At 62.7% G+C, this 82,520-nt stretch carries 85 protein-coding genes and 1 pseudogene; 46 read left to right on the forward strand and 40 right to left on the reverse strand.

Annotated features, from left to right (window positions below; all coding sequences use genetic code 11):
- Positions 1 to 212: 212 nt before the first annotated feature.
- The gene (locus NKH30_RS23430; protein WP_352490004.1) at positions 213 to 1,142 is read right to left on the reverse strand and encodes a LysR family transcriptional regulator; all 930 of its coding nucleotides are present in this window, start codon (positions 1,140 to 1,142) and stop codon (positions 213 to 215) included.
- A 104-nt stretch (positions 1,143 to 1,246) separates the two neighbouring features.
- Here NKH30_RS23430 and NKH30_RS23435 point away from each other — a divergent pair, with 104 nt between their 5' ends.
- Positions 1,247 to 2,257 carry a zinc-dependent alcohol dehydrogenase family protein gene (locus NKH30_RS23435; protein ID WP_352541190.1) on the forward strand — a complete coding sequence of 337 codons (1,011 nt, stop codon included), beginning with the start codon at positions 1,247 to 1,249 and terminating at the stop codon, positions 2,255 to 2,257.
- Between the two features lie 109 nt (positions 2,258 to 2,366).
- On the opposite strand, the gene NKH30_RS23440 is transcribed toward NKH30_RS23435, so the two are convergent.
- The 3 genes from NKH30_RS23440 to NKH30_RS23450 are packed head-to-tail and all read right to left on the reverse strand — an operon-like array spanning position 2,367 to position 6,150.
- Positions 2,367 to 4,688, reverse strand: coding sequence for a xanthine dehydrogenase family protein molybdopterin-binding subunit (locus NKH30_RS23440; RefSeq protein WP_352997278.1), 2,322 nt, complete (start codon positions 4,686 to 4,688; stop codon positions 2,367 to 2,369).
- A complete protein-coding gene (locus NKH30_RS23445; protein ID WP_352472180.1) occupies positions 4,685 to 5,668 on the reverse strand; it encodes an FAD binding domain-containing protein in 984 nt (327 codons plus the stop codon). The genes NKH30_RS23440 and NKH30_RS23445 overlap by 4 nt, the downstream gene beginning before the upstream one ends.
- On the reverse strand, positions 5,665 to 6,150 hold the full coding sequence (locus NKH30_RS23450; RefSeq protein ID WP_352472181.1) for a (2Fe-2S)-binding protein: 486 nt from the start codon (positions 6,148 to 6,150) through the stop codon (positions 5,665 to 5,667). The genes NKH30_RS23445 and NKH30_RS23450 overlap by 4 nt, the downstream gene beginning before the upstream one ends.
- 716 nt (positions 6,151 to 6,866) lie before the next feature.
- Between NKH30_RS23450 and NKH30_RS23455 the strand changes: the two genes are divergently transcribed.
- A complete protein-coding gene (locus tag NKH30_RS23455) occupies positions 6,867 to 7,499 on the forward strand; it encodes a TetR/AcrR family transcriptional regulator (protein ID WP_023677324.1) in 633 nt (210 codons plus the stop codon).
- Between the two features lie 18 nt (positions 7,500 to 7,517).
- Here NKH30_RS23455 and NKH30_RS23460 read toward each other — a convergent pair whose 3' ends face one another.
- On the reverse strand, positions 7,518 to 7,958 hold the full coding sequence (locus NKH30_RS23460) for a lipid-binding SYLF domain-containing protein (protein ID WP_352451439.1): 441 nt from the start codon (positions 7,956 to 7,958) through the stop codon (positions 7,518 to 7,520).
- A gap of 265 nt (positions 7,959 to 8,223) precedes the next feature.
- On the opposite strand from NKH30_RS23460, the gene NKH30_RS23465 reads away from it, so the two are divergent.
- A complete protein-coding gene (locus NKH30_RS23465; protein WP_352997280.1) occupies positions 8,224 to 9,165 on the forward strand; it encodes a hypothetical protein in 942 nt (313 codons plus the stop codon).
- 47 nt (positions 9,166 to 9,212) lie between these two features.
- Here the strand turns inward: NKH30_RS23465 and NKH30_RS23470 are convergent, their stop codons facing one another.
- The 3 genes from NKH30_RS23470 to NKH30_RS23480 all read right to left on the reverse strand — a co-directional run bounded on the left by NKH30_RS23470 (position 9,213) and on the right by NKH30_RS23480 (position 12,918).
- Positions 9,213 to 9,533: a hypothetical protein gene (locus tag NKH30_RS23470; RefSeq protein WP_352541194.1), complete on the reverse strand. Its 321-nt coding sequence runs from the start codon at positions 9,531 to 9,533 to the stop codon at positions 9,213 to 9,215.
- A gap of 255 nt (positions 9,534 to 9,788) precedes the next feature.
- Positions 9,789 to 11,351 (reverse strand): serine hydrolase, encoded by a 1,563-nt coding sequence (locus NKH30_RS23475; RefSeq protein ID WP_352997282.1) that lies wholly within the window; start codon positions 11,349 to 11,351, stop codon positions 9,789 to 9,791.
- A gap of 133 nt (positions 11,352 to 11,484) precedes the next feature.
- On the reverse strand, positions 11,485 to 12,918 hold the full coding sequence (locus NKH30_RS23480; RefSeq protein WP_352997284.1) for a coiled-coil domain-containing protein: 1,434 nt from the start codon (positions 12,916 to 12,918) through the stop codon (positions 11,485 to 11,487).
- A gap of 470 nt (positions 12,919 to 13,388) precedes the next feature.
- Between NKH30_RS23480 and NKH30_RS23485 the strand changes: the two genes are divergently transcribed.
- From NKH30_RS23485 to NKH30_RS23510, 6 genes are all read left to right on the forward strand, one after another.
- A complete protein-coding gene (locus tag NKH30_RS23485; protein ID WP_254819718.1) occupies positions 13,389 to 14,129 on the forward strand; it encodes an ATP-binding cassette domain-containing protein in 741 nt (246 codons plus the stop codon).
- A 55-nt stretch (positions 14,130 to 14,184) separates the two neighbouring features.
- Entirely contained in the window at positions 14,185 to 15,246 is a 1,062-nt protein-coding gene (locus tag NKH30_RS23490; protein ID WP_352685274.1) for an ABC transporter permease, read from the forward strand.
- A gap of 53 nt (positions 15,247 to 15,299) precedes the next feature.
- Positions 15,300 to 16,304 (forward strand): sugar-binding protein, encoded by a 1,005-nt coding sequence (locus NKH30_RS23495; protein ID WP_352489989.1) that lies wholly within the window; start codon positions 15,300 to 15,302, stop codon positions 16,302 to 16,304.
- Positions 16,305 to 16,351: 47 nt separating this feature from the next.
- Positions 16,352 to 17,101: a glucose 1-dehydrogenase gene (locus tag NKH30_RS23500; RefSeq protein WP_352489988.1), complete on the forward strand. Its 750-nt coding sequence runs from the start codon at positions 16,352 to 16,354 to the stop codon at positions 17,099 to 17,101.
- Between the two features lie 61 nt (positions 17,102 to 17,162).
- Positions 17,163 to 18,197: a DUF930 domain-containing protein gene (locus NKH30_RS23505; protein WP_352997286.1), complete on the forward strand. Its 1,035-nt coding sequence runs from the start codon at positions 17,163 to 17,165 to the stop codon at positions 18,195 to 18,197.
- Between the two features lie 119 nt (positions 18,198 to 18,316).
- Complete coding sequence (locus tag NKH30_RS23510; RefSeq protein WP_352997288.1) at positions 18,317 to 19,117, forward strand: class I SAM-dependent methyltransferase; 801 nt, start codon at positions 18,317 to 18,319, stop codon at positions 19,115 to 19,117.
- Between the two features lie 64 nt (positions 19,118 to 19,181).
- Here the strand turns inward: NKH30_RS23510 and NKH30_RS23515 are convergent, their stop codons facing one another.
- From NKH30_RS23515 to NKH30_RS23530, 4 genes are all read right to left on the reverse strand, one after another.
- Positions 19,182 to 19,757 carry a dihydrofolate reductase family protein gene (locus NKH30_RS23515; RefSeq protein WP_352451449.1) on the reverse strand — a complete coding sequence of 192 codons (576 nt, stop codon included), beginning with the start codon at positions 19,755 to 19,757 and terminating at the stop codon, positions 19,182 to 19,184.
- Positions 19,758 to 19,858: 101 nt separating this feature from the next.
- A complete protein-coding gene (locus NKH30_RS23520; RefSeq protein ID WP_352997290.1) occupies positions 19,859 to 20,392 on the reverse strand; it encodes an SRPBCC family protein in 534 nt (177 codons plus the stop codon).
- Positions 20,389 to 20,778 carry an ArsR/SmtB family transcription factor gene (locus NKH30_RS23525; RefSeq protein WP_352997323.1) on the reverse strand — a complete coding sequence of 130 codons (390 nt, stop codon included), beginning with the start codon at positions 20,776 to 20,778 and terminating at the stop codon, positions 20,389 to 20,391. The genes NKH30_RS23520 and NKH30_RS23525 overlap by 4 nt, the downstream gene beginning before the upstream one ends.
- A 145-nt stretch (positions 20,779 to 20,923) precedes the next feature.
- Positions 20,924 to 21,559 carry an ankyrin repeat domain-containing protein gene (locus NKH30_RS23530; protein ID WP_352997292.1) on the reverse strand — a complete coding sequence of 212 codons (636 nt, stop codon included), beginning with the start codon at positions 21,557 to 21,559 and terminating at the stop codon, positions 20,924 to 20,926.
- A 228-nt stretch (positions 21,560 to 21,787) separates the two neighbouring features.
- Between NKH30_RS23530 and NKH30_RS23535 the strand changes: the two genes are divergently transcribed.
- Positions 21,788 to 22,642, forward strand: a complete 855-nt coding sequence (locus NKH30_RS23535; protein ID WP_352997294.1) for an aldo/keto reductase — start codon at positions 21,788 to 21,790, stop codon at positions 22,640 to 22,642.
- A gap of 104 nt (positions 22,643 to 22,746) precedes the next feature.
- On the opposite strand, the gene NKH30_RS23540 is transcribed toward NKH30_RS23535, so the two are convergent.
- The gene (locus NKH30_RS23540) at positions 22,747 to 23,052 is read right to left on the reverse strand and encodes a hypothetical protein (protein WP_023677305.1); all 306 of its coding nucleotides are present in this window, start codon (positions 23,050 to 23,052) and stop codon (positions 22,747 to 22,749) included.
- A gap of 236 nt (positions 23,053 to 23,288) precedes the next feature.
- Here NKH30_RS23540 and NKH30_RS23545 point away from each other — a divergent pair, with 236 nt between their 5' ends.
- Complete coding sequence (locus NKH30_RS23545; protein ID WP_352744138.1) at positions 23,289 to 24,581, forward strand: Nramp family divalent metal transporter; 1,293 nt, start codon at positions 23,289 to 23,291, stop codon at positions 24,579 to 24,581.
- Between the two features lie 33 nt (positions 24,582 to 24,614).
- Here NKH30_RS23545 and NKH30_RS23550 read toward each other — a convergent pair whose 3' ends face one another.
- On the reverse strand, positions 24,615 to 24,824 hold the full coding sequence (locus NKH30_RS23550) for a hypothetical protein (RefSeq protein WP_352817076.1): 210 nt from the start codon (positions 24,822 to 24,824) through the stop codon (positions 24,615 to 24,617).
- 333 nt (positions 24,825 to 25,157) lie between these two features.
- Between NKH30_RS23550 and msuE the strand changes: the two genes are divergently transcribed.
- From msuE to NKH30_RS23595, 9 genes are all read left to right on the forward strand, one after another.
- The gene (gene msuE, locus NKH30_RS23555; RefSeq protein WP_352501262.1) at positions 25,158 to 25,715 is read left to right on the forward strand and encodes an FMN reductase; all 558 of its coding nucleotides are present in this window, start codon (positions 25,158 to 25,160) and stop codon (positions 25,713 to 25,715) included.
- Positions 25,716 to 25,767: 52 nt separating this feature from the next.
- Positions 25,768 to 27,132, forward strand: a complete 1,365-nt coding sequence (locus NKH30_RS23560) for an LLM class flavin-dependent oxidoreductase (RefSeq protein ID WP_352770525.1) — start codon at positions 25,768 to 25,770, stop codon at positions 27,130 to 27,132.
- A 40-nt stretch (positions 27,133 to 27,172) separates the two neighbouring features.
- Positions 27,173 to 28,021 carry an ABC transporter permease gene (locus NKH30_RS23565; protein WP_352997296.1) on the forward strand — a complete coding sequence of 283 codons (849 nt, stop codon included), beginning with the start codon at positions 27,173 to 27,175 and terminating at the stop codon, positions 28,019 to 28,021.
- Positions 28,022 to 28,079: 58 nt separating this feature from the next.
- Positions 28,080 to 29,078: an ABC transporter substrate-binding protein gene (locus NKH30_RS23570; RefSeq protein WP_352980152.1), complete on the forward strand. Its 999-nt coding sequence runs from the start codon at positions 28,080 to 28,082 to the stop codon at positions 29,076 to 29,078.
- Between the two features lie 37 nt (positions 29,079 to 29,115).
- The gene (locus NKH30_RS23575) at positions 29,116 to 29,877 is read left to right on the forward strand and encodes an ABC transporter ATP-binding protein (RefSeq protein ID WP_352980154.1); all 762 of its coding nucleotides are present in this window, start codon (positions 29,116 to 29,118) and stop codon (positions 29,875 to 29,877) included.
- A gap of 88 nt (positions 29,878 to 29,965) precedes the next feature.
- Positions 29,966 to 30,601, forward strand: coding sequence for a BA14K family protein (locus NKH30_RS23580; protein WP_352980156.1), 636 nt, complete (start codon positions 29,966 to 29,968; stop codon positions 30,599 to 30,601).
- 128 nt (positions 30,602 to 30,729) lie between these two features.
- On the forward strand, positions 30,730 to 31,059 hold the full coding sequence (locus NKH30_RS23585; protein ID WP_287286361.1) for a DUF2934 domain-containing protein: 330 nt from the start codon (positions 30,730 to 30,732) through the stop codon (positions 31,057 to 31,059).
- 3 nt (positions 31,060 to 31,062) lie between these two features.
- Positions 31,063 to 31,212, forward strand: coding sequence for a hypothetical protein (locus NKH30_RS23590; protein WP_023677295.1), 150 nt, complete (start codon positions 31,063 to 31,065; stop codon positions 31,210 to 31,212).
- A gap of 206 nt (positions 31,213 to 31,418) precedes the next feature.
- Complete coding sequence (locus NKH30_RS23595; RefSeq protein WP_352997298.1) at positions 31,419 to 32,204, forward strand: DUF3800 domain-containing protein; 786 nt, start codon at positions 31,419 to 31,421, stop codon at positions 32,202 to 32,204.
- A gap of 216 nt (positions 32,205 to 32,420) precedes the next feature.
- Here NKH30_RS23595 and NKH30_RS23600 read toward each other — a convergent pair.
- Positions 32,421 to 33,362 (reverse strand): annotated as a pseudogene (locus NKH30_RS23600) (IS1595 family transposase); the annotation flags it as partial.
- A 116-nt stretch (positions 33,363 to 33,478) separates the two neighbouring features.
- Positions 33,479 to 34,261, reverse strand: coding sequence for a DUF3800 domain-containing protein (locus tag NKH30_RS23605; protein WP_352997300.1), 783 nt, complete (start codon positions 34,259 to 34,261; stop codon positions 33,479 to 33,481).
- Between the two features lie 180 nt (positions 34,262 to 34,441).
- Here NKH30_RS23605 and NKH30_RS23610 point away from each other — a divergent pair, with 180 nt between their 5' ends.
- Together NKH30_RS23610 and NKH30_RS23615 are read left to right on the forward strand one after the other, a co-directional pair.
- The gene (locus NKH30_RS23610) at positions 34,442 to 34,702 is read left to right on the forward strand and encodes a hypothetical protein (RefSeq protein WP_254819421.1); all 261 of its coding nucleotides are present in this window, start codon (positions 34,442 to 34,444) and stop codon (positions 34,700 to 34,702) included.
- Between the two features lie 3 nt (positions 34,703 to 34,705).
- Entirely contained in the window at positions 34,706 to 34,966 is a 261-nt protein-coding gene (locus NKH30_RS23615) for a hypothetical protein (protein WP_352980164.1), read from the forward strand.
- Here the strand turns inward: NKH30_RS23615 and NKH30_RS23620 are convergent.
- The 7 genes from NKH30_RS23620 to NKH30_RS23650 all read right to left on the reverse strand — a co-directional run bounded on the left by NKH30_RS23620 (position 34,963) and on the right by NKH30_RS23650 (position 44,058).
- On the reverse strand, positions 34,963 to 35,667 hold the full coding sequence (locus tag NKH30_RS23620) for an SOS response-associated peptidase (RefSeq protein WP_352980166.1): 705 nt from the start codon (positions 35,665 to 35,667) through the stop codon (positions 34,963 to 34,965). The genes NKH30_RS23615 and NKH30_RS23620 overlap by 4 nt on opposite strands.
- 112 nt (positions 35,668 to 35,779) lie before the next feature.
- Complete coding sequence (locus tag NKH30_RS23625) at positions 35,780 to 35,998, reverse strand: hypothetical protein (protein WP_292659780.1); 219 nt, start codon at positions 35,996 to 35,998, stop codon at positions 35,780 to 35,782.
- A 1,082-nt stretch (positions 35,999 to 37,080) separates the two neighbouring features.
- Positions 37,081 to 38,868: an ABC transporter ATP-binding protein gene (locus NKH30_RS23630; protein ID WP_352980168.1), complete on the reverse strand. Its 1,788-nt coding sequence runs from the start codon at positions 38,866 to 38,868 to the stop codon at positions 37,081 to 37,083.
- Positions 38,869 to 38,877: 9 nt separating this feature from the next.
- Positions 38,878 to 39,906, reverse strand: coding sequence for a glycosyltransferase family 2 protein (locus tag NKH30_RS23635; protein ID WP_502911510.1), 1,029 nt, complete (start codon positions 39,904 to 39,906; stop codon positions 38,878 to 38,880).
- A gap of 6 nt (positions 39,907 to 39,912) precedes the next feature.
- Positions 39,913 to 41,019 carry a glycosyltransferase family 2 protein gene (locus NKH30_RS23640; RefSeq protein ID WP_352997302.1) on the reverse strand — a complete coding sequence of 369 codons (1,107 nt, stop codon included), beginning with the start codon at positions 41,017 to 41,019 and terminating at the stop codon, positions 39,913 to 39,915.
- Between the two features lie 2 nt (positions 41,020 to 41,021).
- The gene (locus NKH30_RS23645; protein WP_352997304.1) at positions 41,022 to 42,218 is read right to left on the reverse strand and encodes an acyltransferase family protein; all 1,197 of its coding nucleotides are present in this window, start codon (positions 42,216 to 42,218) and stop codon (positions 41,022 to 41,024) included.
- Positions 42,219 to 42,651: 433 nt separating this feature from the next.
- Positions 42,652 to 44,058 carry an MFS transporter gene (locus NKH30_RS23650; RefSeq protein WP_352997306.1) on the reverse strand — a complete coding sequence of 469 codons (1,407 nt, stop codon included), beginning with the start codon at positions 44,056 to 44,058 and terminating at the stop codon, positions 42,652 to 42,654.
- A gap of 201 nt (positions 44,059 to 44,259) precedes the next feature.
- Between NKH30_RS23650 and NKH30_RS23655 the strand changes: the two genes are divergently transcribed.
- A complete protein-coding gene (locus NKH30_RS23655) occupies positions 44,260 to 45,162 on the forward strand; it encodes a sigma-70 family RNA polymerase sigma factor (RefSeq protein ID WP_352997327.1) in 903 nt (300 codons plus the stop codon).
- 109 nt (positions 45,163 to 45,271) lie between these two features.
- Here NKH30_RS23655 and NKH30_RS23660 read toward each other — a convergent pair whose 3' ends face one another.
- On the reverse strand, positions 45,272 to 46,474 hold the full coding sequence (locus NKH30_RS23660; RefSeq protein WP_352451471.1) for an MFS transporter: 1,203 nt from the start codon (positions 46,472 to 46,474) through the stop codon (positions 45,272 to 45,274).
- 216 nt (positions 46,475 to 46,690) lie between these two features.
- Between NKH30_RS23660 and NKH30_RS23665 the strand changes: the two genes are divergently transcribed.
- On the forward strand, positions 46,691 to 47,119 hold the full coding sequence (locus NKH30_RS23665) for a VOC family protein (protein WP_352501275.1): 429 nt from the start codon (positions 46,691 to 46,693) through the stop codon (positions 47,117 to 47,119).
- A gap of 81 nt (positions 47,120 to 47,200) precedes the next feature.
- Here the strand turns inward: NKH30_RS23665 and NKH30_RS23670 are convergent, their stop codons facing one another.
- Positions 47,201 to 48,094, reverse strand: a complete 894-nt coding sequence (locus tag NKH30_RS23670; RefSeq protein WP_352541215.1) for a LysR family transcriptional regulator — start codon at positions 48,092 to 48,094, stop codon at positions 47,201 to 47,203.
- Between the two features lie 97 nt (positions 48,095 to 48,191).
- On the opposite strand from NKH30_RS23670, the gene NKH30_RS23675 reads away from it, so the two are divergent.
- A complete protein-coding gene (locus NKH30_RS23675) occupies positions 48,192 to 48,941 on the forward strand; it encodes an SDR family NAD(P)-dependent oxidoreductase (protein ID WP_352541216.1) in 750 nt (249 codons plus the stop codon).
- Positions 48,942 to 49,093: 152 nt separating this feature from the next.
- Positions 49,094 to 49,477, forward strand: coding sequence for a YybH family protein (locus NKH30_RS23680; RefSeq protein WP_023677276.1), 384 nt, complete (start codon positions 49,094 to 49,096; stop codon positions 49,475 to 49,477).
- A 69-nt stretch (positions 49,478 to 49,546) separates the two neighbouring features.
- On the opposite strand, the gene NKH30_RS23685 is transcribed toward NKH30_RS23680, so the two are convergent.
- Positions 49,547 to 50,008, reverse strand: coding sequence for an Lrp/AsnC family transcriptional regulator (locus NKH30_RS23685; protein ID WP_023677275.1), 462 nt, complete (start codon positions 50,006 to 50,008; stop codon positions 49,547 to 49,549).
- 155 nt (positions 50,009 to 50,163) lie between these two features.
- On the opposite strand from NKH30_RS23685, the gene NKH30_RS23690 reads away from it, so the two are divergent.
- A complete protein-coding gene (locus NKH30_RS23690; protein ID WP_352997308.1) occupies positions 50,164 to 51,171 on the forward strand; it encodes an ornithine cyclodeaminase family protein in 1,008 nt (335 codons plus the stop codon).
- Positions 51,172 to 51,251: 80 nt separating this feature from the next.
- Here NKH30_RS23690 and NKH30_RS23695 read toward each other — a convergent pair whose 3' ends face one another.
- A complete protein-coding gene (locus tag NKH30_RS23695) occupies positions 51,252 to 52,184 on the reverse strand; it encodes a dimethylarginine dimethylaminohydrolase family protein (protein WP_352774340.1) in 933 nt (310 codons plus the stop codon).
- Between the two features lie 33 nt (positions 52,185 to 52,217).
- Positions 52,218 to 53,810 (reverse strand): zinc-binding metallopeptidase family protein, encoded by a 1,593-nt coding sequence (locus NKH30_RS23700; RefSeq protein ID WP_352997329.1) that lies wholly within the window; start codon positions 53,808 to 53,810, stop codon positions 52,218 to 52,220.
- 75 nt (positions 53,811 to 53,885) lie between these two features.
- Between NKH30_RS23700 and NKH30_RS23705 the strand changes: the two genes are divergently transcribed.
- From NKH30_RS23705 to NKH30_RS23730, 6 genes are all read left to right on the forward strand, one after another.
- Positions 53,886 to 54,773 (forward strand): LysR substrate-binding domain-containing protein, encoded by an 888-nt coding sequence (locus tag NKH30_RS23705; RefSeq protein ID WP_023677271.1) that lies wholly within the window; start codon positions 53,886 to 53,888, stop codon positions 54,771 to 54,773.
- Between the two features lie 124 nt (positions 54,774 to 54,897).
- Positions 54,898 to 55,992 carry an ABC transporter ATP-binding protein gene (locus NKH30_RS23710; RefSeq protein ID WP_352997310.1) on the forward strand — a complete coding sequence of 365 codons (1,095 nt, stop codon included), beginning with the start codon at positions 54,898 to 54,900 and terminating at the stop codon, positions 55,990 to 55,992.
- Between the two features lie 67 nt (positions 55,993 to 56,059).
- Entirely contained in the window at positions 56,060 to 57,175 is a 1,116-nt protein-coding gene (locus tag NKH30_RS23715; protein ID WP_023677269.1) for an ABC transporter substrate-binding protein, read from the forward strand.
- 17 nt (positions 57,176 to 57,192) lie between these two features.
- Positions 57,193 to 58,026 (forward strand): ABC transporter permease, encoded by an 834-nt coding sequence (locus tag NKH30_RS23720; RefSeq protein ID WP_352473751.1) that lies wholly within the window; start codon positions 57,193 to 57,195, stop codon positions 58,024 to 58,026.
- A gap of 4 nt (positions 58,027 to 58,030) precedes the next feature.
- Positions 58,031 to 58,837 (forward strand): ABC transporter permease, encoded by an 807-nt coding sequence (locus NKH30_RS23725; protein WP_352997312.1) that lies wholly within the window; start codon positions 58,031 to 58,033, stop codon positions 58,835 to 58,837.
- Between the two features lie 89 nt (positions 58,838 to 58,926).
- On the forward strand, positions 58,927 to 59,214 hold the full coding sequence (locus NKH30_RS23730; protein WP_352685247.1) for a DUF982 domain-containing protein: 288 nt from the start codon (positions 58,927 to 58,929) through the stop codon (positions 59,212 to 59,214).
- Positions 59,215 to 59,257: 43 nt separating this feature from the next.
- Here NKH30_RS23730 and NKH30_RS23735 read toward each other — a convergent pair whose 3' ends face one another.
- The 3 genes from NKH30_RS23735 to NKH30_RS23745 all read right to left on the reverse strand — a co-directional run bounded on the left by NKH30_RS23735 (position 59,258) and on the right by NKH30_RS23745 (position 62,553).
- A complete protein-coding gene (locus NKH30_RS23735; protein WP_352997314.1) occupies positions 59,258 to 59,566 on the reverse strand; it encodes a HigA family addiction module antitoxin in 309 nt (102 codons plus the stop codon).
- Between the two features lie 115 nt (positions 59,567 to 59,681).
- Positions 59,682 to 60,749: a glycosyltransferase family 2 protein gene (locus NKH30_RS23740; RefSeq protein ID WP_352997316.1), complete on the reverse strand. Its 1,068-nt coding sequence runs from the start codon at positions 60,747 to 60,749 to the stop codon at positions 59,682 to 59,684.
- 472 nt (positions 60,750 to 61,221) lie between these two features.
- The gene (locus NKH30_RS23745) at positions 61,222 to 62,553 is read right to left on the reverse strand and encodes a dicarboxylate/amino acid:cation symporter (protein WP_031211944.1); all 1,332 of its coding nucleotides are present in this window, start codon (positions 62,551 to 62,553) and stop codon (positions 61,222 to 61,224) included.
- A 238-nt stretch (positions 62,554 to 62,791) separates the two neighbouring features.
- Between NKH30_RS23745 and NKH30_RS23750 the strand changes: the two genes are divergently transcribed.
- The gene (locus tag NKH30_RS23750; RefSeq protein ID WP_352997318.1) at positions 62,792 to 64,651 is read left to right on the forward strand and encodes a sensor histidine kinase; all 1,860 of its coding nucleotides are present in this window, start codon (positions 62,792 to 62,794) and stop codon (positions 64,649 to 64,651) included.
- A 6-nt stretch (positions 64,652 to 64,657) separates the two neighbouring features.
- Positions 64,658 to 66,013, forward strand: coding sequence for a sigma-54-dependent transcriptional regulator (locus NKH30_RS23755; RefSeq protein ID WP_352541224.1), 1,356 nt, complete (start codon positions 64,658 to 64,660; stop codon positions 66,011 to 66,013).
- A gap of 30 nt (positions 66,014 to 66,043) precedes the next feature.
- On the opposite strand, the gene NKH30_RS23760 is transcribed toward NKH30_RS23755, so the two are convergent.
- Complete coding sequence (locus tag NKH30_RS23760) at positions 66,044 to 66,787, reverse strand: 2OG-Fe(II) oxygenase (RefSeq protein WP_352541225.1); 744 nt, start codon at positions 66,785 to 66,787, stop codon at positions 66,044 to 66,046.
- A 149-nt stretch (positions 66,788 to 66,936) separates the two neighbouring features.
- Between NKH30_RS23760 and NKH30_RS23765 the strand changes: the two genes are divergently transcribed.
- From NKH30_RS23765 to NKH30_RS23810, 10 genes are all read left to right on the forward strand, one after another.
- A complete protein-coding gene (locus NKH30_RS23765) occupies positions 66,937 to 67,695 on the forward strand; it encodes a tetratricopeptide repeat protein (protein WP_352541226.1) in 759 nt (252 codons plus the stop codon).
- On the forward strand, positions 67,646 to 68,461 hold the full coding sequence (locus NKH30_RS23770) for a tetratricopeptide repeat protein (protein ID WP_352541227.1): 816 nt from the start codon (positions 67,646 to 67,648) through the stop codon (positions 68,459 to 68,461). Before NKH30_RS23765 ends, NKH30_RS23770 begins: the two co-directional genes overlap by 50 nt.
- Before the next feature lie 177 nt (positions 68,462 to 68,638).
- A complete protein-coding gene (locus NKH30_RS23775) occupies positions 68,639 to 69,364 on the forward strand; it encodes a 3-keto-5-aminohexanoate cleavage protein (protein WP_352541228.1) in 726 nt (241 codons plus the stop codon).
- A gap of 205 nt (positions 69,365 to 69,569) precedes the next feature.
- On the forward strand, positions 69,570 to 70,613 hold the full coding sequence (locus NKH30_RS23780; RefSeq protein ID WP_352822186.1) for an acyltransferase family protein: 1,044 nt from the start codon (positions 69,570 to 69,572) through the stop codon (positions 70,611 to 70,613).
- Between the two features lie 317 nt (positions 70,614 to 70,930).
- Positions 70,931 to 71,434 (forward strand): Lrp/AsnC family transcriptional regulator, encoded by a 504-nt coding sequence (locus NKH30_RS23785; protein ID WP_023677254.1) that lies wholly within the window; start codon positions 70,931 to 70,933, stop codon positions 71,432 to 71,434.
- Positions 71,431 to 72,594, forward strand: coding sequence for a saccharopine dehydrogenase family protein (locus NKH30_RS23790; protein ID WP_352541230.1), 1,164 nt, complete (start codon positions 71,431 to 71,433; stop codon positions 72,592 to 72,594). Before NKH30_RS23785 ends, NKH30_RS23790 begins: the two co-directional genes overlap by 4 nt.
- A gap of 110 nt (positions 72,595 to 72,704) precedes the next feature.
- The gene (locus NKH30_RS23795; protein WP_352541231.1) at positions 72,705 to 73,493 is read left to right on the forward strand and encodes an ABC transporter substrate-binding protein; all 789 of its coding nucleotides are present in this window, start codon (positions 72,705 to 72,707) and stop codon (positions 73,491 to 73,493) included.
- A gap of 133 nt (positions 73,494 to 73,626) precedes the next feature.
- On the forward strand, positions 73,627 to 74,298 hold the full coding sequence (locus NKH30_RS23800) for an amino acid ABC transporter permease (protein ID WP_352451492.1): 672 nt from the start codon (positions 73,627 to 73,629) through the stop codon (positions 74,296 to 74,298).
- Complete coding sequence (locus NKH30_RS23805; RefSeq protein ID WP_023677250.1) at positions 74,295 to 74,969, forward strand: amino acid ABC transporter permease; 675 nt, start codon at positions 74,295 to 74,297, stop codon at positions 74,967 to 74,969. The genes NKH30_RS23800 and NKH30_RS23805 overlap by 4 nt, the downstream gene beginning before the upstream one ends.
- A 25-nt stretch (positions 74,970 to 74,994) precedes the next feature.
- Positions 74,995 to 75,738, forward strand: a complete 744-nt coding sequence (locus NKH30_RS23810; RefSeq protein WP_352473770.1) for an amino acid ABC transporter ATP-binding protein — start codon at positions 74,995 to 74,997, stop codon at positions 75,736 to 75,738.
- A gap of 86 nt (positions 75,739 to 75,824) precedes the next feature.
- On the opposite strand, the gene NKH30_RS23815 is transcribed toward NKH30_RS23810, so the two are convergent.
- On the reverse strand, positions 75,825 to 75,968 hold the full coding sequence (locus tag NKH30_RS23815) for a hypothetical protein (RefSeq protein ID WP_352541232.1): 144 nt from the start codon (positions 75,966 to 75,968) through the stop codon (positions 75,825 to 75,827).
- A 178-nt stretch (positions 75,969 to 76,146) separates the two neighbouring features.
- Here NKH30_RS23815 and NKH30_RS23820 point away from each other — a divergent pair, with 178 nt between their 5' ends.
- Complete coding sequence (locus NKH30_RS23820; RefSeq protein WP_352473773.1) at positions 76,147 to 76,239, forward strand: LysR family transcriptional regulator; 93 nt, start codon at positions 76,147 to 76,149, stop codon at positions 76,237 to 76,239.
- A gap of 481 nt (positions 76,240 to 76,720) precedes the next feature.
- Here NKH30_RS23820 and NKH30_RS23825 read toward each other — a convergent pair whose 3' ends face one another.
- The 7 genes from NKH30_RS23825 to NKH30_RS23855 all read right to left on the reverse strand — a co-directional run bounded on the left by NKH30_RS23825 (position 76,721) and on the right by NKH30_RS23855 (position 82,236).
- Entirely contained in the window at positions 76,721 to 77,173 is a 453-nt protein-coding gene (locus NKH30_RS23825) for a nuclear transport factor 2 family protein (protein WP_352541233.1), read from the reverse strand.
- 39 nt (positions 77,174 to 77,212) lie between these two features.
- Positions 77,213 to 77,875 carry a hypothetical protein gene (locus NKH30_RS23830; RefSeq protein WP_352541234.1) on the reverse strand — a complete coding sequence of 221 codons (663 nt, stop codon included), beginning with the start codon at positions 77,873 to 77,875 and terminating at the stop codon, positions 77,213 to 77,215.
- A 108-nt stretch (positions 77,876 to 77,983) separates the two neighbouring features.
- Positions 77,984 to 78,193, reverse strand: coding sequence for a LuxR C-terminal-related transcriptional regulator (locus NKH30_RS23835; RefSeq protein ID WP_352541235.1), 210 nt, complete (start codon positions 78,191 to 78,193; stop codon positions 77,984 to 77,986).
- 229 nt (positions 78,194 to 78,422) lie between these two features.
- On the reverse strand, positions 78,423 to 78,950 hold the full coding sequence (locus NKH30_RS23840) for a c-type cytochrome (protein ID WP_502893757.1): 528 nt from the start codon (positions 78,948 to 78,950) through the stop codon (positions 78,423 to 78,425).
- A 327-nt stretch (positions 78,951 to 79,277) separates the two neighbouring features.
- Complete coding sequence (locus NKH30_RS23845; RefSeq protein WP_352541236.1) at positions 79,278 to 79,448, reverse strand: hypothetical protein; 171 nt, start codon at positions 79,446 to 79,448, stop codon at positions 79,278 to 79,280.
- A 225-nt stretch (positions 79,449 to 79,673) separates the two neighbouring features.
- Positions 79,674 to 80,354: a hypothetical protein gene (locus NKH30_RS23850; protein ID WP_352501301.1), complete on the reverse strand. Its 681-nt coding sequence runs from the start codon at positions 80,352 to 80,354 to the stop codon at positions 79,674 to 79,676.
- Between the two features lie 208 nt (positions 80,355 to 80,562).
- Positions 80,563 to 82,236 (reverse strand): LuxR C-terminal-related transcriptional regulator, encoded by a 1,674-nt coding sequence (locus NKH30_RS23855; protein ID WP_352541237.1) that lies wholly within the window; start codon positions 82,234 to 82,236, stop codon positions 80,563 to 80,565.
- Positions 82,237 to 82,520: the final 284 nt, after the last annotated feature.

The raw sequence follows: 82,520 nt of genomic DNA on the forward strand, positions 1-82,520 counted from the left end.
CAAGGCAGGAAATGGCAGTCGCTCCTTCGCTCAACTGCCTCTCCAAAGAATCCTTTCTCAGCCTAAACTCAACCCCAAAATCGCCATATGCGATTCCCCTGCCCTCGAGGGGGAGATGGCTGCGAAGCGGCCAGAGGAGGTCGTCTCACATAGATCGCCGACGCCTTCCCTACGAGAGACGGCGCTGACGCTCCACGCGCCGCGACCCACCCTCACCTCCGCCACGGCGGGACCGGCGCAAAGCGTTTGCCGATCCAGTCGGCGAAGGCACGTGTCTTGGCGGCTTGCCCCTTGGCCGAAGGCATGACGACATAGACGGCGCCCTCGTCGGCAAGCGTCCAGTCCTCCAGCACTGGCACCAGACGGCCGTCGGCGAGCTCGCGTCCGACCAGCCAATCCGTGCTCATCATCAGTCCGACGCCTTGCACGGCGGCTTCGACCAGTACCTCGGCATCATCGGTGACCAGCGGCCCGGAGACCTCGATACTGACGCGACGGCCCGAACTGTCGGTCATCTCCCAGGCCGGAAAGGTCTGGAAGCCTGAGAAGCCCAGGCAACTGTGTTCCAGCAGTGCTTCAGGTTCAGTCGGCGTGCCCCGGCGGGCGAGGTAGGACGGCGCGGCGCACAGCAGCCGCCGCCGTGTAGCGACCTTGCGCGCCACCAGCCGCGAATCCTCCAGCGCGCCGAGACGCACGGCGACATCGAAATTCTCGGCGACGAGATCGACGAAGCGGTTGGAGAACTCGGCCTCGATACGGACATCGGGAAATTCGGCGAGAAACTGCGGCAGCAGCGGGCCGATCCACATGCGCCCGAACGAGCCGGGCAGCGCCAGCCGCAGCACGCCGCGCGGCCCGCCGCCGGCATGCGCCGACGCGGCAGCCTCGGCCTCGTCGACCGCAGCCAGGATGGCGCGGACCCGGATGAGAAATTCCGAACCCGCCTCGGTCAGCGATACGCTTCGTGTCGTCCGGTGCAGCAGGCGCACGCCCAACCGCTCTTCCAGCGAGGCAAGGCGCCGCGACAGGATCGTCGCGTCGCGGCCGATGCGAGCAGCCGCCCTGGTGAAGGAGCGTGCTTCAGCGATTGCCGCGAAGGCGGCCATTTCGACCAATGCTGCCGGTTCGTGCGATTGCTGCATCAGGTGCAGAGCTCAAATGTAAAAGCAAGGATTATATACCAATAGCGCAGCAGCTAGTTTCACTCAATCCCGGCCCGTCAATCGGCCATCAACCGGAGTGAGACATGAAAGCGATCGAACTGACTGCCCCGAGACTGGACGCGTTTCGCGCGGCCACCGTTCCCACGCCTGAACCGCAACGCGGCGAAGTGCTGATCCGCCTGCGCGCCGCAAGCCTCAATTTTGTCGATGTCGCGATAGCGAGCGGCAACTATCCAGGTCCGAGCTTTCCGCTCATTCCCGTCGTCGACGGCGCCGGCGAGATCGTCGGCATTGGCGAGGGCGTGTCGAGGCTCGCCATCAACGACCGCGTCATCGCCCATGCAAAACCGCGCTGGATCGGCGGCCGTCCGCGGCCTTATGAGACCAGAGAGATGCGCGGGCTGACACTGCCCGGCTCGCTCGCCGAATATGTCGCGCTGCCGGCCAATGCCGTCGTGCCGATGCCGGCGCATCTGTCCTTCGAAGCGGCAGCGACGCTGCCGATCGCCGGCACCACCGCGTGGAATGCGCTTCGCGCCGCCGATGCCGGGCCGGGGTCGGTCGTCGTCCTGCTCGGTACCGGCGGTGTCTCGATCCTGACCCTGCAGCTGGCCAAGGCAGCCGGCGCCACGGTCATCATCACCTCGTCGTCTGACGAAAAGCTGGCGCGCGCCAAGGCCTTGGGTGCGGATCATCTCATTAATTATCGTGAGACGCCGGACTGGGACGCCAAGGTGCTCGAGTTGACCGACGGCCTCGGCGCCGATCTGATCGTCGAAACCGGCGGCTCGGCCACCTTCGCCCGCTCCATCAATGCCGCGGCGCCCGGCGGCACGGTGTTCGCCATCGGCTTCGTCACCGGCGCCGAGGCCACCACGAACCTGCTACCGATCATCATCAAGGCACTCAAGGTGGTGGGCAACAACACCGGTTCGGTATCCGATCTGTGCGACGCGGCGCGGGCCATCGGCGCCGCCCGTATCGATCCGGTCATCGACACTGTCTACAGCCAGCACCAGGCGACCGAGGCCTACGCCCACATGGCAGCCGGCGGCCGGCATTTCGGCAAGCTCGCGTTCAGTCTGTCGTGGTGAGCCTGAAAAAGGCAGAGCGTTGAAGCTGCCGATCTCCCCTCTCGTGGGGAGATCGGTCGTCACCTCGGCTTTTGCCAATCGCCAACGCGCCGACAGTCCCAACCTCCGCCTAAATCAGCTTCTCCAGCGTGATCGGCAGATCCCGCACCCTTTTCCCGGTGGCGTGGAATACCGCGTTGGCGATCGCCGGCGCCACGCCGACGATGCCCAGCTCGCCGACCCCCTTGCCGCCCAGCACCGAGGAATGCGGATCGGGAATACCGACCGAGATCACCTCGATGTCGGGAATGTCGGCATTGGTGGCGATGAGATAGTCGGCGAGATTGTTGTTGACGATGCGCCCATGCCGGCGGTCGACGATGCCCTCCTCGAGCAGCGCCTGGCCGATGCCCATGATGATGCCGCCCTTCCATTGGCTTTCGGCGAGCTTGGGATTGTAGAGCCGGCCCGAATCCAGCGCCGACACCACGCGGGAAACGCGAACCGTGCCAAAGTCCTCGTCGACGCGGACTTCGATGAAATGCGCGCACCAGCTGTGGCGGGAATAGTCGCCCTCGGTGTGTGGCAGCGCCATGGCTATGGTGGTGTAGTTCTTGTAGCGGTCCTCGACCGTCGAATTGGCCGGCATGGTGTCGCCCTTCGCCTCGATATGCTCGCGCCCGACGCTCCTGAGCAGTTCGGCGATGGAAACTTCAGGGCCGTTGCCGCGCGGCGAGGCGATGCGGCCATTGGCGACGACGAGCGTGTTGGCCTGCAGCGCATGGAACGGCGAAGCCGGATCGCTGATGGCGAGCCCGATCAGCTGGTCGAGCGCGGCACTCGCCGCCTTGTGGACGGCGCCGGTCATCACCCCGGCCAGCCGCGAACCGCCGGTGACGCCGGCACGGGCATAGCGGGAATCGCCAAGCTTGACGACGACGTTTTCCGCCGGCACGCCCACCACCTCGGCGGCGGTCTGCGCCAGGATCGTGTAGGTGCCCTGCCCCATGTCGATCGATGAGCTTTCGACCTCGACCGAGCCGTCGGCGAGAATACGCACGACCGCCTCGCCATAGGCGCGCCGCACCGGATAGGTACCTGCCGCGACACCCCAGCCGATCAGCTGGTTGCCGTCGCGCATCGAACGCGGCCGGGGGTTCCGCTTCGACCAGCCAAAGGCTTCGGCGCCGGCCGCAAAGGCCTCACGCAGCTGCCGTGTCGACCACGGCTTCTTCGCATGCGGGTCCTGCTCGGCATAGTTCCTGAGCCGGATTTCCAGCGGATCGATACCGACCTCATAGGCGAGCTCGTCGATGGCGCTTTCGATGCCGAAGGCGCTCGGGTTCTCGCCCGGCGCGCGCAATGCCCCCGGCACCACCGTGTTGACCCGCACGACGTTCTGCCGCGACGAGAAATTCGGCGTCGCGTACATGACCGAGGTGACCGAGCCGAGCGGCTCGACCCACATGCCGTCGACCGAGGTCTCGTTGACGCCGCGATGCACGATCGACTGGATCTGGCCCTCCGCGTTGGCGCCGAGCGCCACGGTCTGGCGCGTCGCCGCCCGTCCGCCATAGGCGGTGAAGGTCTGCGGCCTGGTGACCGCCAGCTTCACCGGCCGTCCCAGCATTTTCGCGGCGACTGCCGCTACAGCGCCGTAGCCATAGGCAAACGCCTTGGAGCCGAAGCCGCCGCCAATATAGGGCGAGACCAGTCGTACATTCTCGAACGGCACGCCGAACCATTCGGCATAGGTCCGCGCCATGCCGTCGAGCCATTGGCTCGGCTCCCAGACCGTCAACTGGTCGCCCTGCCACTTTGCGATCAGGCCATGCGGCTCCATCGGCGCCTGGTATTCGCGCGGCGTGTTGTAGGCGTTGCAGATCCTGACCGGAGCCGAGGCGAACGCTGTCTCCGCTTCGCCCCATTCCTTGGTCATCGCATCGACGGGGATGCCGTCGCCGGCCTTTGGATCGCTGAGGTCGACGATCGCCGGCGCCTCGTCATAGGCGATCTTGACCAGCGCCGCGGCGGCGACCGCCTGCTCGAAACTCTCGGCCACCACCGCCGCGACATGCTGGCCGCTGAAGGTGATGTCGCGCGCCAGCGGGCAATAGGCGACGTCCGGCGGCGGCGTGCCCAGCCAGTCCGTTGCGGTTCTCAGCGGCAGGATATTGTCGGGCGTCAGCACCAGCAGCACGCCGGGCGACGCCTTGGCCGCGGCCGTGTCGATCGAACGCACCCGGCCGGCGGCAATGGTGCTCTCGACCAGCACCGCATGGGTAAGCCCCTCGAGCTGCTGCTCGACGGCGTATTTGGCGGCACCGGTGATCTTGGCCGGGCCGTCGACGCGCGACAGCCGACCGCCGACCTGATCGGCGAGGACGGCACCGTCCGAAGCGTCGCCGCGTTTGGCATCGCCGGGTCTTGTTCTCAACTCGTGAACGGTCATGCCGTTTCTCCCATTTTGAGAATGGCGCGGGCGACGACGCGCGGCGCCAGTTCGATCTTGTAGTGGTTGGCGCCACGGTCGACGGCGCCCTCGACGGCGAGCAGGCTGGCTTGCCTGACGACCTCCGGCTCGAGCACTTTGCCTTTCAGCGCCTCTTCGACGGCAAGGGCGCGCCATGGCTTGGTGGCGACGCCGCCAAGCGCGACGCGCAGATCGCGGATCGTCCTTCCGTCGGCCTCGAATTCGATGCCGACCGCGGCACTTGCCGCGGCGAATTCATAGGACTGGCGGTCGCGGACCTTGAGATAGGTCGAGCGGCGGGCGGCCGCCGAAGCGGGAATGCCGATCGCGGTGATCATCTCGCCGGACTCAATCGCATGCTCCCTTTCGGGCGTGCTGCCCGGCAACAGGAAAAAATCATCGACGGCGATCTGACGGTCGCCGAGATGGACAATCGCGTCGAAGGCGACGAGTGCAACCGCCAGGTCGCCGGGATAGGTGGCGACGCAGGCCTCGCTGGTGCCGAGCACGGCATGGCCGCGGGTGACGCCGCCAATCGCCGAGCAGCCGCTGCCGGGCGAGCGCTTGTTGCAGGCGGGGAAATTCGCCGGATCGCGGAAATAGGGGCAGCGTGTACGCTGCATCAGATTGCCGCCGATCGTCGCCATGTTGCGCAGCTGCGCCGATGCCGCCTGCCACAGCGCCTCCGAAACGGCAGGGAACCGGCTCTTGATACCGGCATGGTCGGCGACGGTGCTCATCCTGGCCAGCGCCCCGATCGTGGCGCCCCGGTCATCAACGGCAATCGTGTCCAGTCCCTTGAGATGGGTGATGTCGACCACGGTCTCGGGTTCGGCAACGCCGCATTTCGCGAGATCGACAAGCGTCGTGCCGCCGGCGAGAAGCATGACGCCGGGAAGTGCTGCTGCCTCACGGGCTGCATCGACGGAGCCGGCGCGGAGATACGAAAAGTCTCTCATGACGCGGCCTCCATGGCCGCCTGGCGCACGGCGGCGACGATATGCGGATAGGCGCCGCAGCGGCAGAGATTGCCGGCCATATATTCGCGGATCTCCTCATTCGAGCCGGCATGGCCTTCGCGAATGCAGGCGACCGCCGACATGATCTGGCCCGGCGTGCAATAGCCGCACTGGAAGGCATCCTGTTCGAGGAAGGCGGCCTGCACCGCATGCAGCGTGCCATCCTCCCCGGCAAGCCCTTCGATGGTGGTGATGTCCCTGCTTTCAGCCTGAGTGGCAAGCGTCAGGCAGGCCAGCACGCGCTGGCCGTCGATATGAACGGTGCAGGCGCCGCACTGGCCCTGGTCGCAGCCCTTCTTGGTGCCGGTCAGCCCGAGATGGTCGCGCAAGGCGTCGAGCAGGGTAACGCGCGGTTCGACCTCCAGCTCATGTCGATGTCCGTTGATTCGAAGTTGGATTGGAGTTCGGGTTTTGCTTGTCATGGGGCGTCTGGCTCCAGTTGCTTGACGCGGGAGGGGATGATCTGGTGCCCGGCCGGCGAGCGGCAAGGTCAGCTTATGGCTAGGTGAAGGCTATCTTCCTCTTGGGGGAAGTGCCCGGCAGGGCAGAGGGGGTCGGTTCGACTTGGCGCGAGCTCCGGGAGGGCTGCGGCTTGGGAGGTCGAAAGACGTGACATACCCGATCCCGTGATTACATGAGAAAGGCGCTCCACAATCGGAGGCGCCTCCGCTTATTACCTAAGGGCCTGCTCCGTCCTGTTCAAGCCCAGGATCGAAAATGATCAAAATTGGAGGAAATTGGCAGGCAGCCGGCCGTCTTGCCTGGAGACAAAAAAGCACCACCGGCCCAAGCCGGTGGTGCTCTCTGAACTGTCTGTAGGGGCAGGACAGTCCAATGATCCTGAGGGGATCGTGCTCAACATGGGCTCATTTTTGCCCCACGGCATCGGCCGAACAGATGACGAGTGCCGGCCGCGAGGAAATATCCTCCGTCGTCATCCTCCGGACGTCATCCACGGGCCGTGCACTGGAGGCGGGCAAGATGCCTCGCCTGCCGGAACGCCGGCCCAGACTCGATCCTGTGATTATATTTACTTGCGATTATATTTGCCGGAGACGTAACGAAGGTGGAAGCGTCTGCGTTCTTGAAACGGGGCCTGCCTATCCGGGTATGCTTCGGATCAGCACTGGAGAAAAAATTGGCCGCGGAGCCGCCCGTCATTTCTGGAGACAAAACCGAAGCCGCCGTTGCAAAGCCGCTGCGCGCCGACGCGCAGCGCAACCGCGATGCTCTGGTCGAGGTCGCGGCAAAAGCCTTTGCCGCGCAAGGCGTCGATGCCTCGCTGGAGGAGATTGCGCGCCAGGCCGGCGTCGGCATCGGCACGCTCTACCGGCATTTCCCAACCCGCGAGCACCTGGTCGAGGTGGTTTATCGGCGCGAAGTGGAAGGACTGTGCCAGGCGGCCGACGAACTCGCCCGCGATCATGCGCCCGACATGGCGCTCGAACAATGGATGCAGCGCTTCGTCGACTACATCGCCACCAAGCGCGGGCTGTCGACAAGCCTGCGCATCCTGCTCACGACCAACTCAACCCTGTTCTCCGACGTTTCCGGCAGGGTGACGCTCGCCTTGCGGCGGCTGATCGATGCCGCGGTCGCCGACGGCTCGATCCGCGGCGATGTCGATGCCTCCGACGTGCTGCATGCGCTGGGCGGCATCTATTCGGCCCCGGACACCAAGGACTGGCGCGATCGCTCGCGCCGATTGGTGTCGCTGCTGATGGATGGGCTGCGGTTTGGAGCGGCCAAATCCGGCCCATCCAAGGAATAACGAATGCAGTGACTGTCCTTATTTCAGCGAGATGCTCATACCGCTGAGATCGGCATTGACTTGCAGGCCTACCTGCCTGCCCGTGAGTTCGAGTTGGGCACCCTTGTCATTGGTCATGACGATCACCTGGGCTCCTTTGCCGAGCGCGCCGCCACCGCCCGCTGCACCGTACACCCCTGTCACATCCCGGGCGCGGCGTATGTGGCGCACGGTACCTTTGAAATAGGTCTTGGAGGCGCCGAAGGCGAGGCCGCCCGAGATGCCGCCGACCGAGATGGGATATCGGCGACCATGGAAGGTCAGTGTGCCCTCGCCTCCGGAGCCGCCGATGAAAAAGGCCGCCTTGTAGACGGCGAAGCGGATCGTACCGCTGTCGGCATGCGCGACGCTGGCAAAGCTAACTGCCGCCGCAGCGATGACGGCAACTGCGACTGAACGAAATCTGGACGAAATCTTCATGATGAGAACTCCTCAAGATCGCCGCATGCCCAGCCGGCCGGGCACGTCGGCGTCGTATCAAAGTCATAGCTGAACAGTCTCGCCGGTCATTGGTTCCAAGCACGCGGCCTGAATCCGGCTGCGAGAAGACCGCCACGAAACGAGGCGGATGGCGAGCGTAGTCCTGGCTGTAAGAACAGTGGCCGAATGGTGGGGATGATCGTAGGTGTTGAGGCGGAATGGTATTAGTCTGCGCTGTCTGGGGTTTCGGGAGCGCGGCAAAGCAATGGACTTCAACTCACGACATGGCTACCTGCTGATCGGTGGCCTGATCCTGGTCGGCGCCGGGCTCCTGGTCGTTTCGCTGATCGTCAATCTTCGCGTGGCGCACAGTGTGCGTGACGACGTACGCCATCGTGAAAAGCTGCTGGAATATTATCGCAATATCTTTTCGCAGCTGGGCGTGATCCTGATCGGGATTGGCGTGTCCCTGTTCATCTTCTTTTTTCAGCAGAATTATCAGGACCAGCGCAAACGCGAAACGGAGCTCCAGCAGGTTCTCGCCAAACTGGCGGCGCGTGTTGCCCGCGGCAGCGCTGTCGTGGAGGCCCTCGGCGAATTCGACGCGCTGCTGGATGATGGCGGTGCCTATGTCAGTCCGGAACACGGCGGAAACAATGCCGCCGTCAGCGCCCACGGAACGGCGCTCGCCAAGCAGGTTTCGCAGATCCTTCTGGTCGAGCGCGACGTCGATGTTCAGGGGTTCGATATCCTGAATCTGTCGCGCGATTTCGAAGCATCGTTCGTCGTCAACGAGCTCAACCCAACGCTATGGTTCAACATCGTCCGGGACGAGAGCGATATCAAATATGCCACCACCCAGATCGCTCTGGATTACAAGGACCTGCAGGATGCAATCGGCGGCGAGCCGATCGAGGTTGCGATCGCCAATCCCGAAAAGGAACGGAAGATCAAGCAGGAGGTGCTCGACGTCTTTTATGATGCCGACCTCCTGCGCCAGCGCAGCAGGCGGTTTCTCGCCCGCGCGTGCTGGCTTTTCAGCACGGGGCGCGGCTTCGTCAAGCTTGCGCCGGCCAATGAAATCGAAGCCGATGCCAGATCGCACCAGGAATGGCTCGACCGGTCGAAACCCTTCCTGACGCAGTTGAAGTCAGGAAGTGGCGATTGCTTCAAATTGCTCCAGTTCGGCCCGGCGCCTTTGAGTTGAGAACGAGCCAAACACTTAACGACCAAGTTCGACCCCATTGCGGACGATCAGTCAAGCGCCACAAACGCGTATGACTTCATCAGATCAAGTGTTGTCTCGGCGCGTACAGAAAGGTTGTCTGGCACCTCGATCCGAACGAGTAAAATGTCTGTTCCTTGATCAATTCCGAACAAAGCGGCAATCGGTCGGGGACCATCGAAATGCCACGATGCCCATCGCTGTGGAGATGCATCTGTATCGGTTTCTTTGAGCTCGTCTTCGAGAATCCTACGCAATCCGACATCAAGGGCCTCGCCAGCCATGTGACCGAGTTCATCGATCAGCGGGTTCCAATTAACTAGCCAGACCCAATTCTGCACCCAGGCCACCTGCTGGTCTCCAATTTGGGACGAAAGCCGACTGGTCTCGTTAGTCGGTCTTTGCATGATTTGTCGAATCCGCTATCGGCGATTCCTACCATAATAAGCTTGACTGCTTTTTGACCATCTCGGCTGTTGACGGCAGCCAGCTGATTGAATTTTGACCTAAAGCGGTCCAGCTTTTGATAGTCGCTGACCCGCTCCAAATATCTGTTTTTACGCAATTATGGACGGAAAGCCGCTCCGGACTTTCCTGGAAGTGCTCTAATCTCCCACGCGTTGCAGCGTGCCGAGATGATTGTCGTCGAGAAATTCGATGGTCATGGTTGACGCCTTGCCGTCGGGGCCGACTGCAAAGCTGACGGCCGAGGGCCTGTCCGGCATCTCGGCATCGGGGAAGGTCACGAAGAGGTCGCGGTCGAAATGCTTCAGCGAATAGGACCGCGCGCCGGCGGGCCCGACCTTGAGGACAAGGGTGTCTCCTTCGCCCGACACAATAGCTTCGCCGAAGAAGTCGTTGAAGTAACGGCCTGCATAGGCACTGGCCGGCTCGGCCGGACTTGCTGGAGAGGGCGGCGCGGCATAGGTGGCCTTGGCCGCCGCAATCACCGGGCCGAACATGCTCGCATAGATATCATTCCATGCCTTTATCTTATCCTTGCCCAGCGTTCCGTCGAAGACGAGATCGGCGAAGCTGTCGGACAGCCCGTCCGGCACGCCTGTCGGAAAGGCGTTGGCGATGACGACGATGCCAAGCTTCTCCTCGGGGAAGAGCATCACCAGACTGCGTGCGCCGGTGCTGAAGGCGCCCGCATGACCCCAGATCAGCCCGTGCCGGCCGAATTCAATATTCCAGCCGAGGCCGTAGAAGGCCTCGCCTCCGGAGACGGGATTCTTGCCGCGAGCCGTCAAGGGAATATGTGTCTGGTCCAGCGCATCGGCGGCAATGAGTCTCTTGCCGGCATAGACCCTGTTGCCGAGCACAAGGCGCATCCATTGCGAGAGGTCGCGTGCGGTGGAACTGACGCCGCCTGCTGGCGCCTGCGCATCCGGATAGCGCTGGACCTTCGCGGTCCAGGCGCCATCGATTTTGGCGTGGAGCTCGGCGCGGTTGGCGTGTTTGATGAAGTCCGAATGACGCGAGCTGGTCGAGGCCATTCCAAGCGGACGGTAGAGCTTCTCTTCGGAGACCTCTTCCCATGATTTACCCGTCGGCTTCGCGGCCGCGACGGCACCCTCGGTCAGTCCGAAATTACTGTAGGAATAGCCCGCACGAAAGCTCGATGACGGCGACACGAACCGCAGCCGGCGCAGGATCTCCGCGCGGTCATAGCCGATATCCTCGAGGTCGTCGCCGGCGGTGCCGGGAAGCCCGCTGCGGTGCGCAAACAGGTCGCGGACCGTGAGTTCGCTGGTCGGATAGGGCTGAGCGAGCCGGAAAGCCGGATCGAGGTCGGCGATCTTGGAATCCCACGAAGCGATCCCGTCGCTGACCAGCGCCGCCACGACGGTGGCGGAGACCGGCTTGGAGAGCGAGGCAATCTGGAAAACCGTGTCAGCATCGACGATCTCCGGTTTTCCGGCTTCGCGATGCCCGAACCCCTTGAGGAAGATCACCTCGTCGCCATGCACGACGCCGATGGCCAGACCGGGCACGCTACCATCCGCGACGACGCCTTCGGCCAGTAATTCGAGCTTCGCAATGGCCGCGGCGATCCGGTCGGGCGTAATGGTGTCGGCCGACGCCGCTTTCGGCGAAAGCGTAATAAGGGCGATGAAGGCCAATATCCTCCACCGGAGGTGATTCCGGTTTGTGAATAGCCGCATGCTCAGCCCCCTCCGCCTCCCCGGCGTGCACTATCGCAGGCCAACGCAGGGAAGGCCAGCCTCACGCTCGACCCACCATCCATTGACGGATGTCCGCTTCGCACCAGTCGAAATTCAGACAGCCGCGCCTGAGCTAGGATGCAGCGCGCAGGCGAAGGCGCCGCCTGCTGGCGCGGGCCTTCTCCGCCACCGCGGCGGTGATCTCGACCACGCCGTCTTCACGCGGTCTGGCGTTGGTGACCTTGTGGAGCCGCTCATAGGGCAATAGTTCCTTGACCCGGGCTTGAAGCGACGCGACTTCGGCTCGCAGATCCTCGCATTCCTGCCGCTGGACGTCGAACTGTATCTGTTCGGATGCCTGCTGCAGGGAAAGCTGCGAAAAATTCGCGCTGATTGCGGAAAGGTTCATCTTGTCGTTTTCGCTCTCCTTCGTGAGGGCGGACAATTTTTGCTCGACAATTTGCTTTTCCGCCACCGCGTCGCTCGCTTGGGCTTTGAGCCTGGCGATCTCGCTGGCGGCTTCGCTGTTGTGGTTGGAGGCGGCCTCCAGTCGCGATCGAAGATCCTCGATTTCAGAACGCAAGCCGGTCATCTGCGCGACACTGCGTGCAAGTTCGGCTTCCCTGTCACCGTCCCTGATGCGGGCCGCTTCCGTTATTTCCGATAGCTTTGCCTGCGCCATATCGAGCGATTTCTGCAGCCGCATCTCCTCTTTCTCGCTCTTGCCAAGCGCGGCCAGCAGTTCCGAAACCTGCGCGGCATCATTGGCATGGACAGTCGAGAGTTCGTCCAGCCTGTGCCGAGCCTCGGCCTCCCGTTTCAGCGCCTTGTCGAGGTCGATCGACAGGCTGACATGTTTCTCCCGCAGCATCTCGTTCTCGCGCGAGCGTCTGTTGGCCTCGACGGCTCTGGCCGAGAGTGTTTTGACAAGCTCGCCGAACTCGGCCTCGCGTTTTGCGCTCGCATTGCCTGCGACGACGAGTTCCAGCCTTGCCGCAGCCAGCGCGCCGCGAAGTGCTTCCTTGTCCTCGACCAGGCTCGCCTCGTGCTGCTGCAGGGCCTCGATAGCGCTGTCGCGCTCGCGCTGCTTTCTGGTTGCATCGTGGAGCTGTTCGGACAGCACCCTTTGCTGCGCGGTCAGGCCGGTATTTGCCAGTTCCAATTCGTTGGCGCGAAGAATGTCGCCGTGGAGCAGTTTCAGGAATTCGCCCGTCAGATGATGCGAGGTCGCGATCTCCGACAGTTTCGCATTGATCTCCCCCAGATACTCCTGCGCGTCGTGAAAGAGCCCATCGACCGCATTTAAGGCAGCCAGCCGGGTTTGCGTATGGGGGGACAGCCGTCGTGCGGTCTCGAAGGCGTCCGCATTGGCTTCGAGTTGCGAGCTGTCATCCGTTGCCGCGAGATTCTCATCCGATACCGTCTCATCCGGCACAGTGACGTCGTTCAACGGCGACTGATCGTCCACATTGAGACATTCGCTAAACGCATCCGCCAAATCGGTTTCGAGCTCCTTGAACGCTCTCTCCACTGTCTCGGCACGCTTGATCAAACCTTTGAAATTCATGACCGAATATCCCTCTCGTGCAGCGCCGGCAAGGAGCGGATTTTCAATACTTGACCCTCGCCTCCCCCGAATGCGGGTTCATCTCCTGACGTGCGCTCTGGCCGACGCACGCTAGGGACAGGCTTGGCCACTGTCCTCGTGTGTTTGAATGACGCAAAGCCGTGTTCTGCCGCGCTCCATACCCGAGGCGTTGGCACCGCTCGCAAAATGCCTGCTCATTTCACCCGAAACGGATATGAAGCGGCGCAAGCCTGAGGATCGCCTGGTGATTGTCTTGAGGACCGGCCGAGCCCTCGGTGTTCTGCAGCAGCTACAAGGTCACGGCCTAAGACGACGCGTGTCACTGCCGGGAGGCCTGACCTAATAAATGCCTGACCTAATAAATGATTGTGTTGAATACGTTTCGCTGATTAGCTGCTGTGCATAGACCAGGGACAAGACCGATAAAATGTTGTCCCGGGAGGACCGCGATGCCGGTGCTTGAGGTTCGCCACGTCTCCAAGAATTTCGGGGCTATCCAGGCCCTGACTGACGTCAGCTTCCAGGTGGAGCGAGGCGAAGTCGTTGGTCTGATGGGGGACAACGGGGCCGGCAAGTCGACGATAGTCAAGACTGTGGCCGGGAATTTTCCTCCGAGCGACGGCGAAATTGTAGTCGAGGGCGAGGTGTGCCACTTCCACCAGCCCGTGCAGGCCCGCGCCAAGGGGATCGAAGTTGTTTATCAGGACCTGGCGCTCGCCGATAATCTGACGGCCGCGCAGAACGTCTTTCTGGGGCGCGAGATCAAAAAAGGCTTCTGGCCGATCAGGATTCTTGACAAGCAGGCGATGATCGATCGCTCGGCAGCGCTGTTCAAGGAACTCAAATCGGAAACCCGGCCGCGCGACCTCGTCAGGAAGATGTCGGGTGGGCAGCGCCAGGCCGTCGCCATCGCGCGGACCCGGCTTTCAAATGCCAAGCTGGTGCTGATGGACGAACCAACGGCCGCCATCTCGGTGCGCCAGGTGGCGGAAGTACTCGAACTGATCCGACGCCTCAAAGCACAAGGAGTCGGCGTCATGCTGATCAGTCACCGAATGCCTGACGTGTTCGCCGTGGCAGATCGCATTATCGTCCTCAGGCGGGGCTCGAAAGTTGCCGACAAGCCAGCCGACAAAACATCGCCCGAGGAAATCACTGGACTGATAACGGGGGCCATCCGTGGCGAATAGTGTTCAGGAGTCAGTTGGCGTTCAGGGCTCAGTCGAAGAACATGGCCGGCCGGCCATGTCGGATTTCGTCCCGACCAAGGAAAAAACAGTTCTCCAACGTGTGATTTCAAGTCAGCCCTTCTGGGTGACGATCGCGCTCATCGCGCTCGTCATGTTGATGACTGCGATGGAGCCGAGCTTCGGCACGTCTGAAAATGTCGCCAATGTGACGCGCAACTTCGCACCTTTCGGCATCATGGCACTTGGCATGACGATCGTCATCATCACCGGCGGTATCGATCTGTCGGTCGGCTCCGTCATGGGTCTCGTGGTCATCGTCGCCGGCCTGTTCCTCACCTGGCATTATCCCTGGTACGTCGCCTTCGCCATGGGCCTTTTCTCCGGTCTGGCCTGTGGCGCGGTCAACGGATTCTTTGTCGCCTATGTCGGGATGCCGTCCTTTGTGGTCACCCTCGGCATGCTGTCCGTCGCGCGCTCGCTGGCGGTCGTATTCTCGGCCAACCAGATGCTCTACCAGTTCGGGCCCGATGCTCCGATCGTGAAGGCAATCGGTCAGTGGAAATGGCCGCGGCATGGTCCGAACGACTGGGCACCGCATTGGATACCAGAACTGTCGTCACAGTTCTGGACCATGGTGATCCTGGCCCTGATTGTCGGCTTCGTATTCAACTTCACAGCCTGGGCCCGGCATCTCTTCGCCATCGGCGGCAATGAGGAGGCGGCACGGCTCACCGGCGTTCCGGTCAACTGGATTAAATTCGAGGCCTATGTCTTCTCGGCTTTCACCGCCGCGCTCGCCTCGCTCCTGCTCCTCGGCTATAACGGTTCGGCTATAAATGCCATGGGCCAGGGCTACGAACTGCGCGTTATCGCCGCGACAGTCATTGGCGGCGCCAGCCTCATGGGCGGCGCCGGCACGGCCTTCGGTGCGATCATCGGTTCGGCCTTCCTCGAGGTGATCAGGAATGCGCTGCTGATGGCCGGCATCGATTCAAACTGGCAGGGTGCCTTCGTCGGCGCCTTCATCGTTCTTGCGGTTCTCTTGGGCATGCAAACGGGCGGCAAATCGATTCTCGCCGCGTCGCTGGCAGTCTTGATGCCCAAAAAACGCCGCTAGAAACCCGCCGGCGGGAGGCTTGCGGGACATCACACCAAGGAGGAGAACGTCACATGAAAAAACATCTGCTGACGGCCGCCGTCGCGCTTGGCGCAATGGTGCTTGCCGTTTCCGGCGCCCAGGCGAAATACACCTTCGCCCTGGTGCCGAAGAACATGAACAATCCTTTCTTCGACCAGGCACGCGACGGCTGCAAGAAAGCCGAGGCCGAATCCAATGGCGCCGTGGAGTGCATGTATATCGGCCCCGGCGAGCATGGTGGTGGCGACGAGCAGGTGCAGATCGTGCAGGATCTCGTGGCCAAGAAGGTGGACGGCATCGCCGTGTCGCCATCGAACGCCGCCGCGATGGCGGTTGCGCTGCAGGCCGCCAAGGAAGCCGGCATCCCGGTCCTCACCTGGGACTCCGATCTCCTGCCCGAAAACAAGGATCTGCGCGTTGCCTATATCGGCACGCACAATTATGAGATCGGCGAGAACCTCGCCAAGCTTGTCATGCAGATCAAGCCCAAAGGCGGCACGATCTGCATCCAGTCCGGCGGCGCCGCGGCGGCCAACCACAACGAGCGCATGCAGGGCATTCGCGATACGCTTTCGGGCACCAAATCGGCGGCCTCGCCCGGGGATCGGCTGACGGGCCAGAACGGCTGGACCGAAATCGAAGGCTGTCCGCTCTACACCAACGATGATTTCCCGCTTTCGGTGCAACAGTTCGAGGATATCATGGCGAAAAACCCGAACCTCGACGCATTCGTCCCAACCGGTGGCTTCCCGCAGTTCATTCCCGACGCCAACCGCGCCGCGGTCGCACCGTACAAGGACAAGATCGCCTCGAAAGCCCTGGCCCTTGTCGTTGCCGACACGCTTCCGGTACAGATCGACCAGATGAAGGAAGGTTTCTCCCTTGGCCAGGTCGGTCAGCGGCCGTTCGAGATGGGCTACAAGACGATGATGGCGCTGAAGGACATGAAGGAGGGCAAGGCTCCGCCGGCCGACCCGACCTACACGGGCCTCGATGTCTGCACTCCGGAGACAGCCGACACCTGCGTCGCCAAATAGCGCTTTTGGGCGGGAGGAAACTCCCGCCCTTTTCATAGGGGATCTCAATGCCGGAATTGTTCTCGCTCAAGGGCCGTGTCGCATTGGTCACGGGTGCCTCGCGTGGTCTTGGTTTTGCCATGGCCAAGGCACTTGCCGAAAACGGTGCGACGGTGATCGTCAATGCCCGCGACGTGGCCGCCCTTTCCGTGGCGGCCGAAAGGATCGGTGCAGAAGCCCTGCCGTTCGATGTCACCGACGCGGCGATCTCAAGGGCGTCGCTCGAAGGAATCGTCGAACGCCACGGCCGCCTCGATATTCTGGTCAACAACGCCGGCATCCAGCATCGGAAACCGCTGGTCGAATGGCAGGACGAGGATTTCAACCATGTGGTTGCCGTCAATCTGTCGGCTTGCTTCCGCATGATGCGCGACGCGGTGCGCCTGATGCTGCCAAATAAGTTCGGGCGCATAATAAACACCGGATCGGTCGCAGCGATCCTTGGCCGCCCCACCATTCACGCCTATGTGGCGGCAAAGGCGGGCCTGCACGGGCTGACACGCTCCACTGCCGCTGAGCTGGGCCGTCACGGCATCACCGTCAACGCCATCGCCCCCGGCTATTTCGCCACCGAGCTCAACACCGCACTTATGCACGACGAGGCCTTCACCAAATGGGTCGAGGCACGAACCCCCGCGGGCCGCTGGGCCCAGCCTGAGGAGCTCGGCGGAGCCGTGGTGTTTCTCGCCTCCGACGCTGCCGCTTACGTCAACGGGCACGTGCTGGCGGTTGACGGCGGGCTATCGGTTTCCCTGTGATTTCAACCGGCGACACCGTACCGGGAGGGCGTGCCTGCTAGCCGCCTGAAATGACGACTTGATGCATGCGCTGCTGGCCCGGTCCCCTGCGCGGACGCCGACGCCACACGATTGGATGCCGCGCCGCATTGCAGCCGCCGACTTTTCGATTCGCAACGGGTTATTTCTACGTCTGGCGGCATCGATGCTTGATGCCGCCAATATTTCATTCCACACACCGGTCACGATGAGAAACGACATACGGGATCAGCGCCGGGTATTCGGGTGGGCCTTGCCTGCCTCCGCGGTCGTGCATTTGCTCGCCGCCGCGCTTCTTTTGTCCGCACTGCCGCTGTCGCCCCCGCAGCCGCAGAAGGAGCAGCCCATCGCAGTTGATATCGTGCCGCCGCCTAAACCGCCGGAAAAAACCAAACCTCCGTCCCCCGCTGAACCGCCCAAGCCGGAAAAGCAGCCGGAAGCCAAGGTCGAGACGCCGACGAGCCGTGAGGTCACCGCGCAGAGACCTGTCTTCCAATTCGGTGAGAAGGACGCCGGTCCTCGCAAGTCTCTGGACGGCAACAGTGCGGAGGATGGTTCGGAACAACCGCCAGCGCCGCAAGTTCCCAGTAACCAGGATCTTGCACAGCCACCTGCCGTGACAGCGGTCGAGGGGAAAGACCAGGCTCCGTCGCCTGGCGCATCACCGCCGCCGAAGCCCAAGCCAGCGGATGTCGCCAAGGAGCAAAAACCCTTGAAGCTTCAGGAAGCGAAGAGATTGTTCTCGAAATCAGCAACCGGTGATCCGGTGGCGACAACCGCCATGAAAAATGTGCCGCGCGCCGTGCGGATCGGTCAGCTCTGCAACACGGAACTCGCACAGCAATTGGTGCACGCGTCGCCCCCCTATTTCCCAAACAGCCTGCTTGAGTATCGGCTGAAGGCCGGCACGGTCATGAACGTCGCCAGTGCGCCGTTCCCTGCAAACGGACAGTGGTACGATCTGAGCTTTCGCTGCGAGGTCGATCCTAACGCGACGAGAGTCGTTTCGTTTGCCTTTCGTGTTGGAAATCCGGTGCCGCGCAGCGAATGGAAGCGCCGCGGGTTGCCCGCCGAATAGGTGGTCGAGGCGGCCGGCGATGTCTTCGCGCGCTCCGGGCTGCCGAACCAACACGCGCCAAAAGTGCCTTTCGTCAGCGGCTGCCGAAGTCTAGCATACGGCTTTGGGAGGAGGCTTCGATGACTTCAAGTTTCAACGTTCACCATGCTGCCGGCTATGAGCAGCTCATGGGCCGCTGGAGCCAAAAGCTCGCGCCGCTGTTCATCGGCTTCGCGGGCCTCAAGGACGGCGAAAATATCCTCGACGTCGGATGCGGCACCGGCAGTCTGACCTTCGCGCTCGTCAAGGCCGCTGACCTCGGTGAGGTCGCGGCGATCGACTTTTCGGCCGTTTTCGTCGAGGAGGCAATCCGGCGCAACACCGATCCGCGGATAAAAATCCGTCAGGCGGATGCCTGCGCCCTGCCCTTTGAGGATGGCGCGTTCGACCGTGCCCTGGCCCTGCTCGTGCTCCATTTCGTGCCCGAAGCCGGCAAGGCAGTCGCCGAGATGCGCCGCGTCGTGCGGCCGGGCGGCGTCGTCGCGGCGACGGTATGGGACCATCTCGGCGGCATGCCGGGGATGCGCATGATGATCGACACGGTGGCGGTGCTCAGTGAAGGCGGACGCCAGCTGCGTGCCCGCTATTGCACGCAGCCGATGATGCAGCCGGGTGAAATGAAACGGACCTTTGTCGAACAGGGTCTCCGCGACGTTACGGAAACCCAGTTGATGATCCGCATGGACTACCAAAATTTCGATGATTACTGGGCGCCGATTGCCGCCGGCGAAGGGCCGCTCGGCAAGTATGTGGCCGCGCTCGACCCGGAAGAGCGGGCGCGCACCGACGCCGCCATGCGCGACGCCTACGAGGCCGGCCGGCCCGACGGCCCGAGGTCCTTTGCCAATGTCGCCTGGGCCTGCCGCGGCGTCGTTGCCTGACCTTGGCGCTAATGCATGCCGCGCAAAAAGCGCGTCGCATGAGGCCGATCGAACGCGACGCGCTTTAGCCGATCCCATAGACCAGCCCGACGCGGCCGTCCGAAAGCTGTTCGACCTTGCGCAGTTCGAGCCCACGACGATTTTTCGCCGTCCCAAACAGCGCCTTTCCGTCACCGGCGAGCAGCGGATAGACGATCAGCCTGAGTTCATCGACCAGCCCGGCATCGATAAGGCTCGCGGTAATTCGGGCGCCGCCCATAAGGTAGATGTCCTTGCCGGGCTGCTGTTTCAGCGCAGCGATATCCTCGAAATTCCGCACGAAGCGCGTCTTTGGCCAGGCCGCCGAAGTCATTGTGTTCGACAGCACATAATGCGGCGTCTGCGCGGCGAAGCTGGCCCATTCGAGCTCGGCCGGCTTCGGTAACTTGCCGGTCATCGGCAGCGGCTTGTCGGGCTCGTTCTGGATGGCGCTCCAGTAGCGCTCGTAGCCGGCATACATGACGCTGCCAAGCAGGCAGGCATCGATTTGCGGCGTCAGGCCGTATTCGTCCGACCACGCGTCGACCCAATCGGCGTAACCCTCGGGCCCCTCCATCTTGCCGTCGACGGAAATCTTCATTCCAGCGATCAATTTGCGCATGACTTCCTCCATCAGGCTTGCGGGATGCAAGCACGTTTCATCGGTTCAGCGTTGCTTCGTGTTGCTGGCGGCGACCTCAGGGATAGCCGCCGCGAGTTACATCAGGCCGGCAGACGGCGGTCGTATTCTTCCCGCAGGCGGCTCCAGCCGTCCCAGAACGAGGTCGGCGTCTTGCCCGCCAGGCGGGCGGCCAGCAGGTCGAGGTGGATGTGCCAGCCGGCGGTGATGTTGAGCTGGATTGCACGTTCCGGCAGGCGGCGATGAACGACGGTGAGCAGCACATCGCTACCCTTCGCCTCCAGCAAGAAGGAGACGCCGCCGGTGTTTCCCCAGGTGATGGAAAGCTTGGACGGCGGATCGAGTTCGGTGATCCGGCCCTCCATACGATGCTCTTCGGGAAAGCCCGCGGGGCGCTGGCCAGGCGGGTCCGTCAGCTCGTCGTTACGCCAGACCAATTCGAACGAGCTGCCGGCCTTCATTTCCATCCGGCCCGCGGCCATCCACTGCCGGCGCAGGTCACTCTCGGTGAGATAGGCCCAGACGCGTTCGATGGGTCCGGGCAAAAGGCGCTGGATGGTGAACGTGGCGGCCTCGCTCAGCGCGCCGTAGGCGTCGATGCTTCTCATCTGGTTCATTGCTCGTCTCCTTCTTTCGGGTTGGGCGATTTCCTGGGCTCTTCCTGGGCTTTGCGTGCGTCCTCTTCGCGAAGAAGGCGTTCGAGAACATCAAGACGACCGGTCCAGAAGCGCTCGTAGAAGCTGAGCCACTGATGGGCGCTGGCCAGCGGTCCAGGGGCTAGTCGGCACAGATGCGTGCGGCCCCTCACCTCTCGACGAATAAGCCCTGCGTTCTCCAGCGCCTTGATGTGCTTGGAGGCCGCCGCGAGCGACATCGCGAAGGGTTCCGCCAGCTGGCTTACCGTTTTCTCGCCATCGGCGAGATCGCGAAGCATGTGCCGCCGGGTGGCGTCGCCAAGGGCGTGAAAAACCGCGTCCATCTGGGGTGTCTCTAATTCAACCATATAGTTGAATATAGACGCATGCATTGAGATAGTCAACCGTTTGGTTGAATAATTTATGTGAAGCGCCGCGGGGCCGTTTGCGCCGTCGAACGTGTCGACGTGACGGGAGATACGGACGCGCCCCGCGACAGTAAGGGCGAGGCCCTTATTTGCCGTCGAAGAAACTGTGGATCGCGGCTTCCAGCTTTTCGATAAGCTGAGGGTTGTGGCAGCTGCCAGCCCAGATCAGGGCGTTTAGCCTCATCTCTTTGTTGATAAAGCTCACTTTCCCAGAATCCAGCAGGTATTCCGCGATCTCGTAGTGCCGCCCCTTGATAGCCTCGATGAGCGCGTTGTTTCTCCCCGTCTTGTCGGTCAGATTTACTTCCGCGCCATTCTCCACGAGCAACTTGACGACTTCGAGATGCCCGTTCTTCGCCGCCTCGATAAGGGCCGTTCTGCCGTAGTAGTCAGCTCGAGCGTTGATCTCTATTTGGGGGTGTCTCACGAGGACAGAGATACACGCGTAATGTCCCTTGGCCGCCGCAAGGCTCAAGGGCGTGCTCTTCCACTTGTTTCTGGAATTCACGTCGATTTCCGGGTCTTCGATCAGCGCCTCCACCACAGCTGTGCGGTCATTGAGGGCTGAAAGGTGAAGTGCAGACCAGCCGCCGTCGTCCGACTGATTGATGTCGGCGCCAGCCGCCAATTCCGATCGAACCGCCTCCGCATCGCCTTGTTCTGCCGCGACCAGCAGGGGCGACCAGTCTCTTGCCCCTTCGGCTTCCAAGCTGTTGGTCAACGCAGTCGCCTCCTCGGATAGTCACAGAATACCACAGAATCCGCGATAGTGGGGTCATCCTGCATAGAGTTCCCTGGAGCCCGTGGGTCACAGAGAGCTGTCGGCCCGAAGCGGAGGATCAGCGCTTCACGTCCGTCTCCTCACATTCTCCTGATATCGACTGGCTTTGGCGGCCATTCAGACTAGATAGAGCCTGCGCCGGGCGGAACGATGCAGAAGGACCTGAACATGCCTGAACAGATTACCCTGAATAGACCTGAACAAATCAGATTGAACGACGACTCCGCCATTCCGCAAATCGGCCTCGGCGTGTGGCAGGTCGATCCAGCCATCACCGCCAAGGTGGTGCGCTGGGGAATCGAGGCCGGCTACAGGCTGATCGACACCGCCGAAGGCTATCAGAACGAGGAAGGTGTCGGGCAGGCGATCCGCTCGGCCGGCGTCCCGAGAAGCGAGTTGTTCATCACCTCGAAACTGCGCAACGGCGCGCATCAGCGCGACGCCGCCTTGCGCGCCTTCGACGAAACGATGAGCAAGCTCGGCATCGAACAGATCGACCTGTTCCTGATCCATTGGCCGGTGCCCAGCCAGGACAGATATGTCGAGGCCTGGAAGACGCTGATCGAACTCAGGCAATCAGGCCGGATCAAGTCGATCGGCGTTTCGAACTTCAACCAGGACCACCTCGAACGGATCATCGGCGAGACCGGCGTCACGCCGACCGTCAACCAGATCGAGCTCCACCCCCGCTTCCAGCAGCGTGACAAACGTGAATTCCACGACAGCCACAACATCCGCATCGAGAGCTGGAGCCCGCTGGGCAGCGGCCGGTTGTTGAGCGATCCGACGCTTGAAAGTATCGCCAGGAAACACGGCAAGTCGGTGGCGCAGACGATCGTCAGGTGGCACCTTCAGGAAGGGCTGATCGTCATTCCAAAGTCGATCCACCAGGACCGCATCGCCGCCAATTTCGATGTCTTCGATTTCGAGCTCGAAGCGAAGGACCTCGAGCTTATCCGGGGCATGGATTCGCCCGACGGCCGCACCGGCCCGAACCCCGCTACAGCTGCATTCCTGTTCTGAGGGCCGACAGTGAAGTTGCCTATCTCCCCCCTTGTGGGGGAGATGTCCGGCAGGACAGAGGGAGGCGTTGTCCCGCCAGCGATCAAAACTACCTTCCCGCTAGCTCATATCCCGGAGCCATCCACCAGCGGCACATCTTCGCCCTCCCAGGGGCTCGGCATCGATCCCTTGCTGAGATTGGCCGACGGCAGCGGCATCCAGCACTTCAGTTCGGGTTCGGCATATTCGACGATGCGTCCTGGAGACGAGTCGGAGGCGCGCCAGCCTTCGCTGCCGAACTGATCGGCGCGGGCCCAGTAAGCCATGTCGACCTCGGCCGGACCCTGCTCGGACGGCCGAACCGTGACAAGGATTCTGCTGCCGTCCCTTGGCGCGCTCGACATGTGGCGCCACTGACCGGGCTCGTCCATTGCATTTCCTCCTGCGATCTTCGCCTCGAATGGATAGTCGCTTCGCGTTCGGAAGTGGTCAACCTGAACTTTTTTGCCTGAGACAAAACCCCTGTCCGGTCGTCGCGGAACAAGTCATGGCACGCCGGGTTTGGGCAAGTTGTTGAAGGAAGCAAAATGAGACCAGCGCCGCGACCCATCCTTACCATTATTGCATGGCAGGCCGCGTCTTTCGTTCGCAACCCGGTCCGGTCGCAATGAGGCAGGCCGGTTCCGATCATTCCATCCCACCGAAGGAGGGCAAGGGCGGCATAGGACGAGCGCTCGGCCTCGGCCTGATAACAGGGGCGGCCGACGACGATTGTTCCGCTATAGGCACCTATGCAAGTGCCGGCGCCCGTTTCGGACCCGACCTGCTCTGGACGGCCCCGGTGACGTTGCCGATGATGTACGCGGTTGTCTATCTGTCGTCGAAGCTCGGCCAGGTGTCGGGGCGCGGATTGTTCCACGTCATCAAGGACTTCTACCCGCGGTGGCTGCTCTGGTCGGTGCTGTTGGGTGTGCTCGTCGGCAACACCATCGAGGCAGCGGCGGATCTTGGTGGAATGGCGGCGGCGATCAACATATTCGTGCCGCTTCCCATTCCGCTGATCGTGCTGTTCGTCGCCGCCCTCATCTTCGCCCTCCAGGTTTTCGGCTCCTATACTTTGATCCGTAACATCTTTCGCTGGCTGGCGCTGGCGCTGCTCGCCTATGTCGGTGCCGCCATTCTGGCCAAGCCGGACGCCGCGGCGGTGCTGCGCGGGACGCTGCTCCCCAGGATCGAATTCAATCGCGAGTTCCTGTCGATCCTGGTCGCCATCATCGGCACGACGCTGTCCGCCTATCTCTATACGTGGCAGTCCAATGAGGAGGTGGAGGAGGAGATTGCCCAGGGGCGCACAACGCTCAGCCAAAGGAAGGGCGCTACCGACAGCGAACTCCGCCGCTCGCGCCGGGACATCCTCATCGGCATGATGTTTTCAAATCTCATCATGTATTTCATCATCCTGTCGACGGGGGCGACGCTCTACAAGGCGGGGCATCACGATATCGACACGGCCGCGCAAGCCGCGGAGGCGCTGCGACCGCTCGCCGGCCAGGCCGCAAGCGTTCTGTTCGCCGCAGGTGTGATCGGCGTCGGTTTCCTAGCGGTTCCTGTCATGACCACCGGAGCTGCCTATGACGTGGCACAAGCCATCGGCTGGAAAAACAGCCTGCACGCCCGGGCTCGAGAGGCGCCCAAATTTTACCTCGCCATCGGATTTTTTACGGCGATCGCCGCTGGCCTGAACTTTCTCGGCTTCAATCCGATGAAGGCGCTGGTCTGGTCCGGCATCGTTCAGGGCTTCTCGACACCGCCCTTGCTGCTGCTCATCATGCTGATGACGAACAGCCGCAGGATCATGGGCGATCAGGTGAACAGCCGCAGCACCAACATACTCGGCTGGGCAACGACCGTCGCCATCTTCTCGGCGACGATCGGCCTGGTGGCAACCTGGTTCATGTGATCAGGCGGAAGCAAAGGGACGCCGCCGGTTGGATTACCCGTTCCCGCTTGCGGATTGCCCCAGCTTTGCCGGCCTTGGAAACTCCACAACATCTCCCACCGGCCGCTTGTATTGCGCTGCGACAATTGCATCGATCAGGATATCCAGTGCCGCACGAGCCGTGCGGCTCGTCTCGTCCTCGCCGCTCAGATAATGGCAGGCTCGTTCGAGATGGAGGTGTGCGGCGGCAAAGTCGCTTGTCATCGGCTTCTCCCTGTTGCCCGCCGGCCGGCAAGATGACCGCCTCGATTTACCCAAAAGCAAATATCCACAGCCGGATTTGAATCAAATTGGCCTGACTCACCGTAGCCCGCGGGACAAGGTGCTGGCAGGCTTTTGCATCGCTGGTCGATGCACTGCGACGGCACAGTACGCCGCATTGAATGAACCAATTGTGGGCGATGTGCCGCAAACTCCGTTCGCCCAATGCGCTACTTTTGAAATTTTCTCACTCTCTTAATTCTATAAACTCTCTAGATTTAACATAGATCGCTAGACCCAAGATCTTAAAATAGAGCGCTTGAGAGGGAGCCAGGAATGTCGAAAAAGCTCGTGGTGGGGCTGTCGGGCAATTTGACCCGGCCCTCGAAGACCAAGGCGTTCGTCAGCCACATCGTCGGGCAGGCCGCCGAAAGCATCGGCGCGGCCTCGGCCGTCTTCGATATCGAGGATCTCGGCGCTTCCCTGCCGCAGGCAAGGCGCCTCGGCGACCTCGACCCGGCGGCGCGCAACATTGTCGAACGGCTGCTGGGCGCCGACATCCTGGTGGCCGGCTCGCCGACTTTCAAAGGCAGCTATACCGGGCTTTTCAAGCATTTCTTCGACCTGCTCGATCCGTCGTCGCTGAGGGGCAAGCCCGTCATTCTCGCCGCGACCGGCGGCGGCGAGCGCCATTCGCTGATCGTCGAGCACCAGTTGCGGCCGCTGTTCGGCTTCTTCGAGGCGCTGACCATGCCGACCGCGATCTACGCCTCCGACAAGGATTTTGCCAATGGCGTGCTGGTGTCGGAAGCCATCCACGCCCGCGCCCGGCAGGCGGTCGCCGAGGCATGCCGTGTAACCGGGGTGCCCTACGGCGTCGGCCTTGCCGCCTGAACGCACCACTGACCCGAGATCCCCTTTCCGATCCGTCCAGGAGCACGCCGCGATGACCAGATCCACCAAATCCGGGCAAATCAAACTGGGCGCTTTCCTGCCCGGCGGCGGACAGCATATCGCCGCCTGGCGCCACCCCGAGGCGCCGGCCGACGGCGCCACCAATTTCGAGTTCCACAAGCAGCTCGCCCTGACCGCCGAGCGCGGCCTGTTCGACGCCTATTTCCTCGCCGACAATCTGACGGTCGGCCTCGGCGCGCGTGAAGGCGGCAATGCCAAGATCGCCGGCTTCGAGCCAGTGACGCTGTTTGCAGCGCTGGCGCCGCTCACCACGCATCTCGGCTTCATCGCTACCGCCTCGACCACCTACGAGGAGCCCTACACGCTCGCCCGCAAATTCGCCTCGCTCGATCATCTGTCGAACGGCCGCGCCGGCTGGAACGTCGTCACCTCGGCCGGTGACGAAACCGCGCGCAACTTCAATCGCGAGACGCAGCCTGCCCACGCCGAGCGCTATGCCCGCGCGCATGAGCACGTCGAGACGGTCAAGGCGCTGTGGGACAGCTGGGAGGACGATGCCTTCATCCGCGACAAGAAATCGGGGCGCTTCTACGACAAGGACAAGCTCCACGACATCGACCACAAGGGCGCGCATTTCAGCGTGAAAGGGCCGCTCAACGTGCCGCGCCCGGTGCAGGGGCATCCGGTCGTGGTGCAGGCGGGGCAATCGGAAGACGGTCGCAAGCTCGCCGCCCACTCGGCGGAAGTCATCTTCACCGCCCATCAGAACCTGGCGTCGGCGCAGGAATTCTATCGCGATATCAAGGCGCGCGTGACGGCCGCCGGCCGCAATCCCGAGCAGGTGCTGATCATGCCGGGCGTGGCACCCTTCGTCGGCCGCACCGAAGAAGAAGCGCGCGCCAAGTACCAGCAGCTGAACGATCTCATCCTGCCCGAAGACGGCGTCGCCCTGCTCAACGGGCTGGCCGGCCAGACGCTCGACATCACCGGCTATCCGCTCGATGGACCGCTGCCGCCGAGCAAGGAGACCGAAGGCATGAAGAGCCGCCAGGCGCTGATCCGCCAGATTGCCGACGAGCACAACTTCACCATCCGACAGCTTTACCAATGGGTGGCAACGGCCCGCGGCCATTATACCGTCATCGGCAGCGCCACGCAGGTCGCCGATCAGCTGGAGGAATGGTTCGGCAACGAAGCCGCCGATGGCTTCAACATCCTGCCGCCCTGGCTGCCCGGCGGGCTCGACGACTTCGTCGAGCTGGTGATCCCCGAACTGCAGCGCCGCGGCCTGTTCCGCACCGCCTATGAAGGCAGGACCCTGCGCGAGAACCTCGGCCTCAGGCGGCCGGAAAACCCCTGGACCGCCGCCCGCTCGGCGGTGCTGGCCGCCGAATAATCCCGAGAAGCCCGATATTTTCCAAGCAGGAGGCAACCCGATGACCTTGCAGCACATCGAACAGGCCGCCAGCCTCGGCACGCCTGACAGCACGACAAGCCTCGGCACGGATTTCCTGCGCCTCGGTGGCCGGGCGGGCATCCGCATCCTGTCGCGCTACGGCGTCCTCATCGCTTTCCTCGCAATCTGGCAAGTGTCGAGCAGCGCGGGCTGGGTCAACGCGGCCGTGCTGCCGCCGATCGACATGATTGTCGCGGCACTTTGGAAGGGGCTGGTCGGCGGCACTCTGCTCAGCGACATCGCCATCAGCCTGCAGCGCGCCGGTCTCGCTTTCGCGGCCGCCGTGCTGGTCGCCATCCCGCTTGGCCTGTTCATGGGTCAGGTGCGCACGGTCGAGACCGCGCTCGATCCCATCCTGCAGGTCTTCCGCCAGACCTCGGCGCTGGCGCTCTATCCCGTCTTCATCCTGCTGCTAGGGCTCGGCGAAGCCTCCAAGGTGTTCGTCATCTTCTGGGCGACGCTGTTCCCATTGCTGCTCAACACCATCGGCGGCGTCAAGCAGGTCGATCCGAAACTGCTGGAGATGGCCCGCGTCTATGGCGCCGGGCAGCTCACCGTCTTCCGTCGCGTCGTGCTGCCCGGCGCCGTGCCGTCGATCTTCGTCGGACTGAGGCTCAGCGCCACCACGGCGCTGCTGCTGTTGATCGCTTCCGAAATGATCGGCGCCAACAAGGGCATCGGCTTCCAGGTGATGAACGCGCAATACAATTTCCAGATCCCGCTGATGTTTGCGGCAATCGTCATCCTCGCCGGCCTCGGCCTGATTGCAAACCAGGCGCTGGTCAGCCTGCAGCGCCGGCTCTGCCGCTGGAGCAATGCCGTCGACTGACCACCCGCCCTTACCAATCTCAACCAGGCCAGAACTCAAATCAGGAAAGACCCGGACCATGAAAATCTCCCGCCGTTCCCTGCTTGCTGGCGCGCCCTTCGCCGCCGGCCTTCTCACCGCCGGCCTGCCGCGCTTCGCCTTTGCCGAAGCGGCACCCGTCAAGTTCCGCTCACTCGCCAGCCGTGGCAGCATCTCTCCGCATGAGTTGGCCGCCGAGCTCGGCTATTTCAAAGGCCTCGGTATCGAGGTCGAGAATGTCGGCTATTCCGGCGGCGGCCCGGAATCATTGTTTGCGCTGGCCTCCGGCAGCGTCGATATCGGCTCGGCTGCAACCGCAGCCGTGATCAACTCGATCTCCGGCGGCAACGACTTCGTCGCCGCCTATCCGAGCAACGGCATCAACGGCAAGGTGCGTAGCGTCTTCTACGTGCTGGACGACAGCCCGATCAAATCGATCGCCGACATCGCCGGCAAGACCATCGCCGTCAACACGCTCGGCGCCCATCTCGACTACACCGTGCGCGAGGCGCTGCACAGCGTCGGCCTGCCGCCGAATGCCGCCAATCTCGTCGTCGTGCCCGGACCGCAGCTCGAACAGACCTTGCGCTCCCGTCAGGTCGACATCGCGGCGCTCGGCTACTGGCAGGCGACGTTTGCCGGCGCCCTCGTGGACAACGGCGGCGTGCGCGGCGTGTTCAACGACACCGACGTGCTGGGCGAGCTGGCCGGCGGCTTCGTCGTGCTCAGGCGCGACTTCATCGCCGCGCATCCCGACGCCGCCCGCAATTTCGTCGAACAATCGGCGCGCGCCTCCGACTGGTCGCTGCAGAACCCCGACGAAGCGCGCAAGGTGCTGGCAAATATCCTCGACAAGCGCGGCGAGAACGGCGAGCTGGCGCGTTACTGGACCGGCTTCGGCCTGCGCCAGGGCGCCAAGGCGACGGACCGCGATATCGACTTCTGGGTCAGCGTGCTCGAGCGCGACGGCCGCCTGCCAAAGGGCAAGCTGAAGGCAACGGACATCCTCTACCGGCCGGGCGAAACCAAGACCAACTGACAAAAGCAACCGACCAACCAGTTGGGAGACGAGCGCGATGAGCAGCACAAGCGGCGGTCAGGTCAGCATACGCGACCTGTCCAAATCGTTCAGCATCAGTGGGCGCTCGCTCGCCGTTCTGAGGACCCTCAACCTCGACATCCGCTCGGGTGAATGCCTTGTCATCGTCGGCGCCAGCGGATCGGGCAAGACCACGCTGCTGCGCATACTTGCGGGGCTGGAGGCCGCCGACAGCGGCGGCGTCGCCATCGACGGCAAGCCGGTGCACGGCGTCGGTGCCGAGCGTGCGGTGATTTTCCAGGAACCGCGCCTGCTGCCCTGGCTGACCGTGCTCGGCAATGTCGCCTTCGGCCTCGAAGTGCGCGGCGTGCCCAAGGCCGAGGCCGAGGAACGGGCGCACTTCTATATCGCGCTCGTCGGCCTCGCCGAATTCAGCGATGCCTTTCCCCGGCAGCTATCGGGCGGCATGGCGCAGCGCGTCGGCATCGCCCGCGCGCTGACCGTGCAGCCCGAAATCCTGCTGCTCGACGAGCCGCTGGGCGCGCTCGATGCGATGACCAAGATCGGCATGCAGGAGGAACTGGCGCGCATCTGGAGCGAGGAGAACGTCACCATGGTGATGGTGACGCACGACCTCGAGGAAGCAATCTACCTCGCCGACCGGGTGCTGATCCTGCCCAAGGAGAAAGGCGGCGCGGCGCGGCTGATCGACATCGACCTGCCCCGCCCGCGCGAGCGCAGCGAAAGCCGCTTCGTGCGCTACCGCGAAGAATTGCTGCGCGAATTCGGCCTGCACTGAAAGCCGCCTAAGACCCCTGCCCCGCTCTTTCCTGGAACCGGATTCCCCGCCCCCGCATTTCCTTAACCGGGAGGCGAAGGAGCGCGGCATGAAAGCTTTGTTCGCAATCTTCGGCGGCTTCGTGCTGACGCTCGCCGTATTCGCCAGCGGCCTCGCCTTCGCCACCTGGCTTCTAATAGCCAAGCCGGTACGGCCGGCCGCCCCGGTCTCCAGCGTCGCCGAACTGTGGGCCAAGGACCCGCGACCGGTGAACCCGGCCTCGCAGCGCCTCGAACGCCTCCCGGCCGGCCCGGTCCCCGTTCGCACCTCGGAAGTCGATCGCAGCTCGAAACCCACCGATGCCGCCGCAGCGTCGACAACCGACATTACCGCGACCGGCTCCATCCAGCCACCAGCGGAAGAGCAGCAGACGCTGCCCGCCGCCCACGTGGAATGGTGCGCCAGCCGCTACCGCTCCTACAGGCCGGACGACAACCACTACACATCCTACAGCGGACAACAGCGCCCCTGCATCTCGCCCTATCTCGGCGCCGCCGATGACGGCAGCTATTTCGAGGCGAGCGATACGTCGTCGGTGGAGGGCTACGCGCCATCGGATGAACCCGGCGCCGCCGAGCTCTCATTCGACCACGTGCAATACTGCTTCAGCCGCTACCGGTCATATCGACCGGAGGACAACAGCTATCAGCCGTATTCGGGCGGGCCGCGCAGGCAGTGCGAGTAGGCAGGCCGTGGGGTGGCTGGCGGCCGCAGTGCATAGCGCCTTGCGCGACCCCACCCAACGATCACGCAGATTTCTTGGATCGTTCGGGTTGGCGCGGCGTTCATCCGATACCCAAAGGAGAAATCAACATGGGCGACGACCGGGAAGACAAGATTCGTGAGCGCGCATACCAGATCTGGGAACGCGAAGGCGGGATCCATGGCGATCCCGAGCGGCACTGGCACCGGGCCGAGGCCGAGATCGACAGGGAGGCGGCCCTGCCACTGACGGCAGGCGATGCCCTGCCGGAAACCCGCGAGGTCGCGAGCTCCGACGTTTTGACGGTGGAGGCCCTGGCGGTGCGCACCGGCATATCGGGCGAACAGGCGCAGGAGCTGATCGACAGGCTGGGAAACGACAGGGCGGCTATCGAACAAGCCGCGCGCAACCTTAAGGGGAAGCAGCGGCTCGGGGAGTGACAGATGATCAGAAAACTCAAAGACGGAAAATACCGCCTCTATTCGCGCAAGAAGGACGAAAAGACCGGCAAGCGCCGCAATCTCGGCACCTTCGATACCCGCGAGGCCGCCGAAAAGCACGAACGTGAGGTGCAGTATTTCAAGAGGCATTGAGGCGGCGTGCTGTCGCTTCGATGCCTCCATTAGTTTCTGTTGATCTTGAACAAAACGGGAACAAAAATGTCAAGAGCGAATTGACTCTGCGAGGAATGCCTTCAGCATATTGTACTTCGCGTACCCGGAGGAGTAGGTTATGAATAACCTGCTGCCGAAAGCCCTATTTGGCGGGCTGCTCTGGGGGGATAAGGCCGTGCGCTTTTGTGTTCATTGACGAGGCGGGGACTGAACCGTCAGCCCCTGTAACTGTGGTTGTTGGTATCATTATTGACGCTGACAAGCAGCTAATGAGAGCGGAAGCGGCAGTAAATGAGGCGCTTGAATCCGTCCCGACCGACCTTCGGAAAGGCTTTGTGTATTCCGCTAAGGACGTCTGGAACAACCCAGATTATTGGGAAAAATGGTCTCGATCGAATCGACTAGCATTCCTAAAATCAATGATGTCGTTACCGAGACGTTTGAAGGCGCCGATAACCCTATCGATTGTCAGGCGCGGTTTGATCAAGGAGCCGCTGTCGGAGCCCCCCATGCAGCCGCATCAGTTTGAGCATTTCATGGCTTTTGCTACGTGCATTGCGCGAGCGGACAAACACATACGCGACCATGGGCAGATTGATGAGGTTGGGACCGTGGTTGCGGAACAGGCTTCGGAAATGACGAAGTTTCTTCGCGCTGGCGCTTTGTTCCACCGACAGTTTCCGCGCGTTATTCCACCATCGGATCTATCTCCCACAGAAGAAGAAACAAAACTCGGCTACATAAAGCAAGAAACAGAATTGCGCGTCTCCAGAATAAGAGCGACCATACACTTCGTAGAGAAATCAGACGACAAGCTTATACTTCTTGCAGACTCAGTAGCTTATGGTTTTAGACGCTTCTTTAATAGAGCTGAATTCGGAGATCAATTTGTTAGAAGTATAATTGGAAACGACTTGTCAGAAAAAGATTGGGAAGGGTCAATAAACGCTACAACGTTCAACTGGATTTGACGATTCGCTATCCACCTTTTTTCTGCTGAATTCGTTTGGCTATTCCAAGTATGACTCTATCAAATGCTTCTCCGCTCTCGTCAACTTCAAGCTCCCGAGCGGTTTCCTTAAACCGCTCGGATTGCTCTTTCTGACTAAGCTTTGTCGCCTTTTTGCCCCTTGGCTTTCGGGCGGTATTTGGAGGGTCGCCAGACGCCATAGGGTGCCTCGCCTTGCTTTAGTTGTTTCATAGGTGAGGCGCTTGCCGACGATACCATCAAGAATGCGATCGGCCCGCGCTTCATCATTCACGCCAAGGGCTACCCGCTGATTATGGCGAAAGTCAAATTCGGCGAGGTAGCGGTGAAGGTGCTTCTCGGCGCAATGCTGATAGGTGCCACGCATGCCACGCTTGAAGATGCTGAAATAGCTTTCGATGGTGTTCGAATGCACCTCGCCACGGACGTACTCGCCAGCCGAATGCTTGACCGAATCATGAGTGGCAAAGTGATCGCTCATGCCACCATAAAACTTGTTTTCGTCGGTGTAGAGGGTGCTTTCGCGGGCAACGTTCTCAGTCACCAGTTCGGCAACGTTGATCTTGGTCGCCTGCGCGACGTGGAAGGTGCGAACAGAGCCGCCACGTTCGATAAGGCCAAGCACGGCGCGCTTGCCGGACGGGCCGCCACGGCTCTTGAATTTGAACGGGGTCTTGCGATCGGTGCGCAGCACGGGTTTCTCAGCGGTGTTGCCGAAATAGGTTTCGTCCGCCTCGACAATTTGACCCTCGCCACCGAGCGGGCCAAGGTTGCCGTCGCGCACGGCCTCGCGGATGCGGTGCGAAATGAACCAAGCGGTCTTCAGGGTCACGCCAAGGGTGCGGTGAAGCTGGTTGCTCGAAATGCCCTTCTTGGACGAAGCGATAAGGAATATCGCCTGTAGCCAATGGTTGAGCTTGACGTGGCTAGCTTCAAAGATGGTGCCGATTTTCACGGTAAAGGGCTTGCGGCACTGGTAGCACTTGTAGGTGCCAATGCGGGTGCTCTTGCCTTCCATCTTCGAAATACGCTCAAAGCCGCCGCAATGCGGGCAAACTGGGCCATTCGGCCAAATCCTGGCCTCTACAAACTTGTAGGCGGCGGCTTCGTCGTGAAAGTGGCGGTCGGATAGGACGGACATCCAGGTAACTCTTATGTCCCCTTTATAATTCACCCAATTGGGTACGTCAGGTAAAGGAGTAAGGATTACGGAGAATAACCCATAAAAGCGTGCACCGGATGGCGCGCGCTTACAATTCATGTAGCTAGCTGCGACGCGTCGGGATTAGGAACAAATATGGGAATTAAAATAGATGTTCCAATAAGTTCGCTCCTGCGATCTGGTATCGGCGAGTCTTTGCTTGCGAACAACGCGGGGTAAAGCTCGTCTGTATGCGGATGCGCCGTCATATATGCCCTAAATCCCCAACTATAGGCGTCTGCCAATTGCAACAGTGGAGCTTGGCCCTTCCTGAGAAATTGAATGTCATCCACTATATTAGTTATCTGCCTTTGGTATATCCATGAATCCGGCTTAGGAGAAATTCTCCTAACATCAGCCAAGGCGAAATCGAGGTATTTTTTCATGTGATCGCAGCTTTCGGCCTTTATTGAAGCGTGTTCATTTGGGAAATTGTTCGCTATATATTTATCGACTACCACAAAACACGCACAGAATGCCGACCAATGACGATAGGTATTTCTATTTTTTGTTGGAATGCCAACCGTGGCATCTTTGTGCATCCAAGAAACAGCCACAGGTATCGCGTGAAAATTACAGACTTCAATCATGTCGCGGATAAAAATAACCCTTTCTTGTCTTGTCCATCCACTTAGTTTTTCAAAATCGCCAGTGGCGGCAAAAATATCAGCGGCATGAAACCAACGGTCATAGTTATCACCTAGGTGATGCCGCTTCACTCTTTCAATTGAACTTACGACACCCCTATAGTCCTTATCTACATCGATGATGACGCCGGCCACGACGGCAACCAGTTCTCGCGAACTGGTTCCTGACTCATCTATGTAAATGTGCCGCACCCATCGCTCTCCCGCGAGCGGGCCGCCAAACAATGCGCGTGGCCAAACTGCCCGCCCGATTCCTGTCGGAACGCTCAGCAAGGTACCACCTCTCTGGTGGGTACGCAAAGTACAATATGCTGAATGCCTTCCTATTTGTCAGTAGGTGGGGCGGTTGCTCACAAATCGAGGAGAGCCGCGATGGGCAGACGAAAAAGCCGGTTCGACAGGCTGTCGGCGAGGGATGCGGAGGCGATCATCAGGGACGCTTTGAGCCTGCGCCGGACGGTGCTGTCGTCGCAGCTGCATTTGAAGGCGCATGGCGAGCTGTTCTGGCAGCTTTGCGGGCTTGTCGAGAAATTGCACGAGGTGCTGGCCAGCGTCGCGGAGAAGGAGCCCGATTACCGGATGGCGGAGCTTGGCCTGCTTCCGCTGCCCGAGGATTACTCGACCCGGAAATGAGCCATGGCCGAGCCGATGGACAGCGTTGGGCGTGCCGCCAAGGCCAACATGCTGCTCATCGTGGAGTGCGGCCATTGCTACCATGTCGGACGCTTCAGGGCGAATGACGTGGCCCAGGTGGTGGGCTGGAGCAAGCCGCTGGAAGCGATCAGGTTCAGGTGCAAACGATGCAGCCGCAAGGACACGACGGTGAAGATGCAGTTCATCGACCAGGACCATCCGCCCAAGGGCTACATCTGGGTGCTGCAGAAATTCAAGCGCTAAAACAACGAGCCTTGCGCCGGCGCCTGCTGCGGAAACGTGATCTGTGTCGCAGGCTTGTCGACGATCACCAGCGCATCATCGGGCGCCGTGCGCTGCAGGTGCCTTGCCTCCGACCATGGCGCCGTCAGCCAGGTCTCGGTTTCTTCCGGCGTGGTCAGGATCACCGGCATCGCCTTCTCGTGGATCGGCGCGATCAGCGCGTTGGGCTGGGTCGTCATGAAGCCATAGACCTGGTGATCGGCGGGGCCGTCCTTGACCTTGCGAAGGCCATGCCAGCGCGTCCACAGGCCGGCAAAGAAGAACAGCGGGCGGTCCCCGCCGAGTGCAAACCAGTAGTTGCGCTGGATGCCGGTCCCGGGGTCCTTGTCGCCGGGCGTCGGGCTGGGCTCGGCAAAGCTGGTGACAGGCACGACGCAGCGGTTCTCGATGCCGAGATATTGCTGCCAATGGCCGTATTGCGGATTGCGGACATTGGTGGTGCCATAGTCGGCCTTGCCCTTGACCCGCTCCAGTGGCGTCGGCATGCCCCACAGCAGATTGGCCAATTCGCGTTCGCCGTCCGGCGCGTTGCGCACTACCGGGCCGGGCTGGTTGGGATAGATGTCGATGGAGGGTTCGAGATTGCCGAGGATGTCGCGCAAGGCGCGGGTCCACTGGCGGATGGCCTCCTGGCTGGTCGTGATGTTGTAGAGATTGCACATTTCAGGCCGTTCCCGGATGCTCAGGCATCTTGTTGGAAACGGCCTGGAATTTCCAGCGCTGTCCGTTGGGTTGCTGACACGGCAGGCCGTGTCAGCAATGGCTTTGTGAGACCTACCGCGCCGATTGTCTCATAGCTTGTGCGGCTACCGCCGCGAGAAAAGCCCTCGCCGCGGCATCGCAGGCCGCTCGAGACGGGCCTTTGGCGAAAAGAAGAAGCTCGGCGGCTCGAATGTTGAGCCCGTGCTTCCTTGCGAATGTGGCTAGATCATAAGGCTTGTTGTCGTAAGGTTCGTCGTCGTAGTCGATCGTCAGATCGTAGTTTTCTTTCATTTTCTTCCTCCCTTTAGCGATCTCCCCCCTCCTGTCGCTAACGCAAAATTAACGTCGATGGCGGCGGGCGAGTCCACCAATCAGAGATTGTGTAAAAAACGTACGAGCTCGCATGCTCGCCCTCGCAACGGGCCTGCGAGCAATCGCCGCCGACCGGACCGGTCGAAAGAGCCGATTATGATGGCAATGTTGGAAAGGCTGCCACAGCCTGGTGCTACGGGTGTCCGCGACGCCTAGCGTGCCTAAATAGCCGGCATTTTCATCTTCCAGGCCCCGGTCCGCAGCCGGCCTCGTTGGGTCCGGCTAAAGGATAAGTCCGGCTAATAACACCGTAAGGAGCAGCGACAGCGGAACGGCCGCAAGACACCAGATCTCCAACGTGTTGTTTTGCAGCGGGTCCATCATCAGCCTCACTTTTTGGTGTCATTGTGACACTAACGGTTGGTCGGAGGTAGCGGTTCCAAGCGACGCCGTTCATAGAGCGCTGCCTGTGCTGCATATTAGCAACAGCTTGACGACCGCTGAGCCGGTACCGCTTGGACAACTTCACTGGCGCCGGTGGATGCGTATTCCGCAGGACTGCAAGCGCCCCTCGGCATCAGTCGTGCGGGGATCGATCGCCGCCCATGATCAGCGCCGAGCCGGTCATGCCCCGGAACCCAATGGCTGCATCTATCTCCGGCCGAAGTTTCGCTACCACCGAGCCGATCCGATGTTCACTCCAGCCAGCGATGCGCGTTTACAGGGACCTAAGTCTGACCTGCCTGCGCAATGGTCTTGTGTACGGCCGGCATCGGGAACAACTGCGCCCGTCTTCAGTTGATGGCGTCACCTCCTCGAGGAGACATCGGCGCAGAATCAGTCCCTTCATGCGCTGATTAGGGTCCGCCTGCCATTGCTGGATTTGGCAGGCGGACCCTTGGTTCTGTACGCTCCAGATGGAAAGCGGGTAAGCTCGGGATCACTCATCATCCCAGAAATCCCGTAGAGACGTAGGCGGAGGTCTTCCTCGCCCCTGAGATGCTTGACCTGGCTTGACATCCGAGACGACCTCCCAGCGCGCGCACGCAGCGGGGTCGCCCTCAGCCTTCCAGCGCCTCGTGCTGGTAAAGCTCGTCCATGCTGAGCGTCGCAAGCGCGGCGAACGGCGCCTGCTTTTTCACGCGGCCGTGGCTCAGGATCACGACGTCGTCGCAGAACGAAACGGTGCTGCGATGATGGCTGATGACAATGGTGGTGCGGCGGCCGGCGCGCGACTTGAGCGTCTCGACGATTGCAGCTTCCGACAGGCCGTCCACCGCATTGGTGGCTTCGTCGAGGATGAGGATATTGGGATCGCGCACCAGGGCTCTGGCCAGCGCGATCCGCTGCCGCTGTCCCGCCGAGAGATTGACGCCACGATAGCCGACGACCGTCCGGTAGCCCTGCGGCAGTTGCTCGATGAAGCCATGCGCTTCGGCCAGTTTTGCCGCGCGCTCGGCGTCATCGGCCGAGGCCGCGTCCTGGCCGTAGATGATGTTGTCGAAAATCGTGCCGTCGACCAGCTCCAGCTCCTGGCTGGCGAGCGCGATGTGCTTTCGCCATTGGCTGGGGTCGATGCGGTCCAGAGGCGATCCATCAACGAGAATCCTGCCGCTATCCGGTTCGACGAAGCGGCACAAAAGATTGACGATCGTCGTCTTGCCGGCGCCCGACCGGCCGATCAGCGCGGTCGAGCGGCCGCTGCGGAGGTCGAAGCTCGCCGCATGCAGCACCACCGCGCGCTGTTCCGAACCGGAATAGGTAAAGGTGACGTCTTCGAACTTGATGCCTTGGCTGAGCCCGGGGAATGGGCTGTTGCCTTGCGGCGGCTGGGGCTTGTCGGACGGGTCCAGCATCCACGTCACCTCTTCAAGCGATCCACTCAGGCCCTGCAGCTGGCTCCAGGCCATTTGCAGCGACCGCATATAGGGCTGCAGCCTGTAGAGCAGGATGACGAAGGCGACGATCAGCGGGAAGGAAACATTGGCGAACCAGGCGCCGATCACCACCGCCAGGAACAGCATGGCGTGCAGAACCTCGGTCAGCGGCGGCAAAGCTCCCTGACGCGTCAAAAGCACGAACGCCGCCCGGCGCACCGCATCCGATGCTTGGTCGAATGCCGCCTTCTCGCGTTGCTCCTGGCCAAAAATGCGGATCAGCCGCCCGGCATGCACCAGATGCAGCATCTGCGATGCGAGCTGGCTGTTGCGGGAGGCGACGCTGCGGCTCGGCGCCTTCAAATTGGCCGACAGCACGGCGTGCGCGACCTGGACCAGCGCCAGCCCCAGCGTGACCAGCAGCGTCATCTGCCACGACAGAAGCAGCAGGAAGGCCAATAGGATGATTGCGGCCGATGCATTGACGATTGCCCCCAACGTGATCTGGATGGCATCCGAGGCCCGCCAGGATTCGTTGGAGATGATGTTGAGCAGCCGTCCCGGGCTTTGCTGCAGGAAGAATGGGTAGCCCACCCGCAGCAGCTGCTCCGACAGCGCGCTGCGGATCGAATGGCTCGCCTTGCCGTAGATGAAGGTGGTCAGCAGCGTGTTGGCGAAAGCGAACAGGTTCTTCAGCACGATCGAGCCGAGGATGGCGACCGATATGACGATCAGCCGGTCGCGCTCGCTCAGGCTCGATCCGACATGCTGGAAGACGGCGGAAAAGCCGGCCATGCCGGTCTGCCCCTGCTGCCCCATGATTATGTTCAGCAACGGGATGATCAGGCCGATGCCGAAGCCTTCAAGCGCGGCGCTGAGCAGCCCGAGCACCACCACGGCAGGAAGCAGGCGCAACTGCTTTCTCCCCAGCGCGCGGCGCAGCATCGGCAAGCTGGGCGGCATCAATCGCATGGTGGCGGATCACCTCGCCTCGGCATTTGCCTGTTGCTCCTGTCGCATTTGCGCCGGCTGCGGCGATTTCGCCAGCAAAAGCACCGCGAACTTGGCCGCCCCGAGCAAATTCATGCCGACGATCGGCCAGTGCGACAGCTTGAGTTCACGGTCGAACAGAGGGCCTTTCACCAGTTCGCGCAAGGCCGCCCTCATCGACCAGTAGCAATGCCGAAGCAGCCACGGCGCGTGGCGGATATGTTTCAGGCAAAGCCCGCCATTGCCCATGCTGTAGTCGCGGTGCAGCTTTTCGATGGCCTTGCGGTCGCGCCGGCCGTGATGGTGATAGATGGTCATGTCGGGCACGTATTCGACCGGAATCCCAAGCAGCACCGCCCGCACCAGATAGTCCGTATCCTCCGCCGATCGCAGCGGGCCGCCGGCGCCGAACCGTTCGTCGAACCGCCCGATACGGGCGGCGACATCGCGATGCATCGTCATGTTGCAGCCAAGCACGAAGCCGCCGGGATGGACATCCTGCGTAAGCCGCGCGCGCACCGGCGACCGCTTGATAGTGAACGGCAGGTCGCGGGGGTCGCCGATCTCGACGCGGCCGCCGCGGATGACCCGTTCGCCGGCCGCATAGTGCCGCTGCAGATCGCGCAAATAATCCTTGTGGACCGCGCAATCATCGTCGACGAAGACCAGCACGCGGCCCCGCGCCCGCTCCAGCCCGGCGTTGCGCGCGGCCGCTAATCCGGGTCGCGGCTCGCAAATGGCGGTGAACGGGATGTCCGACAGTTCGGCGATGCTGGCCAGCCGTTTGGCCGTGCTGTCGGTCGAGCCGTTGTCGACAACCACCAGCTCGGCGGCAAAGTCGGCATGGGCACGACACGCGGCCTGGATCGAGCTGATGCAGGGCTCGAGTACGGCGACACGGTCGCGTGTGCAGACAATGAAGCTGACCGCCGGCGCCGGTCCTTGCTGCGGCCGCGGCGACATGGCCGCCGGCACCGTCGAGCGGCCGCGCTGCTGGAGCTGGTGCGATTTGACGAACATGCGTTGCTAGCTCAACTGGTTCGAAGGCAAAACCGCCGCGGCCGGCACGGACTGCAGATACCGCGACAGGGCATCCACCTGCCTGGTGACCGACATCGAGGCGAGACTGAAGCGCGGCGCGAAGGCACCGGTCCGAAACACGTACTGCTCGCGCCGCCGGATGAGGTTCCATTTCGCCGTCCGCGTCAGGAATTCGTGCATCAGCAGCGGCTGCCTTTCCCCCGATATCAGCTGGTAGAGGAAATAGAACAGGTTCAGCGTGCCGGCCTGGTAGCTCGGCCTCGTCTCGGCCGGCAGTGCGGAAATCCTTCCTTCCAGCGCAAGGATCCATTCGGCGGCACGGCGAACCGTGTCCATCGACAGGACCTCACCGATGTCGCGCAGGCCTTGCGTCTCTTGGGCGAGCACTTCGCGCTCGAGGTTCTCGGCGACGATCTTCAAATGGGTCCTGCGCATTTCGCGCTTGTGCCTGTTGGTCACGCTGTCGTCATGGATACGATAGGCGATCAGGCTTTCGGGGATCATGGCCGCCGGGTAGCGGTCGGTCAGCCGCCTGAACAGGTCGAAATCCTCGGCATGCTTGTAGCTTTCGTCATAAAATAGAACGCTCTCTTCGATGACCTTCCTGTTGTAGACGACCGTGGAATGCATGAAGATCGTGAAGAACATCGACAGTATTCGCAGGATATTGTCCTGGAATATCGGATCGGGCGAACCCCTGACGATGCGGTTGCCGAGCAAGGTATCGAAACCCGCGCCGCATAGAGCCAGGTCAGGCTGCTGGTTGAACAGCGCGACCTGCCGCGACAGGCGCTGGGGATAGGCGATGTCGTCGGCGTCCATCCTGGCGACCAGATCGCCGCGCGCCACGGCCAGGCCTTCGTTCAAAGTTGCGATCAGGCCACGGTTTTCGCGTGAGATGATCGAGATGCGATTGTCGGCCTGGCGGTATTTCTGCAGGATCTGCAGCGAGTTGTCGGTCGAGCCGTCATCGATGGCGATGACCTCCAGACGCTCGTAATCCTGGCGCAGGACGCTGCCCAGCGCAGCGGCGAGATAAGGTCCCGCATTGTAGATCGGCAGCAGAACGGAAACCAAGGGAGCAGCAGCCATGATCAGCTCCGATCGGTTCGGTGCAGCTTGCGCGGCAAGAGTGACGTGCCGCCATCAAGCGGCCTGCCCGGATATGCTCCCGCCACGAGCCATCCGGCATTGCCCACGTCCATGCCTGCCGAGATGGCGCCTGGGCCTTTTCCAGCAACATAGGGGAAGTGGCGCTTGAGGCTGTTGAGCGGCTTTTCGAAAAGCAGCCACGAAACCGAAGCCAGCATGAGCGTCGCAGTTCCCGCGACCAGGAACCGCCCCGGCCCTTGCTCCGAGACGTTGAGCGGGATCCAGGGCTGCGACTTGACAACCAGAGCCAGCACTATGGGATGGTAGAGATAGACGCCGTAGCTTATGCGGCCAAGGCCAAGCAGCGGCGGCAGTTCGAGAAGTTTTCCGACGCGACCGCCAATGCCCGTTGAACAGCTTGCAACGATGACCACCAGAGGCGCGACAGGCAGGATCTGCAACAGCAGCCAGAGACCCCATTCCTGCACCGGATTTGCCGGCGCCGGCGCAAACCACTGCAGAACGAAAAACGCCGCGGCGAGCCCCGGCCAGCCAGCTCGAAGCCATTGCGGCAAGCCGGCTGTTCTTGACCGGTAGGCGGCGAGCAGCGCGCCTGACGCCAATGCATCCATCGACGCCGGCGGCAGCAGGTCGCGCGCCAAACCGGGCGTTCCCGCGATCGGCCAATAAAACCGGTAGGCCAGCGACAGCATGATCACGCCGATGCAGATCGCTTCGAGGCGCTGGCGCGGTGCCAGCAGGACGATCAGTGGCCAGGCGATATAGAACTGCTCCTCGATGCTCAGGCTCCAGAAATGGCAGAGCAGCCAGGGCGTCCATTCATTCTGCGCCGCGTACCAGAAATTCGACAGATAGAGGGCATGCCAGGCCAGCGATCCTCTGGACTGCTCCAGGTCCACCAGCCAGACGAAACCCAGCACGGCGAAATAGGGCGGGAATATTCGCAGCGCCCGCCTGATATAGAAGGATTTCAGCGCCGGTCCGGTTTCGAATTCGGCGGCCGCTCTGGCTTCCAGCAGCAGTCGCGTGATCAGAAAGCCGCTCAGCACGAAGAACAGGCGCACGCCGATATGGCCCCAGAACGAGGACCCTCCGGCTGCGAAGAAATGGGAGTACAGCACCATCGTCACGGCGATGGCCCTCAGCGCGTCCAATTGGGTGTCGCGCGCATTTCCCATTAGCGGCATACGCCGGCGGGACGGCGAAACTGCCAATCGGTCAATATAGCGGCGTCGTTCACGGCGCATTCCAATCGGAAGCGCCCCCCTTGCGCAGAATAGGACCACCATTGTGCAACGCAACACAAAAAGTTGACACATTTGAAACAGGAACGTGAGGCGCGACTAATAAAAGCCAAAAAACAGCAGGAAACAGCCTGAATTGTCCATTCTTGACGATTTTTTCGCACTGCCTTGGCCCGCCGATATCGGCGAGAGGGTGCTGCGATGCAGCATGTTCGCCGCCATCACGGGCGCAAAATCTGGGTCTGGACACAGATGCCCCGCCACAGGACCGGCCGGCAACCGACGCCCGGCGACCTTTTTGCTGCGCTGGCGCGGCTGCTGTTAGCGCGACAACAGTGGGAGCAAGCGCAAGCTTCCCGCCTTCGAGTTACGCCTCCTTGCTGGCATTCGCGAGCGCCACTGCGCGACGCTCCGGGAGCCCCAATCCGACGAGCGCGCCGGCGAGCGAGAGCAGAGCGGAGACGTCGATTGCCGAGGTGAAGCCATCGCTGAACGCGTCGGTGGACGAGAAGCTTCCAGTGCCGGCGAACACCGCACCGGCGATCGCGATCCCGGATACGCCACCGAGGAAGCGGAATGTGTTGAACGTGCCGGCAGCCTTGCCGACCTCCGGCCGGGCGACCGCATTGAGAACCGCGTTCTGCGCGGCAGGCATGGCCATCGACACGCCGGCACCGGTAATGATCAGCGGGGCGACTAGCTGGATATAGGGCAGATCAGGTGCTGCGATCTGCGCCAGCCAGGCCATTCCAGCCGCTTGCAGGATCAATCCGGCCACGACAAGCCAGCGCTCGCCAACGCGGTTGATCAGGCTGCCGGCGATCGGTGCGACCACGAAAAGCGTGGCGGTCCAGGGCAGCAATCCCATGCCGGCGCCGAACGGCCCACGGCTCTGGGCAAACTGCAGAAACTGCGGCAACAGGAATACGAGGCCGTACATGGCGGCGCAAAGCAGGAAGTTCGCCCCTACGCCCGAGGAGAATGCGCGCGCCCGAAAGAACCGCAAAGGCAGCATGGGCTCACGGGTACGCAGCTGCCAAAGGACGAACGCGATGGCGAAAAGCAGCCCGGCCGTCAGCGCCGTCAGCACTTCAGAGCTGCTCCAGCCCACGATGTTGCCGCGCATGAGGCCCCAGACCACTCCGAACGCCGCCGCGGTTACCAGCACGACGCCGAGGACATCAATGACCGTGCCCGGCCCGTGACTCTCCGGAATCCGACGCATCACCAGCGGGATGAGAACGATGCCGACCGGGACATTGAGCCAGAAGATCCAGTGCCAGGAGAGGCCTTCGGAAATCGCACCGCCCGCCATCGGGCCGATGATCAGGGCCAGGCCGGTGATGCTGCTGAAGATACCCAGCGCCTTGCCTCGTTCCTCCGGAGGAAAAGCGACGCTCAGCAGCGCCATGGCCAGTGGCATGACCATTGCGGCACCTGCGCCCTGGACCGCACGGGCCGCAATCAGCAATCCGGCATTTCCAGCGAGCGCGCAGGCAACCGACGCTGCGACGAACAGCGCCAATCCGGCAACGAGCGTACGGCGGCGGCCGAACCTGTCACCGAGCGCAGCCCCGGTCATGAGCAGGACGGCAAAACTCAAATTATAGGCGTTCATCGTCCATTGCAGCGTCTCCAGCGAGGCGTCGAGCTCGACCCGCATCGTGCTCAATGCCGTCGCCACGACCATCGCATCGAGAACGACCATCAAGGAGCCTATCGACGTGAGGGCGAGAACCCAGACCTTCGTTGATCCCGCACTTTGCTTGCTCATGACTATGGCGCCTCCCGCTTGAACAAAGGGCCCGCCAGGTTACGGACCCGTGATCCAGAGACGCGTAGGAACCATCAAAGGATTCCAGCAAGAGAAAGTTTTTTCGACCGAATCCTTTTGCCATCGTCGAGCGTCTATAAGACGCTGCGCCTGATGACGGGCGCCTGCCTGGGAGATACGCATGAAATTGATCCTTGTGCGATGACCGGATCCGCAACCGGCACCCCAGAAGGACGGGAGCCATTTGACCGGCTGCTCGGCGAATTACGGCCGAAACTGCACCGTTATTGCGCCCGCATGACCGGTTCGGTGATCGATGCCGAGGATGTTGTCCAGGAAGCTACGGTCAAGGCGCTCGAGGCGTTCCCCGGGACCGGGCCGATTGCCAATGTCGAGGGCTGGCTGTTTCGCATCGCGCACAATGCCGCGCTCGACCACCTGCGCCGTCGTGCCAGGTTGGATGCCGCGCATGTCGTTGAGGATATCGATATGATCCCTGACCCCGGTATGTCGGCCGAGGGTCGACACACTGCAGCCGCAAGCCTGCAGACTTTCATGCGCCTGCCCGCGGCGCAGCGTAGCAGCGTCATCCTCATGGATGTGCTCGGCTATACGATCGAAGAGATCGGCAACATTATCGACAGCAGCGTTCCGGCGGTGAAAGCCGCACTGCATCGCGGCCGTTTGCGCTTGCGCGAAGTCTCCGGCGAGCCTGACGATCGGCCTGTGCCGGTGTTGGCCGAGCCCGAGCGGGCGCGTCTGGCAGCCTACGTGGAGCGGTTCAACGCCCGCGACTTCGATGCGATCCGCGACATGCTGGCCGAGGACGTCCGGCTTGACCTCGTCAACCGGCTCCGGGCGAGCGGCCGCACGAAAGTGGGCCGGTACTTCCATAATTACGCGGATATCCACGATTGGCGGCTGCTTCCAGGCTTGGTGGATCGGCGCCCGGCCATTCTGGTGATCGACCCGGATGACTCGGCCGGAGGGCCAAAATATTTCATCCTGCTGGAATGGGCCGGCGACAGACTGTCGAGAATTCGCGATTTCCGCTATGCGCGCTACACGCTTGATGGCGCCGAGGTGGTGCCTCTGCTTGCATAGCAATTCTGCTTGTATAGCAATTCGCGCTTCATAATGCCGAACACTGCCAGCTATTTTGGATCGCGGCCGCTTGCCATCCAAGCGGCCGCCCTTTTCCGCCGATCCTGCTTTAAGCCGGTTGCAACTCCCTGCGCGGCAGCGGCGGGAAGGCGATCGCAATCGCCATCGCGCCAAGCCCGACAAGAGCCGAGCCGATGAACAGCCAGGAATAGCTGGCATAGGCATCGAACACCATGCCGCCGGCGAGCGGGCCGAAAGCCATGCCGAGGCTGGACAGCATGGTTACTGCACCGAACACCGTGCCGAGGATGCGCTGGCCGAAATATTCGCGCGCCAGCACCGCATAGAGCGGCATGACGCCGCCATAGGTGGCGCCGAAGATGACGGCGAGCGTGTAGAATTGACCAAGCTCGCTGACCGCCAGATAGGCGGCGATAACCACGGCCTGTATGGCCAGCCCGGTGATCAGCACCGGCTTGACGCCCAGCCGATCGGCAAGCACGCCGTAAAGCAGCCGGCCACCCAGCCCTGCCAAGCCCTCGATGCTGTAGATGCTGACCGCCGCCATCGGCGCTATGCCGCACAGCATGGCATAGCTCACCATGTGGAAGATCGGCCCGGAATGCGCCGCGCAGCAGGCAAAGAAGGTCAGTCCCAACACGATGAATTGCGGCGAGCGCAGCGCCTGCGGAACCGTCATGCCGGCACCCTCGGCGGCAACGCTTGGGGCAGCGCCGTCGGCAGCGGGCTTGGGCGGCTGGCGCACCAGAAGCGCGGCCGGCAGTAGCAGCACCCACGCGGTTATGCCGATGTCGAACATTGCGGTGCGCCAGTCGTAGGCCGAAATCAGCCAGCGGGCGAAGGGCGAGATGGTCATTGGCGCCACGCCCATGCCGGCCGAGACCAGCGAGACGGCGAGGCTGCGGTTCGTGTCGAACCAGGCGGAGGTGAGCGCGATCATCGGCGCGAAGAAGGCGCTTGCCGCGAGGCCGACGAGCACGCCGTAGGCCAACTGGAAAACGAGCAGCGAACCGGTGCGGCTGGCCAGGACCAGCGCCAGGCCGAGCAGCACGGCGCCGGTCATGACGACGATGCGGGCGCCGAAGCGGTCGTAAATGGCGCCCCAGGCGAAGCCGCCGAGGCCCATTACAAGGAAGTTCAGCGTCATCGCACTCGATATGCCGGCGCGCGACCATTGTGTGTCGAGCGCCATCGGTTCGAGAAAGATCGCCAGCGAGAACATCGCCCCGAGGGCGACACAGGTCATCAGCGCGCCAGCCGCGACGATAACCCAACGATAGGGAAGGCTCATTTCACTTTTCTCCCATGCCGGAAGCGTTGATACGGCACGACCTTTTCGAGCTCCGCCGAGCCGCTTGCGTCCGAAGGACGTTGGACATGTCTTGAATCCGACAATCCGGTTGCATTTTTTATCCAGTCGACGCGATGGCGCCATTCCACGGCTTTCTGGATTGACCGCGCACCATTCGAAGCTAGATTTCCAACCGGCGATCAGGAGCTGTCAAGCATGGCAAATCAGGAACTTCATCGCGGCCGTCTCATCGACCACCTCCAGCTGGTGGTCAGGGATCTCAAGGCCAGCCGCCGTTTCTACGAGGCGGTTCTCAACGTGCTCGGCATACCGATCGGTGGCGCCGGCAATGATTATTTCTGGGCCGACGAGCTGTTCATCTCCAGCCCCGACAGCCCGGCGGCCCTGGGAAAGCTGACCGGCCGCCACCACCTGGCCTTCCAGGCAAATGACCGCGCCATGGTCGACGCATTCTACAGGGCCGGTCTCGACGGCGGCGGCACCGACAATGGCGCGCCCGGCGAACGATCCTACCATCCCGGCTATTACGCCGCCTTCCTGCTCGACCCCGACGGCAACAACATCGAGGCCGTCCACCACGGCGCGGCCAACCGCAGCGCCGATTCAGTGAAGATCACGTTCTAGCTTCGGGTAAGGGTGGTTCGCACCGGCCGGCACGGTTGGTCTCTGCCAAAAGCTGGGTGCTTGCGTCAGACCGCGTCTGCCCTATCGCGTCAGTGCCGCCATTTGGCCCACCAGGAAGTCGACGAACAGCCGCGCCCGGACCGGTAGCTGCCGCCCGTAGGCATGGACGATGTGCACCGGCATGGTCCGCATCGCCACCTCGGGCAGCATGCGGACCAGGCGGCCCGTGTCGAGATCGTCCTGCACCGCAAACTGCATGAGATGCGCGATGCCGGCACCGGCAAGTGCTGCATTGCGGATGGCGCCGCCGTCGTCGGTGTCTAACCGGCCATCCGGCACGATCATCGTACCGTCGGCAAACGTGACCGGATAAGGCCGGCCGGCCATCTGGTGGCGGACGAAATCATGATTCTGTAGGTCCTCGACCGATGCCGGGCGGCCGCGCCGCTCGACATAGGCCGGTGAGGCCACCAGCACGATCGGCAGATTGGCGATCTTGCGGGCAACCAGCCCCGTGTCCGACAGCGCCCCCATGCGCACGGCAACATCATAGCCTTCGCGGATCAGATCGGCGTGACGGTCGGTGACGCTGAGCTCGACCTTCACTTCGCCATGCTGCGCAAGGAACGCTTGCGCCCATGCCGCGATCAGGCCGCGACCGAGTTCGACCGGCGCTGTAACGCGCAGCAGGCCGCGCGCCGTATCGGCCATCTGGACGATGTCTTCGGCATCGTCCAGCGCCCTTAGCAGTGGCGCCACGCGCTCGTAATAGGCGAGGCCTTCGCTGGTCAGCCCGAGCCGGCGCGTCGAGCGCTGGATCAGCCTGACGCCGAGCCGGCGCTCGAGCCGCGCCACGCTTTTCGACACCGCCGACGGGCTGGAGCCGACCAGCCGGCTGGCGGCATGGAAAGAGCCGGCATCGACGGTTCGGACGAAGGCGACGAGACCGGCGGTCTTTTCGAGGATGGTGGTCATTCCGGAATTCCAGGAACGAAAGAACGGATTGTGGGCACCATAATACGCGTTTCGATCATGATTAAATACCGCTCATCGTCAACAAAGGAGAGATTTGATGAGCAAGCTGAACGGCAAGGTCGCCATCGTCACCGGCGCCTCCAAGGGTATCGGCGCCGCCATCGCCAAGAGTCTTGCCACGGCCGGCGCCGCAGTGGTCGTCAACTACGCCTCGTCACGGGAAGGCGCTGACCGCGTTGTCGCCGAGATCGAGGACCGTGGCGGCCGCGCCGTCGCCGTCCAGGGCGACGTGTCGCAAGCGGCTGATGTGCGCCGCCTGTTCGAGGCGGCGAAATTGGAGTTTGGCGGGCTCGACATACTGGTCAACAATGCCGGAGTCTTCGCATTCGAGCCGCTGGAAGCGGTGACCGAGGGCGAGTTTCACCGCGAGTTCGACACCAATGTGTTGGGCATCATTCTGACCACGCAAGCAGCAGTGAAGCATTTTGGCGCGGGCGGCGGCAGCATCATCAACATAAGCTCGGTCGCCAGCCGCAATCCGCAGCCGAACTCGCTCGTCTACGCCGCGACCAAAGGTGCGGTGGACACGATCACGCTGTCGATGTCGCGGGAGCTCGGCGCACGCAACATCCGCGTCAACGCCATCGCGCCCGGCGGCATCGATACCGAGGGCCTCGCGCGCATCGGCATCGTCGGCAGCGAATTCGAGAAGCAGATTGTAGCCAAGACGCCGCTCGGTCGCTTCGGCCTGCCCGACGATGTCGCCCGCGTCGCGGTGTTCCTCGCCTCCGACGAAGCGTCCTGGCTGACCGGCGAGCGCATCACCGCCTCCGGTGGCTGGCGATAGGCATGGAGGGCGCGAACCTGCCGGCTCGCTGACCGTGCTACCCGCGGCGCGACGCACTGCAATCGATGACGAGAGCGACCTAAGCCCTATGTAGCAGCGAGGGAGGAGCGCCGTGCGCCATCGATGACGGCGAGATGCCAGGGAGGTAACGAATGACGGGCGACGAAAAAGCAATCCGAAAGCTGGTCGAGACGTGGATGGATGCGAGCAAGCGTGGAGACATCGCGACCGTCCTCAGCTTGATGACGGACGACGCAATCTTCATGGTTCCCGGCCGGGAACCCTTCGACAAGGAGATCTTCGCGGCAGCCGCGCGGGAGACGGCCGGCGTTCATATCGACGGCACGAGCGATATCGTGGAACTACAGCTTCTCGGCAATTGGGCCTTCATCCGCAGCCGCATCAATATGACCGCGACCCCGCCGAATGGCGAGCCGGTCCATCGATCGGGATATGCGCTGACGCTCCTGCGCAAGGAGGCGGATGGTGAGTGGCGGCTCGCACGCGACGCAAACCTGCTGACCCAGCAAGGCTAGAGCCGGTCTCCGGCATCTCTGCACCTGGGCCAAGATGCGATGCAGGTCGCTCTGATTCCCTCCACCTGATCACACCGGCAAGAGGGCGTTCGGCTTGACATCGGCGATGGAGGCGAACGTGTGCGTTTCGCGCACGCCGGGCAGCGGCAGGATGACCCGCTGCAGGAAATCCTGGAACACCGCCATATCGGCGATCCGCGCCTTGACCAGATAATCGAAACCGCCAACCACCATATGGCACTCCAGAACCTCCGGAGCTTTCGCCACGGCTTCGGCGAAGCGGTCAAAGACATGAGGCGCCGTGTGGTCAAGCCGGACCTCGATGAACACCAGCGTTCCCCGGCCGACCTTGCGCGGATCGAGCATGGCCCTGACCGCGGTGATGAACCCGTCGCGGAACAGGCGCTTAACCCGCTGGCTGGTTCCGGTCGGCGACAACCCGACGCGCCCGGCAAGATCAAGCGTCGTCCGACGGCCGTCTTCCTGCAGCAACCGGAGCAGGCTGCGGTCTATCTGGTCGAGGTCGCTCATTTCACAATCCACGCTATCTAAGGGATTTGCGTGTTGATTTCACGCAGAGACGCCGAAATCAACGTATTTCATAACATAAAACCTCGCAATAGCCTGCGCTTCCCTCACCGCTGAAAGCAAACGTGGTGAGCCGATTTCGAACACAGGAGTGCAGGATGACCAAGGAAGCGTTCAGCCCAGCCGGCAAGAGTGCGGCAGAAATCAGCAAGGGAGCGACCGAGATCCTGGTGCTGAGCGAAACCGACGTGATGGAATGCATCGACCTCAGTCAGCTTCTCGATGTTCTGGAAGACGGCTTCAAGGCGCTGTCACAAGGCAAGGTCGTCAATCCACCCCGACCACAGCTCGACGTCCCCGGGGCCGGCTACAGCCTCGCCATGCCGGCCTGGATGGAGGGCATGAACCTGACCGTCAAGATCGTCAACGTCTTCGAAGGCAACCTGGCCAAGAACCTGCCCAGCCACCTCGCCACCATCACCCTGTTTGATCCGCTGTCCGGCCTGCCGGTGTGTATCATGGACGGCACCTTCATAACCGCGGTGCGGACCTCCGGCTCCGCCGTGCTGTCGGTGCGCACGCTTGCCCGCAGGGACGCCAGGATAGCGACCGTGGTCGGCGCCGGCGTGCAGGCCAACCAGCACCTGCATCTGTTGCCCTTGGTGCGCGACTTTGCCGAAATCCGTGTCGCTTCGAAGAGCTTCGACGATGCGGCAGCGCTAGCCCGGCTGCATCCGTCGGTGGTGGCGGTCGCCGATCTCGAGACGGCAGTGCGCAGTTCCGACGTGGTGTGCCTGGCGACCCACTCCTACCAGCCGGTGATCGACGCAGGCTGGGTCCAGCCGGGCACGCATGTCTCCTCGGTCGGGGTGGCGCCGCCCGGCGGTGAAATGCCGATCGCGCTCATCGGCAGATCCAGTCTTTTTGTCGAAACCAAGGATGCATTCAAACCGACCCCGGTCGGATCTTGCGAGCTTGCCGGCTTCGACCCGGATTTCGGCACCGAGCTTGGCGCCATGCTGCTCGACCGCGCGCCGGGCCGCGTTTCGGATCAACAGATCACCACCTACAAGGCGATGGGCATTGCGATGGAAGACATGGTCGCTGCCGACCTCGTCTATCGTTGCGCCCGGCGTCTGCGCAAGGGAAAGCTCATCGTGCTGTAGGCGCGCGCCGCACGCCAGGCGGGATCGACGGTGCTGAAAATGGCGCTTTCGCGCAAGCGGCCGGGCTAAAGGCCGGCCCCTCAGGCCGGCTCGCGCTTCAGCGCCTGCGCCATGCAGTGAATGCCGCCGCCGGTCTTCGAGATCTCGCTCATGTCGATGGCCGCCACCTCGAAGCCGCGCGCCTTGAGCTGGCCGATCAGCGTCTGGCTCGAGGTCGGGGCGATTACCCTGTCCTTGCCCAGCGACATGAAGTTGCAGCCGAGCGCCATAGTATCCTGGAACGGCACGTCGATGATCTCGTGGCCCTTGCCCTTCAGCCAGTCGACGATGCCGGGCTCTGTACAGGCAAGGCAGACGGCGGTCAGCTTTTCGGCGATCGGCACCACCATCAGGTCGATATGGACGTAATACTCGTCGATGAAGGCGATGCGGGTCTCCCAGCCCTCCTTGTCGAACCAGGCCTGGACCTGGCGCGCGCCCTCCTCCTGCGTGCGGGCGCCACCGCAGCCGATCAGCACGACGCCGTCCTCGATGACGTTGAAGTCGCCGCCCTCGAACGTGCCCGCGGTGACCATGTCGTAGATCGGGATGCCGAGCTTCTCATAGGTGCGGATCGCCGCGTAGTTCTCGCCGCGCCGCCACCATTGCGACATGGCGGTGATGATGGCGCCGTACGGCGTCATGACGCTGGAATCGCGCGAGTAGACCTGCATCGGCAACTCCGGCGTCGGCTCGTGCCAGTGGATGTTGACACCGAAATGCTCATAGGCGGCGACCAAGTCCTTGTGCTGCGCCTGCGCGATCTGGACGTTGCATGGCGCTTCGCGCAGATGCTTGCGCGACAGCGAGCTGGTCGAGAGATGGCGCAGGAAATTCGGCGAGCCGAGCAGCACGTCGGTCAGCACGTCGGTCTCGTTGGCGAAGCCCCAGGCGGTCAGCGGCTTGGTTCCGCCGGCCGGGTTGCGGTGCTGCAGCGAAAACGCCTCGGCGACGATGCGGTCATGGACGGTCATGGGGTTTCTCCTCGTGAAGGGCGGCTTGGTTGATCATGCGGCTTGGTTGCCTGGTATCCACCAATCCCGTCCGCGCGGGGTGGTGATGTATTCCGGCCAGCGAAATCCGATGGGCGGATCGTAGTCGCAGAGCGGCGCGATCCAGTTCGAGCCGCCGATGCCGCCGCCGGTGCGGGCGACGAATTCATCCATCGCCGCGTTGCGCGCGGCATCGTCTTCCAACAGGCGAAGTGCTGCCAGCGCGACCGTCTTTGCGGCGCAGATGACCATTGGGTCGATGGTGGCAGAAATGCCGCCCAGCGCATTCATCGCCCAGGACGGAAACGCGTGGCCGTTCTCGGATCGCAGCGCCGGCCGGGCGACGTAGAACCGCGCCGTCGGCGTCTGCCACGACATGTCGGTGTAATCGTCGGAGGTCGAATTCAGCTGCGATGGCGGCAAGTCACGGCGCAGGATCGCCTCGGCATCCTGTGGTGCAATCAGCCGCTCCAGTTCGTCGATGAATGGTTCCTCGGTCGCTTCGCCGCCGGCATTGACCTGGATTTCGCGGGCGATCGCCTTGGCCGTCTTGTCCCAGCACGGCGGCCCGACCGCCGCCAGCGCGTCGAAGGCAATGCCGGCCATTGCGTGGTTGGCAAGCCCCGGCCGCGACTTCGACACCCAGTGCCGCTCATGGCGGCAGCCGCTCATCCTGGCTGCGGCTTCCGCATTGCGGTCGAGCACGGCGGTGACCTGCTCGGCCATCGCAAGCGTCGGCACGCGGATCATGTACTGGATCTCGGCCAGCCCGGCCGGCAGATTGTCGGCGGTCGCCTGGCCCGCCGTCAGGATCGCCTCGCTGATCGACCAGCCACCCTGGTGCGGCAGCATGGAATCGCGCAGCGCCTTGGACGCCATGTACATCATCATGAGCGCGTCGTTGGCGCCGGGCGCCCTGACTGCCGAATGCGCCTGCGGGATGGGTGCTGCGCCGCCTGCCGCCCTCGCCCAATGTTCCGGCTCGTCGCACACAAAGCGGTAGATCATCGCATAGGCCGCACCGCAATGCGTATCCCAGCGCGCGGTATTGCAGAGCGGCAGCACATAAAAAGGATGGAAGGAGACCATGCCCGCCAGCCCATCGTAATAGCCCTTCGCGGCATGGATCGGCTTCGACCCGCGCACCTTCTCCGCCGGCTCGCCGGTGAAGCGCAGCGTGCCTGATATGCCGTGGCGCTGCATCGCCGCCTTGGTCGCCAGCAGCCCGCCGAGGCTGGCAATGCCGAGGCCGGAATGCGGATCGGTGTGGCCGCCAGCCTGTTCGCCGAGGCCCGGGCGCGGTCGCTTCACCGTCGCCGCATCCTGGCAATTGCCGGGCACTGCATCATACTCGGCATACAGGCCGATGGTCGGCCCCGTGCCATTGGTCCAGTGGGCGCAGAAGGCGGTCGGCATGCCGCCAGAACCTTCCTCGACGGAAAAGCCTTCGTGCTTCAGATGCTCGACATACCAGGCGGCCGACTGGTATTCGCGCCAGGCGGTCTCGCCGAAATCGAAGATCGCCCGCGTCCACGCCGATAGCGACGGCTGGATGTCGTCCAGAAAGGCAAGTGCGGTCGCTTGCGCGGAGGTCACCGGTTTCTCCATGGCGGAAAGAAAGCAGTGAAGCGCCCCGCCAAAAAGTGATATGTTTTCCCGACTCATGCAAATTCGGTTCACCTCTTGAGAATTCCCTCGACGCAGGCGCTGCGCGCCCTCGACAGTTTTGCCCGCCACGGCAGCGTCTGGCGCGCCGCCGACGAACTGCATCTGACCCGCAGCGCAGTCAGCCATCAGCTTCGCCTGCTCGAACGCGATCTCGGCTTCGACCTGCTCGAGCGCATTGGCAAGGGCGTGGCGCTGACGCCGCGCGGCCAGCGCTATGCCAGCGACGTGCGCAAGGCGCTGACGGTGCTGGGCGACGCGGTGACACGCCATGCCGGCACCGGCATCGGCGGCTCGTTCAGCGTCAGTTGTACGCCGGGTTTCGCCTCGCTGTTCCTGTGCACCCATATCGGCGAGTTCCGGCAGATGTACCCCGATGTCGCGCTGCGCATCCTGACGCCGCGCCGTCTCGACGACGTGAGCAATGCCGAGGCCGATGCCTTCATCGCCTTCGGCGTCGGCAATTGGCCGAACCGCGCGGTCGAGCTGTTGTGCGGGATCTCCTTTACGCCGCTGTGCAGCCCGACGCTGCTCAACAAGATCGGCGGCTTCTCCAAGCCGGCCGACGTGCTGCGCGCCAATCTCCTGCATCTCGGCGATACCGAGGACTGGGCGCGCTGGCTGGCGCTGTCCAAGGTCGAGAACCCCGACCCGGAAGGCGGCATCTTCTTTTCCGACATGAACCTGGTCTTTTCGGCGGCGATCGCCGGCCAGGGCATCGCCATGGGCGACGAGCTGACCAGCGGCCGGGCACTGAGCGAAGGCCGGCTGGTCCGCCCCTTCGACATAGCGATCAATTCACCGCGCTCGTATTTTCTGGTTTCCGAGCACGCCAAGGCGGCGCATCCGGTGCTGGAGGCGTTTGGGCGGTGGCTGCGGTCGAAGCTGTCGGAGAACCAGCGTTAATCTCCCCCCTCGAGGGGGAGATTGGCGCATAGATGAATCAAATTTGCCGATCAGGCGAAAACTATTCGGTTGCGGTGAGCCGCCGCCCTGCCTACGATTTCGGCTACGCTAAGGAAAGGGCAGGATGCAGCAACCCGGCCGGGCCGCAGAGATCAAGGCAATCGGGATCGGCAAGAGCTTCGGCTCGTTCCGTGCGCTGGACGATCTGACGCTCGATATCGGCCGTGGCGAGTTCCTCACCCTGCTCGGCCCCTCCGGTTCCGGCAAGACCACCTTCCTGATGATCCTTGCCGGCTTCATTCAGCCGACCGACGGTCGCCTTTACAGCGACGGCGTCGACATCACCGAGCGGCCGGCCGAGCAGCGTGCCGCCGGCATGGTGTTCCAGGGCTATGCGCTGTTCCCGCATATGAGCGTCGAGGCCAACATCGCCTTTCCGCTCAAGGTGCGAAAGAAACCGGCGGCCGAGATCAAACGCCGCGTCGGCGAAATGATCGAGCGCGTCGGGCTCAAGGGCCACGAAAAGAAACTGCCGTCGCAATTGTCCGGTGGCCAGCAGCAGCGGGTCGCACTGGCGCGGGCGCTGGTGTTCGAGCCGGGCGTACTTTTGCTCGATGAGCCGTTTTCAGCACTCGACAAGGGCCTGCGCGGCCAGATGCAGGCCGAGATGAAGCGGTTGCACCAGGAGACCGGCACCACCTTCGTCTTCGTCACCCATGACCAGAGCGAGGCGCTGGCGTTGTCATCTCGCGTCGCCATCTTCAACCACGGCAAATTGCTGCAGGTCGGCGCGCCGGACGAGGTCTACGACCGGCCGGACAACCGCTTCGTCGCCGAGTTCCTGGGCGAGATCAACATGCTGCCGCTGAAGGGCGTACGCCCGGCCAACAATGGCTCGACGGGCCTCTGCGAAGACCGCGCGATCAGCATGCGCTGCAAGGCCGAGAAGGTCCGGGGCGACGCCATCCTGGCGATCCGGCCCGAATACATGTCGATCGCCCGCGAAGCCGCGACAGGCAAGAACGGCATTGCCGCGACTGCCGTCGCCTCGACCTATCTCGGCGCTGCGACGCGGCTCGATCTGACGACGCGGCAAGGCGCCAAGGTGACGATCTCTGTGCCGAACGAGGTCGCCGCTTCCGCGCTCAGCAAGGGCAATTCCGTCTGGCTGACCTGGCCGGCGGAGAAAGGCTTCCTCCTTCCGAACGGAGGACAATGACGATCGGCGCGGCGAATTCGCCAAGCTGACTTTCAGGAAATATCAACGACAAAAAAGGGGAACTGACATGACAAACCAAACCAAGAAAAATTCCATCGAGGCGCTATCCGCCAGGGCAGTGCGCGGCGAGATCTCGCGCCGGCAGTTTACGCAGCTGGCCGCACTGGTGCTGGCCGGCACGCCGATGCTGCTGCGCTCGACCGGCGCCTTTGCCGCGGCTAAGGAACTGGTGCTCGTCAACTGGGGCGGCGACGCCATTACCGCCTATGACGCGGCTTACGGCCAGGCCTTCACCAAGGAAACCGGCATTGTCGTTAAAATGGACGGCTCCGGCCCGACCGAAGGCGCGATCGCGGCGCAGTTCAAGAGCGGCGCCCCGACCTGGGACCTGGTCGACGTCGATCCGTTCTCGGCCATCACGCTCGGCGCCCAAGGCATGCTCGAGCCGATCGATTATGCGGTCGTCGACAAGAAGAAGATGCGGCCGGGCTTCGGCTGGGAATACGCCGCCTCGACCTATTTCTTCTCCTATGTCATCGCCTATGATGCCGAGAAATACGGCAGCCAGGCACCAACCGGCATGGCCGACTTCTTCGACGTGGCAAAATTCCCCGGCAAGCGCTCGCTCTACAAATGGGGCGTGTCGAGCTGGGAAGCGGCACTGCTCGCCGACGGCATCGCACCGGCATCGCTCTACCCGCTCGACCTCAAGCGCGCGCATGACAAGATCGCCGCCTTCAAGGAAAACGTCGTCGCCTATTGGGGTGGCGGCGCCGAAAGCCAGAGCGTGCTGCTCAATGGCGAGGCCTCGATGGCGATCGTCTGGTCGACCCGGGCTTCGCTCATCGAGCAGGATTCCGGCGGCAAGATCAAGTTCATCTGGGACCAGGGCCTGATCTCGCCCGGCGCGCTCGCCGTGCTCAAGGGCAATCCTGGCGGCAAGGACGCGGCGATGAAGTTCATCGCCAGCACCCAGGACCCGGAGAAGGAACTCATCATGTTCGAAAAGCTCGGTCAGGGTCCGGCCAACCCGGCCACCGATGCGCTGATACCCGCCGACAAGAGGCGCATCAATCCGGTCGATCCCGAGAACATGAAGAAGCAGATCCCGCTCGACATGGATTGGTACGCCAAGAACTACGGGGCGGCACTCGACGAATACACGAAGATCATCTCCGCCTGACAAGCCGGGATAACCGGATGAGAGCATACCTCTCCGACAGGATGGGCGCGGCGCTGTTGATGGCGCCGCTGCTCCTCTTTCTTGTGCTGGCCTATGCCTGGCCATTCCTTGGCGTGGTTAAATGGAGCTTCACCCTGCCCACGCCGGGGCTGGGGCAGTACAATGCGCTGCTCACGGATCAGTTGGTGCAGTCGGTCTTCATCCGCACGCTGCGTATCGCCGCGATCGTGACGATCGTTTCGGTTGTCGCCGCCTACGCCATCACCGTTGTCTGGGTACGCGGCACGCCGGTGCAGCGCGTCGTGGCCGAGTTCTGCATCCTGGTGCCGTTCTGGATCTCGGTGCTGACGCGCGCCTTCGGCTGGGTGGCGCTTTTGTCCAATCGCGGCCTGATCAACACCTGGCTGCAGGCGGTCGGCTTCATCTCAGAGCCGCTGGCGCTGGTGCGCAACGAGTTCGGCGTTATCGTCGGCATGACGCATTTCCTCATTCCCTTCGCCGTGTTTCCGCTGGCCTCATCGATGCGCAGCCTCGACGACCGTGTGCTGCTGGCGGCGCGCGGCCTCGGCTCCAGCCGTATGCGCACCTTTTGGTCGGTATTCGTGCCGATGACCAGCTCCGGCATCATCGGCTCGGCGCTGATCGTCTTCGTCTTTTCGCTCGGCTTCTTCGTCACGCCGGCGATCCTCGGCGGCGGCCGCAGCGTGATGATCGCCGAGCTGATCTACCTTCGCATCTTCCAGAGCCCGGACTGGGGCCTGGGCGCCGCAATCAGTGTCGTGCTGGTGCTGTTTGTCGGCGCGCTGATGGCGCTGCTGTTCCGCTATATCAGACCCAAGCAACTGGTGTAGCGCGATGCCGACCTACCGCCCCGGTCCCGTCTCGCTGGTCCTCGCCGCCCTCGTCGCGCTGTTCCTGCTGCTGCCGCTGCTCGCCGTCATCCCGGTATCGCTGACGCCGAGCCGCATGCTGGCGATGCCGTCGGGCGAATTGTCGCTGCGCCATTACCGGGCGCTGATCGAGGATCCGCGCTGGATCAGTTCGATCCTGCTCTCGATCAGGATCGGCATCGTCAGCAGCGCCTTTTCCACCGTGCTGGCGCTCTGCTTCAGCCTCGGCATCTGGATGTTCCAGCCGCGCTTCACGGCAGCATTGGTCGGTTTCGTGCTGCTGCCGATGGTGGTGCCGCCGGTGGTCTCGGCAATCACGCTCTACTTCCTGCTGACCTCGATCTCCGGGTTCTCGTCGTTCTTCGGCTATGACACCTGGCTGGGTGTCGTCATGGCGCATGCGGTGATGACGGTGCCCTTCGCCACGGTGCTGATCCTGGTGTCGCTCAGCCAGCTCGACCGCCGCATCGACCTCGCCGCCCGCGGTCTCGGCGCCACCGTGTGGGAGCGCGCCACCCGCATCATCATGCCCAACATCAAGTTCGGCATCGTCACCGCGGCGTTGTTGTCTTTCGTGCTGTCCTGGGAGGAGATCGGCGTCACCCTGTTTATCACCTCGGTCAACGCCATCACGCTGCCGCGCTTGATGTGGATGGGCCTGCGCGACAACATCGACCCGGCGATCGCCGCACTCTCGGTGATCCTGATCGTCATCACCGTGCTGGTGCTTGTGGCGCGCAGCGTCGTGGTCAGGCTGCGCGCGGCGCAGTGAGGGCCGCCTCACGCCGTGGTGACTGGCGCAAATGAAACCTTGCGCTACGATTTTCGTTATAGATGGTTCAACACGTCGAAGGCTCCGCCATGACCCAAGGATGGTTTTCCAAGCCGGTTGCGGTTGCGGTCGGCATCGTCGGAGATATCCGCAACATTTCCAACGCACGTCAGGCTGTCGAGTTGCTGGAAGCCCACTGGCGTGACGCCGGCAGCGCCAAACACGGCTTGGCACTGCGCACATGCCGCCGCGCCATGAGCGACGATCGCTGGACCGAAGCCGCCAGGGACGCGTTCGTCGAGGCCGCGCGGGCGGCGCATGTCCTGGTCGAGCGCGCCGTCGAACCGGAGAACCGGTCCAGGCAGGCAGGACCGTGATCGATTTGTGAGAGCCTCGGTGGTTCGGCCGATCTATTGCATCTCAGGCAGCATGCAGCCTTGGAATGGCGCTGACGTCAACCTCGCGTTCCGCGTGCCACGCATCATAGGCGGCCTGCATCCTGAGCCAGATCGCGGCGCCGTCGCCGAACATCTTTCCAAGACGGGCAGCGACAGCCGGCGACACCGGCCTCTTTTCGCGGATGATGTCATAAAGCTGCTGGCGCGAGATTCCGAGCAGATTGGCGATCTCCACCTTGGTCTTTCCGGTTGCCGGGATAATGTCGTCAAGCAGCGCTCCAGGGTGGGATGGGCAGCGCTCCATCGGACGCATCGGCTCATAAGAGGTCATGGGCTGGTTGTCCTTTCGCTTGGGGCGCCACGTACCCATAATGATATTGTTCGAAATCTACCCGGGTTGCCAGACCTCCCGAAAACCTGGCGGAGTTGTGGCACAGCGCCACCCACTATCCCATGGCGTGGCGGATGGTCTTGGACAGGCGGCTCAAAAATGCCGGCCTCGACGACGCATCAAGCTTCCACGACAGCACCGCGGTCGCCATTTTCCGCGGCAACACCCCGACCGACAGGAACCAGGCGGCAAGGATTGCACGCCGCCGCAGGGATGCGGTCATTTCGAGGCTGGCGACGGCGCCGGCCGCCCCGAGCGCCAGCCGGGAATCGTCGGCCACGGGATGTCGGCCGCTGTCCGCGCAAAGCGACGCCAGCCGCTCTTCCAGGTGGACCGGATCGTGGCGGACAGCATCCGACGGCACGATGGTCAGGCCGATCCCGGAGGCCTGGTCAGACAGCGCCTGCATGCGGCGGAAATCGTGAGTTACCCGCCAGCGTGCCCGCTCGGCGAGCTTTTCACCGAAGACTGAATGGTTGGCGCCATGGATCCGGTAGGCGCCGAGGCATTCGTCGATCGATTGGACATGCCCGTACATCGGCGCCAGCGTTGCCAGATAGCCGTCGGCGCCCTGGCGGAACTCCGGCTCCGGTATCGGCATGATCGATTCGAGCGTTGCGCGGTCAAAGGCCAGCCCGCTGGTCACGGTCGTCTGATAGCGGCCCTTGTGCAGGAGTTTCGGCATGACGTCGCCGCTGTCGAAAGCCAGTTCGGGCGGCGGAAAGACATCCTTGATGCGTTGCCCTTCGTCGACGATATGCAGTCTGGACTGGACCTGGGCGGTTGCATCGTCCCAGGTTTCGACAATGGTGGAGACGGCGGTTGGATAGAGATAATCGTCGGCGTCGAGGAACAGGACGATCTTGCCCGAGCTCGCAGCGAAGCCGGTGTTGAATGCCGCCGCGTGTCCGCCATTTTGCGCTCGCGGGCATGCGAGGATCTCGTCGCGATAAGATTCCATGATTGTCGTGGAATTGTCCTGCGATGCATCGTCGACGACGATGACCTCGACATCCGCGTAGTCCTGCTCGAGAGCGCTGTCGATGCTGCGTTTGAGGAACCGCGCGTAGTTGTAATTCGGGATGATGATGGATACCGGAATCCTGTTTTGGACAGACTGCATCGCGTTTGACCTCGCATCTTGCTTTGGTTCGGCAAAGGCCCGCTCATGGGCCCGCCCCCCTCTTCAAGCGCCCCTCTTGGCGCGCAACGAGTTCCCTGGGAGAAAGCCCGCGCTTCCCACGAGGAGACGGGTCACGTTTCGCTTTGCGACTTCGTACTGAGGCCGCCATTGCCTTCGAGGCTGCTGCCATGGTCAGGGTCGGCGGCAGCAAAAGCTCCGACGGTTCGGCAAGGATGATGTTGCAAACCGAGCCCGACGGAAATGTCTCGCCTCGCGATCAGGTCGGGAGCGAAGCGGACGGTGCCATGAAGGCACGGCGGATACTGGCCTGCAAATGCGGCTGGAACAAGCCCCGCGTCGAAAATAGCGCCACTTCAGGTTGCGTTTCAGGCGGCATGCCGCGACCGCCGCCGCTGTTGCCCCGAAGCCGGCGAACCGCCTCCGGGGCCTTGTGGTCATGTGGCCTGGACGGTCAGGCGGCCTGCAAACCCGGCAGCGACAGGTCGACTTCCTCCGGCAAGTCGCCGGCCATGGCGGCGGCAAACTTCGTCTGGTCGAGTTCTCCCTCCCAGCGTGCCACCACCACTGTCGCCACCGCATTGCCGATGAAATTGGTCAGCGCCCGGCATTCCGACATGAAGCGGTCGACACCGAGGATCAGCGCCATGCCGGCGACCGGCACGGTGGGGACGACTGAAAGCGTTGCCGCCAGCGTGATGAAGCCGGCGCCGGTGATGCCGGCGGCACCCTTGGAGCTCAGCATGGCGACAGCGAGCAGCAGGATCTGGTCGCCGTAGGTGAGTGGCGTGTCGGTCGCCTGCGCGATGAACAGCGCTGCCAGCGTCATGTAGATGTTGGTGCCGTCGAGGTTGAAGGAATAGCCGGTCGGGATGACCAGACCGACCACCGAGCGGTTGCAGCCGGCGCGCTCCATCTTGGCCATGAGGCCCGGCAATGCCGCTTCCGAGGACGAGGTGCCGAGCACCAGCAGCAGCTCTTCCTTGATGTAGCGGATCAGCGCCAGGATCGAGAAGCCGTTGTAGCGGGCAACCGCGCCGAGCACCACCAGCACGAACAGCAGCGCGGTCAGGTAGAACGTGCCGATCAGCATGGCGAGGTTGGCGATCGAGCCGATGCCGTATTTGCCGATGGTGAAGGCCATGGCGCCAAACGCGCCGATCGGCGCGGCCTTCATCAGGATGGCGACGAGGCGGAAGATCGGCGTGGTCAGCGCCTGCAGGAAATCGACGACCGGACGGCCGCGATCGCCGACCAGCGCCAGGGCGACACCGAACAGCACCGAGAAGAACAGCACCTGCAGGATGTCGCCCTGCGCGAAGGCGCCGGTGATGGTGTCGGGGATGATGTTCATCAGGAAGCCGACGATGGTAGTGTCGTGCGCCTTCTCGGCATAGGCCGCCACCTTGGCGGTATCGAGCGTCGCTGGATTGATGTGCATGCCGGCGCCGGGCTGGACGACATTGGAGACGACCAGGCCGACGACCAGCGCCAGCGTCGAGAACACCAGGAAATAGATCATCGCCTTGCCGGCGACGCGGCCGACCTTCTGCAGGTCGGAAACGCCGGCGATACCGGTCGCCACGGTCAGGAAGATCACCGGCGCGATCACCATCTTCACCAGCTTGATGAAGGCGTCGCCGAACGGCTTCATCGCCTCGCCGGTTTCGGGATAGAAATGGCCGAGCAGCACGCCGGCGGCGATCGCCGCCAGCACCTGCACATAAAGATGCCGGTATAAGGGAAGTTTGCCGCGCGGCTCGGCGGCAGCGATTGCTGTCTGCATGACGTCCTCCATGGCGCCCCGATCGAAAGCTCGACTCCCCGGGGCAGTTGTTTTGAGACCAGCAGCCTCGCGACTGCTGAATTCGTGTTTGCAACAGTCGTGCCAGATACGCAGAAGAGTGCTTCAGCATTGATTTTATTGAGCATTCGCAAACGTCCGCACTGCCGGACGCATGGTCAAGTGCGACTCTCCGCATAGGTCGAATTGTGTTTTGTGCGAGTTCATGCACAAATGGGCGATGCTGCAACGCCCCGCCGGTGCCTTGTCTTCGACGCCCGAGCAACTCGCCAGGCGGGCGCGCCGAGCCTGGCTGCTGTTTGCGGCCGTCGCCCTGCTGATCGTCACGGCAGCGCTCTACGGCGCCGGCCTTTACGGCCGCACCGCCGAGGTCGGGACCCTGGCGGCGCAGGGGCATACCGACGCCAACCTGAAGGTCGCGCTGCTGCGCGCCGTGCTCGAAAGTCCGCGCGCCCTGCCGCTGCTTTTGTCCGCAGACCAGCAAGTGCGTGACGCGCTGTCGCAGAAAAATGCCGCGGCAATCGATGTGCTGAACCGCAAGCTCGAGGGGCTGGTCTCGGGCACCAAGGCGTCGGTGCTCTATGTCGTCGGCACCGATGGACTGGCGATCGCCTCCAGCAACTGGCGCGAGCCGATCAGCTTCGTCGGCAACGACTACCGTTTCCGCGATTATTTCTCCGGCGCGATGCAGGCCGGAACCGCCGAGTATTTTGCGCTCGGCAATGTCAGCAAGCGTCCCGGCCTCTACATTTCGCGCCGCGTCGGCGATGCAGCCGCACCGCTCGGCGTCGTCGTCGTCAAGATGGAGTTCGACCAGCTCGAAGCCGACTGGCGCGAGGCGAATCGCCCGGCTTATGTCAGCGACGAGAATGGCGTCGTGCTGATCACCAGCGTGCCGTCCTGGCGTTTCATGACAACCGCACCGCTGGCCGCACCTAAGCAAGCCGCGATCCGCGACAGCCAACAGTTCGGCGACGCGCCGCTTGTGCCGTTGCCGATCATGCACGCGCAGGCGCTCAGCCCGGATGTGTCGATCGTCCACGCGATGACGCCCGGCGCCAGCGACACGGAGTATCTCAGCCTTTCAACACCGATCCCTTCGACCCCCTGGCGGCTCGACTATCTGATCCCAGTCGAAGCGCCGATCGCCGCCGCGGTCCGCGAAATGCGGCTTCTTGCGCTCGGCGTCGTCGTCCCGCTGCTCGGCCTTGCCGCGTATCTGTTGTGGCGCCGGCAGTCGGCGCAGATGCGGATTGCCGCCGAACAGGCGGCCCGCACCGAACTCGAACGCCGCGTCGTCGAACGGACCGAGGATTTGAGCCGCGCCCGAGACCGGTTGCAGGCCGAGATAACAGGCCACCGCAGCACGGAAGCCAAGCTCCAAATCGTGCAGCAGGATCTGGTCCAGGCCAACCGCCTCGCCATCCTCGGCCAGGTCGCGGCCGGTGTCGCCCATGAAATCAACCAGCCGGTCGCCACCATACGCGCCTATGCCGACAATGCCCGCACCTTCCTCGACCGCAAGCAGACCGGGCCGGCCGAGGAAAACCTCGGCGCTATCGCAGCCCTTACCGAACGCATCGGCTCAATCACCGAGGAGTTGAAGGCATTTGCCCGCAAGGGCCGCACCGCCGCCGAGCCTGTCGAATTACGTGGTGTCATCGAAGGCGCCGTCATGCTGTTGAGAAGCCGCTTTGCCGGCCGGCTCGACGCATTGGCCATCGACCTGCCGCCGCCGAGCCTCAAGGTCATGGGCAATCGGGTGCGGCTCGAACAGGTGCTGATCAACCTCTTCCAGAACGCGCTCGAAGCACTCGACGGCCGCGACGACGCTCATGTGCAGGTGTCGGTCGACGAGACCGCGGACGGCGTGACGGTCGGCGTGTCCGATAACGGACCCGGCATTCCACCCGCGATCCTCAAATCGCTGTTCACGCCGTTCAACACCTCCAAGGAAAAAGGCCTTGGCCTTGGCCTCGTCATCTCGAAGGACATCGTCGCCGATTATGGCGGCCGCATCGAAGTTTCGAGCGACGACAGCGGCACCCGCTTCACCATTCATCTCCAGACAGCAGCGTAAGCCATCATGACGAACGACAATGCCGCGCCGGTGATCCTGATCGACGACGACCGCGATCTCCTCAAGGCCACCGTGCAGACGCTGGAGCTTGCCGGCTTCTCGGTCTCGGCCTTTGCGGTGGCGGCCGAGGCGCTGGCCGGGCTCGACGCCGGTTTTACCGGCGTCGTGGTGTCGGATATCCGCATGCCTCAGATCGACGGCTTGCAGCTTTTCAACCGCATCCTGCGGCTGGATACCGACATTCCCGTCATCCTCGTCACCGGACATGGCGACATCGCCATGGCCGTCAAGGCGATCAAGGACGGCGCCTACGACTTCATCACCAAGCCTTTCGCCGCCGACCGGCTGGTACAGAGCGTGCGCCGCGCAGCGGAAAAGCGCCGCCTGGTGATGGAGAACCGGGCCTTGCGCGAGGGGGCCGGAGAGGCGCAGGACGGCCTGCCGCTGATCGGCCAGACGCCGGCGATGGACAGGCTGCGCCGCACACTACGCCAGATCGCCGACACCGACGTCGATGTGCTGGTGACCGGCGAGACCGGCTCCGGCAAGGAGGTGGTGGCAAGCCTTCTGCATCGCTGGAGCCGCCGCGCCAAGGGCAATTTCGTCGCGCTGAATTGCGGCACGCTGCCGGAGACCGTCATCGAAAGCGAATTGTTCGGCCATGAGGCCGGCGCCTTCACCGGCGCTCAGAAGAAACGGATCGGCCGCATCGAGCACGCCAGCGGCGGCACGCTGTTCCTCGACGAGATCGAAAGCATGCCGGTCTCGACACAGGTGCAGATGCTGCGCGTGCTGGAAATGCGCGAGGTCACCCCGCTCGGCACCAACGAGGTGCGGCCGGTGGATCTGCGCGTCGTCGCCGCCGCCAAGGTCGATCTCGGTGATCCGCGCCAGCGCGGCGCTTTCCGCGAGGATCTCTATTATCGGCTCAACGTGGTGACGATCTCGATCCCGCCGCTGCGCGAACGCCGCGACGATGTCGCCCTGCTGTTCTTCTATTTCGCCGAGCGCGCCGCCGCCCGTTTCCACCGCCAGGTGCCGGCAGTGCCGGCTTCGGTGCATCGCCATCTGAGCGACCATGGCTGGCCGGGCAATGTGCGCGAACTGGCGCATTTCGCCGAGCGGTTCGTGCTTGGGTTGGAGGAAGGCGCCGAAGCACAACCCCCTGCCCCGACCCAATCGAACACCGCCATGAAGCTGCCGGAGCGGCTGGAGCGCTACGAGGCCGACATCATCCGCGAGACGCTTGGCCGCAACGAGGGCGACGTCAGGCGCACGATCGAGGCGCTGGGGATTCCGCGCAAGACTTTCTACGACAAGCTCCAGCGCCACGGCATCGTGCGCAGCGATTTTTCGAGGTAATCGTCGCCAGGGCTTGACCGGGCGGCCCGGTTACTTGGCGTCGTGGAAGATGATGCCGACGGTGTGGCGCATGCCGGAACGGAGCCGGCTGACGCCGTGCCTGAGATTGACCCGGTAATTGCCTCGTGTGCCCTGGACCGGTCGATTGTGGACCGCGAAGGCGACTGCATCGCCCCGGCGCAGCGGCACCACTTCGGCGCGGCTTTGCATGCGCGGACGCTGCTCGGTCAGCACGAACTCGCCACCGGTGAAATCCTTGCCGGGTTCGGACAACAGGATCGCCACCTGCAGCGGGAACGCCAGATCGCCGTAGAGATCCTGATGCAGGCAGTTGAAGTCGCCGGGAACGTATTGCAGCAGGAGCGGCGTCGGCCGCGTCTGGCCCTGCTCGTGGCATTGCCTGAGGAACGCGGCGTGTTCGTCGGGATAGCGCTGGGCGATACCTATGCGCTCGTTCCAGTCGTTGGCGACCGCGGCCAGGCGCGGATAGAGCGCGGTGCGCAAGCCGCCGATCAGATCGGGCAAGGGATAGCGGAAATAGCGGTACTCGCCCTTGCCGAAGCCATGCCGCGCCATGTGGACATGGCTGCGGAAATGGCTCTCGTCCGGATAAAGTCCGGCGATATGCCGGCACTCCTGCGGCGTCAGCAGCTTTTCCATCACCGCGCAACCATAGCCGCTCAGCTCATCGGCCAGCGTCCGCCAGTCATATCCGGCAACGCGCGCCTCAGCCGATTTGACCGCCGCTTTCGCGCCTATCGAATGGATTGTCATGGCTTTCGCCTCCTGTAGCTTCTCTGTCATTGAGATGGGTGAAACGGCGCGCGCGGACCACCCGTTTCTTGCCGGGTAACTCGTTAGCGATTGTCTCGGGGATTTCGTTGAATACAATGCAGCGGGGCTTGCCGCGATGGGGGGGCGAATTGAGCGGACGGGTTCGACAAAGGGACGGGGCAGTCCGGCAATTCCTCGTTTGCCTCGTCGCGATGCTGGTCTCGGCGCTCCCGGCCTTGCCCGCCAGCAGCGACTGCGTCAGCGACGACGAGGTCGAGGCAAGCACGCGGATCGCCGCCTGTACGCGCATGATCGAGGATGCGACAGAGCCCCTCGAAAACCGCGGTATTGCCTATTTCAAGCGCGGCAATGCCCTGACGGAACGAGGCGACTATGACCGCGCGATCGCCGACTACAGCGCGTTCATCGGCATCGCACCGACCGTCGCCAGCGGCTACTACAACCGGGGCATCAGCTGGGTCTTCAAGGGCGACTACGACAAGGGCATCGCCGATCTGGACAAGGCGATCAGCCTGGACCCGAAATATGGCGATGCCTACTACAACCGCGGCGTCGCCTGGACCTTCAAGGGCGAGAACGACCGGGCTTTGGCCGACTATGACAGGGCAATCAGCCTCAATCCGGGAGACGGCAGAAATTACCACAATCGCGGGCTGATCTGGTCACGCAAAGGCGACGACGACCGCGCGATAGCCGACTTCGACCGGGCCATCAGGCTCAACCCGAACGACGCCGGTTCCCTGAACGATCGAGCCGATGCGTTGACCAGCAAGGGCGATGAGGAGCGCGCGCTGGCCGACTATGACAAGGTGATCAGCCTCGATCCGAAAAACGCGCATGCCTACTACCGGCGCGGCAACGCACCGGCTGACGGCCGGCGATTTTGACGGCGCCATCGCCGACTACAGCCAAGTGATCAGCCTCGATCCGAACGATGAGAGCATCTGGTACAACAGAGGGGTGGCCTGGTCAGGCAAGAGCGACAATGACCGCGCCATCGCCGACTACGACAAGGCAATCAGCCTCGATCCGAAAGACCCCAACGCGTACTTCAATCGAGGTATCGCCTGGGCTAGCAAGCGAGACAATGATCGCGCCATCGCCGACTACGACCAGGTAATCAAGCTCGACCCGAAACAAGCCCTCGCATATAATAATCGTGGCTTGGCCTGGGTGGCAAAGGGGAACGATATTCGCGCCTTCGCGGACTACAGTCGCGCAATCGATATCGACCCAACACTTGCCATCGCCTACGACAACCGAGGCTTTCTCTGGAACAAGCGAGGTGAGTCCGATCGGGCCATCGCCGAATACGACCGGGCGATTGGTCTCGATCCGAAAAATCCAAGAATTTACCACAACCGCGGCATTGCCTGGATGGGAAAGGCAGACGACGGTCGAGCCATTGCTGACTTCGACCAGGCGATCCTGCTCGATCCGAATTATCCGTACAGCTACTCAAACAGGGGTGTTCTTTATTTCTATTCCGGCTCGCTGGCGAAGGCGCAGGCTGACTTTGAAAAGGCGGCCGCTAAAGGGCAACGCGATCAGGCACTATCGCTTTACAGGCATACCATCAGCCATTGTCCAAAGAATTTTATCGAATACCGTGCCGCCAACGCTGCATTACGCGAGTTGGGTGTTTCGCCGTAACTCTGCCCGACGGATGTTCGTTTGCTAAGAAGACTGATCCGAACACGATAGAGGTGCATTCTGCCCGACTGATCCAGGCCGGCCGGCGTCCATATGTCAGGAGCCTTCGCCAGCGCGATTCCGGTTTTCACTGGCCCGCGCTAGACTGGCAGCAACCGCAACCGGACTGCCCATAGCATGATTGTCCAGACCTGCATCAATGGCGCGCGCAGCGCCGATTTCCACCCCAACCTGCCGCTCGACGCGGAGGCCATGGCGCGCGATGGCGCCGCCTGCGTCGCCACCGGCGCGGCTGAGCTGCATGTCCATGTGCGCGGGCTGGACGGTCGCGAAAGCCTGGCTCCGGCGGCGATGGATCGGACGGTGCTGGCGCTCCGCCGCGCCTGCCCTGGAACGCTGATCGGCGTGTCGACCGGCGCCTGGATCGAGAATGACGACGAGCGGACGCTGGCCGCGATCGCCGCTTGGAGCGAGCTGCCCGACTATGCCTCGGTCAATCTCAGCGAAGACGCCGCGCCCGCTATCATGGAGCGTCTGCGCCAGCGCGGCATTGGCATCGAGGCGGGGCTTGCCTCCGTCGCCGACGCCGAACGCCTGGTGAGCCTCGACCATGGCAAACGCGTGCTGCGGATCCTGATCGAAATCTCCGAGCAGGAGCCGGACGCTGCGCTGGAGATCAGCGACGATATCGCCGCCGTGCTCGACGGCGCCGGAATGCGCCGGGCAATCCTGCTGCACGGCGCCGACGCCACGGTCTGGCCTTTCGTGCACCGGGCGGCGGAACGCCGTTGGTCGACGCGCGTCGGACTGGAAGACGGCAAGGAGCTCCCTGATGGAACAGTAGCATCTAGTAACGCTGCGCTGACAGCGGCAGCCGTCGCTATCTTCGAGTCCAGCCGTTAGCGCGGGAACGGCCAATCTCCTCTTCACTGGGGAGATGCCAAGTTCGGCAACGAGGCAGGCCAAAGTCGGCCGAGCGTAAGTGTGGCGGCACGCTATATCAATAAAACTTTATCTAAAACTTTGCGTATTAATTAAACCAACAATTAATCAGCCACATAAATGATCCCGTATGTTAATGTTCTCCTGCACCGGGGACCATTTTTTGATGAACATCATTCCAGAGAATGATCACGCTGCGCCGCGTCGGGTTCAACAATATACATCGATACAGGTCTTGCGCGGCCTAGCTGCTCTCATGGTTGTTGTCTATCATCTTCCGGCCGCACTGGGCATGCTCGATCTGTCTATTCCCATTCTAAACAGCGGCGTCGACCTGTTTTTCGTCATCAGCGGTTTTGTCATGGTTCTCTCGACGGAGAACAGACGTCGTGACCACCGTGCTTTTTTGATGCAGCGGTTCACACGCGTCGTACCGTTCTATTGGGTTATGACCTTCCTCATGGTCGCCGCACTTTGGTTGTTTGCCGGTCGTGCAGTGTCTCTTGAGCAGACCACCAATAGCCTGCTTTTCATACCCTATCTCGATACGGTCACAGGCTATGTCCAACCGGTGCTTGGCGTGGGTTGGACGCTCAATCTGGAAATCCTGTTTTACATTCTGTTCGCGGCGACGATGCGTTTCGGCACGCTGACGCAAATGGCCGCGGTCGGCGTTGTCTTTGCAATCGCCGTTGCTGCACGCATCATCTTCAAACCCGCCGCCGACACTGTGCTGTTTTTCTACACCACGCCAATCCTGTTTGAGTTCCTTGCCGGCATGGCGCTCGGCCACCTGGTCGGCAGACTGGCGCGTTTGCCTACCGTCCTGGGTGTCTCGGCGCTCGTGTTCGCCATCGTGTCCATGCTGGTGATGGTACTTGGCTTCAACTTGCCGCGAACCCTTGCTCAGGGAATCCCGGCCTTGATCCTTGTCGCCGGTTGCATCAGCCTGGAAAGCTACTTCCGGCTTTTTGCTCTTCGCCTGCTGGCAAGGTTGGGCGATGCCTCCTACTCTCTCTATCTGACGCATCCTATCGTGCTGCTTGCGACCGCTCCTGTCGTTGCAAGCGTCAGCGTATCACCATGGCTTGCTGGCATGGTTATTGTCACCGCCTGCATTGCCGTCTCCCTGGCCAGCTACAGTTTTGTTGAAAAGCCGATTTTGGCCATTTCGCGGATGAGCCTTTCCGCCCGTCACGTGAAGGCATGAGTTGCGGCTGCGCTCCGCGGAACCACGGTGTCCCGCCAATCTTAGACCGGCGGCGCTGAACCTTCAAAAGATCCGGAAACAAAAACCCGCCTCGGGAGGACGGGTCGTTGGAGCCAAATTGGCACCATACCCAAATTAGTAGCATAGCTGCCGGCACAAAGCAAGAACAAAATGTGGCGACATCGACGAAACTGCCGATAGGCGCAGCGGCACGGCGGATGACATGGCTCTTGCCGTTGTTAAAAATCTCTCATAAGGTATTTTCATATCAGAAAGAAAATACGATCATTTCTTTCCCTTTATGAAAGCCTGAGCGTTTGCGGGAACATCTCGATCAGACCGACCGGCGACTGGTCAAGCTGCTGTCGCAAGATGCGCAGCTTGGCGTCAACCGCCTCGCTGAGAAGATGGCGATCTCGGTGCCGACGGTGCGCATGCGGCTGCGCAACCTGCTCGACCGCAACCTGCTCAAGATCGTCGGGCTGCTCAACCTGACCGAACGCCCTGAGCTGATCTCGGCCATCGTCGGCATCAATGCGCAGGGACGCGGCCGCGCCCGGGAACTGGCGCAGCGCATCTCCGAACTGCCTTTCGTGAACTCGGCCGCCGTCGTCACCGGGCGCTTCGACATCATCGTCGACGTGACCGTGGCCGGTGATGTCGCCGATCTCTACCGCGTCACCAGCGAGCTGATCCCCGGCGCCGGCGAGCCGGGCGAAGTCGTGCGCAGCGAGACCTTCGTCGTCATGGCGTCCTGCAACAAATGGGTCAGCCTGCCGGAAGGCTGCTGGTCGGACGAGACGCGGAAGGAAATGGCATGAAGATCGCGGTTCTCGGCGGCCTCGGCCTGCAAGGCCGGGCGGCGATCGCCGATCTCGTTGCCAGCGACGGCGTCGAGCAAGTGGTCTGTGTCGACACGGCAACCGACGGCGCTGCGCGGCTTGGTGGCCTGACCGACCTTGCCAGGGTGCGTTTTGTCGTGCCGGAGGGCGCGATCGGTCCGGTGCTGGCCGATGTGATGAAGGACGTCGATGCGGTCATCGACCTGTTGCCGCAGCCGCTGATGCGCGACGCGGTGCAGGCGGCGATCGCGACGCGCACGCCGCTGGTCACCACCAATTACGGCAAGGCCATCGCCGATCTCGCTCCCGAGGCCGAAAAGGCCGGCGTGTCGATCGTGACCGAATGCGGGCTCGACCCCGGCATCGACCTGGTGCTCTACGCGCGCGCCGCCAGCCAGTTCGACACCATCACCGCGATCGATTCCTACTGCGGCGGCATTCCCGAGCCGAAGGCGGTGGTCGAGCCGCTGCGCTACAAGGTGAGCTGGAATTTCGACATGGTTCTGGTCAGCCAGAACCGCGACAGCGTGCTGGTCGAGGACGGCAAACGGGTCGATGTGCCGGCCGCCCGCCAGCACGACAATCGTTTCATCCACGAGATCGAGGTGGCGGGACTGGGCAGGCTCGAAGCCTTCCCCAATGGCGACGCGCCGCATTATGCCGGCATGCTCGCCGCCGCCAAGGGGCTGCAGCGCTCCGGCCGCTATTCGCTTCGCTGGCCCGGCTGGTCAGCGTTCTGGGCGCCGCTGAAGCAGCTCGGCTTCCTGTCCGAGGACAAGGTGCAAAGCACCGGTGCCAGCCCACGCGAATTCCTCGGCCGGCTGCTTGGCCCGCAACTGCAATATGGCGCCGACGAAAAGGACCTTTGCGTGATGCGCAACGTCTTTGTCGGCAGCGAAGGCGGCCGCCGCAAGACGGTGACCTCGGAGCTGGTCATCGAACGCGACCTCGCCTCGGGCCTGTTCGGCATGAGCCTCGGCGTCGGCTATCCCGCCAGCATTGTGGCGCAGATGCTGGCACGGCGCGAGATCGCCGCGCCCGGCCTGCTCAATCCGCTGCTGCATGTTCCCGATGGCCGCTTCCTCGATGAGCTGGCCAGGCGCGGCATCAAGGTTGCCGAAACGGTGAGCTGGGACTGAAGGATTTTCGAACGGTGGTCGCCGCCGGCAACGGCGCTGCCGCTCAAAAAGCACCTCGATGGGGTGAAACAACAAGTGGAACAACAAACGAAACAAGGAGGAATGCCCAAATGAAGATTGCCAAGCTTTTCATCGCCGGCCTTGCGCTCGCTGGCCTTACCGCTGCCGCCAGTGCGGGAACGCTCGACGAGATCACCAAGCGCGGAGAGTTGCGCGTCGCCGTGCAGACGCAAGGACCGCCCTTCTCGCTAGTGGGTGCTGCCGGCGAACGCACCGGCAGTTCGGTCGAACTCGCCGAACTGATGGCCAAGGAAATGGGCGTCAAGATCACCTTCCTCGACTTCGACTGGGACGGCCTGATCCCGGCGCTGCTGTCGGGCAAGGCCGATCTTCTGGTCGCCGATATGACGCCGACATTGGCGCGTGGCATGAAGGTCGCCTTCACCAAGCCTTACATGTACACGGGCAGCACAGTCTTCACCAAGGCTGGTACCGCCTTCAAGTCCACCGAGGACTGCAAGGCCAAGGGCACCAAGATTGCGGTGCTGCTCGGCGCCACCGGCGAGAAGGAAGCCAAGGCCGCCTTCCCCGATGCCGACATCAAGAGCTACAAGGGCGGCGGCCCGCTGCTGCTCGACGCCGTCAACAACGGCCAGGCCGATTGCGGCGTCAACGACGTCTCGGCGGTCAAGGGCCAGTCGACCGCTTACCCGGCCGGCAGCTTCATCATCATGCCGGACATGCTGTCGAAGGAGCCGCTGGCCTTCGCCACGCGCTATGACGAGCAGGACCTGCTGGTCTGGATGAACCTGTTCCTCGACCAGGTCAGCCTCGACGGCCGCCTGCAGAAGAACCTCGATTACTGGGTGAATTCCGACGCCTGGAAGAAGGATCACTAAGTAGAGTGAATGGTGAATGGTGAGCAGGGAGTAGGGGGTAGGGAGTAGAGAAGAGCTACTCGCTACTTGCTGCTCCTATTCCCAATTCCCTATTCACTATTCCCTATTCACTATTCACCATTCACCGTCCAAAATGCTCGAAAACTTCAGCTTCCGCACCATCGTCGAATATCTGCCCCTGTTCGGGCAGGGCCTCGTCACGACCGTGTGGCTGTCTGTCCTCTCCTTTGCCGGCGCGCTCGCCGTCGGCATCGTGCTCGCCGCCATGAACCTGCAGCGCGGCCGGCTGTTCCGCGTCCCGGCCAAGGCCTATATCGACGCGGTGCGCGCCACGCCGCTGCTGGCGCAGCTTTATTTCCTCTATTTCGGCCTGCCGCGGCTCGGCTTCGTCCTGCCCGAGTTCGTCGTCGGCATCTTGGCCCTGTCGCTGAACAGCGGCGCCTATGTCGCCGAGATCATCCGCGCCGGCATCCTGTCGATCCCGCGCGGCCAGGTGGAGGCCGGCGTCGCCTCGGGCATGACCTATGTCCAGCGCATGCGCCTCGTCATCCTGCCGCAGGCGTTCAAGGTGACGATCCCGCCGCTGCTCGGCCAGGCGATCGTGCTGGTCAAGGATTCCGCCCTGTTGTCGCTGATCTCGGTTGCCGAGCTGACGCGCGCCGGACAATTGCTCGCCTCCGACCGCTTCATGCCGGCGGAAGGTTTCATCACCATCGCCGCCTTCTACCTCCTGCTCTATTACGGGCTGAAGGGGCTGGCGGCGCTCTCCGGGCGCTGGCTCGGCCTGGCGGGGGCACGGACATGATCTGGCAGCAGCTGCAAAGCATCGCCGGCAGCTATCCCCTCGCCTTGCGCGGCCTCGGCATGACCGTGGTGCTGTCGCTGATCAGCCTGGTGCTGGGCACGCTGCTCGGCTTCGGCCTCGGCATCCTGCGCACCGGCGGCAACCGGCTGATCAGCGGCGCGATCGGCGCCTGGGTCGACCTGATCCGCGGCACGCCGTTCCTGGTGCAGATCTTCCTGATCTTCTTCATCCTGCCGGAACTCGGCATCGAGCTCGACGCCTTCACCGCCGGCATCATCGCGCTGACCAACCTGGCCGCCTGCTTCATCTGCGAGATCGTCGTCGCCGGCATCCGCTCGGTGCCGACCGGCCAGGTCGAGGCAGCGCTTGCGTCCGGCCTGTCGCGCTGGCAGCGCATGCGCCAGGTAGTGCTGCCGCAGGCGATGCGCATCGTGCTGCCGCCGCTGGTCGGGCAATATGTGCTGCTGATCAAGGATTCCTCGGTCGTCTCGGCCATCGGCCTCACCGACCTCACCCGCGTCGGCTGGCTGGTGGTGCAGCGTGTACCCAATGGGCTGCTGGTCTTCTTCCTGGTCGGGCTCGGTTACTTCATCGTCTGTTACCCCCTGATCATGCTGGCCCGCCGGCTGGAGCAACGCATGGGCGCGGCGCATGGCGAGGTGCAGTTGTGACATCGAACCTCAAGGGTCCGGCAATATGACCAAAACCGGCATGATCGAATTTCGCGGCGTCAACAAATGGTTCGGCACGCTCAACGTGCTGAAGGACATCAAGCTCAGCGTCGAGCCGCGGGAAGTGGTCGTCGTCTGCGGCCCGAGCGGCTCGGGCAAGAGCACCCTGATCCGCTGCATCAATGGGCTGGAGACGATCCGCGACGGCGACCTGACGGTCGACGGCCAGCGCCTCGGCGACCCCGCCACCAACATGACGCGGCTGCGCACCGAGATCGGCTTCGTCTTCCAGTCGTTCAACCTCTACCCGCACAAGACGGCGCTCGAGAACGTCACCCTGGCGCCGATCCATGTCCGCAAGATCCCGCGCGCTGAAGCCGAGAAGGCCGGGCGCGAATTGCTCGCCAAGGTCGGCCTCGCCGACAAGGTGAACGCCTATCCGGCGCAGCTGTCTGGTGGCCAGCAGCAGCGCGTGGCGATCGCGCGCTGCCTCGGCATGCGCCCCAAGATCATGCTGTTCGACGAGCCGACCTCGGCGCTCGACCCCGAGATGATCTCGGAAGTGCTCGACGTCATGGTCGCGGTGGCCGAGGAAGGCATGACCATGATGGTGGTGACGCACGAGATGGGCTTTGCCCGCAAGGTCGCCCAGCGCGTCGTGTTCATGGACGCCGGCGCCATCGTCGAGAGCGGCACGCCGGATGAGTTCTTCTCCAACCCGAAGACCGACCGCAGCCGCGCTTTTCTGAGCAAGATCCTGCGGCATTGACAGCAGCGACAATACGCACCGAACCTGCCGTCGCCTTTGCGCCGAGGTTGCGCTCGAGCCTACAATGGATCATCCGCAGCGGCGCACTATGGCGACACACCGAGCGCGCGCAGTGCATTGCCTGCTGCGACATATTCGATGAAGTCGTGGGGGCAGTCGCGTACCGCAAGCCGGTACCGCCGCAAGGCTTCATCGTCACGGCCGTCGAGCCGGTAAAAACTCCGCGACATAGAGATTGGCCTCGCATAGATTTTCGCGTTTCTTGGCCGGGACCGGGACGGGATCGTCGGCTGCGGCCAACGCTGCTTCGGGCGTCTGTTCGCCAAGAAACATGCGAAACCAGCGGCGCCGGCCAACTTCACGGCCGCGGCCAAGACACTTCGGGTCTCGCCGTCGGCGATCAGCAAGATGATCAGGCAACTGGAAGCGCGGCTTAGCGCGACCCTTCTGACGCGGACCACGAGGGCGACGAGCCTGACTGAAGCCGGCGAGAGGTTTTGAGCCAGGCAGGACCGGCGCTGGAGCTCATCCTTGCCGCAATGAGGGATGCGGGAAGCTTTGCCGAAAAGCCCGCCGGCCGGTTGCGGTTGAATGTCCCGCAGATGATCTATCCGAACTTCCTCAAAGTACCAGAAACTTAGGCAATGATACTTTCCAAATCCCTGCCCCGGAGCGCCGATCTGGTTCCTTTCGTGGCTCCTGCGGACGTGGCCGCGCTGTTCGCGACCAAATCTTGCGCCGGGTTAACGTCCGCTCTGGGCCTAAGATCTGCCGAAGCGTTCAGCCGACCAAGCGGCAGCAATGGGTGGCGAGCCGACGCTCCACGCGAACGCATGGAATGGCCGGCTTGCTGGGCTAGCCGGACGTTGAATGTGGATCAATTCGGGCTGAAAAGAAGCACAGTTCTGGCTCCATGACGCCGGCAGAGCCGATGGTGCCGCCAGCGCAATTCCTTTCTCTGCCCGTTTCGGACCGACGCTTCTCAGAACGCGAAATCCGCGGACTGAACGACATCGGCTGGGAGCCAGGTTTCATGAACTTGCAAGATCTCGGGCCCCCGGCTGTAGCCGCGATCGCGGATCACCATCGTCGTGACCCGGCCATTGTTCGGTTGATCAGAGTCCTTCGCGTCGCGTTGCCATTCGTGGTAGTTCACGACCGCCAGGTCGGCGCTTTGATGGCTGATCCGGATGTCGCGTATTTTGATACGGAAGGCCGGATTCGATCCGTAGATGCTCTTCATGTAACCTGCGAAATCATTTTTCCCGAACGCCCTGCCGCCCGGCATGATGGCGACCAGATCGTCGCTGATCCGGTCGAGCGCGTTCTTCTTGAACGTCGCATCGTCGCCAGGGCATCGGCCCGCCACCCAGTCGGTGAAGAATCCGTGGATGTCGTGGATCGTCGCCTCGATTTCCTTCGTTTGAAGGGACATTTTTTCCTCCTGTCTCAAGATGATGCTGGATCAGGCGCTTTACGCCGTGGCTTGCCCCGACCGGACGCTGCTTGAGGACAGCCCGTACCACGCGAGCCACAGGCACATGAGAAGCGAGGAAATCAGCCAGATCGGACCTCCGATGCCGATCCCAAGCTGCTCACCGAGTGTCCACCCGGTTGCCGAAAGGATACCGAACGCCGAGCCGACGATCGCGGCCCATCGGGGCAGTATCCCAACGTTGTCGCGGGCATCGTGATACGCGACAAGCGCTGTCGCCAGGGCTAGCGCCCAGAATCCGTTACCCATGCCGCCGGAAAACGCCCACCAGGTCATGAAGGCGTTGGTGTCACCCCGGTCGGCCGCGACCGCGACCACCGATGCCTCGGCGACTGCGGTGGAGAACGTGGTCAGAGCGCCGAGAGCCATCACCATCCAGGCGGAACTCAGCATCGGCGAATGCCGGACCCGGGGGTTGAGCGCCAGGTTCAGGAACGAAGCGCCGGCGATCAGGAACAGCGCCGCTGCCGCCGTCCAATGGACCGTAGCCCATCGCCCATGGCCCTCAGCGATATTCTGCATCTGAACAGACAAATCCGCGTCCGGTGGCCCGTGAAAGACGAGCGCAGCCGCCAGCAGCAGCGTTCCGGTGGCGAGCCAGACACCGCCCGGCCCGCTCATGCTGTTATCATTCGTTTGCATCGGGAAAACCTCCTGTGGCCTTTACCACGCCATGAAGTTTAGACCCGCGCCACGGTTGCCCGCTTCGGCGTAAGTACCCACGCAGCGAGAAATTTGGCTTGGGTAGGATTACCCAGATACGACCATGCCGATCAGGCCGTGCTCGACCGCATAGGCCGTGGCTGCCGCGCGCGTGCGCACGTTCAGCCGCGTCAGGATATCGCTAACGTGACGGTCTACCGTCCGCTGGCTCAGACCGAGCTCGCGGGCAATTTGAGGAGGTGGCGGCAGGTTACCGATGTGACAGAAGTTCGTTTCGGGCTCAATCGAGCCGTTCATCGCGTCCGCCGCCGAGGACCGGGGGAAGGGTGGATGCTGCCATTCGTCTCGTCGATGGGAACGAGTAGGTAGCGCCAATATCGCGACATTCATGGCGCTTCTCAAAAGCGGCCCTTCGCGCAACGGCTCGAATCGACCCATCTCTGCCGTTCGGATATCGGCCTCATCATCTCCAAGGCGGACATTCACCCATTATTCGACTAAAAATCTCGTTCCGATCAAAGCCGCCCTACTTCGTTGCAGCGGCTGCGGCTTCCCCCGGCGGCATAATCCGCATCATGAACGTCGACACCGCTTCCCCGGGTTTGAACGGGCCGGGAACCTGGTGGCTGACCGGCTTCACACTTTGGAGGAATGCCGCGATCGCCATGGCGTCATCCGCGGTGAGATGCGCGAAATCGCGCCAAGGCATGATCGGCGCCAGGATGCGGCCGTCCGGCCGTTCGCCGGTCTGGATCGCGGTGACGATCTGCTCCGGGGTCCAGCTTCCGATACCGGTCTCCCTGTCAGGCGTGATATTGCGGGCGACAAAGACACCAAGACCAGGAATCTCGAAGCCCACATCTGAACCGCCAAGGAAGCGCGACATGTCGGGCTTCCCGAAGAAGTAACCGGATGTGTGACAGTCGCTGCAGCCGGCAATCGTAACCAGATATTCGCCGCGCGCGATCTGTGTGTCATCGGCCATGGCCGCGTAAGATGGCAGGGCAACAATCGACGCTGTCAAGAATGCAAGATGAACCGGTGTCCGAAACATTGCTTCCTCCCTGTGATCTGTTCGTGTTTGTCCGTCGACCTCCCGCGCCGTCAACCGGTCGCAATTCCCCGATTTTAACCACGTCGAGGACGCTGAATTCTAGCATGGCCAGCACGTAGTAACCATCAGCGATCAATTGGATGGTCGGCACTTGTCGCGCCCCGTTGAGCGCAGCTGTGACGGAGCTTGCTCAGCCGACGCACACGCCTTCTTTTGGCGCGATCGAGCCACGCACGTTGATGGATCGACTTCGTCGCCTGAAATGCCTTGATGGTCGGACCGGGTCGAACTCGGTCGTTCAGAGTGATTGGGTTTGATCCTGAAACGTCAGCCGGAGGCGACCGGCGTCTTCAGCCGCCACACCGCATCATGCGCCGCCTCGGCCGGCCGCGCGCGCCTGTGAGCCTGAGCAGTCCCACCTGTCAGCCGCATCAGTGCACCCACCGCGAACCACGCGGAACCGTCAAATCCCCATAGCGCCGGAACCACGCCCTCCATCCCGCGGGTTCTTTCCCTGGAGGCTTTCGGACGCCAGCCCTCGCGCCAAGCCAACACCTGTTGGCCGGCATCGGTAACCCTAAACAATAGCCGACATTTGCCGCACGCCTTCAGCTTTGACATCGGCGCTATCTTCAATTGCTGCCGGGGTGGCGGTGTAACCTTCAACGTGAGTCATCATGGCCTCCCTGATGTTGATAGGACGCCGCTGGCCTCTTGGGGTGCTCACGCGCTGAAGCTCGCGCTGCGAGCTTTCGACACGCTGTTCTCGGCTCGCGCGAGCCCCAACCCGAACCACAACGTCCACAGGGCCATTACAAAAGACGACGCAACCCAGACGAGGCTGCCCAGCCCGATGCCGAACCACATGCCCAGCGGCCATCCGACGAAGGCACCAAGCCCGGCCACGACTCCGACCAGTGACGCCCAGGTCGGCGTTACCTGTTGCCGGCTCAGCGTCTCATTGCCGGCGATCACGGCAACCGCCAGGCAGAGGAACATGAAGCCGTTGGCCTTGCCCTCGGCGAAGGCCCACCAGACCGCGAATCGCGCCATGTCGTTGGCGGCGACGGCATCGGCGACGGTGGTGGCCTCGGCCACGGCGGTTGTCATCGTCCAGAGCGCGCCGACGGCCACCACCGCCCAGGCGGATAGGGTCCACCAGCGTTCGGTCAGTCGAGAGCCGGCGGTCAGCACGATCAGGCTCGCGACGACGAACAGCGAAAGTGCTGCCGCGGCGGCCCAATGCACGACCACCCACAGGGTGACGCCACTGGCGATGGCCTGCATTTGCTGGGCGAGGTCGGGATTAATCGGCCCGTGACCGATCAGGACGAAACCCAAGAGTACAGAAGCGATCGCAAGCCAGGCGCCCGCGACCCGCATTCCGGTATCGGCATGCGACATCGCTACTTCCCTTCATTGTGGCCGGATGTTCGCAGCGCGATCACTGCGTCCGTCTCGCGATCTGTGGGCGAGCTGCGCCGTGGCGCCGCGCATCCATGGCCGATCGATTTCGAGTGCAAGCTAGCGCGGAAGGGAGGGCGGCGCTTCGGGCGAACCACCCAATGGGCGCCGATGACGGCATGGGTGATTCGACCCATGCCAGACCTGCTCAAACCAGGCGGTGCTCGTAGGCCCAGGCGGTGGCGGCAGCGCGCGTGGGGACGTCAAGCTTGTTGAAAATATTGCTGACGTGCCTGTCCACTGTCTTCCCGCTCAAATCCAGTTCGTTGGCGATTTGCTTGTTGGTTTTGCCGGCAGCGACCAGGCGGAGAACTTGCAGTTCACGGGCAGAGAGGCCGCGGGCTCCGTCTGATCGCATGCCAAGCAGGATATCGACACGAGAAAGGTCCGGCATGGCACCGAGCTGCCGAAACACTGTCCGGGCTGCCTGCAACTCCAGTTCCGCACCATCGTTGTCACCGAGGGCGCGGCAAGCCTGGCCTATCATGACGCCTACGCGCGCTGCTTCGTATGGCGCTTCGACTTGCTGCCACCCCTCGAGTGCCTGGCGCAGCCAAGTCAATGCAGCCTGCGCTTCGCCTTCTGCCAGTTCCACCGCTCCCCGCGCGTGAGCGGCAAGGGCGCGCAGCGGTTCGGTTCCGTAGCTTTCTCCAATGTCCGCCAGTTCGTGGCAGGCACGCCGTGCTTCCTCGATGTCATCAGCCGCCAGCATGATCTCGACGTGAGCAGGCAGCAGCCGAATGCGCTTCAGTTGGTCGGTCGTCGCGCCCATGACGCGCCGGATTGCGGCCGCAGCCGCATCGATGTGCCTTTCGGCCAACCGCAACAGGGCAAGGCCCGGCTGCGGTTCGAAGCCATGTTGGCTTGCACTCCGATATGCCTGCTCGGCCACGTCAAAGTCTCCGCGAAGGCGGTATACTTCCGCCAGCTGGTACCATGCTCCAGCCGTATCTCTCCGATTGTTCGACTGCGTCAAACGCTCCACGGCCTGCTGCGCTTCGTCGATCGCGTGCTGCCATGCGCCGCTGAGCCGCTTGATCTCGGCGCGATGCATCAGGCAGGTGCCGCTGAAACTGATCAGCTGGGGCTGTTCGGCGCACCATCGCCCCAGGGCGGAGGTCCATTCGCGTGCGCGGCCCAGAGCATGGACTTGCTGACACGCTTCGATCACGCTGCAGTAGATCAAGCCGGTAAGCAGCGGCGACAATTCGCCGGCCGTGACCGAAACCATCGCCTCGTCCAGGAGCGCGAAACCTTCCGCGGTTCGCCGCTGGCGCAACAGAACACGGCCCTGCAAGTGCCGTGCACAGGCCACCAGATCCACGTCCGCAAAGCGCTCGCCAATCTCGACTGCGCCGCTCGCCGCAGCGTAGGCCGCTTCAAGGTTGCCCGAAGCAAGCTGCTGTTCGACATGGGGCAGCATCAGGTAACCCTGTTCGGCACAATCATGTGGCTCGCGTTCGAGCAGCCGATGCGCCCGTCCAAACCAGCCGGCCGCCTGAGCCATCTCCCCACGAAAGACAAGGCGCAGGCCAAGCCAGAAGGCGCAGCGGGCGGCCCGATGGCACTCGCCCGCGTCCAGATATGCATGATGGGTTCGCTCCAGGGCCCGCAGGTACTCCTCGTCGCGCCCGGTCAAATAGGCCGACATCGCCAGCCGTTCGAGATCGTCCACTGCGAGCGGAGCCGCTTCGCCGGCACGCGAGAAGAACCGATAGGCGTCGTCCCACGCCCTTTCCTCGTAAGCCTCACGACCGAGCACGAGCTGGTCCGCCTCCTGCAAGGAGCCGCTGTTGAATTGCTGTCGGTCTGACCTGCCCATCCGCATTGGTTCCTAGCCATCAATGGCTGCTTTGGAGCCAAGGTGCAGTATAGCATGCTCGAACGCGAATGACCGGAATGCACTTAAAGCGCTCTGAATGGGGAACGTCCCGGACGACTGAAACGGGTCGATAGTGTTGAAGAAGTCGGCGATGAAGCCGTGGATCCACTCGCACCGAAGTGTCTTGATTAAGGTCGACGCGACCTCCTCGCCTTAAGTGGCTCGGACGTTTGTTCCGAGGGTGCAAATCTTGGCCAATTTCCTGAGGTTCTGGGCGATGGCTG

The sequence above is a fragment of the Mesorhizobium sp. M1273 genome, assembly GCF_040318195.1.
Classification (GTDB): Bacteria; Pseudomonadota; Alphaproteobacteria; order Rhizobiales; family Rhizobiaceae; genus Mesorhizobium.

Coding starts and splice junctions, on each gene's coding strand:
- NKH30_RS23520 (WP_352997290.1), bottom strand. CDS start 20,392: ATGAACCAGATGAGAAGCATCGACGCCTACGGCGCGCTGAGCGAGGCC.
- NKH30_RS23740 (WP_352997316.1), bottom strand. CDS start 60,749: ATGCAGTCTGTCCAAAACAGGATTCCGGTATCCATCATCATCCCGAAT.
- NKH30_RS23575 (WP_352980154.1), top strand. CDS start 29,116: ATGAGCAGCACAAGCGGCGGTCAGGTCAGCATACGCGACCTGTCCAAA.
- NKH30_RS23560 (WP_352770525.1), top strand. CDS start 25,768: ATGACCAGATCCACCAAATCCGGGCAAATCAAACTGGGCGCTTTCCTG.
- NKH30_RS23445 (WP_352472180.1), bottom strand. CDS start 5,668: ATGAGAGACTTTTCGTATCTCCGCGCCGGCTCCGTCGATGCAGCCCGT.
- NKH30_RS23855 (WP_352541237.1), bottom strand. CDS start 82,236: ATGGGCAGGTCAGACCGACAGCAATTCAACAGCGGCTCCTTGCAGGAG.
- NKH30_RS23635 (WP_502911510.1), bottom strand. CDS start 39,906: ATGTTCGTCAAATCGCACCAGCTCCAGCAGCGCGGCCGCTCGACGGTG.
- NKH30_RS23690 (WP_352997308.1), top strand. CDS start 50,164: ATGACCAAGGAAGCGTTCAGCCCAGCCGGCAAGAGTGCGGCAGAAATC.
- NKH30_RS23525 (WP_352997323.1), bottom strand. CDS start 20,778: ATGGTTGAATTAGAGACACCCCAGATGGACGCGGTTTTTCACGCCCTT.
- NKH30_RS23570 (WP_352980152.1), top strand. CDS start 28,080: ATGAAAATCTCCCGCCGTTCCCTGCTTGCTGGCGCGCCCTTCGCCGCC.
- NKH30_RS23485 (WP_254819718.1), top strand. CDS start 13,389: ATGCCGGTGCTTGAGGTTCGCCACGTCTCCAAGAATTTCGGGGCTATC.
- NKH30_RS23820 (WP_352473773.1), top strand. CDS start 76,147: ATGATCAGGCAACTGGAAGCGCGGCTTAGCGCGACCCTTCTGACGCGG.
- NKH30_RS23610 (WP_254819421.1), top strand. CDS start 34,442: ATGGGCAGACGAAAAAGCCGGTTCGACAGGCTGTCGGCGAGGGATGCG.
- NKH30_RS23795 (WP_352541231.1), top strand. CDS start 72,705: ATGAAGATTGCCAAGCTTTTCATCGCCGGCCTTGCGCTCGCTGGCCTT.
- NKH30_RS23825 (WP_352541233.1), bottom strand. CDS start 77,173: ATGTCCCTTCAAACGAAGGAAATCGAGGCGACGATCCACGACATCCAC.
- NKH30_RS23840 (WP_502893757.1), bottom strand. CDS start 78,950: ATGTTTCGGACACCGGTTCATCTTGCATTCTTGACAGCGTCGATTGTT.
- NKH30_RS23435 (WP_352541190.1), top strand. CDS start 1,247: ATGAAAGCGATCGAACTGACTGCCCCGAGACTGGACGCGTTTCGCGCG.
- NKH30_RS23565 (WP_352997296.1), top strand. CDS start 27,173: ATGACCTTGCAGCACATCGAACAGGCCGCCAGCCTCGGCACGCCTGAC.
- NKH30_RS23655 (WP_352997327.1), top strand. CDS start 44,260: ATGACCGGATCCGCAACCGGCACCCCAGAAGGACGGGAGCCATTTGAC.
- NKH30_RS23805 (WP_023677250.1), top strand. CDS start 74,295: ATGATCTGGCAGCAGCTGCAAAGCATCGCCGGCAGCTATCCCCTCGCC.
- NKH30_RS23830 (WP_352541234.1), bottom strand. CDS start 77,875: ATGCAAACGAATGATAACAGCATGAGCGGGCCGGGCGGTGTCTGGCTC.
- NKH30_RS23750 (WP_352997318.1), top strand. CDS start 62,792: ATGCTGCAACGCCCCGCCGGTGCCTTGTCTTCGACGCCCGAGCAACTC.
- NKH30_RS23680 (WP_023677276.1), top strand. CDS start 49,094: ATGACGGGCGACGAAAAAGCAATCCGAAAGCTGGTCGAGACGTGGATG.
- NKH30_RS23665 (WP_352501275.1), top strand. CDS start 46,691: ATGGCAAATCAGGAACTTCATCGCGGCCGTCTCATCGACCACCTCCAG.
- NKH30_RS23515 (WP_352451449.1), bottom strand. CDS start 19,757: ATGCGCAAATTGATCGCTGGAATGAAGATTTCCGTCGACGGCAAGATG.
- NKH30_RS23590 (WP_023677295.1), top strand. CDS start 31,063: ATGATCAGAAAACTCAAAGACGGAAAATACCGCCTCTATTCGCGCAAG.
- NKH30_RS23490 (WP_352685274.1), top strand. CDS start 14,185: ATGTCGGATTTCGTCCCGACCAAGGAAAAAACAGTTCTCCAACGTGTG.
- NKH30_RS23755 (WP_352541224.1), top strand. CDS start 64,658: ATGACGAACGACAATGCCGCGCCGGTGATCCTGATCGACGACGACCGC.
- NKH30_RS23780 (WP_352822186.1), top strand. CDS start 69,570: ATGAACATCATTCCAGAGAATGATCACGCTGCGCCGCGTCGGGTTCAA.
- NKH30_RS23660 (WP_352451471.1), bottom strand. CDS start 46,474: ATGAGCCTTCCCTATCGTTGGGTTATCGTCGCGGCTGGCGCGCTGATG.
- NKH30_RS23615 (WP_352980164.1), top strand. CDS start 34,706: ATGGCCGAGCCGATGGACAGCGTTGGGCGTGCCGCCAAGGCCAACATG.
- NKH30_RS23580 (WP_352980156.1), top strand. CDS start 29,966: ATGAAAGCTTTGTTCGCAATCTTCGGCGGCTTCGTGCTGACGCTCGCC.
- NKH30_RS23720 (WP_352473751.1), top strand. CDS start 57,193: ATGAGAGCATACCTCTCCGACAGGATGGGCGCGGCGCTGTTGATGGCG.
- NKH30_RS23640 (WP_352997302.1), bottom strand. CDS start 41,019: ATGGCTGCTGCTCCCTTGGTTTCCGTTCTGCTGCCGATCTACAATGCG.
- NKH30_RS23540 (WP_023677305.1), bottom strand. CDS start 23,052: ATGGACGAGCCCGGTCAGTGGCGCCACATGTCGAGCGCGCCAAGGGAC.
- NKH30_RS23725 (WP_352997312.1), top strand. CDS start 58,031: ATGCCGACCTACCGCCCCGGTCCCGTCTCGCTGGTCCTCGCCGCCCTC.
- NKH30_RS23650 (WP_352997306.1), bottom strand. CDS start 44,058: ATGAGCAAGCAAAGTGCGGGATCAACGAAGGTCTGGGTTCTCGCCCTC.
- NKH30_RS23775 (WP_352541228.1), top strand. CDS start 68,639: ATGATTGTCCAGACCTGCATCAATGGCGCGCGCAGCGCCGATTTCCAC.
- NKH30_RS23815 (WP_352541232.1), bottom strand. CDS start 75,968: ATGTCGCGGAGTTTTTACCGGCTCGACGGCCGTGACGATGAAGCCTTG.
- NKH30_RS23845 (WP_352541236.1), bottom strand. CDS start 79,448: ATGGAGGGCGTGGTTCCGGCGCTATGGGGATTTGACGGTTCCGCGTGG.
- NKH30_RS23710 (WP_352997310.1), top strand. CDS start 54,898: ATGCAGCAACCCGGCCGGGCCGCAGAGATCAAGGCAATCGGGATCGGC.
- NKH30_RS23685 (WP_023677275.1), bottom strand. CDS start 50,008: ATGAGCGACCTCGACCAGATAGACCGCAGCCTGCTCCGGTTGCTGCAG.
- msuE (WP_352501262.1), top strand. CDS start 25,158: ATGTCGAAAAAGCTCGTGGTGGGGCTGTCGGGCAATTTGACCCGGCCC.
- NKH30_RS23745 (WP_031211944.1), bottom strand. CDS start 62,553: ATGCAGACAGCAATCGCTGCCGCCGAGCCGCGCGGCAAACTTCCCTTA.
- NKH30_RS23430 (WP_352490004.1), bottom strand. CDS start 1,142: ATGCAGCAATCGCACGAACCGGCAGCATTGGTCGAAATGGCCGCCTTC.
- NKH30_RS23670 (WP_352541215.1), bottom strand. CDS start 48,094: ATGACCACCATCCTCGAAAAGACCGCCGGTCTCGTCGCCTTCGTCCGA.
- NKH30_RS23850 (WP_352501301.1), bottom strand. CDS start 80,354: ATGTCGCATGCCGATACCGGAATGCGGGTCGCGGGCGCCTGGCTTGCG.
- NKH30_RS23500 (WP_352489988.1), top strand. CDS start 16,352: ATGCCGGAATTGTTCTCGCTCAAGGGCCGTGTCGCATTGGTCACGGGT.
- NKH30_RS23695 (WP_352774340.1), bottom strand. CDS start 52,184: ATGACCGTCCATGACCGCATCGTCGCCGAGGCGTTTTCGCTGCAGCAC.
- NKH30_RS23535 (WP_352997294.1), top strand. CDS start 21,788: ATGCCTGAACAGATTACCCTGAATAGACCTGAACAAATCAGATTGAAC.
- NKH30_RS23630 (WP_352980168.1), bottom strand. CDS start 38,868: ATGCGATTGATGCCGCCCAGCTTGCCGATGCTGCGCCGCGCGCTGGGG.
- NKH30_RS23440 (WP_352997278.1), bottom strand. CDS start 4,688: ATGACCGTTCACGAGTTGAGAACAAGACCCGGCGATGCCAAACGCGGC.
- NKH30_RS23475 (WP_352997282.1), bottom strand. CDS start 11,351: ATGCGGCTATTCACAAACCGGAATCACCTCCGGTGGAGGATATTGGCC.
- NKH30_RS23585 (WP_287286361.1), top strand. CDS start 30,730: ATGGGCGACGACCGGGAAGACAAGATTCGTGAGCGCGCATACCAGATC.
- NKH30_RS23625 (WP_292659780.1), bottom strand. CDS start 35,998: ATGAAAGAAAACTACGATCTGACGATCGACTACGACGACGAACCTTAC.
- NKH30_RS23810 (WP_352473770.1), top strand. CDS start 74,995: ATGACCAAAACCGGCATGATCGAATTTCGCGGCGTCAACAAATGGTTC.
- NKH30_RS23495 (WP_352489989.1), top strand. CDS start 15,300: ATGAAAAAACATCTGCTGACGGCCGCCGTCGCGCTTGGCGCAATGGTG.
- NKH30_RS23675 (WP_352541216.1), top strand. CDS start 48,192: ATGAGCAAGCTGAACGGCAAGGTCGCCATCGTCACCGGCGCCTCCAAG.
- NKH30_RS23645 (WP_352997304.1), bottom strand. CDS start 42,218: ATGGGAAATGCGCGCGACACCCAATTGGACGCGCTGAGGGCCATCGCC.
- NKH30_RS23545 (WP_352744138.1), top strand. CDS start 23,289: ATGAGGCAGGCCGGTTCCGATCATTCCATCCCACCGAAGGAGGGCAAG.
- NKH30_RS23480 (WP_352997284.1), bottom strand. CDS start 12,918: ATGAATTTCAAAGGTTTGATCAAGCGTGCCGAGACAGTGGAGAGAGCG.
- NKH30_RS23715 (WP_023677269.1), top strand. CDS start 56,060: ATGACAAACCAAACCAAGAAAAATTCCATCGAGGCGCTATCCGCCAGG.
- NKH30_RS23835 (WP_352541235.1), bottom strand. CDS start 78,193: ATGAACGGCTCGATTGAGCCCGAAACGAACTTCTGTCACATCGGTAAC.
- NKH30_RS23800 (WP_352451492.1), top strand. CDS start 73,627: ATGCTCGAAAACTTCAGCTTCCGCACCATCGTCGAATATCTGCCCCTG.
- NKH30_RS23460 (WP_352451439.1), bottom strand. CDS start 7,958: ATGAAGATTTCGTCCAGATTTCGTTCAGTCGCAGTTGCCGTCATCGCT.
- NKH30_RS23790 (WP_352541230.1), top strand. CDS start 71,431: ATGAAGATCGCGGTTCTCGGCGGCCTCGGCCTGCAAGGCCGGGCGGCG.
- NKH30_RS23620 (WP_352980166.1), bottom strand. CDS start 35,667: ATGTGCAATCTCTACAACATCACGACCAGCCAGGAGGCCATCCGCCAG.
- NKH30_RS23735 (WP_352997314.1), bottom strand. CDS start 59,566: ATGACCTCTTATGAGCCGATGCGTCCGATGGAGCGCTGCCCATCCCAC.
- NKH30_RS23730 (WP_352685247.1), top strand. CDS start 58,927: ATGACCCAAGGATGGTTTTCCAAGCCGGTTGCGGTTGCGGTCGGCATC.
- NKH30_RS23770 (WP_352541227.1), top strand. CDS start 67,646: ATGCCTACTACCGGCGCGGCAACGCACCGGCTGACGGCCGGCGATTTT.
- NKH30_RS23760 (WP_352541225.1), bottom strand. CDS start 66,787: ATGACAATCCATTCGATAGGCGCGAAAGCGGCGGTCAAATCGGCTGAG.
- NKH30_RS23450 (WP_352472181.1), bottom strand. CDS start 6,150: ATGACAAGCAAAACCCGAACTCCAATCCAACTTCGAATCAACGGACAT.
- NKH30_RS23550 (WP_352817076.1), bottom strand. CDS start 24,824: ATGACAAGCGACTTTGCCGCCGCACACCTCCATCTCGAACGAGCCTGC.
- NKH30_RS23700 (WP_352997329.1), bottom strand. CDS start 53,810: ATGGAGAAACCGGTGACCTCCGCGCAAGCGACCGCACTTGCCTTTCTG.
- NKH30_RS23465 (WP_352997280.1), top strand. CDS start 8,224: ATGGACTTCAACTCACGACATGGCTACCTGCTGATCGGTGGCCTGATC.
- NKH30_RS23505 (WP_352997286.1), top strand. CDS start 17,163: ATGCATGCGCTGCTGGCCCGGTCCCCTGCGCGGACGCCGACGCCACAC.
- NKH30_RS23510 (WP_352997288.1), top strand. CDS start 18,317: ATGACTTCAAGTTTCAACGTTCACCATGCTGCCGGCTATGAGCAGCTC.